The organism is Nocardia sp. 852002-51101_SCH5132738, assembly GCF_001665695.1.
Classification (GTDB): Bacteria; Actinomycetota; Actinomycetes; order Mycobacteriales; family Mycobacteriaceae; genus Nocardia; species Nocardia nova.
Genome location: NZ_LZML01000145.1, coordinates 1 through 115,343, shown reverse-complemented (window position 1 = coordinate 115,343; position 115,343 = coordinate 1). Strand labels below are relative to the sequence as shown.

General features: G+C 69.2%; 46 protein-coding genes (1 of these 46 running past the window's edge). 17 read left to right on the top strand and 29 right to left on the bottom strand.

Annotation, left to right across the window (positions count from 1 at the left end; translation table 11 throughout):
* From A5789_RS20770 to A5789_RS20760, 3 genes are all read left to right on the top strand, one after another.
* Window positions 1-9,735, top strand: the 3' portion of a protein-coding gene (locus tag A5789_RS20770) for a LuxR C-terminal-related transcriptional regulator (protein ID WP_155525859.1). It extends 8,616 nt beyond the left edge of the window; 9,735 of the gene's 18,351 nt are visible here — the last part of the coding sequence; its start codon lies off the left edge, out of view; the stop codon is at window positions 9,733-9,735.
* A gap of 126 nt (window positions 9,736-9,861) precedes the next feature.
* Complete coding sequence (locus A5789_RS20765; RefSeq protein WP_030517178.1) at window positions 9,862-10,107, top strand: DUF2630 family protein; 246 nt, start codon at window positions 9,862-9,864, stop codon at window positions 10,105-10,107.
* Window positions 10,108-10,123: 16 nt separating this feature from the next.
* The gene (locus tag A5789_RS20760) at window positions 10,124-11,629 is read left to right on the top strand and encodes a carboxylesterase/lipase family protein (RefSeq protein ID WP_063014219.1); all 1,506 of its coding nucleotides are present in this window, start codon (window positions 10,124-10,126) and stop codon (window positions 11,627-11,629) included.
* A 1-nt stretch (window position 11,630) separates the two neighbouring features.
* On the opposite strand, the gene A5789_RS20755 is transcribed toward A5789_RS20760, so the two are convergent.
* The 3 genes from A5789_RS20755 to cobF form a co-directional block, all read right to left on the bottom strand.
* Window positions 11,631-12,497, bottom strand: a complete 867-nt coding sequence (locus A5789_RS20755; protein WP_030517176.1) for an Fpg/Nei family DNA glycosylase — start codon at window positions 12,495-12,497, stop codon at window positions 11,631-11,633.
* Window positions 12,498-12,646: 149 nt separating this feature from the next.
* Complete coding sequence (locus A5789_RS20750; protein WP_063014217.1) at window positions 12,647-13,609, bottom strand: DUF456 domain-containing protein; 963 nt, start codon at window positions 13,607-13,609, stop codon at window positions 12,647-12,649.
* Window positions 13,610-13,740: 131 nt separating this feature from the next.
* Window positions 13,741-14,493 (bottom strand): precorrin-6A synthase (deacetylating), encoded by a 753-nt coding sequence (gene cobF, locus A5789_RS20745; protein ID WP_064903715.1) that lies wholly within the window; start codon window positions 14,491-14,493, stop codon window positions 13,741-13,743.
* Between the two features lie 71 nt (window positions 14,494-14,564).
* Between cobF and A5789_RS20740 the strand changes: the two genes are divergently transcribed.
* The 7 genes from A5789_RS20740 (at window position 14,565) to A5789_RS20710 (ending at window position 19,315) form a co-directional block, all read left to right on the top strand.
* Window positions 14,565-15,377 carry a thymidylate synthase gene (locus A5789_RS20740; RefSeq protein WP_063014215.1) on the top strand — a complete coding sequence of 271 codons (813 nt, stop codon included), beginning with the start codon at window positions 14,565-14,567 and terminating at the stop codon, window positions 15,375-15,377.
* Window positions 15,374-15,880, top strand: coding sequence for a dihydrofolate reductase (locus A5789_RS20735; protein ID WP_064903686.1), 507 nt, complete (start codon window positions 15,374-15,376; stop codon window positions 15,878-15,880). Before A5789_RS20740 ends, A5789_RS20735 begins: the two co-directional genes overlap by 4 nt.
* Window positions 15,881-16,013: 133 nt before the next feature.
* Complete coding sequence (locus A5789_RS20730) at window positions 16,014-16,340, top strand: cupin domain-containing protein (protein WP_030517171.1); 327 nt, start codon at window positions 16,014-16,016, stop codon at window positions 16,338-16,340.
* Window positions 16,341-16,404: 64 nt separating this feature from the next.
* Window positions 16,405-17,457: a Dyp-type peroxidase gene (locus tag A5789_RS20725; RefSeq protein WP_064903688.1), complete on the top strand. Its 1,053-nt coding sequence runs from the start codon at window positions 16,405-16,407 to the stop codon at window positions 17,455-17,457.
* Entirely contained in the window at window positions 17,454-18,254 is an 801-nt protein-coding gene (locus A5789_RS20720; RefSeq protein WP_063014212.1) for a family 1 encapsulin nanocompartment shell protein, read from the top strand. The genes A5789_RS20725 and A5789_RS20720 overlap by 4 nt, the downstream gene beginning before the upstream one ends.
* 31 nt (window positions 18,255-18,285) lie before the next feature.
* Window positions 18,286-18,876, top strand: coding sequence for a hypothetical protein (locus tag A5789_RS20715; protein ID WP_155525860.1), 591 nt, complete (start codon window positions 18,286-18,288; stop codon window positions 18,874-18,876).
* Window positions 18,877-18,916: 40 nt separating this feature from the next.
* Window positions 18,917-19,315 carry an NUDIX domain-containing protein gene (locus tag A5789_RS20710; protein WP_064903689.1) on the top strand — a complete coding sequence of 133 codons (399 nt, stop codon included), beginning with the start codon at window positions 18,917-18,919 and terminating at the stop codon, window positions 19,313-19,315.
* 28 nt (window positions 19,316-19,343) lie between these two features.
* On the opposite strand, the gene A5789_RS20705 is transcribed toward A5789_RS20710, so the two are convergent.
* Entirely contained in the window at window positions 19,344-21,107 is a 1,764-nt protein-coding gene (locus tag A5789_RS20705; protein WP_082940849.1) for an MFS transporter, read from the bottom strand.
* A gap of 183 nt (window positions 21,108-21,290) precedes the next feature.
* Window positions 21,291-21,773 (bottom strand): MarR family winged helix-turn-helix transcriptional regulator, encoded by a 483-nt coding sequence (locus tag A5789_RS20700; RefSeq protein ID WP_227463085.1) that lies wholly within the window; start codon window positions 21,771-21,773, stop codon window positions 21,291-21,293.
* A 104-nt stretch (window positions 21,774-21,877) separates the two neighbouring features.
* Between A5789_RS20700 and A5789_RS20695 the strand changes: the two genes are divergently transcribed.
* Entirely contained in the window at window positions 21,878-22,993 is a 1,116-nt protein-coding gene (locus tag A5789_RS20695) for a GDSL-type esterase/lipase family protein (RefSeq protein WP_064903693.1), read from the top strand.
* On the opposite strand, the gene A5789_RS20690 is transcribed toward A5789_RS20695, so the two are convergent.
* The 7 genes from A5789_RS20690 to A5789_RS20660 all read right to left on the bottom strand — a co-directional run bounded on the left by A5789_RS20690 (window position 22,956) and on the right by A5789_RS20660 (window position 73,416).
* Window positions 22,956-23,990, bottom strand: a complete 1,035-nt coding sequence (locus A5789_RS20690; RefSeq protein WP_082940863.1) for a GlxA family transcriptional regulator — start codon at window positions 23,988-23,990, stop codon at window positions 22,956-22,958. The genes A5789_RS20695 and A5789_RS20690 overlap by 38 nt on opposite strands.
* A 101-nt stretch (window positions 23,991-24,091) precedes the next feature.
* Window positions 24,092-24,976: an alpha/beta fold hydrolase gene (locus A5789_RS20685; RefSeq protein ID WP_231956656.1), complete on the bottom strand. Its 885-nt coding sequence runs from the start codon at window positions 24,974-24,976 to the stop codon at window positions 24,092-24,094.
* Window positions 24,977-25,119: 143 nt separating this feature from the next.
* On the bottom strand, window positions 25,120-26,697 hold the full coding sequence (locus tag A5789_RS20680; RefSeq protein WP_064903694.1) for a hypothetical protein: 1,578 nt from the start codon (window positions 26,695-26,697) through the stop codon (window positions 25,120-25,122).
* Window positions 26,682-27,449, bottom strand: coding sequence for an ABC transporter ATP-binding protein (locus A5789_RS20675; RefSeq protein WP_030517160.1), 768 nt, complete (start codon window positions 27,447-27,449; stop codon window positions 26,682-26,684). Before A5789_RS20675 ends, A5789_RS20680 begins: the two co-directional genes overlap by 16 nt.
* A gap of 227 nt (window positions 27,450-27,676) precedes the next feature.
* Window positions 27,677-71,644 (bottom strand): non-ribosomal peptide synthetase, encoded by a 43,968-nt coding sequence (locus tag A5789_RS20670; RefSeq protein WP_064927336.1) that lies wholly within the window; start codon window positions 71,642-71,644, stop codon window positions 27,677-27,679.
* A 392-nt stretch (window positions 71,645-72,036) separates the two neighbouring features.
* Window positions 72,037-72,804 (bottom strand): precorrin-4 C(11)-methyltransferase, encoded by a 768-nt coding sequence (gene cobM, locus A5789_RS20665; protein WP_064903696.1) that lies wholly within the window; start codon window positions 72,802-72,804, stop codon window positions 72,037-72,039.
* 36 nt (window positions 72,805-72,840) lie between these two features.
* Window positions 72,841-73,416 carry a Uma2 family endonuclease gene (locus A5789_RS20660; RefSeq protein WP_064903697.1) on the bottom strand — a complete coding sequence of 192 codons (576 nt, stop codon included), beginning with the start codon at window positions 73,414-73,416 and terminating at the stop codon, window positions 72,841-72,843.
* 322 nt (window positions 73,417-73,738) lie between these two features.
* Between A5789_RS20660 and A5789_RS37965 the strand changes: the two genes are divergently transcribed.
* Window positions 73,739-74,410: a cupin domain-containing protein gene (locus A5789_RS37965; protein WP_227463087.1), complete on the top strand. Its 672-nt coding sequence runs from the start codon at window positions 73,739-73,741 to the stop codon at window positions 74,408-74,410.
* A 20-nt stretch (window positions 74,411-74,430) separates the two neighbouring features.
* Here the strand turns inward: A5789_RS37965 and A5789_RS20650 are convergent, their stop codons facing one another.
* The 3 genes from A5789_RS20650 to A5789_RS20640 form a co-directional block, all read right to left on the bottom strand.
* Window positions 74,431-74,856, bottom strand: a complete 426-nt coding sequence (locus A5789_RS20650) for a PPOX class F420-dependent oxidoreductase (protein ID WP_030517156.1) — start codon at window positions 74,854-74,856, stop codon at window positions 74,431-74,433.
* Window positions 74,857-74,941: 85 nt separating this feature from the next.
* Window positions 74,942-75,559 carry a response regulator transcription factor gene (locus A5789_RS20645; RefSeq protein ID WP_030517155.1) on the bottom strand — a complete coding sequence of 206 codons (618 nt, stop codon included), beginning with the start codon at window positions 75,557-75,559 and terminating at the stop codon, window positions 74,942-74,944.
* Window positions 75,556-76,755, bottom strand: a complete 1,200-nt coding sequence (locus A5789_RS20640; RefSeq protein ID WP_064903699.1) for a sensor histidine kinase — start codon at window positions 76,753-76,755, stop codon at window positions 75,556-75,558. The genes A5789_RS20645 and A5789_RS20640 overlap by 4 nt, the downstream gene beginning before the upstream one ends.
* A 129-nt stretch (window positions 76,756-76,884) precedes the next feature.
* Here A5789_RS20640 and A5789_RS20635 point away from each other — a divergent pair, with 129 nt between their 5' ends.
* Together A5789_RS20635 and A5789_RS20630 are read left to right on the top strand one after the other, a co-directional pair.
* Window positions 76,885-77,934, top strand: a complete 1,050-nt coding sequence (locus tag A5789_RS20635) for an ABC transporter permease (protein WP_064903701.1) — start codon at window positions 76,885-76,887, stop codon at window positions 77,932-77,934.
* A 25-nt stretch (window positions 77,935-77,959) separates the two neighbouring features.
* Window positions 77,960-78,688 carry an ABC transporter ATP-binding protein gene (locus A5789_RS20630; RefSeq protein ID WP_064903703.1) on the top strand — a complete coding sequence of 243 codons (729 nt, stop codon included), beginning with the start codon at window positions 77,960-77,962 and terminating at the stop codon, window positions 78,686-78,688.
* A 78-nt stretch (window positions 78,689-78,766) separates the two neighbouring features.
* On the opposite strand, the gene A5789_RS20625 is transcribed toward A5789_RS20630, so the two are convergent.
* From A5789_RS20625 to A5789_RS20600, 6 genes are read right to left on the bottom strand one after another with little or no spacing between them, the layout of a single operon-like run.
* A complete protein-coding gene (locus tag A5789_RS20625) occupies window positions 78,767-80,713 on the bottom strand; it encodes an acetoacetate--CoA ligase (protein ID WP_064903704.1) in 1,947 nt (648 codons plus the stop codon).
* 13 nt (window positions 80,714-80,726) lie between these two features.
* Window positions 80,727-81,539, bottom strand: a complete 813-nt coding sequence (locus A5789_RS20620; RefSeq protein WP_063015707.1) for a CoA ester lyase — start codon at window positions 81,537-81,539, stop codon at window positions 80,727-80,729.
* Between the two features lie 8 nt (window positions 81,540-81,547).
* The gene (locus A5789_RS20615; protein WP_063031832.1) at window positions 81,548-82,033 is read right to left on the bottom strand and encodes a MaoC family dehydratase; all 486 of its coding nucleotides are present in this window, start codon (window positions 82,031-82,033) and stop codon (window positions 81,548-81,550) included.
* 8 nt (window positions 82,034-82,041) lie between these two features.
* On the bottom strand, window positions 82,042-83,202 hold the full coding sequence (locus A5789_RS20610; protein ID WP_064903706.1) for an acyl-CoA dehydrogenase family protein: 1,161 nt from the start codon (window positions 83,200-83,202) through the stop codon (window positions 82,042-82,044).
* Window positions 83,199-85,256 (bottom strand): acetyl/propionyl/methylcrotonyl-CoA carboxylase subunit alpha, encoded by a 2,058-nt coding sequence (locus A5789_RS20605; RefSeq protein WP_064903725.1) that lies wholly within the window; start codon window positions 85,254-85,256, stop codon window positions 83,199-83,201. Before A5789_RS20605 ends, A5789_RS20610 begins: the two co-directional genes overlap by 4 nt.
* Window positions 85,257-85,261: 5 nt before the next feature.
* Window positions 85,262-86,839 carry a carboxyl transferase domain-containing protein gene (locus A5789_RS20600; RefSeq protein ID WP_064903708.1) on the bottom strand — a complete coding sequence of 526 codons (1,578 nt, stop codon included), beginning with the start codon at window positions 86,837-86,839 and terminating at the stop codon, window positions 85,262-85,264.
* Between the two features lie 127 nt (window positions 86,840-86,966).
* On the opposite strand from A5789_RS20600, the gene A5789_RS20595 reads away from it, so the two are divergent.
* Entirely contained in the window at window positions 86,967-87,560 is a 594-nt protein-coding gene (locus tag A5789_RS20595; protein WP_030517145.1) for a TetR/AcrR family transcriptional regulator, read from the top strand.
* A 25-nt stretch (window positions 87,561-87,585) separates the two neighbouring features.
* Here A5789_RS20595 and A5789_RS20590 read toward each other — a convergent pair whose 3' ends face one another.
* Entirely contained in the window at window positions 87,586-88,029 is a 444-nt protein-coding gene (locus A5789_RS20590) for an SRPBCC family protein (protein WP_063015717.1), read from the bottom strand.
* Window positions 88,030-88,471: 442 nt separating this feature from the next.
* Between A5789_RS20590 and A5789_RS20585 the strand changes: the two genes are divergently transcribed.
* Window positions 88,472-89,725 (top strand): helix-turn-helix domain-containing protein, encoded by a 1,254-nt coding sequence (locus A5789_RS20585; RefSeq protein WP_063015718.1) that lies wholly within the window; start codon window positions 88,472-88,474, stop codon window positions 89,723-89,725.
* A gap of 4 nt (window positions 89,726-89,729) precedes the next feature.
* On the opposite strand, the gene A5789_RS20580 is transcribed toward A5789_RS20585, so the two are convergent.
* The 3 genes from A5789_RS20580 to A5789_RS20570 are packed head-to-tail and all read right to left on the bottom strand — an operon-like array spanning window position 89,730 to window position 91,636.
* Window positions 89,730-90,389, bottom strand: a complete 660-nt coding sequence (locus A5789_RS20580; protein WP_030517142.1) for a hypothetical protein — start codon at window positions 90,387-90,389, stop codon at window positions 89,730-89,732.
* A gap of 47 nt (window positions 90,390-90,436) precedes the next feature.
* On the bottom strand, window positions 90,437-91,147 hold the full coding sequence (locus A5789_RS20575) for an NUDIX domain-containing protein (RefSeq protein ID WP_036505725.1): 711 nt from the start codon (window positions 91,145-91,147) through the stop codon (window positions 90,437-90,439).
* Between the two features lie 51 nt (window positions 91,148-91,198).
* Complete coding sequence (locus A5789_RS20570; RefSeq protein WP_063015709.1) at window positions 91,199-91,636, bottom strand: hypothetical protein; 438 nt, start codon at window positions 91,634-91,636, stop codon at window positions 91,199-91,201.
* A 526-nt stretch (window positions 91,637-92,162) separates the two neighbouring features.
* Here A5789_RS20570 and A5789_RS20565 point away from each other — a divergent pair.
* Window positions 92,163-95,462, top strand: a complete 3,300-nt coding sequence (locus tag A5789_RS20565; RefSeq protein ID WP_064927332.1) for a BTAD domain-containing putative transcriptional regulator — start codon at window positions 92,163-92,165, stop codon at window positions 95,460-95,462.
* A gap of 1 nt (window position 95,463) precedes the next feature.
* Here A5789_RS20565 and A5789_RS20560 read toward each other — a convergent pair whose 3' ends face one another.
* The 4 genes from A5789_RS20560 to A5789_RS20545 form a co-directional block, all read right to left on the bottom strand.
* Window positions 95,464-95,868, bottom strand: a complete 405-nt coding sequence (locus tag A5789_RS20560; RefSeq protein ID WP_064906737.1) for a helix-turn-helix transcriptional regulator — start codon at window positions 95,866-95,868, stop codon at window positions 95,464-95,466.
* A complete protein-coding gene (locus tag A5789_RS20555; protein WP_064923376.1) occupies window positions 95,865-96,524 on the bottom strand; it encodes an SRPBCC family protein in 660 nt (219 codons plus the stop codon). Before A5789_RS20555 ends, A5789_RS20560 begins: the two co-directional genes overlap by 4 nt.
* A 126-nt stretch (window positions 96,525-96,650) precedes the next feature.
* Window positions 96,651-96,869 carry an MbtH family protein gene (locus A5789_RS20550; protein ID WP_030517136.1) on the bottom strand — a complete coding sequence of 73 codons (219 nt, stop codon included), beginning with the start codon at window positions 96,867-96,869 and terminating at the stop codon, window positions 96,651-96,653.
* A gap of 416 nt (window positions 96,870-97,285) precedes the next feature.
* Window positions 97,286-115,343 (bottom strand): non-ribosomal peptide synthase/polyketide synthase (locus A5789_RS20545; RefSeq protein ID WP_156773023.1); only part of this gene is annotated, 18,058 nt, incomplete at its 5' end.

Here is a 115,343-nt window from a genome sequence, read left to right as displayed (position 1 = left end):
CAGGAGGCGCTTCTGACCAGCCGGGCGTTCCCGGACACGCTCGAGGAGCGCATGAAATTCGTCATGCAGACGCTCCACTGGCTCGCCGAGCACGGAGTGGACCTCACCGCGATGAACCTCAGTGGCACATTCCATGGCAGCATCTTCCGCTTACCCGCGCCGATGCATTCGGCCATGGAGCTCATGACCGAGCCCTACGCGCATCCTGAGTCGGTCTTCGCTTGTGCCACAACCCGATTCTGGGTGTACCCCACCGTGGTCGAATCGGCGCCGGCACAGCTGTCGATCGCCTTACCCGTCACTTCGATGAACGGCGGCAGAGTCGAATTCACGATGACTCTCACCCGGCACGGCGACACCATCACCGCCGCCTTCATCGAGCCCACCTCGTCACCCGCTGCCACCGAGGTCGCTGCAGCCTGGGCGCAGCTGCGTTCGGAACTGATCGATCCGTGGCTGGCGGAGTCGCATGTCGTTGTTGCCGAGAATGATTCCGGTTCAGGAGCCACCACGGCGTACTTCGGCCCCGACGCGGACGAACACACCCTGGTGCAAGAGGTCGACACAACCGACGTCGTCGGCGACTCCCGCGTCCACACCGAGCGCGACACCCCGATCGGGCGCCGCCCGGAAGACCGGTCCGAATCTTCGACTCCGGTGCCCGGTGATCCGGGAGGCCCCGCTCGGCGGGCCGCCTACGTGACGGTCGAGATGGAAGACCAGTCCTCCTACCACCCTGAAGAAGGGCGTCGGATCCGCTATCACGATCTGCATTTCGACGCCGAGGGGGTGTTGTGCGACGAGGACGGTAACCCATACAACTCCGGCGGCTGGGAGCAGTTCTTCTTCGTCGGCAATACGATCCGCTCCACTCCGGCCAAGCATTGGCTGTTGTGGAGTTCGTTCCCGGACCCACGACAGGTACCGTTCGCGTTCGGCGCCTGGCAGGTCGTGGACGGCCGCCGGATCGAGGTCGAGCTCGGCAGCGGCCTCATTGCGAACGCCGGGTCCCGATCGGCACTGAGTGCGCGGTTCGCGGCGCAGGCGATGTTCGAACTGTCGCATCGAGTTCCGGCCGAGAATCTGACCGTCAGGAACGGGACAGCGGGCTATCTGTGGATACCCGAGACTCGGGTACCCACTGTCGAGCAGTTGATCGAGCGCCGGGGACTCGGCGTCTTCGACGGCGATCCGGCGGTCGACACTCTGTTCTCCGGCGCCTCGACCGATCACTGGGTCGACATCACCGACTGGCACGCCACCGACACCGGTCTGGTCGTGGAACTGGCGGTCGGTTCGCTGCGCGGGAACGCGACGCCCGGGCAAATATCCCTGCACCTGCTTCATGGGCGCGATGCCACCATCGCCTATTACGTGCGCGAGGACAGTTCCGACAACCAATTCGTGGGCTCGGCGATCGAATCTTTTCACCGTGATCGAATCGCGCCCTGGCTGGCCCGCTCAGGTGTCGATTTCGCAGGGTTCAACCCGCCGGAGAACATCATCGCCGACATCGATGCGGGCGAGGAGGCGCCGCCGCCGAGCCGCGCCGAGTACACCCCGATGTCGCTACCCGGCTACGTCCCCGGGCGCGGTGCCGTCGATCTCGACCTGGTACGACTGCATATCGACCGGCGCGGCCGTCCGGTCCGCGCGGACGGTGCAGCGATCGACACCCTCGGCTCGCAGGGCTTTCTGCTCACCACGTCCGGCGAGTTCATCACCGCTGCAGGCTGGCAGGCAGACGTGCTCGAGGCGTATCTCGCGCAGGGCGGTTCGCTCGGCGACATCGCCGGGATGGGTAACTGGCGCATCCATGGCGCGATCACCGCGATCGACCTCTCGCCGGTCATGTCGCCGAGCCGCGCCCTCGACTACCGCGGACAGGCACAGGTTCTGGACGCACTCCACACTGCGGGGGCCGATCTGTCCCGGTGCGCCCCGGCGGCCGGAAATCGCACGGAATCGCTGTGGAACGACAGCGGCACGCCGCCGGCCGCAGCCGCCGTGCTGCAAGCACTGGGTACGAACTCGGCGCCGCTGCTTTCCGGCTATTTCGTCACTCGTGCGCCCTGGGGCCGCCGACGCTCGGTAGCGGTGCAGGTCACCGGAATCACGCGCTCTGTCGACGGCGTCGCGGTCACCGCTGAACTCCTCGTGCCGCGCTGCGAACCGGCTACCTTCACGGTTGAATTCATCACGGCCGATTCGGGCGTGACCGCGCGCTGGGAATCGGTGCGCCTCGGCAGCGACCGAGTGCGGACCGCCGCGGCACTGGCGGCGGTGCACTCGCGGCTGAGAGCGTGGCTGGCGGAATCCGGTGGCGCTTGGGTCGAGGACGTACCCACCGAGGATCGCCCCGGTGCGCGACCGCCGGCCCCGGAGCCGATAGCGGCAACGCCCGGCAACACAATTGCTCTTCGAACGACCGCTCGCACATCGGAATCGGCGACTGATCTCGCGCAGGCCGGCGAGTGGTTGCTTTCGCAGATCCGCGACTGGCCGCCGGGCGCCGCAACCGTCGCCCGGGACTCGATCCTCTCGGCGCTGCGACTGATGCTGGGCGCACTCGTCGGCCCGGTATCGATGGTGGCCGAGAACACCGCCGACCGGGTGCGCGTCGATGTGGTTGCCGTCGACGACGAGAAGTCCATTACGCCTCCGGAATCCGTTGCGGCACCGGACGGTTCGACGTTCCTCCGGGCCGGTGTGCGCATCCTCGACGAACCGGCCGGGCCGTGGCGCCAGGTCACCTGGTTCGACCTGACCCGCCCCGCGTCCGACTTCGAGGACAACGACGCACACTCGTCGACCCATCACCCGCCGGACTCGCACAACGCGACCGGAGATCTTCCATCTCAAGTCCTCGATTGCGTCCCCTGGATCACGCGCATGCTGCTCATGCTCGGGCTGGACACCGCCGTGGTCGATCCGAACGGCGCGATCAATGCCATGGGCCTGGAACGCGGCATCGCCGCCGGGCTGCTGTGGGCCGACCCCGACAACACACTCGACGACCCGATGCGCTCGGCATACGACGACTTGGTCGCCGACCCTCAGCTCGATACTGTCGTCGTCGTTGTCGGCACGGTAGAGGAGGACGGCAGCCGCAATCGCGCCCACGCCTACCTGCTCAACAAGATCGAGGGCAAGGTCTTCGTCTACGACACCCTCATCGACGGCGGACGCCACCGCATCAGGCCCTACACCGAATGGCGATCCCGCTATCGGAGAGCGGATTTCGCCTACACGGCGAAGTACCGCCGCGTCGGCGGTGTGCTCACGCCGCTCAGCCGGCCCGCCGACAGTGAGGTCGTCATCCGGCACGCCTCCCACGAAATCACCGGATCACCCGACGATTCCGAGAAACCGGCGACTCCTTCGTCCACACCTCCACAAGGCGACGGATTTGCCTCTTGGACTCGGCGATCGCGGCCGGGTCGCGCTCGCACGACGCCCTCCGGTGAATCTTGGATCGGAAAGCTGTCGGGCAACCGCTTCGCTCCCGAAATTGTCACCGCCGTAAACCCGGACGACCCCCACGAACCCAACGCGCGCACAGGCCCCGACCGGAAATCCGACCCACCCGCACCGCCGGAGGCCGACCGGGCCGCGGCGACCACATCGACAGCGAACTCCGTGCGGCGCGATGCCGGAGAAGCGCCCGGCCAGGTGGACGAGGAGGGGAAGCACGTTTCCGAGTCCCGATCCGAAGAACCGAGCAGCCACGTTCCCACACTCCCTCCGCGTGCGCTGGTCGTCGGATCGGCAGCTCGGCTGTACGCGGTTGCGGCCGCTGAACCACCTGAAGACGCTGGATACGGCGCCGTGCTCGACACGACGACCGACTCGTCCTGGATCGAAGCACACGACGGCAGCACCCGAATTTCGCGGGCCACCACGGACTTCCACGATCTTCCGAACGACATGCTGTCCGAATATGTGCGACTGGCGGAGATCGCGGTGCCGATCGTGCTCGCGGCGGTGAACTCCGGGACAGATGTCTCGACCGACGACTTCGTCGACGACCTGAGTAGCCGAATTCACAATGGGCGGCTTCAACGCCATTGGCGCATCGCCACCGCGGAACAGCGACTGCCGTTCGACGATCCCGGCTACCCGGAAAAACTGCGTGAGCAACATCGGCGCTTGGCTCGCGCGGCACGCGATGCGGTGGTCGCGACCGGCGCTATCGATCGGACCGCGGCCGACCCGTTCGAGTCCTGCGCGACCGGCGCCGCAGTCGCCGCCGAGTTGTGGCGCAGACACGCGGTCCGCATGTTCGGATTCGACTTACCCGGGATCACAGTGGAAGTCGCCCGCGAGCTCGCTCGGGCGATAGACCAACTGTTGACGAAATACCCGTACGTCCAACTGCTGCGGATCGGATTCGGCCCCATCCCGGGTACGCGTCCGCTCGCCGTGAGCGACCACGTCGACGGAACCGACACGAGTTACCCGTACACGCGGTCCATCACGGTATCCGAGGCCGTCGCAACCGACCGCGAGCTCTTCGCTTCGGGATGGGCCGCGCTGATCGACAGCGGGCGGGCAGTGGGGGCCGTCGAGGAGCCGGTCCTCGGGCTGGTCCGACGTGAGTTCGGCTACGCACTCAATGTCGCGACTCGGCTGTCCGCACAACGGGAAGCCAAGTTGACGCTTGTCGACCACCATGAGAGCAGTCATCAAGGGCCGACACGGTGGTCTCCGCGTGAGGCATTCGCCTGGTCGAACAGCCAATTCCGCGACTACGGGCCCAACGGGAAAGGCAGATTGGATGCAGCGGCCGCGCTGGCGGGAGCCTTCGCGGCCATGGAGCACGATCCCCGGGACACGTCCGTCGGAGAGCAGGTGCTTCACGACCTGCTGACCGAGGTCGCGCCGCAGCGCCAAGCCCTGAAGGACAGGGACCGAGCGCAACTCACGACCGAGTACCGCCCTGTGACGCCGGCCGAACAACGGGCCAAGTCGGCTATGGCCGCAACGCTACGAGCCGACCACGGCATCGACATCATCGGTCTCGACAACCCCGGCATCACTGCGGCCACCGCCGGTGAGCTCATTGCGGGCATCCGGCACATGATCGCCCGATTCCCGATTCTCGCAGACTTGTCCGAAATCAAGATCATTCCCGAGGATGCCGGTGTATTCGGCCAATTTTCCTTCGACGGCATCGAATTCAACGAATTGTGGATGACGGCACCGGTTCGAATGCATGCCGAGGCGATACGGCAGGTGGCTGCCGGACGGCTGCGAGTCGATCTCGCGCGGGTGTACTTCTGCCTGGCCATCCACGAATTGGCGCATGCACTGCGCCGGCTCCTGCCCGTCGACGCGCCGAGCGCCCACGAGGTGGTCAGTCGGCATTTCGAGGAGAGCTACGGCTCCGACGACGTCCGAGCTTTGCGGGCATGGTGGGCAGAGCAATTCAGTTCGTACGGCATCCGCGAGGAGGACGGCGCTCTCGTGCCGGACGAGGCCGAGGCAGAATCGGTGGTGGCTGCCGAGGTCGACGTCCTGACACCGACCGAGGGCGAAGTGATAGTCCACCGCAACATCAGCGAGCTGGCCGCGGCCGAGGCCGAACGACGCGGCATGACATCGACCGAACCCACCATCGGGGCGCGGCCGTCGTCCGACACAACTGAATCAGCAGGCCGAACTGCGCACACCCCCTGGAACAGCCGATGGTCCGGCACGCCCCGAGCCGAACCTGCTCAGGCAACGGCGGGTCCAGGTTCAGCCGGACCCGTTGATGACGAAGCAATCGCGGCTGCGAGGAAAGGAACCGACGAGGAGCGCGCCGCAGCGAATCCGGCCCGGCCCACCGAGATTTCGGACGAACCGGCGCACTCGGCCGAGAACAGCCGGGTCTACCACCACCTCATGGCCCAACTCGGCGATCCTCGTCTAGCGCGCGACCTCGCCGCCAAAGCTCACGCCCGCGCCGAGCGAGAACAACAACCCACCGACCCCGAAGCCGCCACACAACACCTACTCCGCATCGCCGACACCATCCTCGCCGAACACCGCACCGCCATGGCACAACTCGACGACGCCATGGACAACAAACCCACCCCCAGACGACGACAACGCCTCACCTCACTCCAACACGGCGGCGTCTTCTTCCACAACCGACCGGACATACCCGAGGCCGATGCGCTCGACCGTAGCCGGGCGACAGAAGCTGCCGAGGAAGCTGAACCACAGGTAAACCCGCATGCGCGTACTCCGTGGTCCGAGCCGGTCGCGATCACGGTCGACAAGGATCGAGACGCTCTCGACGCGCCGCATGATCAGCCTCGTAACACCGAGCAATCACCCGACCTCCCGAGCGTCCGATCGCCGGATGAGATCGGATCGCGGCCGACAGATCCCATCGGCAGCAGGCCGACCCTGTATGTACCCGAACCCCACCGGCTCGCAGCGGAACTACTCGGTTTGGACCCGAGCTTCGCCTACATCGATGATCTGATGCGGATCGCGGCAGGCGAACCGCATGGCCCCGCCTGGATCGACAGCCCTGATTACTGGGAATGGCAACTGAATTGGCTGGCCGAGCGCGGGCCCCGGCTCAGTACGCTCGCTGCTTTCTCCGCCGCCGCCCTCGAAGCCGAAACCGTTCTCGGCCTTCCCAATACGAGCGGCAGAGGGTTGCTGCTCGCACAACTGCGGCCCCGGACGCCCGGCGAGATGATGGCGATCTACAAACTCGAAACGATGCGGGCAGACGAGCCGGACCGGCCGAGTGGCCCGGACACCGCGGCACATGCCAGCGCCATCGGCCGCGTCGAGCGCGAGCTGTCGCTGGACGAACTTCCGCAGTACGCATACCTTCCGACTGTGGCGGCGCGGCCGGTCCTCCAGGCCGATCGCGACCTGACCAGGAAGTATCAGTCACCGGCCGAGTTCTGGTATTTCGATCCGATCCCGCGGGACGGGGTATTCGGGGCGAACTACCCGGGCTGCCGCGCCCTGGACCGACAGTCGCCGGCGTACCACCGAGCGCGGCACGCGGGCGACAGCCTGCTTCCGCTGATCGCCTGCCGCCCCGTGTACGACCGCTTCCTGAACCACTGGATCGAGCCGTATCAGTTGCGTCACGCCGAACAGTTGCGCGACGGATTCCAGGGCACGAGATCCTCGCCGGAGAATCGTATTGCCCAGTGGTTCACGTCGGTCGTCGCGGACGTGCTGGCCGCTCCGCCCGATGCCGCTCCTGAGATACTCCACCGTGCCCTGCACTCGCAGCTGCGCCGCCGCACCGGTAGGTCCGTCCCCACGGACGATGCGCATTGGCGGTTCGTATCGGCAGTGCACGAGTTGCTGAGCGGAGACTACGACTTCGGCCACTACCTCCAAAGTCGCGACCATCCGGAAACCGAGGGATATGCCCGGACCGTGCGCGAGACCGTCCTGCGCCGTCATTCGCCGACGGCGGTCGCCCGAGTTTCGTTCATCGCCAACGTCATCGGCGCGTCCCCCGCCGACACGAACCCCAGCCCACCCGCACCGGACAGCCCTCGGGCCGAGCCACTGAAAGTCGGCGAATACGTCAGGGGCGAAACCAAGCTGACCAACGCCACTGACTCACTGGCCGACCCGACGGCAGTGGATGGACCGCGAAATCGCACGCCACTTCTCCACGGCCTACCCGGCGACGAACGACAGCCGAGCATGGACTTCGGTGATCCGCTACTGATGCCCCCGGCGCAACGTCGCGGCCGTGGCGCCAGGCCGCCTTCGCTCGATGGAGTACTCGATGTTCGGAGCGAGATCGAATTCGTCGATCCGGGCGTCGATCGGGGGAACAGACGGGGCCGTCGAGGTGACGTTCCGAGTGTGTGGCACCGCTTCGGCAGTGACGACTCGACTCCGGACCCCACAGAGCTTTCCCCCGCTCTCGGTCGTGCGCTTCGTGCTGCTGAGGCGGACGCCGAGGACGTGGTCACCTATGCGCTGCAACCGGCGCAGGCGCTCGGCCTGGATGAGACGAAGCTGCGGCAGCGCGACCCCGAGGCAATCGCGCGCACGGTCCGAGCGCTGCGGATTCGACAGCGCCGGCGATTCGAATCGGTTCTACGCCGGCTCGTAGCCGACGACGCGTTGACCGAGCTGCTCGACCATCAAGACGCGATTTCCGAACTGGATGAGCGCGTCCGCTCGCTGCCGCGGCATCTCGAAGCCGCGAAAACATACCTGGACGAGGTTCGCACAGCGCTCGCGATCATGGCCGTACCGGAGCTGTTCGCAGCTGCCGGAGTGAGCCCGTTCATCGATGACGACGGGCAGATCGTGGAGGCGATCGGATACACCTCGGACGGCCGAGTGATCGTCGCATCGCCACTGCGCGACCAACATGCGCTGCTGGACCTGCAGGTGCCTGGGTTCCGCCGACAGGCTTCGAAAAACGGCGTGCCGATCGAGTACTGGCACGTTCGTATCGGTGACCAGGGACGCCTCGTCGTGGAAACGATATCCGGAGCACATCCGGACCCGGAGCGCACCGCCTACTACTACCGCGACCGCGACTACGTCTGGTGGCGTAAGGACCTGGCCGACGAAAGGACGTTCGCCGAGAAATGCGCAGAGGCCCTTGCCTCGGGTGAGATCGCTCGCGAGCACCTGAAAGGCGATACCGGAGATACGACGATGTCCGCGGGGGTATGCATTGTTCACTACCGCAACGGATTTCGTCACATCGAGAAGAAGGTACGCGATATCGATCAGCGTGACGCCGAGAAGCTGGCGGCCATCACCCTCGCGGACGCCGGCTCGCGGCCTGCCGAGGTACTGGGCGCGGATGAAATCCTGCCTGACGGCGGCGAACTGGTGTTGCTCATCGAGTATGTGCCCGGATTCGACGCGAGCGACATATTCGGGGATTTCGAAGACGCTTGGCGAGATTTCTTCCACACTCCGACCGGGCAGCGTCTCGGTCGGGGCGATACGCTTGTCCACCCCTGGGACAGACACGAGCGCGGGAGCAAGAACTGGCGACTCCAGCTCGGTTTCATCGTTCGGCCGATCGACAACGGGAACGCGTACCAGGACGCACTACCGCCAGGGGGATTCACCCTTCACTACGCCACAGTCGTGAACGGAAAGATCGAATGGCGGAAGCACTACACTCCGCGTGCGGAGCTCGAGGCGGTCCGGGAACGAACACTCACGTCGAAAACGGCATACGATCGGCGCAACCGAGCCGAGTGGTACCAGGACGTGATCGACAACCTCGCCCGAATCGAAGCGAGCGCCTGGTACAACACATCAGCCGACAATGCCGAGGCGGTGTTGACACTCACCAACCTGCGAGACGTACTGGCCGAAAGACTCAACCTCCCAGGCGGCCGCAACCTTCCGCACCCGTACGACGAATTGACTCCGAGCGACTGGCGTACGGTGATTGCGTCGAAGTATGAGAGCCTTCGCCGATTCCGTGAAATGGGCTTCCCGGCCGACCGGACGGCTCGCGATCTCGACACACTCGACAAGTTGACCAAGTTGCTGTTGCACGCGCAGATGCGGCAGGTCACCCCCGATGCGCTCGACGACAGCTGGGTCATCGACCCGGACAGCGACACCGTCGGGCAAACACTGACCGAGGTCTACCTGGATGGTCTCGCAGTCCGTTTGGCCGACGTGGAGGCCGCCGCGCGATCCGTGAGTCATGACGCCGAGTCCCACATGGCCTGGGTCGAGGAAATCGGCCCGGAATCCGGAAGCCAGGCGTGACCGAATCGAGCAGTACTCTCGGCCCCATCGAGTAGGCACACGTGATCAATGTGGCGCCACCGCAGGGATCCGCAACCGGAGGGCAGGGCCGAACTCCATCCCGCACCCGCGCCGTACCATGGCCTCATGACCGAACAGGACATCCTTGCCCATATCCAGGACCTGGTGAAGCAGGAGCATCAGCTGCGGTCCAAGGCCACCAGCGGGGAGCTCGATCCCGAGACCGAGCGGGCGAAGCTGGCCGATCTCGAGGTGATGCTGGATCAGTGCTGGGATCTGCTGCGGCAGCGGCGGGCCCGCATCGATCAGGGTGGCAACCCGGACGAGGCCCAGGCCAACCCCGTGAAGCAGGTCGAAGGGTACCTGCAGTAACGGTTAGCATCGGGTAATGGTTGACATCACGACCGCCGACGGCGTTGTCCGCGGTCTCAGGCGTCGTCGCATCGTGCAGTGGCGTTCGATTCCCTTCGCCGCGCCGCCGGTCGGCGATCTTCGTTTCCGCGCGCCGCAGCCCGTCGAGAGCTGGTCCGGGGTGCGCTTGGCCACCGAATACGGATTCGCCGCGATGCAGCAGCGGGACGGCGCCCGGATCGGACCACGCGGCCCGCAGCCGACGAGTGAAGACTGCCTGACCCTGAATGTGACCGCGCCCGCGGAACCGGCCGCCACACCCCGGCCGGTCATGGTGTTCATCCACGGTGGCGGTTACGTGCTGGGCACCTCGGCGCTGCGGTTGTACTCCGGCGCCCGGCTGGCGTTGCGCGGCGATGTGATCGTCGTATCGTTCAACTATCGGCTGGGCGCCTTCGGCTACGTCGACTTCGGTGAATTCTCCACGGAGACAAGGCCGTTCGAATCGAATCTGGGTCTGCGCGACCAGGTGGCGGCGCTGCGGTGGGTGCAGCGCAATATCGCGGCCTTCGGCGGCGATCCGAACAATGTCACCATCTTCGGCGAATCGGCCGGCGCGCATGCGGTGGTCAGCCTGCTCGCCACCCCGGCCGCGGCCGGGCTGTTCCACCGCGGCATCGCGCAGAGCGCGCCGGCGGACTGGTCGCTGACGGCCGAGGCGGCGCGGATCTTCGCCCGGCGCTGCGTCGACAACCTCGGCGCCACGCCGGAACAGGCGGCCGAGGCGCTGAGCACCGCCGGCTCGAACGACATCCGCAAGGCCGCCGATCGCGCGATCGGCGATGTGCTGTGGCGGCAGCCGGGCAGTTTCCCCGCCGCCCCGGTCGTCGACGGCGACTTCCTGCCGATGGATCCGATCGACGCCATCGCCGCCGGGCGCGCTCACGCCGTCCCGCTGATCATCGGCACCAACCGCCACGAGGCGACCCTGTTCAAACGCTTCGATCGCTCCCTGCCCACCACCGCCGAACAACTGCACGTGGCGCTGTCGCGATGCGGCGACGCCGACCTCGAAAAGCGGGTCGTGGCAGCCTATCCCGGGTATCCGTCGCGTCGGGCCGCCGTGCGCATGGGCGGCGACTTCGTCTTCTGGCGGCCCACCGTGGAGGTGCTCGAGGGCCACAGCCGCCACGCCCCGACCTACGCCTATCGGCTCGACTACGCGCCGCGCGCGGTCCAGCTGGCCGGTTTCGGCGCCACCCACGCCCTCGATCTGATCCCGGTGTTCGGCGGGGTGGACAGCCCCATCGGGCGCGGGCTCACCGCGGCCGGCGGCTATCGGGACTTCCTCGCGGTGCAGCGCGAATTCCAGGACAACTGGCTCTCGTTCGCCCGCAAGGGCGAGCCGCTGCCGTCCTGGCCGCAGTACACCGAGCAGCGCCGCAGCACCCGCATCATCGACAGCCCGGCTCGGGTGGAGGTCGATCCGGATCGTGCGAAACGCCTTGCCTGGCAAGGAGTCCGGGTTCCCGCGCCGGTCTGACCTACTTCAGCAGCCGGGACATGCGCCGGTCGGCGAGGATCTTGCCGCCGGTCTGACAGGTCGGGCAGTACTGGAACGATTTGTCGGCGTAGGCGACTTCCCGCACGGTGTCACCGCAGACCGGGCACGGCAGTCCGGTCCGCGCGTGCACCTGCATGCCGGAGCGCTTCTCTCCCTTGAGCCGGGCCGCGTCCTGGCCGACGGAGCGGGTGATCGCGTCGGTGAGGATTTCGCGCATGGCCCGGTACAACTCGGCGACCTTGTCCGCGCCGAGCGTGGACGCGGTGGCGAAGGGCGAGAGCCGGGCGGCGTGCAGGATCTCGTCGGAGTAGGCGTTGCCGATGCCGGCCAGCACGGTTTGATCGGCCAGCACGGTCTTCAACCGTTGCGAGGTGCCGGCGAGGAGTTCGGCGAAGCCGTCCTCGGAGATCTCGAGCGCGTCGGGGCCCAGTCGGGCGATGCCCGGCACCGACTGCGGATCCTCGGTGATCCAGACCGCGAGCCGCTTCTTGGTGCCCGCCTCGGTGAGATCGAAGGCGGGTGTCGCGCCCTCGCGGGTGAAGAAGTGGACCCGGAGCGCGAGCGGGCCTTTACCCGGTTTCGGCGGCGCGGCGCCCGGTTCGTCGATCCAGCGCAGCCAGCCGCCGCGGGACAGATGCGTGATCAACCACAGGCCGTCGCAGTCGAGGCCCAGATGTTTACCCCAGTGCCCGGCACCGGTGACGTCGCGTCCCGACAGCGCGGTCACCGGCGGATCGAACGTTTTCAGCACACTCAGCGCCGCGACGTCGACCCGCCCGACAACCGCGCCTACGGCATGCTCGACCAGAAACTGTTCGAGCGCCATGATCTCCGGCAACTCGGGCATTCCCGCAGCCTACCGGCGTCCACCGACAACCGGCCGCTTTCACACGGCGAGCGGAGACCCGGCCGATGCGAACGGCCGCGTTCCCACCGGGAGAACGCGGCCGTCGGCCTCGCGGCACGCGATTCGATCACCGCGGCACGCGACTCGCGTCACATCTGGGCGGGCCCCTGCTGCGGCGTGGCCACACCGGGGGCGACCGCACCCTCGATCGCGCCCACTCCGGCGCCGATCGCGGCACCCGCGGCAGCGGCCGGCGCCGCGATCACCGCGTAACCGATGGCGGCGCCGACGACCGGCATGACGACCAGGCCCGCCGGCAGGAACGGGATCCCGGCGATCAGACCGGCGACCGCGCCGACCATCGCGCTGGTGCTCGCGATGGGGCTGCTGACGATATTGCCCACACTGGACCCGATCACCGCGCCGCCGAGGGTGTCCGCTGCGATGCGATCCGAACGCGACGGCTCGAATCCGGCGGAGTCCATGGTCTGCGCCAGCCCGGCCTCGGCCTGCGCGGCGGAATCGTTGATCTGCCCGGTCAGCTGCGGATCGATGAAGTCGGGCCGCGGCGTCACGACCGAACCGATCCGGATGGTGCCCTCGGGCGCCTTGATCGGCGCCACCGGCGGCGCCGGATGGGCGAGATCGGGCAGATGCAGTGCGCCCGGATTCACCATCGCCGGGGCGGTGAGATCGGGCACCGCCCGAGTGCTGTTCGCGGCGTTACGGTTCGACGAGATGGAGCCGGGGGCGGGTGCGGCGGCCGGCGCGGTGGCGTCGGCGGTGGCGGCATTCGGTTCCGGATCCGCGATCGGCGCGGCGAACGGCGGCACGGCCGGGTCGGTCGCCGCGCTCGGCTGGAACTGCCAGGGGTTGGTCTGCGCGACCGCGCGTGCCACCGCATCCGCCGCGTTCGACACGCCGGCGGCGACGGTTCCGGCGTCCGGCAGCATCCCCGCGGCCGGTGCCACACCCGAATCGGTGGTCGGCGCGGCCGCCCCCGCCACGCCCGTCTGCCACAGTGCCACGGTCAGTGGCAACGCGCCGAGGACGAGTGAGGAACCAACGCGCCGGCACCACTGTCCCGATGCCGCCGAATGCTGCCCTGCCATGAAAACCTCCAGTCGGATTTCGATCGATTGACAGTGATTCGAACCGGCCGGTGGTGTGGATCACATTCGTATCGATTTATTCCACAGCAATTTTGGAGCTATTTCGGACATCTCCGCGGAACGCCGGGCGGCTAACCGATTCTGCGCAAAAGGTATATGTCCATGACCCACCCCTTCGCCTCCCGAAGTTCGTTGCGGCGCCGCACGATTCGATCCTCCACCGCGCGCAGCGGCCCCTCGATCAACGTCTCGTCCGGCATCCCCAGGTAGGCGCCCCACCAGATGTGCAGATCGTCGCCCGGCACCTGCGTGAACGAACACTCGCCGTCGAGCATCACCAGTGTCGGCCCGTCCGCCGCCACGCCCTCGGCGCGCACGCGGCGACCGGTGGTGATGTGCACCGGTTCGCCGATCTCGTGCAGCACGATGCGGTGGGCCGCCGCCAGGGCCTGGGCACTGGTGACGCCCGGGATCACCTCGTACTCGAATCGCGTTCCCGCGTCCAGCACTCGCTGCACCATCCGCAGGGTGCTGTCGTAGAGCGAGGGATCGCCCCAGACCAGAATGCCGCCGACCCCCTCGGTGGCATCGAACGCCTCGGCCAGCAGTTCGGCACGGCGGCGATGCCAGTCCTCGACCACCTCGCGATAGTCGTCGGCGCCGGAGACCGTGCGTTCGCGCGGCGGATCGGCGATGGCCACCACGCGATGTTCCGGAACGGCGTGTGCGGCGAGGATCGCGGCGCGGACCTCGGTCAGTTCCCGCTTGGTCTCCCCCTTGCCGATGACGAAGAACGTGTCGACCTGCCGAATCGCCTCGACCGCCTGCACGGTCACCTGCCGGGGATCCCCGGCGCCGATTCCGATCACATAGAGCATGCGCACGGTGCCCCAGGCTAGCCAGCGGACCGCCACGCGATGAGGGCGGTGGTCGCCCGAAGGCTAGGCTTGCGGATATGGACGGCGCGCCCGGAAACGACACCCAGTACGAGGATCTGCTGCGGCTGGTACTCGAGCGCGGTACGCCGAAATCCGACCGCACCGGGACGGGTACGCGTTCGATTTTCGGACATCAGCTGCGCTACGACCTCTCCGCCGGCTTCCCGCTGATCACCACGAAAAAGGTGCATCTGAAATCGATCGTCTACGAATTGCTGTGGTTCCTGCGCGGCGATTCCAATGTCCGCTGGCTGCACGAGCACGGTGTCACGATCTGGGACGAATGGGCCGACGCGCACGGTGAACTCGGGCCGGTCTACGGGGTTCAGTGGCGCAGCTGGCCCACTCCGGACGGCACCCACATCGACCAGATAGCGCAGGTCCTGCAGACGCTGCGCACCGATCCCGATTCCCGGCGGATCATCGTCTCGGCGTGGAACGTGGCGGATCTGGACAAGATGGCGCTGGCCCCGTGCCACGCGTTCTTCCAATTCCACGTCGCGGACGGAAAACTGTCCTGCCAGCTGTATCAGCGCAGCGCCGACCTTTTTCTCGGGGTGCCGTTCAATATCGCGAGCTACGCGCTGCTGACCCAGATGGTCGCGCAGCAGACCGAATTGGAGCCCGGCGATTTCATCTGGACCGGCGGCGACTGCCACATCTACGACAACCATCTGACGCAGGTTCGCGAACAGCTGAGCCGCGAGCCGTACCCGTTCCCGCGGTTGCATCTGCGGCCCGCGCCGAGCCTGTTCGACTACACCTTCGACGACGTGGAAGTGCTCGACTACCGCCATCATCCGGCGATCAAGGCACCGGTGGCGGTATGAGCCGCATCGGGCTGATCTGGGCGCAGACCCGGGCCGGCGTGATCGGCGCGGACAACGCCATTCCGTGGCGAGTGCCCGAGGATGTGGCGCATTTCAAAATGGTCACCGCCGATCATCCGGTACTGATGGGCCGGCGCACCTGGGATTCGCTGCCCGCGCGTTTCCGGCCGCTGCCCGGACGGCGCAATATCGTGATCACGCGCCAATCGCAGTGGTCGGCAGCGGGCGCCGAACGCGCCGATTCGGTGGCGAGCGCCATCGCACTGGCCGCCGCGGAGACCGTGTGGATCATCGGTGGCGGCGAAATCTACCGGCAGGCAATGGATTACGCGACCGATCTGATGGTCACCGAAATCGACGCCGATATCCCCGGCGACGCCTACGCACCCGCGATCGAGGGCGACTGGCAGGTGGAGGACGCGCCCTGGTCGCAGTCGCGGTCGGGGCTGCGCTACCGGATCCGGCGCTTCGCCCGCGACACCGCCCCCGCCACCGTCGGCTGAATCGCGCCCGGCAGGTATCGAACCCGAATCGCATCGGCGAAACGGCCGACCGCGCGAGGTGGGTCCGGCATACTCAGCCATATCCAGCCTGTGACCACAGCCCCGATCCCGGCTGAACCGCGAGAGGCAGATCATGGACAAGAAATCGCTGACGGCGGCGGCTCGCCAGCAGCTGAAGCTGGCCGCGTCCGCCACGAGTGGACGCAGTTCGCAAACCCTCTACGGCGGCCACACCCACAGCCTGCGCCAGACCCTCATCGCGCTGACCGCCGGCCAGAGCCTGGCCGAGCACGAAACTCACGGCGAAGCCACCCTGCAGGTCCTGACCGGAACCCTGATTCTGATCTGTGGCACCAACGAGTGGAAGGGCTCGCCCGGCGATCTGCTCGTCATTCCCTCGGCTCGGCACAGTGTGAAGGCCATCGACGACGCGGTATTCCTGCTGACCGTCGCGAAGTGAGGCCGGTCTCGCGAGGTCGGGCCGTCCGCACGCGCTGTCGGCCCGGCACCGTACCCTGTTGATCATGGGTGAGCCGCAGCCGATCCTCGATCCGCTTTCGCGCGCCGCGATCTTCCTCGTCGCGACGATCGACGAGGGCGGTGAGCCGGTGGTGCGCGACCTTCTCGCGGATCTGGCGGGACTGCGGCGCTCGATCGGGTTCCGGGTGCCGGAAACGCGGCTATCCTGTGTGACGAGTATCGGTTCCGCCGCCTGGGATCGGCTGTTCGCCGGCCCGAAACCCGCGCAGCTGCACGAATTTCCGGGCTACGCCGGGGAGAAGCATCAGGCCCCGGCCACGCCGGGCGATCTGCTGTTTCACATCAAGGGCGAATTGCCGGACGCCTGTTTCGAATTGGCGATGCTGATCGGTTCCCGGTTGAAGGGTGCGGCCACGATCATCGACGAGACGACCGGGTTTCGCTATTTCGAACAGCGTGATCTGCTCGGCTTCGTCGACGGCACCGAGAATCCCGAGGGTCCTGCCGCCGTCGCCGCGGCACTCATCGGCGACGAGGATCCCGAGTTCGCCGACGGTAGTTATGTCATCGTCCAGAAATATCTGCACGATCTGGAGGCGTGGAGTTCGCTGACGGTCGAGGAGCAGCAACTCGTCATCGGCCGTACCAAACTCGAGGATCTGGAGCTGTCCGACGAGGACAAGCCGGCGGATTCCCATGTCGCGGTGAACACCCTGATCGATCCGGACGGCACCGAGCGCCAGATCCTGCGTGCCAACATGCCCTTCGGCAGTGTCCGCGAGGGCGAATTCGGCACGTACTACATCGCTTACGCCGCTACCCCGGATGTCACCGAACGGATGCTGGTCCGCATGTTCCTCGGCAGCGACGAGGCGCCCTACGACCGCATTCTCGATTTCTCCACCGCGATCACCGGCACCCTGTTCTTCACCCCGGCCAACGATTTCTTCGACGACCTTCCGGACGCCCCCGCACAGGAGGCGGCTTCGGAGCAGGACCTAGAACTCGAGGCAGCCGGAATCGCCGAGCTGCCCGCGGCCGCGTCTTCCGGCGACGGCTCCCTCGGTATCGGCACGTTGAAAAGGATCCCTCAATGAACAATCTGCACCGTGAACTCGCGCCGATCACCTCCGAGGCGTGGTCGGCCATCGAGGAGGAGGCGACGCGCACCTTCCGGCGTCATATCGCCGGTCGCCGGGTGGTGGATCTGTCCGGCCCGCACGGCACCGACTATTCCGCGGTCGGATTGGGACGCACCACCCTCATCGACGCGCCCGATCAGGGCGTCCAGGCTCGCCAGCGCGTGGTGGCGCCGCTGGTCGAGCTGCGCGTGCCGTTCACTCTCTCGCGCGAGGAACTCGACAACGTCGAGCGCGGCGCACAGGACGCGGATCTGGATCCGGTCAAGGATGCCGCCCGCAAGATCGCGTTCGCCGAGGACCGCGCCGTCTTCGAGGGCTACCCCGCCGCCGGTATCACCGGCATCCGCGCGGCCGTGTCGAACACCCCTGTCACCGCGCCGAGCGATCCGCGACTCATCCCGGAGGCCATCGCACAGGCACTGAGCAAGTTGCGCCTCGCCGGTGTCGACGGGCCGTATTCGGTGCTGCTGAGCGCCGATCTGTACACCGCGGTGAGCGAGACCTCCGACCACGGCCATCCGATCCGCACACATATCGAGCGGCTGATCCCCGAGGGCGAGATCATCTGGGCGCCCGCCATCGACGGTGCCTTCGTGCTCACCACCCGCGGCGGCGACTTCGATCTGCAACTGGGTCAGGACCTGTCGATCGGCTACCTGTCCCACGACGCGGAGAGCGTGCAGCTGTACTTCCAGGAAAGCCTGACCTTCCTGGTCTACACCGCCGAGGCCGCCGTCCCGCTGCGCGGCTGAGTCCGACGCGAGCGAACTCCGAGGTGTCACCATGAGCGACGACGTCCCGCCCGTATCCGGACCCGACATCTCCCGGCGGTCCCGCGGACCGGTCCGGGCGGTGCGGGCCGGTGTCGTCACCGGCCGCCGCACCCTCACCTACAGTGCGCTCGCCGTGCTGTCGGTGCTGGTGATCTGCGGTGCCGTGGTGGCCCTGTTCGGAGTGAACCGGATCTTCACGGGACTGCTGGCCGGCGCGGTGGCGGGTATCGCGCTGCTGGTGGCGCTGTTCGGTCGCGATGTCGTCGTTCTCACCGACCGCGCGATCTACCGGCGCACCCCGTGGGCCGAATCGCGGCTGGAGTGGGATCGGGTGGTGGCCGGGCGGTTCGCCCTCGACGAGCGCGCCCGCTGGTCGCTCGCGCTGGATCTGACCGGCGGCGACGAACCGCACGACGAACTGGTACTGCTCAGCATTCCGCCGGTGCGGCATCCGGTCTCCAACGCCTACGAACACCGCAAGCGCGAACAGGTCGCCGAGATTCGCCGGATCCTGCGTGAGCAGCGTATCCCGGTCACCGTGCTGCCCGAGATCGCCGCGGCCCTGCACGAACACTGGAAGCTCGCGCCTGCCACCCGGTGAGCTCCCCGCCCGCACCGACCGTATCGTGAAGGCTCCCTTTATGATTCGCACCGCCGCACTCGCGCACATCCGGAATCGCCGTCTGCTGCAGGCACGTTCGACCGGCAAAGAGGTGTTCTACATGGCGGGCGGGAAGATCGACCCCGGTGAATCACCGGTGCAGGCGTTGTACCGCGAGGTGCGCGAGGAACTCGGTGTCGACGTGGCGGCCCACGACGAACTCGGCGTCTTCGAATGTGAGGCGTACGGGCACACGCCCGGTACCGCGCTGCACATGACCTGCTTCACCGCGGACCTCACCGGCGAACCGACGCCGACCAGCGAGATCGCCGAACTGCGTTATTTCACCGTCGGCGAGTACGCGGTCATGCCGCATGTCGCGCCCGGCTCGATGCTGGTCTTCCGGCGCCTGCACGAACTCGATCTGATCGACTGGTGATCCGGGGGAATGTCGGCCGCCGGGATCGCTACGTCGCTTCGCCGCGTTCGACCGGCGCGGCGCCCTCCTCGTCGGTGATCCGGCGCGCCGCCTCCGGCCGCTCGGTGACCCGGTGGCGGGCCACCGCACCGGGCGGTTCGGCACCAGGCGGTTCGGCATCGATCTGATCGGTGTCGATCTGCTGGGCCTCGGGCGGGATGCGCGTGGCCACCACGAAGGCCAGCAGCAGCACCACCGCGACGCCGAGCAGCGCCACCCGAGTCGCGTCGGCGAAGCCGTTGGCCAGCGCGTCGGTGACCGCGGTCGGCGCGTGCTGGGTACGCAGTCCGACGATCGCGTCGCCCGCCGAATCGCGGGTGGCCGCACCCACGGCGCCGGCGGCCCGCGCGGTCAGGCCGGGGACGTAGCTCAGCCGATCGGGCAGGAAGTGGCCGAGACCGATCGAGAGGATACTGCCGAGGACCGCCACGCCGAGCGCGGCACCGGCGGGCCGGGCGGTGGCCGCGGTGATCGATCCCGGATCCGATGCCACGGTGCCCGCGCCGGTGCGCCGGATATTCGCCGTCAACGGGGCGGAGGCCAGCCCGAGTCCGATTCCGTAGCAGGCGAGTAGCACGGTCGGGGCCCACGCCGGAATAGTCGAGGTCAATGCCAGCGCGGTCACCGCCATCGCAAGCAACGCGATCGCCAGGCCGATCCGGATCAGCCACAGCGGAGGTACCGCCCGCAGCGGCCCGGCGGTCAGGATCGCCGAGATCAGCGCGCAGCCGGTCAGCACCACGAGAATCGAACTCGTTCGCAGCGTGGACAACCCGAGGCAGTTCACCAGGTACAGCGGCAGCACGAAGAGCACTCCGAACTGTGCCGCCGCGATCAGCAGGGCCGCGCCGTCACCCCAGTGCCGGGGATCGCGCAGATGCGAGAAGTCCACCAGCGCGGCATGTTCCACCCTCACCCGGTGTCTTTCCCAGAAGACGAACAGCACCAGCAGCAACACGCCGACAGCGAGCACGAACGGTATGGGCGAACTCGCCGATTGCATCGACCAGGTCACCCCGAACACGGTGAACTCCCGCCGCGGCCGCACCCAGCCGTAACGCTCGCCCTCGATGAGGGCGAAGATCACCAGCGCGAACCCGGCCGTACTGAGCAGCCAGCCGTCCACATCCGGTCCGGTGGCCGAACCGCCGATGCGGGTTTCGGGCACGAGAACGGTCCCGAGCAGCACGACCACCGCGATCGGCACGTTGATCAGGAAGATCCACGGCCAGGTGAAGGAGTCGATGAACCACCCGCCCAGCGCCGCGCCGACGACCGCCGCGGCGGCCGGAGCGACCACCCACGCGGTGAACGCGATGACGCGCGCTCGCCCCTGGAACATCGCCGCAACCGTGCCCAGTGATCCCGCCACGACCGCCGCACCGCCAATCCCCTGCACGATCCGGCCCCAGATGAGCGGACTCGCCGAATCCGCGGAGGCGGACAACAGACTGCCGCCGACGAAGATCAGCACCCCGAGCACGAAGATCACGCGCCGGCCGTACCGGTCACCGATCCGGCCGACGACGATCAGCAGAACCGCGAGCACCACCGAATACACGCAGAAGACCCACTGCGCCTGGGTGAAATCGAGTCCGAGATCACCGATGATCGTCGGCAGCGACACACCGACGACTGTGCCGTCCAGCGTCACCATCGCAAGCCCCAGCGCGAGGACCGCGAGGGCGTACCACCGTCTGGCACCGGTGGGTGGCGAACCGAGTTCAGCGTCTGTTCGAACGTGATCAGCCATGCGCCGCTCCCGTCGTCGACCGGTGTCGCTGGGAAGTAACTCGTATCGGTCGAGTCTACGAGTCGAACCGGGCGAATCTCGGCAATAGGGACCGGGCGATACCGGACCGTGCGGTGAACGCGAGCATTCGGCTATGCGGCTGCGGAACGGTCGGCGACCGGTCGACAGCTTGGGGCCGAGGTGTCACTCGGAGATCCGGCCCGCCTCCGGAAAGGTGGCGTCACGGATGATCCGCAGGCCGCCGATCAGTGCCTCGCACTGCTCCGGGGTGAGCTGACCGTAGAACCAGGTGTCGAGGATCTTCAGATATTCCGGCAGTACCTTCGCCAGCCGGGTCGCGCCGGCGGCGGTGAGGGCGGCGTAGGAGCTGCGGCGATCGTTCGGATCGGGCTGGCGCCGGGCGAATCCGTTGCGCTCGAGCCGGTCCACCAGACGGGTGACGCCGCTGGTCGACAGCTGTGCCTGATCGGCCAGATCGGTCATCCGCAGCCGGCGGCCGGGCGAGCGGCTCAGCCGCATGAGCGCGGCGAAATCCAGCAGCGACAGCCCGTTCGCAGTCCAACTCGGCTCGAGTTTGCGGCGGATCCCGTTGGTCGCTTCGAACAGCATCCCGATATCGGTCAGGCGCGGGTCGTCGAAGACGTCGGCGTCGTGCGTGTGCTCCACGCCGTCAGCCTAACGCACAGTTGCCGTGCGGATAGTTGACATGAGGAATATCTTTCATATTATTGCTGCGAGGATATTCCTCACGTCAACTAAATGGAGATGTCATGACCAGCACCTGGCTCGCCGGATTCCGCTCCGCGATCATCAGCCCCTACGAGCAGTTCCAGTTGACCGAACCCCGGGAGTTCACCGATCAGACCGTGCGCCAGGTGCTGCACATGGCCGGTGGCGGCCGACGGCTTCGGGTGCGATTGAGCAATCGGTACGGACGCGACACACTGGAGATCGGCGCGGCTCGAATCGCCCTGCGCAAGAACGGATTCGCCACGATCGCCGAAACCGATACCGTGTTGCGTTTCGACGGGGTGGACACGGTGCGCATCCCGGCGGGTGGCGAAATGGTCAGCGACACCGTCGATCTCGCGGTGAACGGCGGCGACGATCTGTTGCTGAGCCTGTATCTGCCCGGGGCGACCGGACTCGCCACCTTCTCGCATCAGCCGATGGAGATCGCCGCCGTGGTCGCCGGTGATCACACCGCCGATCCGGACCTCTCCGAGGTGGAGGAGGTCGCCTCGCGCTTCTACGTCACCGGTGTCGACGTGCTCGCCGACGCGGACACCCCCGTCGTGGTGGCTTTCGGTGACTCCTGGTTCGACGGCGCCGGGACCACGCTCGGCGCGAATCGCCGCTCCGTCGACGCGCTGAATTCGATGCTGACCCGCGGCTGGGTGGTCAACCAGGGCATCGGCGGCAACCAGTTGCTCACCGACGAGGTCGGCGAACGCGCCTTGGCTCGGTTCGACCGCGACGTGCTCGACGTACCGGGCGTCACCCATGTGGTGGTCAATCTCGGCATCAACGACATCGGGCTGGGCGAGGTGGCCGCGGCCGATGATCTGATCGCCGGGTACACCGAACTCGCCGCGCGGGCACACGCCGCCGGACTGCCGATCTACGCCAACACGATCGGCCCCTTCGCCGGGGTGATCTATCCGGAGGTCAATGTGGCTCCGGCCCTGCCGGTGCGCGTCGTCGTCAACGAATGGCTGCGGACCACAACGGTTTTCGACGCCGTCTTCGATGTGGCGGCCGCCGTCGCGGATCCGGAGCGGCCCGACTTCATCCACCCGGATCTCGACAGTGGCGACGGCCTGCACCTCAACGACGAGGGCGCCCGCATCATGGCGGAGACGATGCGGATCCCCGGGCTGCGCTGACCACCGGCTCTGCCGCCGGCGTGCCGAGGCCGGCGTCGGCGTACTGCCGGCGGTAGGCCTCGGGCGTGGTGGCGAGGCGGCGGACGAAGGCTCGGTGCAGCGTTTCGCCGTGGCGGTAGCCGACCACGCGGGCGATGGCGGTGACGGTGAGTTCGGTGGACTCCAGCAGGCGCCGGGCCGCTTCCAGGCGCAGTTCGGCGACGAACGCCGCTGGGGTACTACCGGTTTCGGCACGGAACGCGCGGGCGAAATGACGTTCGCTCATGCCCGCGCGCCGAGCCAGCGCGGACACCGCCAGATCGCCGGCGAGGTGATCGGGCAGCCATTGCTGGACGGCGCGAATCGCGGGGGTGCGCGCCGGCTGCATGCGCAACTGGGCGCTGAATTGCGTCTGACCGCCGGAGCGCCGGGTGAAGACGACGAAAGCGCGAGCGACCTGCTGAGCCATCTCCCGGCCGTGGTCGTCCTCCACGAGGGCCAGCGCGAGGTCGATGCCGGCGGAGACACCCGCCGAGGTCCAGCGGTTGCGATCGTGAACATAGATGCGGTCGGGTTCGACGACGACGCGAGGATACGAGCGGGCCAGTAGATCGGCCGCACCCCAGTGGGTCGTGGCTCGGTAGCCGTCGAGCAGGCCGGCCGCCGCGAGCAGCAGCGCGCCGGAACACACCGAGGTGACCCGACGGGATTTCCTTGCGAGGGCGGGTAATTCGCGAACCACCTCCGCCGAAACCGGCCCGGAGATCCGGCCGCCGACGACCACCAGGGTGTCGATCTCGGCGGCGGAGGAGGCGAGGTCGTGCAGCGAATGCCCGACCCCGAGGGTCAGGCCGCCGTCGGCCTCGATCGACCGGCCGTGCGGCGACGCCGTGAGGAGTCGGTAGGCGGTTTCGGCGCTCATCGTGTTGACGGCGCCGAAAACGTCCATCGGCCCGGCCAATTCGACCAACTGCATGCCCTCGTAGACGACGAAGACGATGGTGCGCGGCGCGGGCATTTCGCCATCATCGCAGCCGGGCGGGGCGGCCGCCACGGTCGACGGCCAACCGTGGCGAGACTCCCCCGCGCATCCGGCAGGGACGCACCAGGGCACGCACATCACACGGCGCGCCGGACCTCGGCGCTCTCGTCCCGCGCCGCGCACCGGCCGAGGAACGGAATGATCGCTGCCGCAACATCATCCGCCGATTGCGCATGCGGGTAATGTCCCCCGTTCTCGATCATGACGACGCGACCCACACCGTCCGGCAGCGCGGCGACGATAGCATTCGCCTCGGCCTCGGGATCGGCGAAATCCGGGTCGGCCGAACCCATGATCACCAGGGCGGGACAGCGGACCTCAGCCAATCGGGCATGCGCGTCGGCGGGAGTGGTCTGTCCGGTCTTCATGAATTCCGCAAACCGGCCGGGCCGGCGCAGCATGCTCTCCACGTCGGCGAGGTAGCGGTCGTAGTCGGCGGGCTTGGTCGGATACGCGACGTCGAGGTAGCGCCGCCACCAGGGCATCGACTTCAGTGTCATGGTGAGGGCGAGGCGAACCATGCCGCGGCGGTATCGGCGGCTGCCGAGCAGAGCGCCGACGTGCAGCCGCTGTGTGCGGGTGAAGGGTCCGATCTCGACGATCCCGCTCACCAGCTCCGGAGCCTGTGCCGCGGCGATCGTCGCCGAACCGCCCGACAGCGAGTGCCCGACGATCACCGCCGGGCCGCCGAAGTGCCGGATCACGCCCAGCAGGTCCGCCGCTACATCGGCGCGGCTGATGGCGGCCTTCCCGGTCACCGAGGGCCACTCCGTACCGGACTCGCCGTGCCCGCGCATATCGACGTTGACCACCCGGTACCCCGCCGCGGCCAGCGGCCCGAGCAGCAAGCGGAAGTCCTGGCGCAGGGTGCCCATGCCGTGCGACAGCACCACCAGCGGTCCGTCCCCGACCAGATCGCAGGCGAGCCGTCCGTGTTCGAGCGTCACGTACTCGGTCATCATCGTTCCTTCCAGCGGGAGCATCCGGTCGCACATGCGGCCTGCTGAAATGGAACGCCAGGAATCCGGGCCGGTCGATGGCGACGGCCGGAAGGGTCAGGGGCGCGGCCGAAATCGTCAGATTCCGGCGAATCTCCCGGAGGGGTTCAGCGCGGTTTCACCTCGGCCAGCAGTTCCGGCCCGCGGGCTTCGACGCGGCGGGTGGCCACCTGTGCGCCGAGCAGTGCGGCGCCGGCACCCAGGACGATTCCGACCGGCAGCGCCGACCATTGCACGAGGGCGTTGTGGAGATAGGCGCCCAGCGCGAGCAGGCCGAGCACCGGCAGGTTCACCACGAGCTGACCGAAGCCGACCGCCAACTGGACCAGCGCCCGCGCACATCCCGGATTACCGGAATTGCCGGCAAAGGGGTTACCGCGTTGCTGCGGAAGCGGATACGCGGCGTAGACCGACAGGAACATCGACGCCGCCACGCCGACGCCCACCACCACCGGCAGCGTCGATACCGCCCACGGATACATCTGCGGGCGCCCGGCCGCACCCGGGAGCACGAGTGTGAGCACCACGGCGAGCGGGCCGACCATCAGGAGCCAGGCGATCATGCGGCCGCGGACGTCGGCGCGCACGGCACCCGGAATGACCAGGGTGTGCCAGAGGGCGGTGCCGTCGAAGGCGTACATGTCGGCGCTGGCCATCGCGGCCATCCACACCACGAACACGCCCGCGAAAGGCAGGCTCGCGCCACCGTTCTGCAGTCCGAGGAAGAGCGGCAGGACCACGCCGATGAGCATCAGCGGTAGCAGCGCCGCCCGCCGCCGGCCGTCGCGCGACCAGGTGCGCAATTCCTTGAGTACCACCGCGCCGACCGGTGTCGGGCGGACCAGCCGGTCGAGGCGTCCCGAACCCGCCTGTGCGCGAACGGGTCCGGCGGGCGCGGCCGTGGTGGTGAGGCGCCGGCGCAGCAGTACCGCCCACGCCTGCCACAGCAGCGCCGACAGCGCGGCGAGTCCCGCCAGGGCCCCGACGCCGAACCACCAGTGACCTTCCTCGGCCGCTTGGACCGCGTAGGGCGCCCATCCCGAGGGCAGGATTCGCAGGGTCGCGCCCAGGCCGGGCGATACGTGCTCCAGGCGCGGCCCGAGATAGGACACCAGCAGTTGCAGGGGGTAGTAGGCGAGGCCGGTCAGGCCCGCCAGGACGACACCGAGATCGCGACCGCGGCGCGAACGCATCGCGGCGCCGATCCACGCGAGTACCGCGCGGGAGAGCAGCACCACGAAGATCAGTTGCAGGCACATCCCGGCCACCGCGAACAGGGTCGGTACCACCCCCAATTGTGCTGCGAGCGCGACCAGTCCGGCGAAGGCGATCAGGTTGACCGCACCGGCCGGCCCGGTGAAGGCGACCGCCGCGAGACCGATCGCCAATTGGCGATAGCTCAGCGGCAGCAGCCGGAAGTGTTCGGGCTGCAGTGTTTCGTCGCTGCTGCCGGTGATGATCGGGCCGGCCAGCCAGCCGAGCGTCCACACCGCGTACAGCGTCGCGGCCACATTGATCGCCGCGCGGGTATCCCAGGCGTGGCCGGCCGACGCCATCACCACCGCGGTGGCGACGGCGGCGAGTATCCCGAAGACCAGACCGAGCCAGAAGCCGACCGCAGCCCGTCCGTTGTTCATCGCGCGGACGGTCAGCCGCCAGCGCATGCGGATCAGGACGCCAACCACGACAGGCCCTCGTCTCCCCCGATGCGTCCGCCCACCAGCCGGACGAACGCCTCCTCGAGGCTGCCCTCCCCCCGCACCTCGGCGACCGAACCGGCGGCGACCACCCTCCCCTTGTCGATGACGGCGAGGTGATCGCACAGGTTTTCCACCAACGCCATCACATGACTCGACAGCACCACGGAGCCACCGGCGGTGACGAACCGCCGCAGAATCGTGCGAATAGTGCTGGCGGACACCGGATCCACCGCCTCGAACGGTTCGTCGAGCACCAACAGCTTGGGTCCGTGCAGCAGTGCGGTGGCGAGCCCGATCTTCTTGCGCATACCGGCCGAATAGTCCACGACCAGAGTGTTTTCCGCCTCGATCAGCTCGAGGACCGCGAGCAGTTCCTGCGCCCGCTCGGCCACCGTCGCCGGCGGCAGACCGCGCAGAAGCCCGGTGTAGGTGAGCAATTCACGTCCGGTGAGCCGCTCCGGGAGCGCGAGGCCGTCCGGCAATACGCCGACGATCGTCTTGGCGCGCACCGGATCCGCCCACACGTCGGCGCCGAAGATCCGCGCCTGCCCGGCATCGGGCCGCAACAGTCCGACGGCCATGGACAACGTGGTGGTCTTCCCGGCGCCGTTGGGCCCCACCAGCCCGAAGAACGACCCCGGCGGCACCGCCAGACTCACCCCGTCGACCACCCACGGCCCACCGAACCGCTTGTACAGCCCGCTCAACTCCAGCGCGGGTGCGGTGATTGTTTCCATGTCCCCCTCCTCTGCAGAGCCTCGCCACGGCCCACGCGAGGAGAAGCCGCCCCGCCCGGTCTGTGCTGTGAACTGTCTCGACTCTACGTCGGCGCTCACGGTCCTACCCGTTTCCGGTGGAAAGGCGCAGCGAACGCTTCTTCCGAGCGCTGCCCGAGTTCAGCAGTGGCGGATGGGAAAAGCCGGTGCCGAGATGCGACCGCACCCCGTGCACCGGCCTTTCCGGCTCACTCCGACTCGATCACTCGCACTTCGCCGTCGGCGGCGTCGGTCGCCTCACCCGCCGCGGTGAACCAGTGGCTGACCTCGCCCTCGGCCAGGTCACCGGAGATATCACCGCTGGGCAGGACCGAGAGTGCGCCCGCGGTCGCGGAGGTCAGGAATTCCGCCAGCGCTGCCGGACCCGCCGTCGCCGTGGTGTACGTGGTCGACTCGTAGTCGATCTCGTGGTCGGCGCGCAGGGTGTCGGCGTGGTCGAGGGCCTGCTCCTGGGTCAGCGTGCGCAGGGTGCCGTCGGCCGCCCGCACCACGAAGGCCGGATGCTCGTCCTGCAGGGGCCGGACGCGGTCGGCGTAGGACACCGGATGTGCCTGTGCCGCATCGATTTCCGCGCGCACCTTCGGATCGGTCGGGACCACCCAGCGCACCGACTTGGCCGCCGGCTCCAGGGCGATACCCCAGCCGGCACCCGCGGCGACGATCTCCCCGAAGGACAGGCCGTCGGCGAACAGCGCCGCGGCGCCGGCCTTCTGGATCGCCCACAGCGCCACCACGGCATCCACCGAATGCGGCAGGGCCACCGCGACGATGTCGCCCGGGCCGACGCCGCGTCCGATCAACACCCGGGCCAGCTTCGACGACCGCGAATCCACCTCGTGATAGGCGATTTCGGCGTCGCCGGACAGCAGCGCGGGAGCCTGCGGATCCTCCTCGACCACATCGCCGAGCGCCTTGGCGACCGTCCGGCTGCCGACCCGGCCGGGTTCGGCGACCGGATCGGCGGCCACCGCCGCGCCGGCCAGGATCCGCGCCCGCTCGTCGGCATCGAGGATGTCGATATCGCCGACCGCGGCCGCCGGATCGCCGGTCAGCGCGTCCAGCACCCGGTCCAGCCGCTCGGCCAGGGTGTGCACTTCCTCGGCGGTGAAGCGACTGGTCAGGTACTTCCAGGTCACCTCGATCGTCGATTCGGCGGTCACCAGCAGGGTCAGCGGGTAGTGGGTCGCGTCGTTGGTGCCGACACCGGTCACCGACATGCCGTCGATCGAACTCGCCGCGGCGATCGCATCGGTATCCATCGGATACGACTCGAACACCAGCAGCGTGTCGAATTGTGCTCCGGCGCCGGCGATTCGCTGGATATCGGTGAGGCCCACGTAGTGGTGGTCGAGCAGATCGGCCTGATCGCGCTGCAGGCCCTGCAGCAACTCACCGACCGACGAGCGGTCGTCCACGCCGACGCGCACGGGCAGCGTGTTGATGAACAGGCCGACCATGGATTCGACCCCGGTCAGCTCCGGCGGGCGGCCCGAGACCGTCGCGCCGAACACCACGTCGTCGCGGCCGGTGAGCCGGCCGAGCAGAATGCCCCACGCGGCCTGCACCAGCGTATTCACCGTGACCCCGACCTCGGCGGCGTACTTGGTGATCCGGCGCGTGCGAGCCTCGTCGACCTCGGCGACGAACTTCTCGATCTCGTAGTGCTCGGGTCCCCGCGCCGCGGGTGCGAGCTGGGTCGGCTCGTCCGCACCGGCCAGCGCCCGCGACCAGGTGCGCAGCGATTCCTCGCGGTCGCGCCCGGCCAGCCAGCTCAGGAAGTTCCGGTACGAGGACACCCGCGGCAGTGCGGCGGTATCACCGCGCACCGCGTAGAGCACCAGCAGATCGCGCATGAGCAGCGGCATCGACCAGCCGTCCGCCAGGATGTGGTGGGTCGTGATCGCCAGATGGAAGGCATCAGCGTCGGTCCGGTACAGCGTGAACCGAAGCAGCGGCGCCCGCGACATGTCGAAGTGCGTGGCCCGATCCTCTTCGAGCAGGCGCTTCAACTCCGGAATCCGCTGCTGCTGCGGCAGATCCGTCAGATCGACGGTATGCCACGGCACCTCGACGCGATCCGAGATCAGCTGGACCGCGCGGCCGCCGGCGTCGGTGACGAAGGCGGCACGCAGGTTCGGGTACCGGTCCAGGATGCCCTGACCGGCCGCGCGCAGCCGGTCCTCGTCGACCGCGCCGCCGAGATCCACCACGGCCTGCATGGTGTAGACGTCCACGGTCTGCTGGGTCATCATCGCGTGGAACAGCAGACCCGACTGCAGCGGCGAGAGCGGCCAGACGTCCGAGAGCCCCGGATACTGCCGTTCCCACTGGTCGATCTCGGACTGCGCGACCTCGACCAGTGGCAGATCGGACGGCGTCAGACCGCCCGCCTCCGGCTGCCGGACATGGTCGGCGAGCGCGGTCAGCGCCGCCACCCACAGATCCGCGAACTCCTGCACGCGCTGCTTGCCGAACAGCCCGGTCGGGAACGCGAAGGATGCGGACAGCTGCGCGCCCTCCGGCCCGTCGGTGACGATCGCGTTGATGTCGATCGCGGCGTTGGCGGGCATATCCGGATCCATGTCGGCATCCAGCTGTCCCAGATCCACCACCGGCGCCCAGTCGAATCCGACCGGCTCCGAGCCGCTCTCGGCGGTCTCTGCGGTCTGCGGGCCCGCACCGGTATCCGCGCGTCCCAGATAGTTGAAGCTGATCTGAGGTGCGGTACCGGCCGCCAGCTCCGAACCGGTCTCCGGGTTCAGGTAGCGCAGCAAGCCGTATCCGATGCCCTTGTCCGGCACCGCGAGCAACTGCTCCTTCACCGATTTCACGATGTCGCCCAGGGCTTTTCCACCACGCAGGGCGGCCGCGACGTCGGCGTGGCCCAGATCCAGCCGCACCGGATAGGCATTGGTGAACCAGCCCACCGTCCGCGACAGATCGGCGCCCGGGACCACACTCTCCTCGCGGCCGTGTCCCTCGAGCTTCACCAGCGCGGCGCCGCCCGCGGCGTCACCGCGCCAGGTGCTGACCGCCAGCGCGAGCGCCGACAGCAGGCCGTCGTCGACACCGGCCCGGTACTTGTCCGGCACGCCGGTCAGCACCGCATCGGTCACCTCGGCCGGCAGCAGCACCTCGACCCGATCGACGGTGTCGAAGGTGTCGACCGCCGGGTCGAAGGCCCGCTCGCCCAGCACCGGATCCTCGGACGCCGCGATCTGCTGCCAGAACGGCAGTTCCGTGGCTCGCGCGGCCGCGGCGTCGACCAGGGCGTGCGCCCAGCGGCGCATGGACGTGCCGTTCGCGGGCAGCGCCACGGCCTGATCCGACCTCAGCTGCGACCAGGCCACCGCGAGATCCGGGATGAGGATGCGCCACGACACACCGTCGACCACGAAGTGGTGGGCGACGATCACGAGCACGTCCCGGCGGGATGAGCCGGCACCGGTGAAGGCGAACCACAGGAACTGCGTCATCACCGCATTCGCCGGATCGAGGCGGCCCAGCGCGGCGTCGTATTCGACGCTCGCCCGGCGTGACAGTTCCGCGTCGGAGATGTCACCGGGCAGCTCGATCCGATGCACCAGGGCATCGACGTCGATCGCGCCCTGTTCCAGGGCCTCGAAGGTCCACCCGTCCCGGCTGTCCACGGCGGCGGACTCGTTGCGCCGCAAGCGGGTCCGCAGCACATCGTGGTGATCGACGACCGCGGCGACGGTCGCGACCAGCGTCTCCCGGTCGGTGTCGTCGGGCAGTCGCAGCGCCATGGCCTGCGAGAACCGCTGATACGACGATCCGGTGCCGAGGATCGAGGCCATGATCGGCGTCAGCGGGATCTCGCCGACACCGCCACCGGGCAGTTCGGCGAGCACCTGCTGCTCGGCCTCACCCGCGCGGGTGGCGATCTCCGCCAGCGCGGCCACGCTGCGCCGTTCGAAGACCTGCCGCGGCGTGAAGAGCACACCGCGCGCCTTGGCCCGCGAGACCAGCTGGATCGACAGAATCGAGTCACCGCCGAGCGCGAAGAACGAATCGTCGAGTCCGACCTGTTCGACGCCCAGCACCTCGGCGAACACCTCGGCGATGGTCGCCTCGAGCGCACTGGTCGGCGCCCGGAACTCGCGCGGCGCGAGCTGGGGTTCCGGCAGCGCCTTGCGGTCGAGCTTGCCGACCGGGGTCAGCGGAATCTCGTCCAGGACCACGATCGCCGAGGGCACCATATGCGGCGGCAGCACCGCGGCCACATGGTCGGTCACGGCGGCGGGGTCGACCGCACGTCCCGGAACACCCAGCACGTAGGACACCAGAATCGTTGCACCGGCGGCGGTTTCGCGGCCGATGGTGATCGCGAATTCGACATCCGGGTGCCGGCCGAGGACCGCGTCGATCTCACCGAGTTCGATGCGGAAACCGCGGATCTTCACCTGGAAGTCGGTGCGGCCGACGTAATCCAGCTCCCACGGCACCTCCGGGCGGGCGATATTGCCGGCGCGCACATCCGGTTCGGCGTACCACCGCACCACGTCACCCGTGCGGTACATCCGGGTTCCGGGCGCGCCCCACGGGTTGGCGACGAACCGCTCCGCGGTCAGCCCCGGCCGATGCTGGTAGCCGCGGGCCACCGCACCACCGGAGAGGAACAGCTCACCGGCCACCCCCGGCGGCACCGGGTTCATGCGGGCGTCGAGCACCAGCGCCGACATACCGTGCACCGGGGTGCCGATGGTGATGTGGTTGCCCGGGAACAACCGCGCGTACGAGGAGATGATCGTCGTCTCGGTCGGACCGTAGGCGTTGAAATACTTGCGCCCCGGCTGCCACTTCGCCAGCAGTTCCGGCGTGGTCACATCGCCACCCACCGACGTCACCAGCAACTGCTCCTGGTCGGCCGGATCCATCGTGCCCAGCACCGCGGGCGTGATGATGGTGTGGGTGACCTGCTCGGTGCGCAGCAGTTCCGCCAGCTCCGGGCCACCGATGATCTGTGGCGGCGTGATCACCAGCGTGGCGCCGATGTAGAACGCGCACACCCACTCCAGCACCGACGGGTCGAAGCTGGGCGAGCAGATGTGCAGGAACCGATGCTGCGGCTCCAGGCCGTACAGGCTCGTCGCCACATCCGCCAGGCCGCCGAGACCGGCGTGGGTCACGGTGACACCCTTGGGCTTACCGGTCGAGCCCGAGGTGTAGATGACATAGGCCGGATGCGCCATCTGCAACGGAGTGCGCCGATCGGCGTCGGTCACCGGCGCCGCCGACTGCGCGGCGCACAGCTCGTCGGTCGCGGGATCGTCGAGAACCAGCCATTCCACGTCGCCGGGCAGGTCGCCGACATACGCCGAACCGGTGATGCCCAGCAGCGCACCGGAATCGGTGAGCATATGCCGCACCCGATCCTCGGGATAGTTCGGATCCACCGGCACGTGCGCGCCACCGGCCTTGGTGACGGCCAGGACGGCCAGCACCATCTCGTAGGAACGCGGGAAGGAGACCGCGACCAGTTGCTCGGGTCCGACACCGCGTTCGATCAGCACCCGCGCCAGGCGCGAGGACCGGTCGTCGAGTTCGCCGTAGGTGATCGATTCACCGTTGTAGCGCACCGCGATTCGATCGCGGCCGAGCCGGACGCCGTGGCTCATCAGATCCGGCAGCAGTCCGGTGGCCATCACCTCGTCGCCGTGGACGTGAGTGAGCAGCTCGTACTCCTCGGCGGCCAGCAGCGACAGATCGCCGACCGGGGTCTGCGGCTGTCCGACGATCGCCTCGAGCAGTCGGGTGAACCGCTGCGCGAAGACCTCCACCGTGGCGTCGTCGAAAAGATCACGCGCGTAGGAGAATTCGGCGTACATGCCGTTGCGGTCGTCGTCGGATTCGCGAACCGTCAGCGACAGATCGAATTTCGCGGTGTCGACGTCGAAATCGAGCGCCGAGACGTGCAATCCGGGCAGTTCGAACGTGCTCTCGGGCAGGTTCTCGAACGACAGCGCCACCTGGAACAGCGGATGCCGCGCGGTGGAGCGCTCCGGATTGAGCAGTTCGACCAACCGCTCGAACGGGATGTCCGCGTGCGCGAAGGCCTGCAGGTCCGCGTCCTTGGCGTGGCTCAGCAGCTCACCGAAGGTCAGCTCGCCGCGCACGTGGGTGCGTAGCACCAGCGTGTTGACGAACATGCCGATCAGATCGTCGAGTTCGGCCTCGCCGCGGCCCGCGATCGGGGTGCCGATCGCGATGTCGTCGGTCCCCGACATCCGCGCCAGGAACAGTGCGAGTGCGGTGTGCACGACCATGAACAGCGTCGCGTTCTGCTCGCGCGCGGTGCGCTGCAGTCCCTCGTAGAGCTCGGTGCCGATCGGGAACAGCACCCGCCCGCCCTGGAACGACTGCACGGTCGGCCGCGGCCGGTCCGCGGGCAGGTTCAGCTCGTCCGGAATTCCGGCCAGCGCCTGCCGCCAGTAGTCGGCCTGGGCGCTGAGCAGGCTCTCCGGATCGTCCTCGGAGCCGAGCAGATTGCGCTGCCAGATGCTGAAGTCGGCGTACTGCACCGGCATCGGCGCCCACGCCGGTGCCGCACCCTCGGCACGCGAGGCGTAGGCCACCATCAGATCCCGGGTCAGCGGGCCCATCGACCAGCCGTCGGCCGCGATGTGGTGCGCGACGAAGACCAGCACGAAGTCGGTGTCGGTGACCTGGAACAGACGGATGTGGAACGGAATCTGCGTGGTCACGTCGAAGCCGGTCGTCACCGCGGCGGTGACGGCCTCGACCACGCCGGACTCCTCGATCCGCATCGGCTCGAGATCGATCGCCACCTCGGCCGGCGACAGCACCCGCTGCACCGGACCGGCGGCGGTCTCGGGGTAGACCGTCCGCAGGATCTCGTGGCGTGCGATGAGATCGGCGACCGCCGCGCGCAGCGCGGACACATCCAGCGCGCCGGAGAGCCGGATCGCCACCGGGATGTTGTCCACCGACGAGGTGGTGTCGAACTGGTTGAGGAACCACATGCGGTTCTGCGCCAGTGACAGCGGGATGTGCTCGGGGCGCGGTCCGGCCGTCAGCGGCGGGCGACCGCCGGCACCGGCCTGCTGTTCGACCTTGGCGGCCAGCCCGGCCACCGTCGAGGATTCGAACAGCGCCCGCACCGGCACCCGGGTGTCGAGCAGCGCACCGAGGCGCGCGGCGACCTGAGTGGCCAGCAGCGAGTTACCGCCGAGGGCGAAGAAGTCGTCGTCGGCGCCGACGCGCTCGACCGACAGCACATCGGCGTACACCGAGGCGACCGCCTCTTCGATCGGTGTCGAGGGCGCCCGGAAGGCAGTGGTCTCGAATTCCGGTTCGGGCAGCGCGCGCCGGTCGAGTTTGCCGTTGATGTTCAGCGGCAACGCGTCCAGTTCGACGAAGGCCGAGGGCACCATGTACGACGGCAGCGCCGCGTTCAGTGCCGCCTTCACCGCGTCGATGTCCAGGCTGTCGCCGGCCGGGACCAGATACGCCACCAGTCGGTCGCCGATGCGCGGGTCCGACTTCGCCAGCACCGCGACCTGCGCGACCTCGTCCAGGCCGAGCAGCGCCGACTCGATCTCGCCGAGTTCGATGCGGAAGCCGCGGATCTTGACCTGGAAGTCGGTGCGGCCCTGATATTCCAGTTCGCCCCGGGCATTCCAGCTCACCAGGTCACCGGTGCGGTACATCCGGGCGCCCGGCTGGAAGGGGTTGGCCACGAACCGGTCCGCGGTCAGATCCGGCCGCGCGAAGTAGCCGCGGGCCAGCTGCGCACCGGCCAGATACAGCTCACCGGAGACGCCGTCCGGCACCGGGTGCAGACGTGAATCCAGCACGTAGACCTGGCTGTTCCACTCCGGCGCACCGATCGACACCGACTGCTGTTCGTCCACGGTGACGCGATGGCTCGTGATCGAGACCGCGGCCTCGGTCGGGCCGTACAGGTTGAACAGTTCGGCGGCGTTGTCGCGGCGGAACCGCTGCGCGGTCGCACCCGGCAGCGCCTCACCGATCGCCAGCACGCGACGCAGCGAATTCGTCAGCGTCCCATCGGATTCGGTGAGCAGCGCGTCCAGCATCGAGGGCACCACGTGCAGCGTGGTGACCGCTTCGCGGGCCATCAGCTCGTTGAGGTAGGCCGGGTCGCGGTGGCCGTCCGGCGCCGCGATCACCAGGCGTCCGCCGGAGACGGCCGCGGACCAGAACTCCCAGACCGACAGGTCGAAGGTGGCCGCGGTCTTCAGCAGCACCGAATCCTCGGCGCCCAGGCCGAATTCGGCGATCTTCCACAGCAACTGGTTGACCACCGCGGCGTGCGGAACCGCCACACCCTTCGGCCGCCCGGTGGAACCGGAGGTGAAGATGACGTAGGCGGTGTGCTGCGGCAGCAGCGGCGCGACCCGCTCGTCGTCCTCGATCGGCGAATCGTCACCCGCGGTGTCGATGTCGTCGACCCGGACCACCGGCGCGACATCGGTCTCGAATCCGGCGTCGGCATCGGTGAGGACACACACCACGTCGGCGGTGTCGAGGATGTAGCCGGTGCGTTCGGCCGGCTGATCCGGATCCACCGGCACATAGGCGCCGCCGGCCACCGTGACCGCGTACATCGCGAGCACCAGATCGACCGAGCGGCGCATCGCCAGCGCGACCCGCGACTCCGGTCCCACACCGAGCGAAATCAGGTGCCGTGCCAGCACATTCACCCGCCGGTCGAGTTCGGCGTAGGTCACCCGGGTGCCGTCGGCGCCGACCAGGGCGTCGCGCTCGGAGTAGGTCTCGACCGTCGCGTCCAGCAGCGAGGCAAGCGTCGCCGACCGGTCCACCGGGTGCTCGGTGGCGTTGCGGGCGGAGATCAGCGCACCGCGTTCGGCGGCGTCGAGCAGATCGATATCGCCGACCGCGGTATGCGGTGCGGCCACGAACGCGCCCAGCATCCGCACGAACCGATCCACGAAGCCCGCCACCGTGTCGTGGTCGAACAGGTCGGTCGCGTAGGTGAAGAATCCGGTGATGCCCTCGGGCGCGCCGGTCTCGCTGTAGCGGTCGGTGGCGATCAGGTGCAGGTCGAACTGCGAGAGCTGGGTATCGAAGTCCAGTCCGCTGACCCGCAGGCCCGGCAGCTCCAGCGTGGCCTGCGCGAGGTTCTGGAACGACAGACCCACCTGGAACAGCGGATGCCGCGCGGTGGAGCGTACCGGGTTGAGCACCTCGACCAGCCGCTCGAACGGCACGTCGGCGTTGGCGAAGGCCTGGATGTCGATATCGCGCTGCCGTCCCAGCAGTTCGGTGAAGCCGGCACCGGCGTCGACCTGGGTCCGGAACACCAGGGTGTTGACGAACATGCCGATCAGATCGTCGAGCACGGCCTCGCCACGACCGGCCATCGGGGTGCCGATGGCGATGTCGTCGGAGCCCGACAGCCGCGACAGCAGGACCGCCAGCGCGGTGTGCACGACCATGAACAGCGTCGCGCCCTCGGTGCGGGCCAGGTCGATCAGCGCCCTATGCAGTTCGGCATCGATGCGCACCTCGACCTTGCCGCCGGCGAAGCTCTGTACGGCCGGACGCGGGCGGTCCGACGGCAGATCGAGCTGATCGGGCAACTCGGCCAGCGCCTGCTTCCAGTACGCGACCTGCTTGGAGGCCAGCGAATCCGGATCGTCCTCACTGCCCAGCAGTTCGCGCTGCCAGATGCTGTAGTCGGCGTACTGAACCTCCAGCGGGGCCCAGTTCGGCGCCAGCCCGGCCGCGCGGGCGGCGTAGGCGGTCATCAGATCGCGAGTCAGCGGGCCCACCGACGAACCGTCGCCGGAGATGTGGTGCACGACCATGGCCAGCACGTATTCAGCGGTGCCGCTTGCGGTTTCGGTGTCGGGACGGACCTCGAACAGCGCGACCCGTACCGGCACCTCGGTGGTGACGTCGAAGCTGGTGTTGATCAGCGCGACCACCTCGGACTCGACCGCGGCGGCATCGACCACGCGCAGTTCGAGCTCCGGAATCGCCTGGGTCGCGGGCAGGATCACCTGCACCGGGCCCTGGTCGGTCTGCGGGTACACGGTCCGCAGAATCTCGTGGCGCGCCACCAGATCCGCCATCGCGGCCCGCAGCGCCGAGACGTCCAGCGCACCGCTCAGCCGCACCGCGATCGGCACGTTGTAGGCGGCCGAGGCGGTGTCGAAGCGGTTGAGGAACCACATCCGCTGCTGCGCCAGCGACAGCGGGATCCGCGGCGGTCGCGGCGCGGCGGTCAGCGCGCGGCGGCCGCCGGCGTCGGCGTGGTGCTCCACGCGGGTGGCGAGCGCGGCGACCGTGGAGGCCTCGAACAGCAGGCGCACCGGCACCCGGGTGTTCAGCGCCTCGCCCAGGCGCGCGGCGACCTGCGTGGCGAGCAGCGAGTTGCCGCCCCACGCGAAGAAGTCGTCGTCGCGGCCCATCGTGCCGGATTCCTTGCGCAGCACATCGGCGAAGGTGTTGGCCACGATCTGTTCGATCGGGGTCACCGGCGCGCGGAAGACGGCCTTCTCGAAGACCGGTTCGGGCAGTGCGGCGCGGTCCAGTTTGCCGTTGGCATTCAGCGGCAGCGCGTCCAGCTGCATGAACACCGACGGCACCATGTAGGACGGTAGCTGTTCGGCGAGTGCGGCCTGCAGCGCCTGTTTGTCCAGTTCGGCGGCGCCGACCACGTAGGCGACCAGGCGATCGCCCAGATTCGGATCCGCGTGCGCGACAACGGCGGTCGCGGTCACGACCGGCTGCCGCAGCAGCACCGCCTCGATCTCGCCGAGTTCGATGCGGAAACCGCGGATCTTCACCTGGAAGTCGGTGCGACCCCGGTAGTCCAGTTCACCCCGGTCGGTCCACGCCACCAGGTCACCGGTGCGGTACATCCGCGTGCCCGGCGCCCCGAACGGATCGGCGACGAACCGGTCCGCGGTCAGATCCGCGCGCCCGAAGTAGCCGCGTGCGAGCTGCGCACCGGCCAGGTACAGCTCACCCGGCACACCCACCGGAACGGGCCGCAGCCGCGAATCCAGCACGTACACCCGGCTGTTCCACTCCGGCGCGCCGATCGATACCGACTGGCGGTCGGCGGCGGTAACGCGATGGCTGGTGATCGAGACCGCGGCCTCGGTCGGGCCGTACAGGTTGAACAGCGCGGCCTCGGCGGTCTCCAGGAAGCGCTGCGCGGTCGCGGCCGGCAGCGCCTCACCGATGGCGAGCACCCGCTTCAGCGACGAGCTGAGCATGCCTTCGCTCTCGGTGAGCAGGGCGTCCAACATCGACGGCACCACATGCAGCGTGGTGACGGCGGTGCCGAGTATCAGCTCGTTGAGGTAGGCCGGATCGCGATGCCCCTCGGGCGCGGCCACCACGAGGCGGCCACCGCAGGCGGCGGCGGTCCAGAACTCCCACACCGACAGGTCGAACGTCGCCGCGGTCTTGAGCAGCACCGAATCACCGGTGCCGAGGCCGAATTCGGCGATCTCCCAGCGCAACTGGTTGACGATCGCGCCGTGCGACACCACCACGCCCTTGGGGCGGCCGGTGGAGCCGGAGGTGAAGATCACGTACGCGGCGTGGGCCGCGGTGAGCTCCCGCAACCGCTCCCCCGCGGTGATCGGCGCCGCCGAATAACCGGAGAGCTCGAGTCCGTCGAGTTCGATCACCGGGCGCTGCGGAGTCCAGCGCAGCGCGCTCTCCCCGTCCTCGTCGGCGGTCGCCGCGACGGTGGCCGAGGTGGTCAGCACACAGGCGGGGGCCGCGGTCTCGAGGATGTAGTCGATGCGTTCGGCGGGCTGGCCCGGGTCGATCGGCACGTAGGCCGCACCGGTCTTGGCCACCGCGTACATCGCGACGATCAGCTCCACCGAGCGGCCCAGTGCCAGCGCCACCCGGTCCTCGGTGCCGATCCCGCATTCGACGAGATAGCGCGCCAGGCGATTCACCCGCGCGTCGAGGTCTCCGTAGGTCAGCACCTGCTGCGCCGTTCCGGTGGCCTCGGTGTCGACCACCAGCGCGACCGCGGTCGGGTCGGCGGCGACCGCCGCATCGAGCAGCGACACCAGGGTCGCCTCGGTGTCGATCGGGTGGGCGGTCTCGTTCCACCGCCGCAGGATGCGCTCGTTCTCGGCGGGATCGAGCAGGTCGATATCACCGACCGGGCCGGACACGTCCGCGATCACGGCGTCGAGGACCCGGACGAACCGGTCCGCGAAGCCCTGCACCGTCGACTCGTCGAAAAGGTCGATGGCATAACCGAATTCGGTGATGATCTCGGCCGGCGAACCGTCCTCGGCGTAGCGGTCGTAGAGCGTCACGTGCAGATCGGTCTTGGCCAGCTGGGAATCGAAATTCACCGCGCTCACCGACAGACCGGGCAGCTCCAGCGCGGTCTCGGCCAGGTTCTGGAACGACAGGCCCACCTGGAACAGCGGGTTGCGCGCCGTGGACCGCACCGGGTTGAGCACCTCGACCAGCCGCTCGAACGGCACGTCGGCGTTGGTGAAGGCCTCGAGGTCGCGCTCGCGCACATCGGCGAGCAATTCGGCGAAGCTCGCGTTGCCGTCGATGCGGGTGCGGAACACCAGCGTGTTGACGAACATGCCGATCAGATCGTCGAGTTCGCGCTCGCCACGCCCGGCGATCGGGGTGCCGACGGCGATGTCGTCGGTGCCCGACAGGCGCGAGAGCAGCACGGCCAGCGCCGCGTGCACGACCATGAACAGCGAGGCGTTGTTGGCGCGCGCCAGCTCGTGCAGGCGGGCGTGGCGCTGCGGGTCGATCTCGAAGCGAATCGCCTTGCCCTGGAACGACTGGGCCGGCGGACGCGGGCGGTCGGTCGGCAGTTCCAGCTGATCCGGCAGTCCGCCGAGGGCGGCGGTCCAGTAGGCGACCTGCTGGGCGGCCAGCGATTCCGGATCCTCCTCGGATCCGAGCACCTCGCGCTGCCACAGCGCGTAGTCGGCGTACTGCACCGGCAGCGGCGTCCACTGCGGCGCCTCACCCTGCACGCGTGCGGCGTAGGCCGCCATCAGATCCCGGGCCAGCGGTCCCATCGAGGAGCCGTCGGCGGCGACGTGATGGACGGTGAAGGCGAGGACGTGTTCCTCGGCCGACTGGTCCCCGCCGGTGATCCGGAACAGCGCGACCTTCAGCGGCACCTCGGCGGTGACGTCGAAGGTGGTCATCGCGAATTCGATGATGCGGTCGAGCAATTCGTCCTCGGCCACCGCCACCGGCTCCAACGGGGGCGCGGTCTCGGTCGCGGGCAGGATCACCTGGTGCGGGCCGTCCGCCGAGCGCGGGTAGGTGGTGCGCAGCACCTCGTGCCGGGCCAGGACGTCGCCGAGCGCACGTTCCATGGCCGCGACATCGAGCGCGCCCGACAGCCGCGCCGCGAGCGGAATGTTGTCCACCGCGGAGGTGGTGGTGTCGAACTGGTTGAGGAACCAGTAGCGCTGCTGCGCCGGCGAGAGCGGAATCCGTTGCGGCCGTTGCCCGGCCACCAGCTTCGGCCGCGTCCGGCCGGATCCGGCGCCCTGCTCCAGGCGCGCGGCCAGGGCGGCGACGGTCGACGCCTCGAACAGGTCGCGCACCGCCAGCTGGGTGTCGAGCGCGGCGCCCAGGCGCGCAGTCACCTGGGTGGCGATCAGCGAGTTGCCGCCCAGTTCGAAGAAGTCGTCGTCGAGACCGACCCGGGGCACACCCAGCACATCGCTGAACGTGCCGGCCACGATCTCCTCGATCGGGGTGGCCGGGGCGCGGAACTGCCGGGCCTCGAACACCGGCGCCGGCAGCGCCTTGCGGTCCAGCTTGCCGGAGGCGTTGAGCGGGAAGGCGTCCAGCACCACGAAGGCCGAGGGCACCATGTAGCCGGGCAGCGCCTCGCCGAGTTCGGTGCGCACCGCGTCGGGGTCGACGACGGCGCCGGTCGCGGGCACCACGTAGGCGACCAGCTGATCGCCGAGCCGGTCGTCGGAGCGCACGACCACCACGGCCTGCGCGACGGCGTCGACCGCCACCAGTGCCGATTCGATCTCGCCGAGCTCGATGCGCAGACCGCGCAACTTCACCTGGAAGTCGGTGCGGCCCAGGTACTCCAGTTCGCCGCCGGCACTCCAGCGCACCAGGTCACCGGTGCGGTACATCCGCTCACCGTCGCCGAACGGGTTGGCCACGAACCGATCCGAGGTCAGATCGGCGCGCGCGACATAGCCGCGGGCCAGCTGATCACCGGCCAGGTACAGCTCACCCGCGACGCCGGTCGCGACCGGGTGCAGCCGCGAATCCAGCACGTAGACACGGGTGTTCCAGACCGGACGGCCGATCGGCACCGCGACCGTGTCGGCCTCGGTCACCTCGTGATAGGTGACGTCGACGGCGGCCTCGGTCGGGCCGTAGAGGTTGTGCAGCCGGGAGCCGGTCAGCTCGATCAGGCGCTGGGCGGTGACCGCCGGCAGCGCCTCACCCGAGGCGAAGACCCGGCGCAGCGTGGTGCAGTCGGCGCCGGAGGCGTCCAGCGCGGCGACGAAGACCGACAGCATCGACGGCACGAAGTGCACGGTGGTGATGCGCTCGGCGTCGATCAGTTCCGCCAGATAGGCCGGATCGCGGTGGCCGTCGGGCTTGGCGACGACCAGGCGCGCGCCGACCTGCAGCGGCCAGAAGAACTCCCACACCGACACGTCGAAGGTGGCCGGCGTCTTCTGCAGCACGACATCGTCGAGGTAGAGGTCGTACTCGTCCTGCATCCAGGCCAGGCGGTTCACGATCGCGGCATGGCTGACGGCCACGCCCTTCGGCCGCCCGGTGGAACCGGAGGTGAAGATCACGTAGGCGGTGTGCGCGGGACGCAGCGGGGCAATTCGGTCGGCATCGGCCACCGGATCGTCGGCGTACTCGGTCAACTCCAGGCCGTCGATCGCGACGACCGGTACGTCCGGCCGCGCCGCGAGCGGGCTGTCCGCGGTGGTCAGCACGCAGACCGGGTTCGCGGTCGCCAGCACGTATTCGGTGCGCTCGGCCGGATGGTCGGGGTCCAGCGGCACATAGCCGCCGCCGGCGACCGTCACCGCGTACATGCCGATCACCAGTTCCAGCGAACGCCGCATATGCAGCGCCACCAGCGAATCCGGGCCCACGCCCTGCTCGATCAGGTAGCGGGCGAGCCGGTTCACCCGGGCCGCCAACTCGCCGTAGGACAGAGTTGTCCCCTCGAACGTCAGCGCCGGCTCGTCGGGATCGAGTTCGACCTGCCGATCGAACATCGAGGCCAGCGTCAGCGCGACGGTACCGGCCGCCCGGCCGAGAACGACGCGGTCGACGTCGTAGGCGGTGGCGTTCCAGTTGTCGACGATGGTGCGCCGCTCGACGGTGTCGAGCAGGTCGATATCGCCGAGCGCGGCGGCGGGGTCCGCGGTCACCGCGTCCAGCATCCGGACCAGGCGATCGGCGAAGGCCGCGACCGTCCGGGCATCGAACATGTCGGTGGCGTAGGCCAATTCGGCCGACATGCCTTCGGCGGAACCGTCGGCGGCGAAGCGCTCGGTGAGGTTCAGGTGCAGATCGAATTTCGCGGTCAGCACATCCAGTGGCAGGCCGCTGACCTCCAGATCCGGCAGCGCGAACGAGGCCTCGCCGGTGTTCTGGAACGACAGCATCACCTGGAACAGCGGATGCCTCGCCTGCGAACGCGCCGGATTCAGAATCTCCACCAGCCGCTCGAACGGCAGATCCGCATGTCCGAACGCGGCGAGATCGGATTCCTTGGTGCGCGCGAGCAATTCGGTGAACGACATCGCCGGATCGACACTGCTGCGCAGCACCAGCGTGTTGACGAACATGCCGATGGCATCGTCGAGCGCGGCCTCGCCACGGCCCGCGACCGCGGTGCCGATGGCCAGATCGTCACTGCCGGACAACCGCGCCAGCAGTGCCGCGAAGGCCGCGTGCGTGACCATGAACAGGCTGGCGCCGTGGGTGCGGGCCAGCGCGTTGAGCCGGTGTACCAACTCGGCGTCGAGCGAGAATTCGTGCACGCCACCGCGATACGTGGCGACCGCGGGTCGCGGACGGTCGGCGGGCAGATCCAGCTGGTCTGGCAGACCGGCCAGATGCTGCGACCAGTACGACACCTGCTGGGCGATCAGCGATTCCGGATCGTCCTCGGAACCGAGCGTTTCGCGCTGCCACAGGGCGTAATCGGCGTACTGCACCGGCAGCGGCGCCCAGCCCGGCGCGGCGCCCTGCGAGCGCGCCGCGTAGGCGAGCATCACATCGCGGGCCAGCGGCCGCACCGACCAGCCGTCACCGGAGATGTGGTGGACGACGAAGACCAGCACGTAGTCCGGCGCCGGTTCACCCGCGCCGTTGCCGCTCGCATGTTCGACGCGGAACAGCTTGGCGCGCACCGGAACCGCGGCGGTGACGTCGAAGCCGGTGAGGACCAGTTCGCGCACCCGCTCGGGCAGTTGCGCCTCGGTCACCGGTTCGGCGTCCAGTTCCACCGCGTCGCGGTCGGCGGGCAGGATCACCTGCACGCCCTGGCCCTCGGAGGTTTCCGGGTAGACCGTGCGCAGCACCTCGTGGCGTTCGATCACATCCGCGACGGCCTCGCGCAGGGCGTCGACGTCGAGCGCGCCGGTGAGCCGGACCGCCATCGGGATGTTGTTGACCGCGCTGGCGGTGTCGAAGCGGTTGAGGAACCACATCCGCTGCTGTGCCAGCGAGAGCGGAATCTCCTCCGGTCGCGGTCCCGCGACCAGGGCGCGGCGACCACCGGACCCGGCATGGGTCTCCAGCCGGGCGGCGAGCGCCGCCACGGTCGGCGCCTCGAACAGGGTCCGCACCGGGATGCGGGTGTTCAGCGCCTGGCCCAGGCGGGCCACCACCTGGGTGGCGATCAGCGAGTTGCCGCCCAGTTCGAAGAAGTCGTCGTCGAGACCGACCGGCCGGGCCTCGGTGTCGATACCCAGCACCTCGGCGATGGTGGCGGCCACGATCTCCTCGACCGGTGTGGTCGGGGCGCGGAACTCCCGTGCCTCGAATTCCGGTGCGGGCAGCGCGCGCCGGTCCAGCTTGCCGTTCGCGCTCAGCGGCAGGGCGTCGAGCACGACGATCGCGGCCGGAACCATATAGGAGGGCAGCCGCGCCGCCAGTTGCGCGCGGATCGCGTCGAGATCGAGTTCTCCGGCGCCGGCGGCGGGCACGACATAGCCCACCAGCTGCTCGCCGATCCGCTCGTCGGAGCGCACCACGGCCACCGCCTGCGCGACCGAATCCTGTGCGGTGAGCGCGGATTCGATCTCGCCGAGCTCGATACGCAGACCGCGCAACTTCACCTGGAAGTCGGTGCGGCCCAGATATTCGATGGCCCCGTCGGCGCCGCGGCGCACCAGGTCACCGGTGCGGTACATGCGGGAACCGCTGCCGCCGAACGGATTCGCGACGAAGCGGTCCGCGGTCAGGTCGGTGCGGCCGAAGTAGCCGCGCGCCAGCTGAGCGCCGGCCAGATACAGCTCACCGGCGACGCCGGCCGGAACCGGATGCAGCCGCGCGTCCAGGATGTAGGCCTGCGCGTTCCACACCGGCAGGCCGATCGGCACGGCTCCCGCGATATCCGCGGCGACCGGCATGGCGGTGGCGTGCACGGTGAACTCGGTAGGGCCGTACAGGTTGTGCAGTTCGGCGGTGCCGATGCGGCGGTAGGCCTGCGCGGCGTCGGCGGTGAACGCCTCACCCGCGATGAGCAGGGTGCGCAGCGAGGACACCTCGGCCGCGGTCCCGGCGTGCACGCTGTCGGAGAACACCGACAGCATCGACGGCACGAACGAGGTCATCGTGACCTGCTGGGCCGCGATCACCTCGGCGAGATAGCCGGGATCGCGATGGCCGTCCGGCGCGGCGATCACCAGGCGCGCGCCGGTGGCGGTCGCGCCGAACAGCTCCCACACCGACACGTCGAAGGTCGGCGGCGTCTTGAACAGCACCACCTCACCCGCGCCGATGCCGTATTCGGTGGTGATCCAGCGAATCTGGTTCACCACCGCGGCCTGCGAGACCGCCACACCCTTCGGCCGTCCGGTGGAACCGGAGGTGAAGATCACGTAGGCGAGGTGCTCCGGCCGCAGCGGGGCACGCCGTTCGGTGTCGTCGAGTTCGCCGTCCGCGTAGCCGGACAGATCCAGCTCGTCGATGCGCACGGCGGTTGCCGCACCCTCAAGCGCGCGGTCGATGTCCGCGCCGTCGCGTGCGGTGGTGAGCACGGCGATCGGTGCGGCGGTGTCGACCACGTAGCGAATGCGTTCACCCGGCTGTTCCAGATCCAGCGGCACGTAGGCGCCACCGGCCTCCAACACCGCGTAGGTGGCCACCACCAGGTCGAGCGAACGCCGCATGCCCAGTGCCACCCGGGCATCCGGGCCCACACCGGCCTCGACCAGATATCGGCCGAGTCGCTGGGCCCGCGCCGCGAATTCGGCGTAGGTCAGCGTGATGCCGGCCTCGGGGTCGACGACCGCGACCGCGTCCGGGGTCTGTTCGACCTGGGCGTGGAAATCGGCCAGCAGGGTGGTGGCGCCTTCGCGACGCACCGGCAGATGACGTGCCGTGTTGTTCCAGCCACGCAGTTCGCGCGCCGCCTCGGCGGGAGCGAGCAGATCGATGTCGCCCACCCGGGCCGCCGGTTCGGCGACCACGGCGGTCAGCACCCGCACCAGGCGATCGGCGAAGCCGGCGATCGTCTCGTCGTCGAAAAGATCGGTGGCGTAGACGAATTCGGCGGTGATACCGCCGGCCGCGGTGGTGCCGTCGGCCGTCTCGGCGGTCTCCTCGGTGAGCACCAGCTGCAGATCGAACTTCGCGGTATCGATCGGCAGTTCCACACCGCTGACCGTCAGTCCCGGCAGTTCCAGGGCGTTCTGGCCGGTGTTCTGGAACGACAGCATCACCTGGAACAGCGGATGCCGCGCCTGCGAACGCGCCGGGTTCAGAATCTCCACCAGCCGCTCGAACGGCAGATCCGCATGTCCGAAGGCGGCGATGTCGGTGCTGCGCACCGACTGCAGCAGATCGGTGAAGCTCGCACCGCCGTCGATCTCGGTCCGCAACACCAGGGTGTTGACGAACATGCCGATCAGATCGTCGAGCGCGCGCTCACCGCGGCCGGCCACCGGCGTACCGATGGCGATATCGGCCTCACCGCTCAGCCGCGACAACACCAGTGCCAGCGCGGCGTGGGTGACCATGAACATGGTCGCGCCGCGGGTGCGGGCCAGTTCGGCGAGGCGGGCGTGCACGTCGGCGTCGATGTGGAAGGTGTGCGTCGTGCCGCGGCCGGAGGCGACCGCCGGACGCGGCCGGTCGGCGGGCAGATCGAGCTGTTCGGGCAGTCCGCGCAGCGCGTCGCGCCAGTAGTCGATCTGGTCCGCGATCACCGATTCCGGATCGTCCTCGCGGCCGAGCACCTCGCGCTGCCAGAGCGCGAAGTCGGCGTACTGCACCGGCAGCGGCGCCCAGGCCGGTTCGCCACCCTCGACGCGCGCCCCGTAGGCGGTCATCACGTCGCGGGTCAGCGGGCCCATCGAGAAGCCGTCGGCGGAGATGTGGTGCACCACCAGGGCCAGCACGTGTTCGGTCGGGCTGACCTCGAACAGCCGGGCCCGGAACGGCACCTCGACGGTGACATCGAAACCGGTGCCGACCAGCTCCGAAATCCGTTGCGGCAGCTCGGCTTCGGTGACGTCGATCGGAGTGAGATCGGGAATGACCTTCGAGGTCGGCACGATCTCCTGGTACGCGGTCCCGTCCACCTCGGGGTAGCGGGTGCGCAGCGATTCGTGGCGCGCCAGCACATCGGCGACCGCGATCTGCAGTGCCTGCCGGTCCAGCAGGCCCGACAGCCGCACCGCGGCCGGGATGTTGTCCACCGCGGATTCGGGATCGAAGCGGTTGAGGAACCACATCCGCTGCTGCGCCAGCGACAGCGGCACCAGCTCGGGCCGGTGCTGCGGCACCAGCGCCGCGCGACCACCGGCGCCGGAACGGGTTTCGGCCCGCGCCGCCAGGCCGGCGACGGTGGAGGCCTCGAAGATCTCGCGCACACCCAGCTGGGTGTCCAGGGCCGAGGACAACCGGGCCGCCACCTGGGTGGCGATCAGCGAGTTGCCGCCGAGGGCGAAGAAGTCGTCGTCCAGGCCGACCCGGTCCACGCCGAGCACCTCGGCGAAGGTGCCCGCGACGATCTGCTCCACCGGGGTGACCGGCGCGCGGAACACCGCCGCCTCGAACACCGGGGCGGGCAGCGCCTTGCGGTCCAGCTTGCCGGAGGCGTTGAGCGGGAATTCGTCGAGGACCATCACCAGCGCGGGCACCATGTAGCCCGGCAGCTGCCGGCCCAGTTCCTCGCGCACCGCTTCGGCGTCGACCGGAAGTCCCGGCGTGGCAACGACATACGCCACCAGCTGGTCACCGGTGTGCTGGTCGCCGCGGACCACCACGACGGCCCGGTCGATCTCGTCGAGCCCGGTCAGCGCCGTCTCGATCTCGCCGAGCTCGATGCGCAGGCCGCGCAACTTCACCTGGAAGTCGGTGCGGCCCAGGTAATCCAGTTCACCCTGTTCGTTCCAGGCCACCAGGTCACCGGTGCGGTACATCCGCTCGCCGGCGGTGAAGGGGTTGGCCACGAACCGGTCCGAGCTCAGATCCGGACGCGTCACGTAGCCGTGCGCGAGCTGGGCGCCCGCCAGATACAGCTCACCCGCGACACCCACCGGAACCGGCCGCAGGCGCGAATCCAGCACGTAGACACGGGTATTGAAGACCGGGCGGCCGATCGGCACGGAATCGACATCGGCATCGGTCACCTCGTGATAGGTGACGTCGACCGCGGCCTCGGTGGGGCCGTACAGGTTGTGCAGCGCGGCGCCGGTGAGCTCGCGCAGACGCTGCGCCGACTTGGGCGCCAGCGCCTCGCCGGAGGCGAACACCAGGCGCAGGGTGGTGCATTGCGCGGCCGCCGCCTCGGCGACGAAGACCGCCAGCATCGACGGCACGAAGTGCGTGACGGTGACGCCTTCGCCGACGATCACCTCGGCCAGGTAGGCCGGATCGCGATGGCCGTCGGGCCGGGCCACCACCAGCCGCGCGCCGATCTGCAAGGGCCAGAAGAACTCCCACACCGACACGTCGAAGGTCGCGGGCGTCTTCTGCAGCACCACGTCGGCGGGCGTGAGACCGTATTCGGCCTGCATCCACGCCAGCCGGTTGACGATCGCCGCGTGCGGCACCGCGACGCCCTTGGGGCGGCCGGTGGAACCGGAGGTGAAGATCACGTACGCGATGTTGGCCGGGCGCAGCGGGCCGCGGCGCTCGGCGTCGGCGATCGGGTCGATCGAGTAGCCCGACAGGTCCAGCAGATCGATGCGCACCTGCGCGGTGTCGATCTCGAGGTCGTCGCCGGAGGTCAGCACACAGACCGGATCCGCGGTGGCCAGGATGTATTCGGTGCGCTCGGCCGGATGGTCCGGATCCAGCGGCACATAGGCGCCACCGGCGGCGGTCACGGCGTACATGCCGACCACCAAGTCGAGCGAACGCCGCATACCGAGTGCCACGAAGGTGTCCGGGCCGACGCCGCGCTCGATCAGCCAGCGGGCCAGTGCGTGCACCCGGGCCGCGAAGTCGGCGTAGGACAGACCTGTCCCCTCGAAGCTCACCGCGGTGGCGTCGGGCGTGCGCTCCACCTGGGCCTCGAACAGCGAGACCAGGGTGGCCGAGCCGTCGACCTCGTGGTCGGTCGAATTCCATTGCGACACTACGAGTTCGCGTTCGGCGGGCTCGAGCAGTTCGATATCGCCGGCGCCGATCGCGGGCTCGCCCACGATGGTGGTGAGCACCCGCAGCAGCCGGTCGGCGATGCGGCGCACCGCGTTCTCGTCGAACAGATCGCGCAGGTAACCGGCCCGGATCCGCAGTGTTCGATCGGCGGTCGCCCGGGGCCCTACGTGGTTACGCGAGCTGCCGCCTTCGGGCCCGTCGTCCGACCGCGGTGTGGAACCCAGCGAGGCGATCAGGCTCAGCGGATAGTGGGTGGCGTCGGTGGCCTCGAGTCCGGCCACCGCCATACCGTCGATATCGGCGGCCTGACGCTGAATGCCCTCGGCATCCACCGGATAGGACTCGAACACCACCAGGGTGTCGAACAGTCCGCCGACGCCGATCGCGTCCTGGATATCGGCCAGACCGAGGTAGTGGTGATCGAGCAGATCCGCCTGCTCGCCCTGCACCCGGGTGAGCAGCTGCTCGGCGGATTCGGCGGCATCCAGGCGCACCCGCACCGGCACGGTGTTGATGAACAGGCCGACCATGGATTCGACCCCGGCCAACTCCGGCGGGCGGCCCGAGACGGTGGTGCCGAACACCACGTCGTCGCGGCCGGTCATGCGACCCAGCACGATGCCCCAGGCCGTCTGCAGCACCGTGTTGGCCGTGACGCCGAGGCGCGCGGCGAATTCGGTCAGCCGCGCGGTCTGCGCGGAGTCGAGTTCGAAGACGTACTCGTCCGACAGCGCCGTGATCTCGCGACCGGCGTCGGGGCGCGCCAGCAGGGTCGGTTCGGAGATGCCGTCGAGGGCATCGGTCCATGCCGCCAGCGAGCCCGAATGATCCTGCTGGGCAACCCATTCCAGGAAGTGCCGGTAGGAGCGCACCGCCGGCAGCGCGCCGGAGTCGGCGTGCGTGGCGTAGAGCACCAGCAGATCCCGCATGAGCAGCGGCATCGACCAGCCGTCGAGCAGGATGTGGTGGTTCGAGACGACCAGCGACCAGCGCTGCTCGGCCACCCGGATCAGGGTGAACCGGATCAGCGGCGGCGCGGCCAGGTCGAAGCGGCGGGTCCGGTCGGCCTCGATCAGATCGGCGGCCTCGCCGGTCTCGCGGCGGTCGTGTTCGGCCCAGGTCGCCCGCACGCCGTCCAGCACGACCTGCACCGGATGGCCCTGTGCGTCGGTGACGAAGGCCGTGCGCAGCGTCTCGTACCGATCGATCAGAGCCTGTGCGGCACTGCGCAACCGGGCCGGATCGACGCGGCCGGTGAGGTCGAGGACGGCCTGACCGGTGTAGACGTCGACGGAGGCGGCGGCCAGTTCGGCGTGGAACAGCAGACCGGCCTGCAGCGAGGACAGCGGCCACACCTGCGAGATCTCGCCGAAGCGCCGCTCCCAGCCGTCGATATCGCTCTGGCCGACGCGCACCAGCGAGAAGTCCGACGGGGTGTGCCCACCCGCACCGGCCGATTCCGCGTGCCGCGCAACGGCTTCCAGCGCCCGCGTCCAGAGTTCGCCGAATTCGCGTACGGCGTCGGCGTCGAGCAGCGTGGTCGGATAGCCGATCCGCGCGGTCAGCCGGTCGCCGACCACGATGGCGTTGATGTCCAGCGGCGCCATCGCCGGCATATCGGCGTCGTAGTCGCCGGCCAGTTCGCCGAGTTCCGGGGCGGGAATCCAGCCGAAGCCGCGCAGCGCCTCGGGCACCGCGTTGTCGGAGACCCGGCCCAGATAGTTGAAGCTCACCTGGCCCGGCATCTGCTCGGGCAGCCGGTCGGCGGTGCGCGGGTTCAGGTAGCGCAGCATGCCGTAGCCGAGGCCCTTGTCGGGCACGGCCAGCAGCTGTTCCTTGACCGCCTTCACGACCCTGCCCATCGCCGGGCCACCGGTCAGCGCCGCGTCGATGTCGAGACCCGACAGGTCGAAGCGGACCGGGAAGATCGCGGTGAACCAGCCGACCGTGCGGGACAGATCCGCACCCGGGACGACGTCCTCTTCGCGGCCGTGGCCCTCGAGGCGCACCAGCGCACTGTCGGCCCGCTCGTCCGAACCGGCGTGCGCGGCACGCCATTTCGCGACGGCCAGCACCAGCGCGGCCAGCAGGCCGTCGTTGATTCCACCGTGGTAGAGCGCCGGCACGGCGGTCAGCAGGGCCTTGGTGACCTCGGGCGAGACCTCCACCTCGACCTTGCCCGCGACCCCGGCCACATCGACGGCGGGATCGAACGGCCGCTCGGTGAGCAGCGGATCCGGACCGTCGACGACCGCACGCCACCAGTCGAGTTCGTCGTCGCGCTCGGCGGCCGCCCGCTCGAGCGCGTGCGACCAGGTGCGCATGCTGGTCGGCGGTGCGGCCAGCTCCGGCGTCTGCCCGGCCGAGAGCTGTCCCCAGGCGGTGACGAAGTCGGGCACCAGGATGCGCCAGGACACACCGTCGATGACGAGGTGGTGGGCGACCACGATCAGGCGTCCGGTCCGGTCGGCGGCCGAGGGCTCCAGCCAGGCGAAGCGCACGACCACCCCGGCCTCCGGATCGAGCCTGTCCAGGCTCGCGTCCAGGGCCGCGGTCGCGATCTCGAACAGCTCCGAATCGGTTGCGGCGGGGTCGAACTCGGTGCGATCGAGCAGTGATGCGATATCGACGGTGCCCGGCGCAGCGGTCTCCACGATCCATTCCGCACCCGCGTGCCGGCGCAGCCGCGCCCGCAGCATGTCGTGGCGGTCCACGACGGCGGCGACGGTGGCGAGCAATCCGGCCCGGTCGATGCCGATCGGCAGTTCCAGGGCCAGCGCCTGATGGAACCGGCCGAACGAACCGGACCGCTCCACCATGAACCGGGCCACCGGAGTCAGCGGCATGGTGCCGACACCGCCACCCGGCAGCTCGGCCAGCACGGGCACCGAATCACCCTGTCCGGCAGCGGATTCGGCGACCATCGCCAGTCCGGACACGGTGCGCTGTTCGAACACGTCACGCGGGCTGAACACCACACCGCGCGCCTTGGCCCGCGACACCAGCTGAATGGAGACGATCGAGTCACCACCCAGTGCGAAGAACGAATCGTCGATGCCGACGCGTTCGATGCCCAGCACCTCGGCGAACACCTCGGCGATGGCCTGCTCGACCGGCGTCCGCGGCGCGCGGAAGGCGGTGTCGGTGGCGAACTCCGGCTCCGGCAGCGCCTTGCGATCCAGCTTGCCGGCCGGGGTCAGCGGCACCCGGTCGATGACCATGATCGACGAGGGCACCATGTAGCCGGGCAGCCGCTGTTCCAGATGGGCCGTCACATCGGCGACATCGATCGGCTCACCCGGGACCGCGACGACATACGACACCAGCGAGGTGGCGCCCGCGCCGCGGGTGTGGCCCACGGTCACCGCGAAATCCACGGCGTCGTGGGCGGTGAGCGCCGCGTCGATCTCGCCGAGTTCGATGCGGAAGCCGCGCACCTTGACCTGGAAGTCGGAGCGGCCGACGTATTCGACCTCACCGGTGTGGTTCCACCGCACCACGTCACCGGTGCGGTACATCCGCTGCCCGGGCTCGTAGGGGTTGGCCACGAAGCGCTCGGCGGTCAGGCTCGCCCGCGCGTGATAGCCGCGGGCCAGCTGCACACCGGACAGATACAGCTCACCCGCGACACCCACCGGAACCGGCCGCAACCGGGCGTCGAGGACCAGCGACTGCATACCGCGGATCGGACCGCCGATGGTGACCGGATCGCCCGCGGCCAGCGGATCGCTGATGTTGGTGGCGATGGTCGCCTCGGTCGGACCGTAGGCGTTGTGGAACCGGCGCGGCGACCCGTCGGGGGTCACCGACCACTTGGCGACCTGTTCGGCGGTGACCGCCTCACCACCGGCGATGACGACCCGCATCCCGGCCAGATCGGCGGGATCGAGGGTGGCCAGCACCGACGGGGTGATCAGGGCGTGGGTGACGCCCTCGCGGGCGATCAGCTCGCCGAGTTCGCTGCCGCCGTAGGTACCCGGCGGCACCACGACCAGCGCACCGCCCGCACCGACGGCGAGCAGGAATTCCAGGATCGAGGCGTCGAAGCTGGGTGAGGCGAAATGCAGTGCGCGCGAATCGGAGTCGAGCCGGTAGCGCTCGTTCTGCTCGGCGCGGAAGTTCGCCAGACCGGCATGGGTGACCACCACGCCCTTGGGCACGCCGGTGGAACCGGAGGTGTAGATGACGTAGGCCGGATGGCCGACGCGCAGCGGGCGGACCCGGCCGGCGTCGGTGATCGCGGCGGCGTCGTAGCCGTCGAGTTCGATCTCGTCGAGAACCAGCCAGTCCACCGACTCCGGCAGATCGTCGCGCACCGCGGCCACGGTCAGGCCGACGGGCGAACCCGAATCGGTGACCATGTGATCGATGCGGTCGGCCGGGTACGCGGGGTCGATCGGCACGAACGCCGCACCCGACTTGGTCACCGCCCATTCGGCCAGATAGCTCTCGGCCGAGCGCGGTACGGCCACCGCGACCAGGTCCTCGGTCCCGATCCCGCGCTCGATCAGCAAGCGCGCCAGGCGATTCGACCGCTCGTCGAGTTCGCGGTAGGTGAGGGTACGCCCGTCGGCGATCACCGCGGGAGCCTGCGGGTCGCGGGTCGCGGCCTCGGCCAGCATCTGCGGCAGGGTCGACGCCGCGACCGCCGGACCGCCCGTGCGCGCGAGCAGGTCGGCGCGCTCGGAGGCCTCGAGGATGTCGACCGCGCCGACGGCGATGCGCGGATCGGTGGCGACCGCGCGCAGCACCCGGATCCAGCGATCGGCGATCTCGGAGGCGGTCTGCTCGTCGAACAGATCGGTGGCGTAGACGAGGTTCAACGCCATGCCGTTGGCGGCCGCGCCGTCGGCGTCGCCGACCCGTTCCGACAGCGTGAACTGCAGGTCGAAGCGGGCGATGTTCTCCTCCCGCTCGACCGTGGACACGGTCAGGCCCGGCAGCTCGAGGCTCGCGCGGTCGAGGTTCTGGAAGGCCAGCATCACCTGGAACAGCGGGTTGCGGGCCTGCGAGCGCTCCGGCGCCAGCAGTTCCACCAGCCGCTCGAACGGCACGTCGGCATTGCCGAAGGCCTCGAGGTCGGTGTGGCGGACCCGCTCCAGCAGTCCGGTGAACGACTCGTCGGGGTCGATGCCGGTCCGCAACACCAGGGTGTTGACGAACATGCCGACCAGATCGTCGAGCGCGGCCTCACCGCGGCCGGCGATCGGGGTGCCGACGGCGATGTCGTCGGTGCCCGACAGATGTCCCAGCAGCACCGCCAGGGCCGCGTGCATCACCATGAACAGCGACGAACCCTGTTCGCGCGCAACGCCTTCCAGCGCGCCGATGAGTTCCGGCGTCAAAGTGCGATGCAGTTCGGCGCCGCGCAGCGAGGCGATCGCCGGGCGCGGGCGGTCGGCGGGCAGGGCCAGCTCTTCCGGAATTCCGGACAGCGAGCGCTGCCAGTAGTCGACCTGGCGGGCCAGCAGCGACTGCGGATCGTCCTCCGAGCCCAGCACCTCGCGCTGCCAGATCGCGAAATCGGCGTACTGCACCTCGAGCGGCGCCCAGCCGGGGGCGCTGCCCTGGGTGCGGGCGGTGTAGGCGGTCATCACGTCGCGCGCCAGCGGGGTCATCGAGAACCCGTCCGCGGCGATATGGTGCACGACCACGACCAGCACGTGTTCGTCGCTGTGCACCTGGAACAGCCGGGCGCGCAGCGGAACCTGTTCGGCGACATCGAATCCCGCGGAGGCGAAATCCGTCACCGCGGTGGTCAGATCGGCGTCCGAGACCGGGTAGGCGCGCAGATCCAGCACGATCTGCTCGGCCGGCACCACCAGCTGCATCGGCGTGCCGCCGTGCTCCGGATAGCGGGTGCGCAGCGACTCGTGCCGGCGCACCACGTCGAAGACGGCCAATTCCAGTGCGGCCGTGTCGAGTTCACCGGACAGCCGGACCACCAGCGGCAGGTTGTAGGCCGCCGAGGAGGTGTCGTACTGGTTCAGGAACCACATGCGCTGCTGCGCGAACGACAGCGGTACCGGTTCCGCGGCGGCGCGCGGGCGCGCGATCAGGCGCGGGCGCGCCTCGCCGCCGGTGTGGGTTTCCAGCCGTGCGGCCAGCGACTCCACGGTCGAGGCCTCGAACAGCGCGCGCACACCCACCGTCGTCCCCAGCGCCGCCCCGACGCGGGAGACGACGCGGGTGGCGATGAGCGAGTTGCCGCCGAGCTCGAAGAAGTCGTCGTCGAGCCCGACCCGTTCCACGTCGAGCACCTCGGCGAAGACCGCGGCCACGATCTCCTGCACCGGGGTCTCCGCGGCGCGGAAGGCGCGCGACTGCACCGCGGGGGCGGGCAGGGCGCGGCGGTCCAGTTTGCCGTTGACGGTCAGCGGAATGCGGTCCAGCACCACGAATGCCGAGGGCACCATGTACGCGGGCAGCCGTTCGGCCGCACCGTCGCGCACGACGTCCAGCGCCGGTTCGGTCCGACCGGCCGGGGGCACCACATAGGCGACGATGCGCTGGTCGCCCGGCTGATCCTCGCGCACGACGACGGCGGCCTGCGCGATCCCGGGCTGTGCCAGCACCGCGGCCTCGATCTCGCCGAGTTCGATGCGGAAGCCACGCACCTTGACCTGGTCGTCGGCGCGGCCCAGATATTCCAGTTCCCCGAAGCGGTTCCAGCGCGCCACGTCACCGGAGCGGTACAGCAGCGTGCCGGGCTCACCCAGCGGATCGGCGACGAAGCGGGCGGCGGTCAGATCCGGGCGGCCCAGGTAGCCGCGCGCCAATTGCGGACCGGCGACATACATCTCGCCGGCGACGCCGACCGGAACCGGATGCAGCCGGTCGTCGAGGACGTACACCCGCAGTCCGGCGATGGCCCGGCCGACCACCGAACCCGTTGCCGCGGCGATGGTTTCGGCGTCGAGCACCCGGTGCGAGACATGCACCGTGGTCTCGGTGATGCCGTACATGTTGACCAGGCGCGGCGCGGTGTCGCCGTGGCGGGCCACCCAGTCCGCGAGCCGGCGCAGCTCCAGCGCCTCACCGCCGAAGACCACGTAGCGCAGGGCCAGCGGCTGCCCACCGGCCAGGCGATCGGCCTCGGCCAGCTGATAGAACGCCGACGGGGTCTGGTTGAGCACCGTCACACGTTCGCGGCGCAGCAGTTCCAGGAACTGCTCGGGCGAGCGCGAGGTGTAGTAGTCGACCACGACCAGCGTGCCGCCGAACAGCAGCGGGCCCCAGATCTCCCACACCGAGAAGTCGAAGGCGAAGGAGTGGAACATCGTCCACACGTCCTCGGCGCCGAAGCCGAATTCGCGATCGGTATTGGCGAACAGCCGCACGACGTTGCGGTGCGCGACCGCCACGCCCTTGGGGCGTCCGGTCGAGCCGGAGGTGTAGATGACGTAGGCGATATTGCTCGCCGACATCGGGGCGTTGCGATCGGCATCGGTGATCGGGCCCTCACCCGCGTCCACCAATTCCGGTGTCTCCGCGCCGAATCCGTCCATCAGGACGGTCGGCAGGCCGGCCGGCAGCTCCACCTCGGTGCTGCCGTCCACGATCACCCCGGCCGGACGCGAATCCGCGAGCACGTAGGCGATGCGTTCGGCCGGATAGCTCGGATCGATCGGCACATAACCCGCGCCGGATTTCACGACCGCCAGCAGAGCCACGACCAGATCCAGCGAACGCGGCAGCACCACCGCGACCAATGTCTCGGGGCCGGCGCCGTCGGCGATCAGCCTGCGCGCCAACTGGTTCGCGCGCCGATCCAGCTCCTCGTAGGTGAGCTGATCGGCGCCGAACTTCGCCGCCACCCGGTCGCCGTGCTCGGCGACCGCGGCGTCGAACAGATCCGACAGCGTCACGGCCCGGTCCGCGAACCGTCCGGTGCCGCCGTCCGCACCCGCCGAGACCCAGCGCTGCGAGACGTCCAGCCGTTCGCCCTCGCCGAGTAGATCGATATCGCCCACCACCGTGGCGGCGGCGGTCTCGGTGACACTGTCCGCGGTGGAGCTGCCCTCGGTGACGCTGCGCAGGATCCGCAGCAGGCGGTCGGAGAAAGCGGCGACGGTCTCGGGATCGAACAGATCGGTGGCGTAGTTCCACGACAGCGCCAGCCCGGCGCCGTCGGCGGCGTCGCCGACGGTCAGCTGGATATCGAATTTCGCCATTCCCGGATCGGCGTCGACGACCGCGAGATCCAGGCCGGGCAGGGCGACCGTGGTGGCGTCGCGCTGTCCGGTGGCCTCGAAGGTCAACGCCACCTGGAACAGCGGGTGATGCGCCTGGGAACGCACCGGGCTGAGCACGTCGACCAGCCGCTCGAACGGCACGTCGGCGTTGGCGAAGGCCGCCAGGTCGGTCCGGCGCACCTCGGTGAGCAGTTCGGCGAACGTCGCGTCCGGGCGCACCGGAGTGCGCAGCACCAACGTGTTGACGAACATGCCGATCAGATCGTCGAGCGCGCGTTCACCGCGGCCCGCGATCGGCGTGCCGATGGCGATGTCGGTACTGCCCGACAACCGCGCCGCCCAGGTGGCCAGGGCCGCGTGCATCAGCATGAACAGCGTCACGCCGTGGGCGCGCGCGTAGTCGGTGAGCCGCGCGTGCAGATCGGCGTCGATCGAGAACTCGTGTGTCGCACCGGCATTGGTGGCGATCTCCGGGCGCGGACGATCGGCCGGCAGTTCGATCTGCTCGGGCAGATCGCGCAATTGCTCGGACCAGTAGGCGATCTGGCGGGCGGCGACCGATTCCGGATCGTCCTCGGCGCCGAGCACCTCGCGCTGCCACAGCGCGTAGTCGGCGTACTGCACCGGCAGCGGCGCCCACTGCGGGGCCTCGCCGCGCGAGCGCTCGGAGTAGGCGGCGACCACATCGCGCAGCAGCGGGCGCAGCGAGAAGCCGTCCCCGGCGATGTGGTGCATGACCAGCACGACCACGTGGTCGCGCGGGCCGAGCTCGAGCAGGGTGGCCCGGAACGGGACCTCGGCGGTCACGTCGAAGAAGACGTTGACCAATTCCGCCACGCGCGAGGGCAATTCGCCGGCGTCCACCGATTCGACGGCGAGTTCGACACCGGCGGCGTGCGCGGACAGCACCCGCTGGTAACCGTCACCGGCCACCTCCGGGTACACGGTGCGCAGCGATTCGTGCCGCGCGACCACGTCACGCACGGCCGCGGCGAAGGCCTCGCGGTCCAGCGCGCCGGTCAGCCGGATCGCGACCGGGATGTTGTTCACCGCGGTGCGGTTGTCGAACCGGTTGAGGAACCACATCCGCTGCTGGGCCGGGGAGAGCGGCACCAGCTGCGCGGTCTCACCGTCCGGCAGCGCGACGGGCTCGGGCCGCGGCTGCGCGGTCAGCGCGAGCCGCCCGCCCTGTCCCGCTTGGGTTTCCAGGCGCGCGGCCAGGGCCGCCACCGTGGAGGCCTCGAACAGGGTGCGGACCCCGACCTCGGTGTCGAGCGCCGCGCCCAGCCGGGCCGCGACCTGGGTGGCGAGCAGCGAGTTGCCGCCCAGTTCGAAGAAGTCGTCGTCCAGGCCCACCCGGTCCAGGCCGAGAATCTCGGCGATCACATCGGCGACGGACTGTTCCACCGAGGTGCTGGGCGCGCGGAACACCTTGGCCGCGAACGTCGGCGCCGGCAGCGCCTTGCGATCCAACTTGCCGGAGGCGTTGAGCGGGAAGCTGTCGAGCACCACGAAGGCCGCCGGCACCATGTACGCCGGAAGTTGTTCGGCCAGTGCGGATTTCACGTCGTCCACCGCGATCTCGGCGCCCGGCGCGGCGATCAGGTAGGCGACCAGCTGGTCGCCCGTGCGATCCTCGGAGCGCACCACCACCACGGCCTGACCCACCGATGCGACGGCGGTCAGCGCGGATTCGATCTCACCCAGCTCGATGCGCAGACCGCGCACCTTCACCTGGAAGTCGGTGCGGCCCAGATACTCGAGCTCACCGGCCTCGGTCCAGACCACCAGGTCGCCGGTGCGGTACATGCGCGCACCGCCGCCGAAGGGATTGGCCACGAAGCGGTCCGCGGACAGATCCGGCCGGGCCACATATCCGCGCGCCAGCTGGGCGCCCGCGAGATACAGCTCACCCGCGACACCCACCGGAACCGGCTGCAGCCGCGCGTCCAGCACGTAGACCTGGGTGTTGAACACCGGCGCACCGATCGGCACCGACGCCACGTCCGCGGCGACGACCTCGTGATAGGTGACGTCGACCGCGGCTTCGGTCGGGCCGTAGAGATTGTGCAGGCGAGCGCCGGTCAGGCGGCGCAACTGCTGCGCGGTGGTGCCGGGCAGCGCCTCACCCGAGGCGAAGACGTTGCGCAGACCGGTGCATCCGGCCGCGGCCGGCTCGGCGACGAAGACCGCGAGCATCGACGGCACGAAGTGGGTGACCGTCACGCCCTCGCGCACGATGACCTCGGCGAGATAGGCCGGATCGCGGTGGCCGTCCGGCCGGGCCACCACCAGGCGCGCGCCGACCTGCAAGGGCCAGAAGAACTCCCACACCGACACGTCGAAGGTGGCCGGGGTCTTCTGCAGCACCACATCGTCGGCGGCCAGGCCGTACTGGGCGTGCATCCACACCAGGCGGTTCACGATCGCGGTGTGCGGAACGGCCACGCCCTTCGGGCGGCCGGTGGAACCGGAGGTGAAGATCACGTAGGCGGTATTGCCCGGACGCAGCGGCGCGGTCCGGTCGGCATCGGTGAGCGGCGCGTCCGAATATCCGGACAGCTCGAGCCGGTCGATACGCACCTCGGGCGCGATATCGCTTGCGGTGGAGACGTTTTCGCGCAGACCGGCACCCGAGGTCAAGACGCAGACCGGGCGGGCGGTGTCGAGGATGTAGTCGGTGCGCTCGGCCGGATGATCCGGATCCAGCGGCACGTAGGCGCCACCGGCGGCGGCCACGGCGTACATGCCGACCACCAGATCGATCGATCGTCGCATACCGAGGGCGACCAGCGACTCGGGTCCGACCCCCTGGTCGACGAGCCAGCGGGCGAGCCGGCGCACGCGGGCGGCGAACTCGGCGTAGGACAGACTCGTCCCCTCGAAGATCACCGCGGTCGCGTCCGGGGTGCGCGCGACCTGGGCCTCGAACAGCGAGACCAGCGTCGCGGCGGCATCGTCGGACACCGTCGGCAGGGCGGCGTCGATGGGGAATTCGGTGTCGTTCCAATGCCGCAGCACCAGAGCGTGTTCGGTGGCGTCGAGAATCGGCAGGGCGCCCACGGCGACCGACGGATCGGCGGCCACGGCCTGCAGCACGCGCAGGAAGCGACGGGCGAGCGATTCGGCGAACGCCTCGTCGAACAGATCGGTCGCGAAGACCAGCTCGGCGTCCATCGCGGCGTCCGCACCGGTACCGCCGGCGGCCCCGGCGCCGGCCGGCCCCTCGCTCAACGTCAGCTGCAGGTCGAATTTCGCCGTCTGCGCGTCGATTCCGAGTTCGGCGACCGTCAGCCCGGGCAGTTCCAGGGCGGTGCGGCCGAGGTTCTGGAAGGACAGCATCACCTGGAACAGCGGGTGCCGGGCCTGCGAACGGGCCGGGTTGAGCACCTCGACCAGGCGCTCGAACGGCACGTCGGCGTGGGCGAAGGCCGACAGGTCGCGCTCGCGGACCTGGGCCAGCAGTTCGGTGAACCGCGCGCCCGGGTCGACCTGAGCGCGCAGGACCAGGGTGTTGACGAACATGCCGACCAGGTCGTCGAGGGCTCGCTCACCGCGACCGGCGACCGGAATACCGACAGCGATGTCGTCGGTGCCGCTCAACCGCGCCAGCAACGCGGCGAAGGCGCCGTGCACCACCATGAACAGCGTGCTCTGCTGTCCCTGGGCGACCCGGCTCAGCCCGTCGACGAGCTCACCCGGCACCCGGAAGCGGTAGGTCCCGGCCTCGTAGGTGGCCACGGCCGGCCGCGGGCGGGTCGACAGCCGCAATTCGTCGGGCAGGCCGTTGAGCGCGTTGTGCCAGTAACCGAGTTGTTCGGAGATGACCGACCGCGGATCGTCCTCCGAGCCGAGCGATTCCCGTTGCCACAGCGCGTAATCCGCGTACTGCACGGGCAGCGGCGCCCAGCCGGGCTCCGATCCCGCGGTGCGGGCCAGGTAGGCGGTCATCAGATCGCGCACCAGCGGCGTCATCGAGAAGCCGTCGGTGGCGATGTGGTGGACCACCACGACCAGCACATGATCGGCCTCGCCGAGGCGGTACAGCCGCAACCGGGTCGGCGGCACCGCGGTCACGTCGAAACCGCGGCCGACGAATTCGGTCAGCGCGTCGAGCAGATCCGCCTCGGTCGTATCGACCACGTCGAGGTCGGGCACGGCGCGGGTCGAGGGCAGGATCTGCTGGTAGGCCAGGCCCTCGTGGGAGGGGTAGATCGTGCGCAGCGATTCGTGCCGGGCCACCACGTCCGCGATCGCGGTACGCAGCGCGTCGATATCGAGTTCGCCGGTCAGCCGCACGGCGGCCGGGATGTTGTTGGTCGCCGAATCGGTGTCGAAGCGGTTGAGGAACCACATCCGCTGCTGTGCCAGCGACAGCGGCGGGAATTCCGGGCGCGTGCGAGGCGTCAGCGCCTGGCGCACACCGGATCCCACCTGGGATTCGACGCGCGCGGCCAAGCCGGCCACCGTGGGCGCCTCGAAGACCGTGCGCACACCGACCTCGGCGTTCAGCGCGGCGCTCAGCCGCGCCACCACCTGGGTGGCGATCAGCGAGTTGCCGCCCAGATCGAAGAAGTCGTCGTCCACACCGACCGGACGCTCGCTGGTGTCCAGGCCGAGTACGTCGGCGAAGGTCGCCGCGACGATCTCCTCGACCGGCGTGGACGGCGCCCGGAATTCGCGGGCCGCGAACACCGGCTCCGGCAGCGCGCGCCGGTCCAATTTGCCGTTCGGGTTCAGCGGCATCGCGTCGAGCGTGACGATCGCGGACGGAATCATGTACGACGGCAGCAACTGCGCCAGATGTGCGCGCAGCACCTCGAGGTCCACCACGCCGCCGGCCGGCACCACGTAGGCGACGAGCTGATCGCCCAGGCGCGCGTCCGAACGCACCACCGCGACCGCCTGGGCCACGGATTCGTGTGCGACGAGGGCGGATTCGATCTCCCCGAGCTCGATGCGCAGACCGCGCACCTTCACCTGGAAGTCGGTGCGGCCCAGGTACACGATCGCGCCGTCGGCGCCGCGGCGCACCAGGTCACCGGTGCGGTACATCCGGGAGCCGTAGTCGGCGAACGGATTCGCGACGAAGCGGTCGGCGGTCAGGTCGGCACGGCCGAGATAACCGCGGGCCAGCTGATCGCCGGCCAGATACAGCTCACCCGCGACACCCGGCGGCACCGGATGCAGTCGCGCGTCCAGCACGTAGGCCTGCGCGTTCCACACCGGCAAACCGATCGGCACCGCGCCGCGGACGCCGTCGGCCACCCCGGCGTGGGTGGCGTGCACGGTGAATTCGGTGGGGCCGTACAGGTTGTACAGCTGTGCCGTGCCGACCCGGCGGAACGCCTCGACGGCATCGGAGGTGAAGGCCTCACCGGCGACGAACAACGCCCGCAGCGACGCCAGCGCGGAACTGTCGACCGCACCGGAGAAGACGGTGAGCATCGAGGGCACGAACGAGGTCATGGTGACCTGTTCGGCGGCGATCACATCGGCGAGATAGCGCGGATCGCGATGCCCGTCGGGGGTGGCCACGACCATCCGGCCACCGACCGACAGCGGGGCGAACAACTCCCACACCGAGACGTCGAAGGTGGCGGGCGTCTTGAACAGCACCACATCGTCGGCGCCGATGCCGTATTCGCCGGTGATCCAGCGGATCTGGTTCACCACCGCGGAATGCGGGACGGTCACGCCCTTCGGGCGGCCGGTCGAGCCGGAGGTGAAGATCGTGTACGCCGGATTCGACGGACGCAGCGGGGCGAGACGGTCCGCATCGGTCAGCGGCTCGTCGGAGTAGGCCGCGAGGTCGAGCTCGTCCAGGCACAGGACCGTACGGTCACCGGCCTCGACGTCGGCCGCGTTCGCCGAGGTGGTCAATACGCAGACCGGTTCGGCGGTGTCGAGGACGTAGCCGATGCGGTCGGCGGGCTGATCCAGGTCCAGCGGCACATAGCCGCCACCGGCCTCGAGCACCGCGTACATGGCGACCACCAGGTCCGTCGAACGCCGCAGTCCCAGCGCCACCCGCGCCTCGGGGCCCACGCCCGCCTCGACCAACCGCCGCGCCAACCGGCGCACGCGGGCCCCGAATTCGGCGTAGGTCAGGGTTTCACCGGCCTCGCGGTCCACCACCGCGACCGCCTCCGCGTGGGTGCGGGCGGCCTCGGCGAACAGCTCGGGAAGCAGTGTCGCGGAACCGATCTCGCGCGAGGTGTAGTTCCACTCGCGCAGTTCCCGATCGGCCTCGAGCGCGTCGATCAGCGCGATGTCACCGATGGGGCGGTCCGGATCGGCCACCACCGCGGCCAGCACCCGGTCCAGGCGCTTGGCGAATCCGGCGATCGTCGGCTCGTCGAAAAGGTCGAGCGCATAGGAGAACTCGGCGGACATACCCGCCGCCGCCCCTTCGGCGTCCGGCGCCTCCTGCAGGGTGAGCTGCAGGTCGAATTTCGCCAGCCGGGCGTCGTAGTCGATGCCGTTGACCGACAGGCCGGGCAGCTCCAGGCTGGCGTGGCGGATGTTCTGGAAGGCCAGCATCACCTGGAACAGCGGATGCCGGGCCTGCGAACGGGCCGGGTTGAGCACCTCGACCAGCCGCTCGAACGGCACGTCGGCATGGGCGAAGGCCTGCAGATCGGTATTGCGGGCCTGGGCCAGCAGTTCGGCGAAGGTCATTGCGCCGTCGACGTTCGTGCGCAACACCAGCGTGTTGACGAACATGCCGATCAGATCGTCGAGCGCGGCCTCACCGCGACCGGCGACCGGGGTGCCGATCGCGATATCGGAGGTACCCGACAGCCGCGCCAGCAGGATCGCCAGCGCGCCGTGCACCACCATGAACGGCGAGGCGTTGTACCTGCGGCCGAGGTCGGCCAGTCGCCGCTGGGTTTCCGGCGAGATGACGAACGAATAGGTGCCACCGCGATACGTCGCGACCGCCGGGCGCGGCCGGTCGGCGGGCAGCACCAGTTCGTCGGGCAGATCGGCGAGTTCGCGGGTCCAGTACCGAATCTGGTTGGAGATCAACGAGTTCGGATCGTCCTCGGAACCCAGCACCTCGCGCTGCCACAGCGCGTAGTCGGCGTACTGCACCGGCAGTTCGGTCCAGGCCGGCTGCTCCCAGTTGGTGCGCGCGGCGTAGGCGACCATCACGTCGCGGGCCAGCGGATGCATCGACCAGCCGTCGGCGGAGATGTGGTGCACCACCATGCCGAGCACGTACTCGGTCTCGCTGATCTCGAAGAGCCGGGCGTGCAACGGCACTTCGTTGGTCACGTCGAACGACATGGAGGCCAGTTCGACCAGGTGGTCGATGAGATTGTGCTCGGTCACCGGCACCGGGGTCAGGTCCGGCACGATCTGCGCGGCGTCGAGCACCACCTGCACCGGCGCACTGCCGGTCTCCGGGAACACCGTGCGCAGCGATTCGTGGCGGTCGATCACGTCGATGACCGCGACCTGCAGCGCGGCCACGTCCAGTTCACCCGACAGCCGCATGGCGACCGGGATGTTGTTGACCGCCGAGGAGGTGTCGTAGCGGTTGAGGAACCACAGCCGCTGCTGTGCGAGCGACAACGGCACCTGTTCGGGGCGCTCCCGTGCCACCAGCGACTTGCGCGCACCGTCGCCCGCATGCGATTCCACTCGCGCGGCCAGCGCGGCCACGGTGCTCGCCTCGAACAGCATGCGCAACGGGACGCGGGTGTCGAGCGCGTTGCCCAAGCGCGAGGCCACCTGGGTGGCGATCAGCGAATTGCCGCCGAGGTCGAAGAAGTCGTCGTCCGCGCCCACCCGGGCCACGCCCAGAACCTCGCCGAAGGTCTGGGCGACGATCTCCTCGATCGGCGTTGCCGGAGTGCGGAATTCGCGCACCTCGAAAACCGGCGCGGGCAACGCTTTGCGGTCCAGCTTGCCGGACGGGTTCAGCGGCAGCGCGTCGAGCACCACGATCGCCGAGGGCACCATGTACGCCGGCAGCCGCCGGTGCAGCGACGCCTTGATGTTGTCGATGTCGACCGGCCCGGCCGGGGTGACCGCGTAACCGACGAGCTGATCACCGGCGACGGTGTCCAGAACGAGAACCACGGCCTGGTTGACCGCCGGATGCTCGGTGAGCGCGGCCTCGATCTCCCCGAGTTCGATGCGCTGACCGCGGAACTTCACCTGGAAGTCGGTGCGGCCGATGTATTCCAGCACGCCCGCGCGGCCGACCTCGGGTGCGTCCGGTTCGGTCCAGCGGACCAGGTCACCGGTGCGGTACAGCCGTGATCCGGGCGGGCCGAACGGGTCGGCTACGAATCGATCGGCGGTCAGGTCGGGGCGGCCGTGATAGCCGCGCGCGACCTGCACCCCGCCGAGGTACAGCTCACCGGGCACCCCGACCGGAACGGGAGACAGACCCTGGTCGAGTACGTAGGCGCGCGTGTTCCACACCGGGCGGCCGATGGGCACCGTGGCGGGGGCGACGGTGTCCAGGTGCCATGCGGTCGCGTGCACGGTGAATTCGGTCGGGCCGTACAGGTTGTGCAGCGCGGCGGTGGAGAACTGCCGGAACGCGGTCACCGTCGCCGGCGGCAGCGCCTCTCCGGCGACGAGAACGGCACGCAGCGAGGCACATTCGGCCGGAACCGCGGCACCGACGAAGACCGACAGCATCGACGGCACGAACGACGTCATGGTGACCCGATGACGACCGATGATCTCCGACAGATACACCGGATCGCGATGCCCGTCCGGTGCCGCGATGAGCATCTTCGCACCGACCGCCAGCGTGCCGAACAACTCCCAGACCGACACGTCGAAGGTCACCGGGGTCTTCTGCAGCACCACATCGGCCGGCCCCATGCGGTATTGCGCGGTGATCCAGGCGATCTGGTTCACCACGGCGGCATGTGCGACCGCGACACCCTTCGGACGGCCGGTGGAGCCGGAGGTGTAGAGCACGTATGCGGTATTGCTCGCCCGCAGCGGGGCGAGTCGATCGGCATCGCCGACCGGGGTCGGCGGATAGTCGTCCAGGTCGACGGTGTCGACCGCGATCACCGGGATGTCGCTCGCGGCGACCCCGTCGTCGGTGGTCGTCAGCAGGCAGACCGGGCCCGAGGAGGCCAGCACGTAGTCGGTGCGCTCGGCCGGATGGTCGGGGTCCAGGGGCACATACCCACCACCGGCGGTCATCACCGCGTAGATCGCGACGAGCATATCCACCGAACGCCGGATACCGACGCCGACCAGCGACTCCGGTCCCACGCCGAGGTCGATCAGCTTGCGAGCCAAACGATTGACGCGCGCGTCGAATTCGGCGTAGGTGAGCTCGATCTGCTCCCCGCCGTCCTCCCGCATGCCGCCGTCGAACAGCACGGCGAGCTCGTCGGGCCGCTGCCGAACCTGCTCGGCGAACAGATCCAGCACCGTCGGAGCCGAAACTCCGTGCGCGGTCTCGTTCCAGCCCGAGAGCACCGTGACCCGTTCGGCATCGTCGAGCAGATCGATCTCACGCACCGCCGTATCCGGGTGCGCGGCAACAGATTTCAGGATCCGCAGATAGCGTTCGGTGAATTCGGCGACGGTCGGCGCGTCGAACAGATCGGTGGCGTAGGAGACCTCCGCAACCATCCCGGCGGGCGCACCGGAGCCGGAACGCTCCTCGGTGATGGTCCACTGCAGGTCGAATTTGGCGATGTCGACGTCCAGTTCGTCGGCGGTCACCGACAATCCGGGCAGTTCCAACGTGGCGTGCGACATCTCCTGGAACGACAGCATCACCTGGAACAACGGATGCCGCGCCTGCGAGCGGGTCGGGTTCAGCACCTCGACCAGTCGTTCGAACGGCACGTTGACGTGCGCGAATCCGGCGAGGTCGACTTCCCGGGTCTGCGCCAGGAATTCGCTGAACGCGATGCTGCCCTCGACCTCGGAACGCAGCACCAGCGTGTTGACGAACATGCCGATCAGGTCGTCGAGCGCCTGTTCACCGCGACCGGCGACCGGCGTGCCGACAGCGATATCGCTGGTACCCGACAACCGGGCCAGCAGAACGGCCAACGAGGCGTGCATGACCATGAACAAGCTGACGCCGTGGGCACGCGCCAGTTCGACCAATTGCCCATGCAATTCGGCGTCGATGGCGAAATCGACCCGGCGGCCGCGGAAGCTCTGCACCGGCGGCCGCGGGCGATCGGCGGGCAATTCCAGCTGATCCGGCAGACCGGCCAAAGCTTCTTGCCAATACCCGATTTCGCGGGCGGCGATGGAATCCGGATCGGCCTCCGAACCGAGCAGTTCCCGCTGCCAGAGGCTGTAGTCCTGGTACTGGACCGGAAGCGGTGACCAGGCGGGGGCCGAACCGGCCGCACGCGCCAGATATGCGGCCGCGACGTCGCGAGCCAGGGGACCGAAGGAGAATCCGTCCGCGGCGATGTGGTGAACGACGAAAGCGACCGCGAAGTCCCGCGTTCCGTTGTCGCGGCCGGCGGAGATCTCGAATATCCGCACCCGGATCGGCAGTTCCCGAGACACATCGAATCCGGCGGACGCGAAGGCCGCCAGCGCATCGTGCAGATCCGCCGCGTCGATCGGCTCCACCTCGATACCCAGGTCGACCTGTTCGGCCGGAATAACGAACTGATAGCCGCCGGCGCCGGACTCGGGGAAGATGGTGCGCAGCGATTCCTGCCGCTCCACCACGTCGCGCAGCGCGGTCTGCAGCGCGTCGATGTCGACGGTGCCGCTCAGCCGGACCACGAAGGGCAGGTTGTAGGTGGGTGCGGCGGGGTCGAACTGGTTGATGAACCACATCCGCTGCTGTGCCAGCGACAGCGGAACCCGGTCCGGGCGATGCTGCGCGACCAGCGGCGGACGCGCCGCGAATTCGCCGTCGGCGCCGTGTTCGGCCGCGGCGTCGGCCCGGGCCGCGATACCCGCCACGGTGGGCGTCTCGAACAGCGCGCGCACACCCAGCTGCACGCCGAAGGCGGCGGAGATGCGCGCGACGACCTGGGTCGCCACCAGCGAGTTGCCGCCGAGGTCGAAGAAGTTGTCGTCCACGCCGACCCGGGGCTGGCTCAGTACGTCGGCGAAGACGCCGGCGACGATCTCCTCGGCCTGCGTGCGGGGGGCGCGGTAACCGGTCGCATCGGCGCTGAACACGGGTTCGGGCAGCGCTTTGCGATCCAGCTTGCCGGAGGTGTTGAGCGGGAACGCGTCCAGCACCATGATCGCGGCGGGCACCATGTAGCTGGGCAGCTTCTCGGCCACGAACCGGGTGAGATCCGCCGAATCGATCGAATATCCCGGCGCCGGAACGACATACGCGACCAGCTGCTGACCGGTCGCGGTGTCGACCACCAGGACGACGGCCTGGCTGACCGCCGGATGGGCGAGCAGATCGGTTTCGATCTCGCCGAGCTCGATGCGCTGGCCGCGGAACTTGACCTGGAAGTCGGTACGGCCGATGTACTCCAGCACGCCGGTCCCGTCGGCCTGCCGGCCCCAGCGCACCAGGTCACCGGTGCGGTACATGCGCTCGCCGGTGCTCGAGAAGGGATTGGCGACGAACCGATCCGAGGTCAGATCGGGCCGGCCGCGGTAGCCGCGGGCCAGCTGCCGTCCACCCAGATACAGCTCACCCGGGGCGCCGATCGCGGCCGGACGCAACCGCGAATCCAGCACGTAGACATCGACATTCCATTCCGGGATACCGATCGGGACCGTGGTGGCGTCGGCGGCGGTGGCCTCCCAGTAGGTCACCGAGACCGCAGCCTCGGTGGGGCCGTAGAGGTTGTGCAGGCCGGCGTCCGGGTTGATCGCCCGGAACATCGCGGCGGTCTCCGGCGGCAGCGCCTCACCGATGACGAAAACCGCACGCAGCGAATCACATCGACCCGCGCTGGCGTGCGAGGCGAAGACCGTCAGCATCGACGGCACGAAGTCGGTGACGGTCACCGCGTGCCGCTCGATCATCTGCGCGACGTAGACCGGATCGCGATGCCCGTCCGGATCGGCGACCACCAGTTTCGCGCCGACCATCAGCGGCAGGAAGTAGCCCCACAGCGAGACGTCGAAGGTGGTGGCGGTCTTCTGCAGATAGACGTCGGCCTCGGTCAGGCCGTATTCGTGCAGCATCCACAGCTGCTGATTGACGATGGCGTGGTGGGTGACCGCGACGCCCTTGGGCCGGCCGGTCGAACCGGAGGTGTAGATGACGTAGGCGGTGTTGTCCGCGCGCAGCGGCGCGAGCCGGTCGGCGTCGGTGATCGGCGCATCGGACACACCGGTGGTGTCGAGCGTGTCGATCTGCACCTGCCGCACCGAATCCGGCAGGTCCACCTCGTCGGTGGAACTGGTCAGCACGCACACCGGGCCCGCGCTGTCGAGGATATAGGCGGTGCGCTCGGCCGGATGATCCGGATCGATCGGCACGTACGCGCCACCGGCCTTCAGCACCGCGTGCATGCCGACGACCAGATCCAGCGAACGCCGCATGCCCAGTGCCACCAGCGATTCCGGGCCCACACCGTCGGCGATCAGGGTCCGCGCCAGGCGGTTGACCCGGGCGCCGAATTCGGCGTAGGTCAGCGTCTGCCCCTGGAAGTCGATGGCGGTCCGGTCGGGCGTGCGCGCGATCGCGGCGTCCAGCAGGGCCGGCAGCGTGGTGGTCGGCACCTCGTGGACGGAGCGGTTCCAGCCGGTGACGGTTTCGTCCCGCTCGACGGCCGTGGTGATCGGCAGACCCCACAGCCGCTCCTGCGCATCCGCCTGCAGGAACCGGTCGAAGAATTCGAGGAAGCGCGAATGATGGTGGCGCGCTTCGTCTTCGGTGTAGAGGTTCGGGTTGGTCTCGAAGTCGATCCGGGACCGCGCGCCGCCCTCGGTCTGATAGAAGTTGACGCCGAGATCCTCGATGGAACCGGTGGAGAGCACATGCAAGCGGCCCGGCGTGCTGCCGAGTACCAACTCGTCCTGGAACAACATGATGTTGACCCAGGGCCCGAAGAACTCCTTGGTCACCACTCCGTCGCCGCTGCCCGATTCCCGGCCGGCGGCGGCGCTGTCACGGCGAATGTCCTCGTGCCGGTACCGCTGGTGACGCAGCGCACCCGACACCTCCACCTGCACCGACTTCAGCAGGTCGGTGACGGTGGTGTCGTGGCCGACGCGCAGGCGCAGCGGGACGATGTTCGAGGTGGCACCACCGGAACGCCGCATCACCGCGGTGGTGCGCGCGGTGACCGGAAGGCTCAGAATGACGTCCTCGGCGTCGGTCCACTGCGCCAGATAGGCGGCGAAACCCGCGATCAGCAGGGCGGCCGGCGAGGAGTCGTGGCGACGAACGGCTTCGGCGAGCAGGTCGTTGCGATCGTCGGACAGAGCGGCGCCGACCACGTCGTTCAGCGGGGCCGGGGCGGCATTGCGGCCGGTGAGGCTGGTGCCCTCCTCCAGACCGGCCACCCGCTCGGCCCAGTACTGCTTGTCGCTCTCGAAGCGGGTGCTGTCGCGGTAGGCGAATTCGGATTCGACCAGGTCGCGCAGGTCGGAGGCCTTCAACGCGGCGGGCTCGACGCCGTTGCGATAGGCGGTGTAGCGCTCGGCGATCCGGTTGACCTGGTTCACCGCGCCGAAGCCGTCGAGCACGATGTGATGGGCACGCGAGTACCAGAACCAGCGGTCGTCGCTGAGCTGCAGCGCGGCCGAGCGGACCAGGCGGTCGGTGATGATGTTCAGCGGGCGGCCGTAGTCGGCGCGCATCCACTCGTGCGCGGCCGCTTCCGGATCGGCGGCATCGCGCAGATCGATGTGCTCGACGCCGTCGGTGTCGCCGAGGGTGTGGTCGACGTACTGCAGCGGCTCGCCGTCGCGTTCGACGATGCGCACGAAACCGGAGCCCAGCTCGTGGGACGCATCCAGGCTGGCGCGCGAGAGCACCTCGACGTCGACGTCACCGTCCAGGTCGACGTACTGGGCGATCGTGATCGGCACCTGGGGGTCCAGGTGCTGGGCATACCAGATTCCGAGCTGCGCCGGCGACAGCGGGAACAGTTGATCCCCGGATACTGCCGCGGGCGTTACCTCGCCGCCAGCTTCGCCGTTTCCGCCGAAATCCAGCCGGTCCAACCCGTAACCTCGCTTCCGGAACGCCACGCAGCGCTCCCCGATGGCACACCGATGCCGACGCTCACCTCATCCGAGCGTGGCGTCCGGCATTCGGGGCTCACTTCGATTGCAATCAGACAAAAATGTTCATAGGACCTATCCGTCCGTCGGGCCGATCTTGTTACATGGGCCCGACCACACCCACCGGCCACGGATCGGCCTCGTTTCGAGATTCGCTGATGAACACCGAACCAATCTACCGCCAGGTACCGACAATCAGCCAAGAAGGGCGATAGCGCTCCGACATCACCACTGCACTCCGTTGTCCCCGCCACCTCGACGTTCGATCCGCTGCTGGGAACCTACCGGGAATCGCCCGTCCCGAGTGACCGAAATCGCGGTGCGCGAGGGGGTCACGCGCCGGGTCCGGATACCGGGTGCCGCTCCCGTCCGGGGTCGTACAGATGGGACTGCGCACAGTCGAGCGCCGGAGTCAGGGCGCGCCCAACCAGGACCACCGCGGCCTGCCGCAGTCCGGCCGCCTCGACCTGGCCGGCGATATCGGCGAGCGTCCCCCGCAGAATCCGCTGCTGCGGCTGACTGGCCCGGTAGACCACCACGGCCGGGCAATCGGCGCCGTACTCCTGCGCCAGCTCAGCGGCCAGCTCGCGAATCCGCGTGATCGCCAGATGCAGCACCAGACTGGCCCGGGTCCGCGCGAAATTCGCCAGCGCCTCGGACTCGGGCATCGCGGTCGAGCGCGCCCGGGTCCGCGTCAGCACCACCGACTGCACTACTTCCGGCACCGTCAGCTCGCTGCCCAGGACCGCGGCCGCCGCCGCATACGCCGGCACCCCGGGCGTCACATCCCAGGCGATGCCCAGCCCGTCGAGCCGCCGCGCCTGCTCGGTCAGCGCCGAATAGATCGACGGATCCCCCGAACACAGCCGGGCCACATCCTTACCCTCGGCGTCGGCCCGCACACAGTGCGCGACGATCTCGTCCAGATCCAGCCCCTGGGTATCGATCAACTCCGCCTCCGGCGCGCAATGCGCCAGCACCTCGGGATCCAGATACGTCCCGGCATACAGGCACACCGGAGATTCCCGCAGCAGCGCCACCGCCCGCAGCGTGAGTAGATCGGCCGCCCCGGGACCCGCTCCGATGAAATGCACGGTCATGCCCGGAGTCTAGGTGCCCGCCCGATCCCGCAACCCTCAGCCCAGCCGCCCGAGCTCGATGGTGAGCGGGCAGGGCGACGTGGTCCGGAACGTTCCGGTCGCTTCGCCTTCGTCCAGATATCCGAGTTCTTCGGTGAGCCGGAATACCAACAGGCTCAGCGGCTCGTTGAGGTCGATGATCCAGTAGTGCGCGATGCCGGCTTCGGCGTATTCGCTGCGCTTGGTCACCGTATCGGTGCGACGCGAGCCCGGGGAAACGATTTCGACGACGAGCACCGCTTCCGACGTGCGAAGAATGCCGCCGGAGGTACGGACTCGTTCCAGTTCGGCACGCGTCACGACGATCAGATCCGGTCGCCTGACGGTGGCGGGTTCGTCCGGCGGGACCAACCCCAGATCGACGTCGACGTCCGGCACGGCCACCAGATCGTCCGGCAGCTGCGCGAACAACTGCATATACAGTTGCGCGCCGGCGATATTGTGCGCCGGTGTCGGTGACGGCGACACGACGAGTACCCCCTCCTGCAACTCCCAGCGATGCCGGTCGTCTTCGGGGAGCGCCACGAAGTCGGAGAGCGTCAGCAGCCGTTGCGGATACGAAAAGGCTGTCACCTCAGCTCCTCACCTCGTCTTCATGGTCGCCCCATTGTCCCACGGGGTGCATTCGAAACGGTGGAACTAAGGATGGGTGGTCCTCGCGGCACACACCCACAGTGGAGGTGCGGAGCGAGCAGCTGCGCCGCATGTCGAAATTGTTGCAGTGCAAGCTTTTTCAACGATGCAGCCATCCTGCACGACGGCGGTGTGCAGTAGCCCACAGGCGGTCTCGTGCCGTTCGCGGGGACAGCTCCCGCGCTCGATTCGCCGGCTCGCCCGGTGCCGCGCGGCGTAAGATCATGCCCGGGGTCATCCACAACTCCCGAAGGTGAGCACGATGACGAAATTCGTTCAGACCATCGAGTTCAAGACCTCGCAGCTCGACGAGTTCAATCGCACGCTGGATCTGTGGCTGACGGCTACCGAGGGCACGCGCTCGGCGACGCACAGTATGGAAACCCGGGACCGCGACCATCCGGACACCTACCTGCAGATCGTGGAATTCCCCTCCTACGAGCAGGCCATGGCGAATTCCGCGCTGCCCGAGACGACCGGCTTCGCCGAAACCCTCGCCGCACTGTGCGACGAGCCGGCGGTCTTCCGCAATCTGGATCTGGTGCGTGAGGACGATATGGGGACGCCGGATGCGTCCCTGCTGGTGAAGAACTTCGACTCGGCCGACGAGACGCGGGAATTCGAATCCGGCAGCGGGCGCCTCGAGGTCGTGCAGGCACCCTCCGGCGCAGTCGGCCGGGCCGTCTTCGAGCTGGGCTGGCGCTGGTCCACGCACGTCAAGCCGATCGCCGGAACCGACAGCTGCCAGGTCTCCCACATCGGCTACTGCATCTCGGGGCGGATGCACATCCGGATGGACGACGGCACCGAGTGCGAGGTCGGCCCGGGAGATTTCATGCAGTGCCCGCCCGGCCACGACGCCTGGACCGTGGGCGAGGAAGCCTGCGTACTGGTCGACTGGGCCGCGGCCGCCGAATACGCTCGGCGTCGCTGAATTCTTTCCGCCCCGGCCGGCTATCCGGTCATGTTCAGCCCACCGAGGATCTTGTCCGGGCGTACCCGCACGACCAGCTCACCGGGGACGGCGTTGCGGGTGCCGAATTCCTCGGCGCGGTCCGGGCCCATGTACCGCGCGGCGATGGCGGTCGCGGTGCGCAGGAGTTCGGCAGGGTCCTCGGAGAGGGTGGCGACGCCCTGCACCTGGAAATAGGCGTACGGCGGTTCGTCCAGGTCCACGCAGAGGGCGACGCGGGGGTCGCGAGCCAGCGCCTTGCCCTTGGCGGTGGTTTTACCGGTGTTGAAGACCAGGTCGTCGCCGTCGAGGATGAACCACACCGGATTGACGATCGGGCGGCCGTCGGAGGCGACCAGAGCCAGTTTGCCGGTACGGGTTCCGGCGGCGAGGAACTCCCGCACTTCGGGATCGGTAATGGAAGGCATGAGCTCACCCTAGGAAGCGGCGGCGTGTGCGCGGGCCCCGACACGCACCGACCGACACGGCCGCGATCAGCGAGCCCCGCACGGTTCAGATGGCCCCGCGCTCGCGCGCTCGCGCCACCGCCGACGTCCGCGATTTCACGCCCAGCTTCGAATAGATGTGCACCAGATGGGATTTCACCGTCGTCTCGCTGAGGAACAGGTGTTTGCCGATATCGCGGTTGGAATGACCGTCGGCGACCAGGCGCAGCACCTCGATCTCGCGGGCGCTCAGGGTGGTGTCCGGTTTGCGGACGCGGGTCATCAGTTTGGAAGCGACCGAGGGCGAGAGCACGCTCTCCCCCGCCGCCGCGGCGCGCACGGCGGCGAGGAGTTCGGGCGGCGGGGTGTCCTTGAGGATGTAACCGCAGGCACCCGCCTCGATGGCGCCGAGGATATCGGCGTCGGTGTCGTAGTTGGTCACGACCAGGACGTTCGGCGGATCGGGCAGGGCGCGTAGGGCCAGGGTCGCGTCCACCCCGGATTTGCCGGGACCGAAGCGCAGATCCATCAGCACCAGATCGACGTGCGTGGTGGCGCAGAAGGCCACGGCCTCCTCGGCGGTGGCGGCCTCCCCGACCACCGTGATGTCCTCGCCGGAATCCAGCAGGGCCCGCAATCCGGCGCGGACGATGGCGTGGTCGTCGGCCAGCAGGAGACGGATCACGGCAGCTCCTCCCGCGAGATGAGCTCGGCCGCAGCGGTTTCCGAGTCGTGCAGCGGAAACGACACGGTGACGGCGGTATGCCCCGGCTCGGATTCGACGTCCATGACACCACCCTGCTGTTCGACGCGGCTGCGCATGGCGTTGAGGCCGAAGGTGCCGCCGCCGAAGACCGCCGGATCGATACCGACGCCGTCGTCGACCACATCGAGATGGACGGCGTCGTCACCGTAGGTGAGCGTGATCCGCATCCGGTCGGCGTGCGCGTGCCGGACCACATTCGACACCGCGCCCTGCGCCACCCGCACCAGCGCGGCCTCGACGGGCATCGGCAGCCGCATCGGCGTCCCCTCGACCACCGTGCGGGCGCTGAGCCCGGGGCCCTCGGCGCGCCGGGCGATCCGCTCGAGCGCATCACTCAGCGATTGCCCCTCGAGCACCGCCGGGGTGAGGTCGCCGATCAACTGCCGGGTCTCGACCAGATTGTCCGCGGCGGTCTCGCGGGCGAGCCGGATCTGTTGCAGCGCGGGATGATCCGGTGCGTCGCGTTCGGCGGCATGCAGCAGCATCTGGATGCTGGACAACCCCTGGGCGACGGTGTCGTGGATCTCCTGCGCGAGCCGTTCACGTTCGGCGAGTTTGCCGGCGGTGCGTTCGCGTTCGGCGAGAGTGGCACGGGTGGAGAGCAATTCGTCGATCAACTGCTGGCGATCGGCCGCCTCGCGGAACAGCGCCCGATAGCCCAGGCCGATCGCGATCGCCACGATCGCGCCCAGGACCGGCCCGGCGATTCCGGGCACCGTCCACCCCTCGTGCAACCCCCAGCCGACCACCGAGACGATCGTGGCGGCGACGACCGCGGCCAGTCCCCACAGTCGCGGCAGCAGATGCAGATACAGGAAGAACAGTCCGAACACCAGGTAGACGGCCTCCGGAACCAGCACGATCAACGCCAGCCACAGCGCCGTGAGCCCGCCCAGCCATACCCGCGCCGCGACCGGACGCCCGCGCAGCAGCCCACCCGCGAAATAGACGAGCAGGAACAGCGCCGCGAGCACGATCACCGCGACGGTGGGCCGGGGGCCGTCGTCACCGGGCACGGCCGCGCGCACGATCACCACGACCACCAGCGCCGTCATCAACACATGCAGTCCGACCTGCAGTGCGGCGAAGACGGGGGTGAGGGGAGAGCGGTGCACGCTGCCAGCTTATGCGCGGTTACCGGGGCGGCATCCATCGAAAGGTGGATTCGGCACCCCATCGTCGGGCGGTCGCGAAGTGTCCGCGCAGGCGATGTCCACCGGCGGATTCATCGCGAAGGTGGAGATATGTTCGTCGCACTGAGAGATCTGCGGGCCGCCCGCGGCCGATTCCTGCTCATCACCCTGGTCGTCACCATGGTGGCCCTGCTGGTGAGCTTTCTGAGCGGACTCACGGCCGGCCTGGCACATCAGAATATTTCCGCACTCGAGCGGCTGGCCGGCGGCAGCGTGGTATTCGCCGATACCGGCGCCGATCCGTCCTTCGATTCCTCGGCGCTGACCAGCGAACAGGTCGAGCGCTGGCAGCGAGCCGGAGGAAGCGTCGATCCGGTCGGCATCAGCCGTAGCCAAGCCGTCCGGGAGGGATCCGCACCGGCCCAGGTGGCGATATTCGGCGTCGACGGCAAGGCGTTCGGCAACGAGGTGGCTACCGGCCCCGGCACCGTCGTGCTGAGTCAGGCCGCCGCCGAAGACCTCTCGGCCGGCGCTGGTGATCGCGTGTCGATCGGCGGCGGTACCTTCACGGTCGCGGCAGTCGGCGACGACGACTGGTACGCGCACACCCCGGTGGTCTGGACGACGCTGTCCGACTGGCAGCAACTCGATCCGCGCGGCGGGGCCGCCACGATTCTGGTCGCCTCCGGGGTGCCCGATACCGGTGCGGTGAACAGCGCCGCGCACACCCGCACGACGAGTGTCGACGGCGCATTGCAGGCGATCGGGTCGTATCGGGCCGAGAACGGTTCGCTCACGCTGATGACCGTGATGCTGTTCGTGATCTCCGCCCTGGTGATCGGTGCCTTCTTCACCGTCTGGACCATCCAGCGCACCGCGGATATCGCGACGCTGAAAGCGCTGGGCGCCACCACGACCGCACTGGTTCGCGACGCCCTGGGCCAGGCGCTGATCGTGCTGCTCCTCGGCGTCGGCGTCGGTGTCGGGGTGACCGCACTGGCCGGGGCCTTCATCGGCGGGGCGGTGCCGTTCGTGCTCAGCGCGGCCACGACCGTGGTGCCCGCACTCGCCCTGATCGGGCTCGGGCTGCTCGGCGCCGTGTTCGCCCTGCGCTTCCTGGCCACCACCGACCCGCTCACCGCGCTCAACCAATCTCGCTGATTCGATTACCGCACAGGAGCTTTCGATGACCACCACCCTGACCGTCTCCGATCTCACCCTCACCTTCCCCGACGGCGCCGGCCGCATCACCGCCCTCGACAAGGTGTCATTGACCGTGCGCGGCGGCGAGATCGCGGCCATCACCGGTCCGTCGGGATCGGGCAAATCGAGTCTGCTGGCCACGGTGTCGACATTGGTCCGCCCGGATTCGGGCCGGATCCTGCTCGAAACCGACGACGGCAGCGTCGACCTCGCCCGAGCGTCCCGGCGCGAGGCCACCACCCTGCGCCGCGAACGCATCGGGATCGTCTTCCAGCAGCCCAACCTCATCCCCGCCCTCACCGCGGTCGAACAACTCGAGGTGATGCAGCACCTGGGTGGCCACACCGTCGTCTCACCGCGCCTGCGACGCCGAACCAGGGACAAGGCGATGGATCTGCTCGCCGCGGTGGGGCTGCGCGGCCACGAGAAGAAGCGCCCGGCTCAGCTGTCCGGCGGTCAACGGCAACGCGTCGACATCGCCCGCGCGCTCATGCACGACCCCGCCCTGCTGGTCGTCGACGAGCCCACCAGCGCCCTCGACCAGGAACGCGGGGCCGCCGTCATCGACCTGATTCTCGGGGTCGTCCACACCCACGCCGCCGCCACCCTGCTGGTGACCCACGACCGCACCCACCTGCACCGCATGAACGCGGTCTACCGCATGGTCGACGGCCGGTTGTCGATGGAGGAGGCCGGAGAGCTCGCCGCCTGATCACCCGCGGCCCGGATGCGGTGTGCCGCGCGTACTCGGCGGCCACCGAGCGGCAGCGCACCGCTTCCGCGGCTCGGCCTACGTCGCCCGTTTCCGGGCCGGCACCTCGGCGTACCAGGTGAGCAGATCCGCATTGTCGACCGCGCTGCGTTCGACCACCCGATCCGGGTCCGCACCCTGGAACAGTTTCTTGATCGGCACCTCGAGCTTCTTGCCGGTGCGGGTGTGCGGAATGCCCGGGGCGGCGATGATTTCGTCGGGGACGTGGCGCGGCGAGACCTCGGCACGGATCGTCGCGTTGATGCGCTGTTTCAGCTCGTCGGTCAGTTCGGCGCCCGGGGCGAGGGTGACGAACAGCGGCATCCAGTAACCGCCGTCGGGCTGTTCGGCGCCGATCACCAGGGCCTCGGCGATCTCCGGAAGTTGTTCCACCGCTTGGTAGATATCGGCCGAGCCCATCCGGATGCCGTGCCGGTTCAACGTCGAATCGGAGCGGCCGTGCACGACGATGCTGCCGTGATCGGTGACGGTGATCCAGTCGCCGTGCCGCCAGACGCCGGGGAACATCTCGAAATACGCTGCGCGATAGCGTGTTCCGTCGGGGTCGTGCCAGAACGACACCGGCATGGAGGGCATCGGGGCGGTGATCACCAACTCCCCGACCTCGCCGCGTACCGGCCGGCCCGATTCGTCCCAGGCATCCACCGCGGCGCCGAGGAACGGCACCGACAGCTCGCCCGGCCACACCGGCACCGTGCGCACGCCGCCGATGAACGCGGACACCACATCGGTGCCGCCGCTGATCGAGTTCACCTGCACACGCTCACCGACGTTGTCGCGCAACCACAGTGCCGACGACGGCGGCAGGGACGACCCGGTGATGCCGATCGTGCGCAGCGCCGAGAGATCGTGCTCGCGTCGCGGCACCACACCGGCCTTGATGCAGGCGAGCACGTAGCCGGGGCTGGTGCCGAGCACGGTGGTGCCCGTGCGCGCGGCCAGGTCGAACAGCGAATCGGCGTGCGGATAGGTCGGACTGCCGTCGTAACAGACGATCGTCGCACCCACCAGCAGGCCGGCGACCTGGAAGTTCCACATCATCCAGCTGGGGCTGGTGTACCAGAAGAAGACGTCGCCGCGGCCGATATCCGATTGCAGCGCAGCGGCTTTCAGATGTTCGAGCAGGACGCCGCCGTGCCCGTGCACGATCCCCTTCGGCAGCCCCGTGGTGCCGGAGGAGAACAGGATCCACAGTGGATGAGCGAAACCGACGGGCTCCGTGGACAATTCGGTGCCCTCCGGCGGGGCGGCCGCATTCCAGTCCAGGGCGTCGGGCACCGCACCGCCGAGGCGCGGCACCACGACGGTGGCGCGAACGGTCGGCAGCCCGGCCCGCAGGGCGGCGATATCGTCGCGTTTGTCGTGCGTTTTCCCGCCGAAGTGGTAACCGTCGGCGGTGACCAGCACGGCCGGCTCCAACTGCCCCAGCCGATCGAGCGCCGCCTTGGCCGAATAGTCCTGCCCGCAGGCACTCCACACCGCGCCGATACTGGCCGCGCCGAGGAAGGCGATCACGGCCTCGGGGATGTTGGGCAGATAGCCGACGACTCGATCGCCGAGTCCCACCCCGAGTTCGCGGAGCGTCGCCGCGAAGGAGGCGGTGCGGCCCAGCAGTTCCGCCCAGGAGATCTCGGTCAGGCCGCCCTGTTCGCCGGCGTAGACGATGGCGGGCCGGTCGGTGCGGGCGTGGCGGGCGATCTGATCGACGTAGTTCAGCAGCTGCCCCGGAAACCATTGCGCGCCGGGCATTTCGGTACTCGCCAGCACGGTGGCCGGCGCGCCGCCGAGTTCGAAGTACTCCCACAGCGCGCCCCAGAACCCGGCCAGATCGGTGATCGACCATTCCCACAGCGAGTGATAGTCGTCGAATTCTCGTCCGGTCCGGGCCCCGACGAATCGGGCGAAATCGGCGACCCGCGCCGTTTCCAGGTCCCTGGCGTCGGGCTCCCACTGCGGTTGCGTCATGACTCTCCTAGGTCTACCGGGCCCCGGCACGCTGCAGAATGCGCTCGGCGTGCCGGATCACCGGGCCGTCCACCATGCGTCCCTCGAAACTGAACACACCGCGATTGTTGGGCACCTCCGCGAGCACCCGGCGGGCCCAGTCCACTTCCTCGTCCGCCGGCGCGTAGGCGGCCCGGATCACCGCGAGCTGCTTGGGATGGATGGCGACCTTGACGTCGTAGCCGACCGCCACCGCCTCGTCGGATTCCGCGCGCAACCCGTCGAGGTCGGCGATATCGAGGTACACCGAGTCCAGCGCGAACTTGCCGTACGCCTTCGCCGCCAGCAACGCGGTCGAGCGCAGCTGCCGTGCCACATCGCGATAACCGCCGTCGGCGCGGCGGCTGGAATTGCCGCCGAGTCCGGCGACCAGATCCTCCGCCCCGGCCATCGAGGCGATCGCATTCGGCGCGGCCATGACCTCTTCGGTGCGCAGCGCGCCCAGCGGCGATTCGAACAGCGCGAGCACCTCGTAGTCCGACAGCAGTGAAAGTTGTTGTGCCGATTCGCATTTCGGCAACATGATGCGACGGTAGGAGGTCGAGGCCAGCGCGGTCAGGTCCGCGTCGAAGTCGTGCGTACCGGCCGCGTTGACCCGGACCACCGTCCGCTCCGGATCGAGCGGCGTGGCCATCAGCACTTCGCGCGCGGCCTCCTTGTCCCCGGCCGCGACGCCGTCCTCCAGATCGATGATCACGACGTCGGCCGCGGCGGCGGCCTTCTCGTAGCGTTCGCCCCGGTCGGCGGGGCAGAACAGCCAGGCCGGGCCCGGGATTTCCCAGTTCATCCGCTCTCCTACTCGCCGTCCGGGCGCATCCGCATCAGGGTTTTGCGGACCGCGGTGGCCACCACGTCGCCGTGCTGGTTGCGCCCGGTGTGCGCGAAGGTCGCGATCCCTTCGCCCGGACGGCTTTTCGACTCGCGCTTGGCGGTCACCAGGGTTTCGGCGTACAGGGTGTCGCCGTGGAACATCGGCTTCGGGAAGGCGACCTCCGAGAAGCCCAGATTGCCCACGATGGTGCCCTGCGTCAGCTGCGCCACCGACAGGCCGACCAGCGTCGACAGCGTGAGCATCGAATTGACGAGTCGCTGATTGAACGGGGGCAGACCGTCGGCGAAGGCCGCGTCCAGATGCAGCGCCTGGGTATTCATCGTCTGCGTGGTGAACGCGACGTTGTCCGCCTCGGTGATGGTGCGCCCGGGCCGATGTTCGTACAGCACACCGATTTCCAGCTCCTCGAACCACAGCCCGCGCTGCACCACCCGGCGCACCGGCTCCATCGGCTCGCTCACAGTCCCAGCTCCCGTCCGATCAGCATCAACTGCACCTCGGTCGTGCCCTCGCCGATTTCCAGAATCTTGGAATCGCGATAGTGCCGGGCCACAGCATATTCGTTCATGAAGCCGTAGCCGCCGAAAATCTGGGTGGCATCGCGGGCGTTGTCCATCGCGGCCTCGCTGGCGACCAGCTTCGCGATCGCGGCCTGCTTCTTGAACGGCTTGCCCGCCAGCATCAAGGCCGCCGCGTCGTAGTAGGCGGTGCGCGCGGCGTGCGCCCGCGCCTCCATCCGGGCGATCTTGAACGCCACCGCCTGGTTGCGGCCGATGGTGCGGCCGAACGCCTCCCGCTCACCGGCGTAGCGCACGCTCTCGTCGACACAGCCCTGTGCCGCGCCGACCGACAGCGCCGCGATCGCGATCCGGCCCTCGTCCAGGATCCGCAGGAAGTTGGCGTAGCCGCGGCCGAGTTCACCGAGCAGATTCGACTGCGGCACCCGGACGTCGGTGAAGCTCAGCGGATGGGTGTCCGAGGCGTGCCAGCCGACCTTGTTGTAGGCCGGTTCGGCGACGAATCCGGGGGTGTCGGTCGGCACCAGGATGGTGGAGATCTCCTTCTTGCCCTCCGACTCACCGGTCACCGCGGTCACGGTCACCAGCCGGGTGATATCGGTGCCCGAATTGGTGATGAACTGCTTGCTGCCGTTGATGATCCAGTCGTCGCCGTCGCGGACGGCGATGGTCCGGGTGCCGCCGGCATCGCTGCCCGCACCGGGTTCGGTGAGTCCGAAACCCGCGAGGGCGCGCCCGGAGGTCAACTGCGGCAACCACTGCTGCTTCTGCGCCTCGTTGCCGAACCGGTAGATCGGCATGGCGCCCAGCGACACCCCGGCCTCGAGCGTGATCGCCACGCTCTGGTCGATCTTGCCGAGTTCCTCGAGCGCCAGGCACAGCGCGAAGTAGTCGCCGCCCATACCGCCGTACTCCTCCGGGAACGGCAGGCCGAACAGACCCATATCCGCCATGCCGGAGACGACCTCGTACGGGAAGGTATGGGCCGCATCGTGTTTCGCCGCCACCGGCGCGACGACCTGATTCGCGAAATCGCGAACGGTCAGCGCCAGATCTCGGTACTCCTCCGGCAGCGTGCCGGTGGACAAGAAATCGCTCATGCCTGTGCCTCTTTCTGCTCGGTGTCCGCCTGCTCGGTGTCCGATTCCTCGGTGTCCACGACGGGCTCGGCGGCGATCCGCGCCAGGACCTGTTCGACCTGCACCTGGTCGCCCGCCGCGACCAGCAGCTCCACCTGTCCGGCGACCGGCGCGGTCAGGGTGTGTTCCATCTTCATCGCCTCGACCACCACCACCGGGGTGCCGGCGGCGACCTCGGCGCCCGGGGCCACGTGCACCGCGATCACCGAACCCGGCATGGGGCTGAGTATTTCGGCGTCGGTGAGCTGTTCGTCGCCACCGCGCAGACTCGGTTCGGCCACCTCGCGCACCGCCGCGACGCCGTCGGCGCCGGCCACCCAGATCGGGCCGCCGTGTTCGGCGACCCGGTAGCGCAGCCGGATCCCGTCGAGGTCGATCGTCAGCACCGCGTCGTCGCGCGCGGCGGTCAGCGAGCGCGGCTCCCCGGCGTCGACCGCCACCCACGCGTCGGCGGGGGTGCCCGTGATCGCCACGTGCACGACGCGGTCGCCGCCCTCGAGCCGCAACACCGTGGGCGCGGCGGTGCCGATGCGCCAGCCGTTCGGGATGTCCCACGGGCCGCGCGGCGCATTCGGCCACGCCCGCAGCCAGCGCGCCGCCGCCGCCGCGACGAACTGGTCGTCCGTGGCCGGTGCGGGGCGGAAGTCCCCGGCGCGCCGGTCCAGCAGTCCGGTGTCGAGATCACCGCGCAGCACATCGGGATCGGCCAGCAGGAAGCGCAGGAAGTCGGTGTTGGTCCGCACGCCGAGCACCTGGGTGTCGGCCAGTGCCTGATCGAGCCGGGCGATCGCGGTCGCGCGATCGGGGCCGTGCGCGATCACCTTCGACAGCATCGGGTCGTAGTCGCTGCCGATCACACTGCCGGTGCGCAGCCCGGAATCCACCCGCACGCCCGGCCCCTGCGGCTCGGCCAGCGCCAGCACGGTTCCGCCGGTGGGCAGGAAGTCGCGGCCGGGATCCTCGGCGTAGACGCGAGCCTCGACGGCGTGACCGGTGAGCTGGATATCGTCCTGTTCGGCGACGATCTTCTGCCCGGCCGCCACGCGGACCTGGCATTCCACCAGATCGACCCCGGTCACCAGTTCGGTCACCGGATGTTCGACCTGCAGCCGGGTATTCATCTCCATGAAGAAGAACTCGTCCGGCCGGTCGGCGGAGACGATGAATTCGACGGTGCCCGCGCCCACGTAGTCGACGCTGCGCGCGGTGTTGCAGGCGGCGGCGCCGATCCGGGCCCGCGTCTGCGGGTCCAGCAACGGCGAGGGCGCCTCCTCGATGACCTTCTGATGCCGGCGCTGCAGGCTGCATTCCCGCTCGCCCAGATGCAGCACGTTGCCGAATTGGTCGGCGAGGATCTGCACCTCGATATGCCGCGGTGTGGCGACGAACCGCTCCAGGAACAACGTGTCGTCACCGAACGCCGCGGCGGCCTCCCGGCGCGCGCTCACCAGCGCCGCGGGCAGATCGGCGGGAACGTCGACCCGGCGCATCCCCTTGCCACCACCGCCCGCCGACGGCTTGACCAGCACCGGATAGCCGATTTCGGTTGCGGCCGAGATCAATTCGTCGTCGGTGAGGCCGGGCCGGGCGATACCGGGCACGACCGGCACCCCGAAGTCGGCGACCGCGGTCTTGGCCGCGATCTTGTCACCCATGATCTCGATCGCCCGCACGGGCGGACCGAGGAAGACGATGCCGGCCTTCTCCAGTGCGGCGGCGAACGCCGAATTCTCCGACAGGAAGCCGTAACCCGGATGGACGGCCTGCGCACCGGAGCGCACAGCCGCGTCGACCACCCGATCGATATCGAGATAGCTCTGCCGCGCCGGGGCCGGACCCAGCCGCACCGCGACATCGGCCTCGGCCACGTGCCGGGCGGCGACATCGGCGTCGCTGTAGACCGCCACCGAGCGAATACCCATGGCGCGCAACGTGCGGATCACGCGCACGGCGATCTCGCCGCGGTTGGCGACCAGCACGGTGTCGAAGGGCACCGGGTGAGATTTGTTCAGCATGGTGATCACATCCGGAATACGCCGTAGGAGACAGGTTCGAGAGGCGCCTGCGCACAGACCGACAGCGCCAGGCCGAGCACGGTTCTGGTATCGGCGGGATCGATGACCCCGTCGTCCCACAGCCGGGCAGTGGAGTAGTACGGATTGCCCTGGTGCTCGTACTGTTCCCGGATCGGCGCCTTGAACTGCTCCTCCTGTTCGGCGCTCCAGGAATCACCGAGCTGATCGCCGCGAACGGTGGCCAGCACCGAGGCGGCCTGCTCACCGCCCATCACCGAGATGCGGGCGTTCGGCCACATCCACAGGAAGCGCGGCGAATACGCCCGCCCGCACATCGAATAGTTGCCGGCGCCGTACGAACCGCCGATCACGACCGTCAGCTTCGGCACTCGCGCGCACGCGACCGCGGTCACCATCTTCGCGCCGTGCTTGGCGATACCGCTCGCCTCGTAGTCGCGCCCGACCATGAAACCGGTGATGTTCTGCAGGAACACCAGCGGAATGACCCGCTTGTCGCACAATTCGATGAAATGCGCGCCCTTCTGGGCGGATTCACCGAACAGCACACCGTTGTTGGCGACGATGCCGACCGGATGGCCGTGGATGCGCGCGAAGCCCGTGACCAGGGTGCGGCCGTACTCGGCCTTGAATTCCTGGAATTCACCGCCGTCGACGATCCGCTCGATCACCTCGTGCACGTCGTAGGGCGTGCGCAGGTCCACCGGAACCACGTCGTAGAGCTCCGACTGCGGGGCGATCGCGCCGACCGGCGCGGTGATCTCCCACGGACTCGGCGACTTCGGCGCGAAGGTGCCGACGATGCGGCGCACGATGCGCAGCGCGTCCTCGTCGCTGTCGGCCAGATGGTCGGTGACACCCGAGGTGCGCGAATGCAATTCGCCGCCGCCGAGTTCCTCCGCGGTGACCACCTCGCCGGTGGCCGCCTTCACCAGCGGCGGCCCACCGAGGAAGATCGTGCCCTGATTGCGCACGATCACCGCCTCGTCGCTCATCGCGGGGACATAGGCGCCGCCCGCGGTGCAGGACCCGAGGACCGCGGCGATCTGCGGGATTCCCTTGGCGCTCATGGTCGCCTGGTTGTAGAAGATCCGGCCGAAATGTTCGCGGTCGGGGAAGACCTCGTCCTGATGCGGCAGATGCGCGCCGCCGGAGTCCACGAGGTAGATGCACGGCAGATGGTTCTGCAGCGCCACCTCCTGGGCACGCAGATGTTTCTTGACCGTCATCGGGTAATAGGTGCCGCCCTTGACCGTCGCGTCGTTGGCGACGATCACGCATTCCCGGCCGGACACTCGTCCGATACCGCCGATCACCCCCGCGCCCGGGCAGTCGTCGCCGTACATGCCGTCGGCCGCCAGCGGCGACAGTTCCAGGAACGGACTGCCGGGATCCAGCAGCCGGTCCACCCGCTGGCGCGGCAGCAGTTTGCCGCGCGCCAGATGCCGCTCGCGGGCCCGCTCGGGTCCGCCGAGCGCACTCGCCGCCAGCTTCGCGCGCAGCTCGTCGAGCAGCGCCAGATGTGCGGCACGATTGCCGGCCTGCACGTCCTGCGTCAGGGTCATCACGCCATCCTGCCCATTCGGTTAGTGGCCAATAACTGGAAACTAAGATAATCTTCGTTAACTGAAATGTCCAGGCGTGCCGGAAACCGGACCCGCCGAACGCCGCCGACCTGCGGAGAGGAGCCCGATGAGCAGCAGTGAGGCCATCGCTCCCACGCGCCGGGAGCAGCTCAAGGCGCAGCGGCGGCAACAATTACTGGAGGCCGGGGCGCGGCTCATCGCCGACCGCGGCTTCCCCGGGGTGCGGCTCGACGACCTCGGCGCGGCGGCCGGTATCAGCGGGCCGGCGGTCTACCGGCACTTCCCCAACAAGGAAGCCGTCCTGGTCGAATTGCTGGTCGGAATCAGCACCCGGCTGTTCGAGGGCGGCAAGGCCGTCGCCGAACAGGCCGAATCCCCGCGCACGGCACTGGCCGGATTGATCGAGTTCCATCTCGACTTCGCCCTCGGCGAGCCCGAACTCATCCGTATTCAGGATCGGGACCTGGAAAGCCTGCCCGAATCCGCGCGGCGGCAGGTGCGCCGCCTGCAGCGGCAGTACGTGGAGATCTGGGTCGGGGTGCTACGCGGCCTGCACCCGGAACTGGACGAGACCGCCGCGCGGGTCAAGGCGCACGCCACCTTCGGCCTGATCAACTCCACACCGCACAGCGCCTCCCCCACGCTGGCCGGACGGGCCCGGCCCATTCTGCGCGAGATGGCCTGGGCCGCGCTGAGCTGAGAGCCGAGGCCCGAGCCGGCGCGGCCTACTCGCGACGGAGTTCGGCCTCGGCGGTCGAGAGGACCGCGCTGACGCCCAGATAGACGGCGGGGATCAGCGCGAGGGTCCAGGCGGCGGCGAAAAGTGGTGTGGCGACCTCGAATTGGGAGTGCCAGCGCACCCGGGTGCCCGACGGATGGTCGTCGAAGGTCACGGTTCCGTCCTGACGTCGCAGCGGCGGAAGCGATTTCAATATGCGATAACGAAACAGTCGCGGCGGGTCGTAGTCGACGACCTCTTCCGTCAAGCGCAGCAGCGGCGTCACCAGCAGCCGCACCGCCCCCACCCCGTGTTCGGAGACATTGCCCGGACGGACCGGAGTGACCCGCCGGATCGCCGGAACGCGCTGGTAGTTGGTGGCGTCGGTGATCCAGTCGAAGACGTCGGCGCGGGGTGCCCGGATGATCCGTTCCAGGTCCAGCGTGCGCATCGAGAGTCCCTTCGCTACCGCGGTGTCGTATGAATTCCCGACCGGCGGGGATGCCGGATCGGTGCCGAGTGCCAGCGCAGCGTACGGCGGGGCGGGCACCCGCTGCCAGTGACGAGAGTCGAAACGATGCTATTTCGATACGAGCAAGCGATCTGGTCATTCGCCCAAGCTGAGTGGTATCCGAGAAAAGATGAATCCGGTCGGTATTTGCTTGCGACAGAATGCCTTTCATTCGCGCCGGGACACCCCGGTGGCCCGGGCGCCGGCGGCGATAGGACACAATTGTCGAGACCCGGTCCGAGCTCGGCCTTCGCCACTGCGGCGATCCCCCGCAGGTCTCCCGGAACCGGCGGTAACACCGGACAGCCGGAAATCGTCCGGTGACTACCATGGCATTCATGAGTGCCGAGGAGTGCCGCCGCACCACAGACAGGCCGGAACCGTGAGCGTAGAGCGCGGCACCGCGAGCCCCGCAGAACAGCCGGCAACAAAGCCACAGGAGCGGGTGATTCGCCGTCGCCCGAAGAATCGGCGTGCCCAGATCGCCGCGACCTCGGCGGCGGCGTTCGGCTCACTGGGCTATCACGGGGTCAGCATGGAGGACATCGCCTCCCGCCTCGGCATTTCCTCGGCGGCCCTGTACCGGCACTATCCGAGCAAGTACGCCCTGTTCCGGGAGGAACTGCTGCGTCTCGGCGCGCTGACGGTGGAATCGACCACGGTGGATCCGGAGGCCGCGGACCTTCCGGTGCGGCAGCGGCTGGCCGGCGTGCTCGACGCCATGATCGCCGCGACCATCGCCAACCGCCCGACCGTGACGTTGGCGCGGTGGGAGGGCCGCTATCTCGACGACACCGATCGCGCGACGCTGGACGAGCAGTTCACCACCTCGATCCGCGCCCTCGCCGACCTGCTCGGTGAATTGCGCCCGGAACTGCCCCGGCGCGACCGGCTGGTGCGCGCGGTGGCGCTGCTCAGCATCGTCAGCAGCATCGGCGACCACCACGCCACGCTTCCGGTGAAATCGCTTACCGCGGTGCTCAATTCGGCCGCATGGGCGATCATCGGCGCCGAACTACCGGACGCCGCGCCGGCGGTGGCCACATCGCGGTCGGTGGAGATACCGCAGTCGTTCAAACACGAACTGCTGCTGAAGAAATCGGTGGAGCTGTTCCACCAGCGCGGCTATCCCAATGTGAGCGTGGAGGACATCGCGACGGCCGCGGATCTGTCCGCGGCCTCGGCCGTCTACCGGTATTACCGCAGCAAGAGCGATCTGCTCGCGGCCGCGTTCCGGCGGGCGGCGGATCGGGTGTCGGGCGCGATCGGCCCGGCCACCGCCTCGTCGAAATCTCCCGCCGAGGCCCTGTCGAAGCTGATCGACCTGTATGTCACCGGGTCGTTCGAAGAACGCGAATTGACCTTCGTCTATTACGCCGAGTTCAGCCACGTTCCGCCCGAGGAACGCACGGTGCTGCGCAATATTCAGCGGTTGATCGTGGCCGAATGGGTGAAACTGCTGGTCGCGGTGCGGCCGGAGCTGTCCGAGGCGCAGGCGCGCATTCTGGTGCAGGCCGGATTCGGGCTCGTGGTGGATCTGGGCCGGGTCTTCGGCGACGACGAGAACCTCTGCCCGCCCGAGCGCGTCATGGCCCTGATGGAGGTCGTGCTGTTCGGGTCGCCGCGCCGGGAGTGACCCGTCAGCCGGTCACGCGCGGCCACGGGTAGAGCGCGAGGTGGATGAGCAGGATCGCCAGCAGTCCGAGCAGCAGCGCGGCGACGAACCCCGCGCGATGCTCGAGGTAGCCGATCGTGCGAAACAGGGTGGGAAACGGCACTTCCCGCGCGAAGAACATCGACAGCACGCTCGGCAGGATCACCCACATCACCGCGATGGTTCCGTAGAGCACATAGGCGCCGGTGAAGGTCCCCGGATCGACCGCGCGGGCTCCCCCGGCGAAGGCGACCGCGGCGGCCAGCGCCGCGCAGGCCAGCACCAGATAGCCACCCATCCCCTCGGTGCGCACGGCATCGGGGTCGGGCGTGAGCCGGCCGTTGGCCGTGGTCTGCCGGCCCGCGACCGTGGCCGGTTGCTGGGGCGGCATCGCCAGCTGCGGTAGCGAGTAGTAGGCCAGCACCACGATCACGAAGACGACCACGAGCCGCACCCACGAATGCCCGTCCTCGAGGTGGCCGATCGTCGCCGAAATCGTCGGCCAGTCGGCCAGATCGAAAACCGCGGCCAACTCCGGGACCGCGATGACGATGCCCGCGAGCCCCCACATCAAATATCCCCAGAACTCCGCCGAGCGCCCGGCGACCGTCGGCGCGCTCGGGGTTGCGGTAGTGACCTCCGTCATACTCCTGGTGTACCACCGCGCGGGCACGCGGGGGCAACGACGGGGAATCAGCTGGGCCGCAACATCGGCGGGTGCAGAACCTGCGCGGGCCCGGCGCGATAGAGCTTGGCCGGACGACCGCCGTCGCGGGTGGTGGTGGCGCCGGTAGCCAGGACGAAACCCGGTGTGGTGGTGACCTTGCGGTGGAAATTGCGCGGATCGATATCGGTGCCCCACATCACCTCGTAGACCCGGCGCAGTTCGGCCACCGTGAATTCGCGGGCGCAGAAGGCGGTGGCCAGCGGTGTGTATTCCAGTTTGGCGCGGGCCCGCTCGACACCGTCGGTGAGAATGCGGCGATGGTCGAAGGCGATGCGGCCGCGCTCGGCGAGCAGTTGCTCCACCGACCAGATGCCGGCCGCCGTGGCCTGCGAACCCGCTTGCGGCGCGGGCAGATTCGGCGCCAGCGCCAGATACGCGGTACTGATGACCCGGCCGCGCGGATCACGGCCGGGTTCACCGTAGGTCGCCAGCTGCTCCAGATGCATGCGGTCGCCGCGAATTCCGGTCTCCTCGCGTAGCTCCCGTACCGCGGCCGCGGAGAGGCTTTCCTCGGGACGGACGAACCCTCCCGGCAGCGCCCATCTTCCGCGATAGGGTGCGTAGAGGCGCTGGACCAGCAGCGCGCACAGCGTGTCGTTGGCAGTGTGGCGGGCGCCCAGGGTCAGAACCACCAAATCGACCGCGACCGCTGCATTGAGGCGAAAACCACTGCCCATGACGGGCATTGTAATCGTCAGTCTGACGATAAAAACGCGGCGGTGAATTCCTCAGCTCGCGGCGACGAAAGTGAACGGGCCGAATTCCCCGACATGTCCGAGGATCCAGTCCCAATGTGAAACCGGGTCGACGACCACGCCGGCCTGCAGCAGTAACCGCCAGCCGAGCTCGTCGTGCTCCCAGACGTCACCGTCGGCGTCGACATAGAGCCCACGGGTGACCGGCTCCGGTTCCGTGACGGAATTCTCGCCCGTGTGCGCGAAGGCGCCCAGCGTCCCCTCGTCCGGGCGGTCCGCATGAATTCCGCCGCCGACCAGGGCGTGATCGGCCAGTTGCGCGACGGCGCGGGCCATGGCCACGAATTGGCCCGCCGGCACCGCGATCACCTCGTCGGTCCGCATGAACAGTTCTCCCGCCTGATCGTCGTCGTGAAAGAGGGCCACGATGTCCGGCACGGTGGGCCGGGGACGGATCCTGTTCTGACTCATGATTTCTCCTGCCCTGCGCCACCGAATTCCGTTACCGCGTTCTGTGACGTTCGAACCATTCGAAACCTCCCCATCCATCAGGTTTGTGAGCGTCAGCCTCGTCCATCCCACTTCTGGTTCACTTCCGGTCGAATCGGGCGGCAAGCAATTGACCGATATCGAGAGCAATTCCGAAGTTGCGATGAAATATACGAGCCGAGGATGGTCATCCGACCGCGAAACAGCGGTTCGCCCGACAAAGTCACAATTGCATTACAAGCCGCTCACCTCGCCACTCAGTATCGAACCACGTGTGGCACAACCTGGAACAGCCGGAACGTGATGCACAACACACGGACGCCGGAAGTACCACCCGGAATGGATATAACGATTTGGCAACCATGAAGCTAACGACAGACAGCGCCGAAAATTTAGAGTAGAGATTCTGATTTAAATCAGATGCCCAGCGTAATGGCCGTCCGTCGGCTGCTGAACGGGACGGGCCATGGGGAAGGTGTCCGGATGTCACGGTTGCAGGGGGCATGGCATGGCTGATCGGCGCATCCATGTCCTCGGGCCGATGCACATCGCACTCGACGGAACACCCATCCGCCTCGCGGGCCGGCTCACCCGAGCCCTCCTGGCGCGCTTGGTGATCGCGCAGGGCCGCGCCGTGTCGTCCGATCGGCTGGTCGACGAGTTGTGGGACGGGGAACCCCCACCCAAGGCGACGTCGGTGCTGCAGGTGCACATCCACAACCTGCGGCGGGTGTTCGAACCCGAACGTCCCGCCCGGGCGCCGGCGACGGTGGTGGTGTCGGAGGGACTCGGCTACGCGCTGCGGTTGCGCGACACCGAAGTCGACGCCTGGCAGTTCGAATCGCTCCTGCACGAATATCTGCAGGTGAGCAGCGGCGCCCATGCCCCCGAGGCGGCCACCCGCACCCGCATGCTGGATATCGCGCTGGCCTGCTGGAACGGACGCGCGCTGGAGAGTTTCGCCGATTGCGGCTGGGCGGCGGCCGAGGCGGCGCGGCTGACCGATCTGTATCTGACCGCCGGTGAATTGCGCGCACAGGCCGCGCTGGAACTCGGCCGCACCACCGAGGTGATCAGCGGCCTGCGGCGCACCGTCGAGGACCGGCCCGACCGCGAGGAGAGCGTGCGGCTGCTCGCCCTCGCGCAATATCGGCTGGGACAGCAGACCGAAGCGCTGGCGACGCTGCGGCGCACGGCGGAATTCCTCACCCGGGAAATGGGACTGGATCCGGGGCGTCGCATCCAGGAATTGGAGACCGCGATCCTCAACCAGGCGGTTCCGGTGCTCGAGTCCACCCTGCCGACCGCGCCCATCGCGGTGCGCGCCGACCTCGTGCGCGACATCGAGCGATCGCCCGAGCCGAATGAGCGGGCCGACAGCGCGACCGCACTCGGATACCCGGTGCAGCGCAAGGTCGTTCTGGAGGCGGCGTGCGAGGCGATCGAACACGGCGCCCGGGTGGTGTGGATCTGCGGCGGCGCGGGATTCGGCAAATCGGCGCTGGCCGAGGCGGTCGCCACCGAACTGCGCCGCCGCGACTGGGTGGTCGCGCCCGGACGCTGCCCGGAAGTGGACGGGGCGCCGCAAGCGTGGGTCTGGGCCGAGGTCGCCGCGAGGTTCGGCGCCGATCTGACCTCGCGGCCGGTTCTCGGTGGGGCGTTCGAGATCTCCCGGGTGATCGCCGACCGCTGCCGCAAGGCCGTCGCCGACGGCCCGGTCGCCCTGGTGCTCGAGGATCTGCACCGCGCCGACGAGGCCACCCTGCAGATCCTGCGCCAGGCCGTGGCCTGGCTGCACGACCAGCCGCTGCTGATCATCGCCACACTGCGCGAGGTGGAGGCGCCGGCGGCGGTGCGGGCCGCCGTGGCCGCTCTCGCCGATCCGACCGCCGCGCATATCGAGCTCACCGGTGTCGATCTGGACGGGACGTGTGCCATCGCACGGGCCGCCGGACTCTCCGGTCTGGATACCGATCTGCTCGCGCTGTTGCACGAACGCACCGGCGGTAACCCGCTGTTCCTGCGTGAGCTCACCGCCGCGATGGCCGTCGGTGGCGATGTCCACGATCTGCCGCCGAGTGTGCGAGGGGTGATCGAACTGCAACTGGCGCGGATGCCGGATGCGGTCCGCGAGGTGCTCGAGTACGCCGCCGTCTGCGGGGAGCGGGTGGAACCGGCGACGCTGGTGGCGCTGACCGAACGGACCGAGGACGAGATCATCGGACTCGTCGGCACCGCCGAACTGGCGCGGCTGGTGATCATCGATCCCGCGGGGCGAATCATGTTCGCGCACGCGCTGATCCGCGACACGGTCTACGCCGGGATTCCGCAGCTGCGACGGACGCGGATGCATCAGGGGGTGCTCACCCTGCTGGGCGGCTGCCGGCCCGACGACGTCCGTGCGGTCGAGGTGCTGGCCCATCACGCGGTGCGGGCGGCCACCGCGAGTACCGCCGATTCCGCAGTCGACTACATCACGACGGCGGCACGACACTGTGTCGAGCGCGGTATGCGCGCGGACGCGGCGCCGCTGTGGCGCACGGTGATCGAATTGCGGCGGCTGGCCGGGCACGAGGATCCCGACGCCTCGCCTGCGGATCGGGTCGCCTGCGTGGACGCCTACTGCGAACTGGTCACCGCCTCCGCGTACGCGGGGCGCATCGCCGCGGCCCGCGACGCCCGGGAGCAGGCGCTGCGGCTGGCCACCGAATTGGGCGACGGGGAGTTGGTGGTGCGCGCGCTGACCAGTTGGCGCGCCCCGGTGGTGTGGGCGATGCGGGACTGGAGATGGTCGAATCCGCGGCTACGGCGGGCACTCGCCGTCGCCTCCGCCCGCGACCAGCCGGTGGCCACCCAGGTTCGTCTGCTCACCACCGCCGTCTTCGAATCGAGCCCGGCCGCGCACCGGCTCGCCCACACCCGTGCCCACGCGGCACTCAAACTGGCCCGCAGTACCGGCGACGCCGAATTGCAGTGCCTGGCACTGAACGCGCTGACTCATCTGGTGCTCGACGGCCATTCGGGCGACGACCTGGGACACCGGGCCGCCGAGCTGGAGCGTCTCGCCACGTCGGCCGATCTGCCCCAATACCGCGCTCTCGCACACTATCTGCGCTTCCGCACCGCCTGCCAGAACGTCGACCTGGCCGAGGCGGGACGCCAAGCGGCCCTCGCCCTGGACTTCGCGGGCACGGCACAGGTGCGGCCGTTGGCGACCATCCTCGGATACTTCCGCGCGGCCACCGAGATCCTGCGCGGCGATATCGGCCGGGCGGCGCACTATTTCGACGAATGCAGCTCGGCGGGAAAGGATTCCGGATTTCCCGAGGGCGACGAGGCGGCCCTGATCGCGCTGCTGCCCCTCGGCTGGGCGCGCCGCGATCTGTCGCCCGCCGTGGACTGCCTCGCCGAAATCGAGGCCGCCCTCCCCGGCATGCTCACCCAGATCTACATCGTCGCGCTCCTCGACGCCGGCGAGCGTGCCGAAGCCGCCGCGCTCTTCCACCACGGCCCCGAGGTCGACGAGCACTTCTATCCGGTCATGATGCGGGCCCACCGCGCCCGCGCGGCGATCGCCCTCGGTTCCACCGCCGACTGCGCCGAACTCTATCGCCGGCTCCTGCCCGCCGCCGGGACCGTCGCCGGCCTCGAAACCGGTTTCACCCCATTGGATCCGGTGGACGAGATCCTCGCCGAACTGGCGACCGCGTGCGGCGACGGGGTCACCGCGGCCAAGCACCGGGCCGCCGCCACGCGGCTGCGCGAACGGATCCGCAGGCAGCTCGCCAAGAACAGCGGTCTGTTGTGAATCACCCTGCGGCGTAACCGCTTTCGTGCGCGTCCGGCGGGGCGACGGCGTCTCCCGCGCGCCGCTCCCGTTTTCCGCGGGCGATCTCGGTGGCGAGGGCGTCGAGGGGATTCGCCAGCCGATGCAGCGGGTCGAGCAAGGTGGTCAGCCAGGTTCTGGCGATCTCCACGCCGTCCGCGTCGAGGCGGTAGTACCGCCGGGTGCCCTCGGCGCGGACGGTGACCAATCCGGTGTCGCGCAATATCTTCAGGTGCTGCGACACCGCGGGCTGGGAGATCGTCGTGGTGGCGCGGACCGCCTCGACCAGCGCGCCGGCGGAGTGCTCGCCGGCGGCCAGCAGTTCGAGAATGTGACGGCGCACAGGGTCGCCCAGCGCATCGAAGATGCGGGCGGGTGGGACGGTCATCGAGCTTCCGGGGTGTCCTCTGGTTCGGTGGTGTAGAAGGCGAAGGTCTGTTCGGCGGCGGTCCGGGCCGCGGCAGGGTCGTCGCCGTCGGCGATCGCGGCCTCACCCCACGCAGTGGCGGCGGTGCGGATGAATGTACGGCCTTCCGCGGTGGTGTGCAGCGTGAGCGCCACGGTCCGATCCACCGGCTCACCGCTGTCCACATGCATCCCCAGGCCCAGCAGGGCGAGGTCCCAGCCCACCCCGACCGCACCGGGCCCGAACTGCGTCCACATGGCCGGATCGATCGGCGCCTCGTGCTCGAGCTTCAGTTCGGTACCGTCGTCGGCGGGGCCGAGGGTGACCTCCAGCCAGGAGATCTGCGGGCCCATCTCCCAGGTGACGGCGAAATGCTTCGGCGCGTCACAGCGTTCGACCACGCCGTTGGCGTTGCCCTCGAGCTGATAGCGGCCGCCGACCTCCAGCGAGCCGCTGATCGGCAGGAACCAGCGCGGAATGCGTTCGGCGTTGGTCAGCGCGTCCCACAGATCGGCCTGATCGGTGGGATAGCTGCGGCGGGCGACCGCGATCCTGGTGGTGGCGCCGTCGCGAGAGCCGGTGCGGACCTCGCGCGTGACCAGACCCGCGAGGGCGGCGGGATCGGAGAGCAAGGGCATGACATACCTCCTTCTATAAGTTGCAACTTATATTAGCAGGCGGGCCGCGCCGATGCGAGGAGAACGTGAACGCCGCGACGTGCCGGTGCAGGGGAGGTTCGGATGGCACGCCGCGGCGCGACGCATTCAGTTGGCTTGTAGGCGCATGGCCTCGATCAGCGACTTCGGGCGCATATCGGTCCAATGCGATTCGACATAGTCGAGGCAGAGCTGACGCAGACAAGGGCCGTGAGCGATCGTCCATCCGCTCGGCACGGCCGCGAACACCGGCCACAACGAGTGCTCGCCTTCATCGTTGGTCAGGACGTAGAACTCGGCGTCGTCATCGTCGAATGGGTTGCTCATTCGATTACCTTTCGTGCGGAACTGTGTCCGGCGCGGTGACTCCACCACCGCACCGGGTGATGGTGCGGGCCCGCGATGTCCGGGCCCGCACCGCGATCAAGCGCCCGGTGTCACCGACACCGCCGATCCGGTGGAGAGCAGGTTCGCGAGGGCGGTGAAGATGCTGCCGAGGCCGGAGCTTCCGGTATCCATCAGTCGATAATCCTTTCCGGGGCGATTTACTTCGGGGTGTAGGCGAGGCTGGAACCGGAGCTGAGGAAGCTCAGGATCTGGGTGAGGATCGCGGTGTAGTCGGTGCCTGTCATACTTTCTTCCTTCTTCCTTTCACGGTCGCGAACCGCGAACGCCGGACCGGCGCCCGAGGGCCGCACGGAACTTGATCGGTTCCGGGCTGATGAGGCGAAAAGCGATGCGGATCAGTCTGTTTCGCCGTTGTTCAGGTGTTCGCTCAGCACCGCGCCGATGCGTCGCAACGGTTCCGCGGACGTCATGCGCCAGTGGGTGGTGGGCAGGCGGTGGCGCCGCACCGCGCCGCTGACCGCCGATATCCACCCGTCGGCGCCCGGCTCGCTCGAGGCGTCGCGGGCGGCGACGAAGTACGTCAGATCGCCTCGATAGATCCGAGGCCGATAGGCGGCGGCCAGATCGACCGATTCCAGCGCCGCCTCGAGGACGGCGGTGATCCGATCCCGGCCCAGCGACGCGAACGGTTCGGGCAGCATGTCGAGGAGCGCGCCTCGATCCTCCGGCAGGGCGTCGCCGAAGTCCTCGATCCGCTCGCCCAGCAACCCGCCCAGCAGTTCCGGCAGCGCCACCGGCTCGAACTCGTCGGCATCGGGCTCGCCGAGCCGGCTGTCCATCACGGCCAGCAGTTCGACCCGCTCACCCTCGTCCTGCAACTGCACCGCGACGGCATGGGCGAGCACGCCGCCGAGCGACCAGCCCAGCAGGTGATACGGACCGTCCGGCTGCACCGAGCGGATCGCCTCGACATAGCGCCGCGCCCACTGCTCGACGGTGCCGGGCAGGTCCTCCCCGCTCAGCGCCGGCGATTGCAGACCGTAGAGCGGCCGCTCCACCGAGGCGGCCAAGCCGGCGAACGACCAGGCGACACCACCGACGGGATGCACACAGAACAGCGGCTCGCCGATACCGCTGCGCCGCAACGGAAGCAGCACGTCGAAGGCGGCAGCGGGATCGATATCGCCTGCGGCCCGGTCCAGTTCGGCCAGCACGGCGGCAGGCGTCGGCGCGGTGAACAGCGTCAGCACCGGAACCTGTTGCCCGAGTGCGGCAGTCAACCGCGCCGCGAGTGTGGTCGCCGAGAGCGACGTGCCGCCGAGTTCGAAGAAGTTGTCCTCCAGGCCGAATCGCTGCACACCCAGCACCTGCGCGAAGGTCTCACAGACCAGCGTCTCGGCCGCGGTCCGCGGAGCGCGGAATTCGCGCACCGCGCGCGGCGGCGCCGGGAGGGCACGGCGTTCGAGTTTGCCGGACGCGCTCACCGGAAGTTCGTCGAGCACGACCACGACCGCCGGAACCATGTACGCGGGCAGATGCCGCGCGAGTCCGGCACGCAACCGATCGGTGTCGACGGTGTGCCCGGCCTCGGCGACCACATAGGCCACCAACTGCTGGTCCATGCCGTCGTCGCCGCGGACCAGTGCGACGGCCTGGGCGACCTCGGGCTGTGCGACCAGCGCCGCCTCGATCTCCCCGGGCTCGATCCGCAGCCCGCGCAACTTCACCTGGAAGTCCGAGCGGCCGCGGTACTCCAACTCGCCGTCGGCATTCCACACCACCAGATCGCCCGTGCGGTACATGCGTTGCCCGCCCGCTGCGCCCATGCCCCCTGACCCGCCCAGGAAGGGGTCGGCCACGAACCGGTCCGCGGTCAGATCGGGGCGTGCGAGATATCCGCGCGCCAGCTGGATCCCGGCCAGGTACAGCTCGCCGGTGACCCCCGCCGGCACCGGGCGCAATCGTGAATCCAGCACGTAGACACGGGTATTGAAGACCGGGCGGCCGATCGGCACCGTGGCGGTATCGGCATCGGTGACCTCGTGGTAGGTCACGTCCACCGCGGCCTCGGTGGGCCCGTAGAGGTTGTGCAACCGGGCGCCGGTCAGGGTCCGCAACCGCTGCGCGACCGCCGGCGGCAGCGCCTCGCCGGAGGCGAAGACCCGCCGCAGCGAGGTACCCGCACCGGCCCCCGATCCCGCGACGAACGCCGCGAGCATCGACGGCACGAAGTGTGCCGTGGTGACCGATTCGGCCGCCACCAGGCGGGCCAGATATTCCGGATCGCGATGCCCCTGGGGTGCGGCCAGCACCAGCCGGGCACCGATCTGCAACGGCCAGAACAACTCCCACACCGACACGTCGAAGGTGACGGGCGTCTTCTGCAGCACCACGTCGTCGGTCTGGAGCCGGTATTCCGACTGCATCCACACCAACCGGTTCACGATCGCCCGGTGGCTGACCGCCACGCCCTTCGGGCGCCCGGTCGACCCGGAGGTGAAGATCACGTAGGCGATGCCGTCCGGCCGCAACGGACACACCCGGTCCGCATCGGTCACCGCGGCGTCATTGTAGTCCGCGAGGTTCAGCCTATCCAGCGCGATCGCGCCGTCGATCGTCGAATTATGCAGTCCCAGCACGCATTCCGGCGCCGCGGTGTCGAGGATGTGACGAATCCGCTCGTCCGGCTGATCCGGGTCGATCGGCACATAGGCGGCGCCGGCCTTGATCACCGCGTAGACGGCGACCAGCAGTTCGACCGAGCGCGGCAGTGCCACCGCCACCCGCTGCTCCGGGCCGATCCCCCGGCCGATCAGATACCGGGCCAGCCGGTTGCTCCGCGCATCGAATTCCGCATAGGTCAGAACCCGTTGTGCAACACCGGTTCCCGCGCGATCCTCGGCGAGCGCCACCGCCTCGGGATGCACAGCCACCGCGGCCGCGAACCGGGCGGTCAGCGTGTGCGGATGGTCGCTGCCGAAGACCGGCGGTAGATCCCGGGAAGTGTCGTTGTAGTCGACCAGCATGCGGGTGCGTTCGGCGTCGTCCAGCAGGTCGATATCGCCGATCGCCACCTCGGCGTCGGCGGCGACCCGGTCGATCACCCGCAGGAACCGCTGCACGAACCGCTGCACCGTGGCCGCGTCGAACAGGTCGGTGGCGTAGGTGACGGCGGCCGAGATGCCCGCGGGGGCGCCCTGCTCGTCGTAGGTGTCCGTCAGATACCAGTGCAGATCGAATTGCGATGTGCGCGTGTCGACATCGAGTTCGCTCACCGTCACGCCGGGCAACCGCACCTCGGCCCGTTTCAGGTTCTGGAACGACAGGCCCACCTGGAACAGCGGATGCCGCGCCGTCGACCGGACCGGATCGAGCAGTTCCACCAGCCGTTCGAACGGCACATCACTGTTGGCGAAGGCCGCCAGATCCGTCTCGCGAACCTGGTCGAGCAGCTCGGCGAACGACGCCTGCGGCGCGACCCGGGCGCGCAGCACCAGCGTGTTGACGAACATGCCGACCAGGTCGTCGAGTTCCGCCTCACCCCGGCCCGCGATCGGCGCGCCGACCGCGACGTCGTCGGTGGCGGCGAGCCGGGCCAGCAGGACCGACAGCGCGGCGCGGACCACCATGAACAGCGAGGCGTGGCGGGTGCGGGCCAGCCGGTGCAGGGCCGCATGCCGCTCGGCGCCGATCTCGAACGTCAGCGCCCGGCCGCGCAGCGACTGCACCTTCGGGCGCGGTCGATCCGCCGGCAGCGCCAGCTGTTCGGGCAGGTCCGCGAGGGCGGTCCGCCAATGCGCGAGCTGACCCGCGACCAGGGATCGCGGATCGTCCTCCGCGCCGAGCAGCTCCCGCTGCCACACTGCGTAGTCGGCGTACTGCACCGGTAGCGGGGACCACTGCGGCGCCGCACCGGCCGTGCGCGCGGTATAGGCGGTCAGCAGATCCCGGACCAGCGGCGCGGCCGAGGCGCCGTCGGCGCAGATGTGGTGCATCGACAGCACGACGATGTGCTCGGACGTATCCGTCACCCGCAGCAGCGCGGCTCGCACCGGAATGTCGGAGGTGACATCGAACGGGCGCGAAAGCATCTGCGCGACTTCGGCTTCCACCTCGGCGGCGATCACCGAACCGACCGTGAACTCGGCGTCGGCGCCGGCCAGGATCTGCTGGAACGGTCCGTCGTCACCCTGCGGATAGACGGTCCGCAACACCTCGTGCCGTTCGACCACATCGGCGAAGGCGAGCTCCAGTGCGGCGGCGTCCACCGCACCGGTCAGGCGCACCGCGAACGGCACGTTGTAGGCCGCGGAGGTCGGGTCCATGCGATTGAGCAACCACATCCGCTGTTGTGCCGGTGACAACGGGATCCGTTGCGGCCGTGGCCGTGCGGCGAGCTCGACCCTCGTCGTCCCGGCATGGGCGGCCAGCCGTTCGGCCAGGGCACGCACCGTCGGCGCCTCGAACACCGTGCGCACGGGGATCCGGGTCGCGGTCCGGGCGCCCAGGCGCGCGACCACCTGGGTGGCGATGAGCGAGTTGCCGCCGAGTTCGAAGAAGTCGTCGTCGGCGCCGACCCGTGGCACCCCGAGCGCCTCGGCCAGGACCGCGGCGACCAGTCGCTGTTGCGGTGTGGCCGGTTCGCGGTAGGGCCGCACCCGGAACTGTGGTTCCGGCAACGCCTTCCGATCCAATTTGCCCACCGGGGTGAGCGGCACGCGGTCGAGGACGACGATCGCGGCCGGCACCATATGCGACGGCAGACTGCGCGCGGCATAGGCGGTCAGCTGCTGCGGATCGACCGAACATCCCTGCACCGCAAGCACGTACGACACCAGCGCGGTGGCGCCGGCCGGAGTCTCGCGACCCAGGGTGACCGCGAAATCGATATCGTCGTGGCCGGTGAGGACCGCGTCGATCTCGCCGAGTTCGATGCGGAAGCCGCGCACCTTGACCTGGAAATCGGTGCGGCCCAGATATTCCAGCTCCCACTCGCCCTCGCCGCCGACGATCCAGCGGACCAGGTCGCCGGTGCGATACATCCGGGTTCCCGGCGTGCCCCACGGGCAGGCGACGAAACGTTCGGCGCTCAGCCCCGCCCGGGCGTAGTACCCGCGGGCCAGGGCGTCGCCCACCACGTACAGCTCACCCGCGACGCCGGGCGGCACCGGCTGCATCCGCGCGTCGAGTACCAGCGTCGTCGTGCCCGGCACCGGGGTTCCGATGGTGATCGGCACGCCCGCGACCAGGACCGCGTAGGCCGAGGAGATGGTGGCCTCGGTCGGCCCGTAGCTGTTGACGAAGCGGCGGCCGGGCTGCCATTTGGCCAGCAGTTCCGGCGTGGTCGCGTCGCCGCCGGCGACGACGACCTCGAGGTCCGGCAGTCCGGACGGATCGACGGTGGCCAGCATGGCCGGGGTGATCATGGTGTGGGTGACCCGCTCGGCGCGCAGCAGTTCGGCGAGTTCCTGTCCGCCCAGCACCGACGGCGGCGCGATGACCAGGGTGGCTCCGCTGCCGAAGGTCAGCAGCCACTCCTCCAGCGACTGATCGAAACTCGGCGAGCAGACGTGCAGGAAACGGTGCCGCGGCTCCACCCGGCACAGGCGGGTGGCATGGGCGGCGAGATTGGCGACCCGTCGGTGCGTGACCGTGACGCCCTTGGGCAGGCCGGTCGAACCCGAGGTGTAGATGGTGTAGGCGGCGTTGTCCGGGCGCAGCGGACGGATGCGATCGGCATCGGTGATCGGATCGTGGGAACGGGCCGCGCAGGCCGCGGCGGTGGTCTCGTCGTCCAGCGCCAGCCAGGTGGTGGCCGCGGGCAGGTCGGCAGCGAATTCCCGTGTGGTGATGCCGATTACGGCAGCCGAGTCGACCACCATATGCCGGACTCGATCCGGCGGGTAGCTCGGATCGACCGGCACGTACGCGCCGCCCGCCTTCGCGACCGCCCAGACCGCGGCGATCATCTCGTAGGAGCGCGGCAGCGCGATCGCGACCGCGCGCTCCGGCCCGACGCCCGCGTCGATCAGCATCCGGGCCAGCTGCGAGGACTGCCGATCCAGCTCCCCGTAGGTCACCGATCGACCGTCGATGCGCACCGCGATCCGGTCGGCGCCGTGCCGCAAGCCGCGAGTGAAGATCTCCGGCAGCAGGCCGTCCGCGAGCACCGGGCCGCCGTCCATCCGGGTGAACTGCTCGTATTCGGGCGCCGACAGCAGCGGCAGGCTGCCGACGGCCCGCTCCGGGGTGGCGGCCACGGCCGTGAGCAGTCCGGTGAAGCGCCGGGCGAACGATTCGACCGTGGTGTGGTCGAACAGATCACGCGCGTACGACAGGTCGGCGAGCAGTCCCTCTCCGGTCTCCTGCACGGTCAGCGACAGATCGAATTGTTCGGCGTCGAAATCGAAGTCGACGGCCTCGACCCGCAGGCCGGGCAGTTCGAAATCGCGCTGCGGCAGGTTCTGGAAGGTCAGCATCACCTGGAACAGTGGATGGCGGGCCGTGGAGCGCTCCGGATTCACCAGCTCGACCAGTCGCTCGAAGGGCAGATCGGCGTGTCCGAACGCCTGCACATCGGTATCGCGTGCGCTGCGGAGCAATTCGGTGAAGGTCGCCTCGCCCGGAACCCGGGTGCGCAGCACGAGGGTGTTGACGAACATGCCGACCACATCGTCGAGTTCGGCCTCGCCGCGGCCCGCGATCGGGGTGCCGACCGCGACGTCGTCGGTGCCGGCCATGCGTGCCACGAACAGCGCCCACGCGGCATGGACCACCATGAACAACGTCGCATTGTGGGCGCGCCCCAACTCGGCCAGATCCGCGCGCAGCTGCTCCGAGATGGGGAACACCACCCGTCCGCCGCGTGCGGACTGCACCGCCGGACGCGGGCGATCGGCGGGCAGATTCACCTCGTCCGGCAGACCGGCCAGGGCCTCGCGCCAGTAGCGCGCCTGCGTCGAGATCAGGCTCCGCGCATCGTCTTCCGAGCCCAGCACCTGCCGCTGCCACAGCGCGTAATCCGCGTACTGCACCGGTAGCGGCGTCCAGTGCGGAGCCTGGCCGGCGCTGCGCGCGGCGTAGGCGAGCATGACATCGCGGGTCAGTGGCCGCATGGACCAGCCGTCGGCGGCGATGTGATGCACCACGAACACCAGCACGTGTTCGTCTGCCGAAAGGCGCAGCAGCGCAATGCGAATCGGTACCTCGGTGCTCACGTCGAAGCCGGCCGAGGCCAGTTCGGCGATGCACGCCGCGACCTCGTCGGCGCCGACCGGCCGCGGGGTGAGGTCCGCGCCCGCCTGCGCGGCGGGCAGGATGTGCTGCACGACACCGTGGGCCGTCTGCGGATACACGGTGCGCAACACCTCGTGCCGGGACAGGACGTCGAGCACCGCCTGCTGCAACGCGTCGACCCGCAGCTCACCGCGCAGCCGCACGGCGGCGGGCACGTTGTAGGCCGCGGATTCGGGTTCGAACTGGTTGAGGAACCACATCCGCTGCTGTGCCAGCGACAGCGGCAGCGCCTCGGGCCGCGGTCCGGCGGTCAGCGCCGTGCGACCACCGGAGCCGATGTGGCCGTCCACGCGCACCGCGAGCGCGGCCACCGTCGAGGCCTCGAACAGCAGCCGCACCGGAATCCGGGCGTCCAGGGCCGCGCCGAGGCGGGCGGATACCTGGGTGGCCAGCAGCGAGTTGCCGCCGAGGGCGAAGAAGTCGTCGTCGGCGCCGACCCGGGGCGCCCCCAGCACGTCGGCGTAGATATCGGCGATCGTCTGTTCCACCGGGCCGGCGGGAGCGCGGTAGGCGGTCGCCTCGAAGACGGGGCGGGGCAGCGCGGCCCGGTCCAGTTTGCCGTTCACCGTCAGCGGCAGCGCCTCGAGGACGACGAACGCCTCGGGCACCATGTAGGACGGAAGTGTCCGGGCCAGAGCCGCTTTCACCTCGGCGATATCGACATCACCGGCGGACGGGACGAGATACGCGACCAGTCGATCGGCGGTGCGCGGATCCGATACGGCCAGCACGGCGGCCTGCGCGAGCGCCGGCAGCGCGAGCAGCGCTGCCTCGATTTCCCCGAGTTCGATGCGGAAGCCTCGCACCTTCACCTGGAAATCGGTGCGGCCCCGATATTCGAGTTCGCCGGCCGCGTTCCAGGCCACCACGTCGCCGGTGCGATACATGCGGGCTCCGGATTCGAACGGGTCGGCCACGAACCGTTCCGCGGTCAGATCGGCGCGTCCGTCGTAGCCGCGCGCCAGCTGCGCACCGGCCAGATACAGCTCACCGGGCACGCCCACCGGCACCGGCAGCAGCCGCGAATCCAGCACGTACACCCTGCTGTTGGCCTCCGGACGACCGATCGGAACGGTCACCGTGTCGGTGTCGTCGACCGCGTGGGCGGTGATCGAGACCGCGGCCTCGGTCGGGCCGTAGAGGTTGTACAGGCGGGCGGAACCGGCGCGGCGCACGCGCTGAGCGGTAGTCGCGGGCAGGGCCTCGCCGATGGCGAGGATGCGGCGCAGCGAGGCCGGCAGGCGTCCGCCGGAGGCGGTGAGCAGCGCGTCGAGCATCGACGGGACGACATGCAGCGTGGTCACCCGCTCACGCCGCATCAGCTCGTCGAGGTAGGCGGGATCGCGATGGCCGTCCGGGGCGGCGACCACGAGCCGGCCACCACAGACGGCGGCGGACCAGAACTCCCACACCGACAGGTCGAAGGTGGCGGCGGTCTTCAACAACACCGCGTCGTCGGCACCCAATTCGAATGCCGCCGTCTTCCAGCGCAATTGGTTGACGATCGCCTCGTGCGCGACGGTGACGCCCTTGGGCCGGCCCGTCGATCCGGAGGTGAAGATGACATAGGCCGGATGCTGCGGCAGCAGCGGGGCACGGCGGTCCCGATCGGTCACCGGGGCGGCGGACAGCTCCGGCACCTCGTCGATGTCCACCACGCGGAACTGCCCGTCCGGCAGCGTCGGTGCGATATCCGAGGTGGTCAGCACACACAGCGGAGCCGCGGTCGAGAGGATGTAGTCGACGCGTTCGGCCGGCTGGTCCGGATCGACCGGCACGTACGCGCCACCGGCGACGCCGACCGCGTACATGGCGACGATCAGTTCCCGGGAACGGCGCACGGCCAGCGCCACGCGGGTCTCCGAGCCGACGCCCAGTGCGATGAGATGCCGGGCGAGACGGTTGACCTGCGCCGACAATTCGGCATAGCTCACCGGTTCACCGGCGCCGTCGCGATCGACGATCAGCGCGGGTGCGGAACCGGCGGCTTCCACCGTCGCGTTCCACAGCGCGGGAAGCGTTGTCGCGCAATATGTTTCGGCGGTATCGTTCCAGGTCTGCAGAATCCGCGCTCGCTCCTGCGACGCGAGCAGATCCACCGAGCCGAGCGCCCGAGCCGGATCGGCACACACCGCTTCCAGCAGCCGCAGCAGCCGCTCGCCGAAGCCGGCCACGGTGGGGGCATCGAAGAGAGCGGTGGCGTAGGTGAGGGAGGCGGCCATGCCGAGCGGCGCACCGGATGCGTCGTAGCGGTCGGTGATCACCAGATGCAGGTCGAACTGCGAGACCGCGGTATCGAAATCCGCCGCGCTCACCGTCAGGCCGTCCAGCGCGAATTCGGCGGCGGCCTGGTTGTGGAAGGAGAATCCGACCTGGAACAGCGGATGCCGGGCGGTCGACCGGACCGGGTTCAGCACCTCCACCAGCCGCTCGAAAGGAATGTCGGCGTGGGAGAAGGCGGCCAGGTCGCCGTCGCGCACGCCCGTGAGCAGTTCGGCGAAGCCGGCGCCCGGATCGACCTCGGTGCGCAGCACCAGGGTGTTGACGAACATGCCGACCAGTTCGTCGAGGGCCCTGTCACCGCGGCCGGCGATGGGAGTACCGATCGCGATATCCGTCGAGGCCGACAGCCGCGACAGCAGGGTCGCGAAGGCGGCGTGCATCACCATGAACAGCGTCGCGCCGTGGGTGCGCCCGATCTCGGCCAGCCGGGAGTAGGTCGAGGCGTCCACGGTGAAATCGACGGTGCCGCCGGCGGTGGAGACCGTCGCCGGACGCGGCCGGTCAGTGGGCAGCGCCAGCTGGTCCGGCAGCCCCGCCAGCGTGCGGGTCCAGTACCCGATCTGCCGGGCGGCCGGCGATTCCGGATCCTCCTCGGAGCCGAGCACCTCGCGCTGCCAGAGCGCGAAGTCGGCGTACTGGACCGGCAGCGGCGTCCAGTCCGGCGCTGTCCCGCCGCGGCGGGCGGCGTAGGCGGTCATCACGTCCCGGGCCAGCGGTACCAGCGAGGACCCGTCGGCGGCGATGTGATGCATGGCCACGACCAGGACGTACTCGCTGCCGGGTGCGTCGGTGACGACGAACAGCCGGGCCCGCAGCGGCACCGCGGCCGTCACATCGAACGGCTCGGTGACGAAGTGCGATACGGCATCGAGCATGTCGGCGCCGCGCAGCGGCACGGGCGCCAAATGCGGTGCCGGGGCGTCGGCGACCGGGAGGATCACCTGCACCGGTCCCGCGTCGGTCTGCGGATACACCGTGCGCAGCACCTCGTGCCGGGCCACCACATCGGCGAACGCGGCATTCAGCGCGGGCACGTCGAGTGCACCGCTCAACCGCATCGCGAGCGGGATCGTGTAGGCGGCGGAGTGCTCGTCCATCCGGTTGAGCAGCCACATGCGCTGCTGCGCGAGCGACAGCGGCACCGGCCCGTCGACGGCGCGCGGGGTGAGCGCCACCCGGGCCGGCGCGCCCTCCGGCGCCGCGGCGACGGCCGCCAGGGCGGCCACGGTGGGATGTTCGAAGACGGCGCGCACCGGCACCGTCGTGTCGAATGCCGATCCGAGCCGCGCGGCCAACCGGGTTGCGGTGAGCGAGTTGCCACCGAGTGCGAAGAAGTCGTCGTCGAGGCCGATGCGGCGGGCTTCGCCGAGGCCGAGCACCCCGGCCACGATGTCGGCGACCGTGGATTCGGCGGCCGTGCGCGGGGCGCGGAATTCGGCTACCCGGAAAACCGGCTCCGGCAACGCCTTCCGATCCAGTTTTCCGGTCGGCGTCAGCGGAATCTCGTCGATGACCATGATCGCGGCCGGGACCATGTACGCGGTGAGGCTGCGGGAGGCGTGGGCCACCAGTTCGTCCACGTCGACCACGTGCCCGGCTGCGGCGACCACATAGGCGACCAGCGAGGTCTCCCCCGCCGCATCGAGATGGCCGAGGGTGGCGGCGAATCCGACCGACTCGTGCGCCGCGAGCACCGCGTCGATCTCGCCGAGTTCGATGCGCAGGCCGCGCACCTTCACCTGATGGTCGGAGCGGCCCACGTATTCGACGACGTAGTCCTCGCCGCGCGCCACCCAGCGCACCAGATCGCCGGTGCGGTAGAGCCGCTCGCCCGGCGCACCGTACGGATCGGCGACGAAGCGCTCGGCCGTCAGCGCCGCCCGCGCGTGATAACCGCGCGCGAGCCCGGGGCCGCGCAGATACAACTCACCGGTGACGCCGAGTGGCACCGGGCGCAGCCGCCCGTCGAGTACCACCGCCGACATTCCGGCGATCGGGGCGCCCATGTCCAGCGGGTCGCCCGGACGCTTCACCGCGCTCACGGTGGCGAACACGGTCGTCTCGGTCGGGCCGTAGGTGTTGTGGAATTCGCGGCCCGCGGCCCAGTGAGCCATCAGGTCCGGACCGTAGGCCTCACCACCGACCGTCAGCCGTCGCAGCCGGGGCAGCGCGGCGGGGTCGAGGGTCCGCAGCACGGCGGGTGTGATGAAGGCGTGCGAAACACGCTGCGCTGCCAGCAGTTCCGTCAGCTCGTCGCCGCCGTACACGCCGACCGGTGCGATGACGGCGGTCGCCGAGCCCGCGAAGGCCATCAGCAGTTCCAGCATCGACGCGTCGAAGCTCGGGGAGGAGGCGTGCAGCACCCGCGCGCCCGAATCGACCCGATAGTGCCGGCGATGCGCGGCCACGATGGCCCCGATACCGCCGTGGGTCACCACGACGCCCTTCGGCTTACCGGTCGTGCCGGAGGTGTAGATCATCCATGCCGGATTCTGCAACCGGACCGGGCGCAGCAGTTCGTGCGCCTCGATCGGCTCGGGAGAAGTATTCCGCAGGCGCGCAGCGAATTCCGGCGCGTCGACGGTGAGCGCGCGCAGCGTCGCCGGGAGCGCGACGGCGTCCGCGACGGTGGTGATACCCACGGCCGCACCGGAATCGGCGAGCATATGGGCGATCCGCTCCGCCGGATAGTCCGGATCGACGGGCAGGAAGGCGGCACCCGCCTTCGCCACCGCCCACCAGGCCACCACCCACCGCACCGAGCGGGTGATCGCGATCGCGACGAAATCCTCCGCGCCGACGCCGGATTCGATCAGGACCCGCGCCAATCGGCTCGATTCGGCATCCAGTTCCGCGTAGGTCACATCCCGGCCGTCGCCACACAGCGCGATACCGGTGGGATTGCGGCGCGCCGCCTCCGCCAGGAAATCCGCGAGTGTGCGGGCGGCGACGAACGGCGTGGGCCGAGCGTCGAGCAGGGCCGCGTGTTCGGCCGGGGACAGCAGGTCGATATCGCCGACGGCGCGCCGCGGCTCGGCGACGGCGGCACCGATCACCCGGCCCAGCCGCCGCAACAGTCCCGCCGCGGTGGCCGGGTCGTACAGGTCGGTGGCATAGGTGAGTTCGAGCGGCAAGTGCCCCTCGGCGTCCAGTTCGTCCGACACGGTGAACTGCAGGTCGAATTTGGCCACGGGATTGTCGAATTCGACCGGTTCGAGGATCAGCCCCGGCACGGCGTGGGTGTGCGAGCCGAGGTTGAGATAGCTCAGCGACACCGTGAACAGTGGGTTGCGATCCGCGGTGCGTGCTACGCCCAGGGCGTCGACCACGCGATCGAAAGGCAGTGCCGCATGAGCGAATGCGGCCAGGTCGACGGCGCGGGTGTGCGCGAGCACCGCATCGAAACTGTCGCCGATCCGAGGTCTCGTCCGCAGCGTCAGGGTGTTGACGAACATGCCGATCAGCTCGTCGAGTGCACTGGCGCCGCGTCCGGCGACGGGGGTACCGATCGCGATGTCGTCACCGCCGGACAGCCGGCCCAGCAGCACGGTCAGGGCGGCGTGCCAGACCATGAACGGGGTCGCGCCGTGCGCCTTGGCGAGGCGGTGGACCGCACCGGCGACGGCGCCGTCGATACGACCGCGCACGACCGCACCCCGGCGCGAGGCCACGGCGGGGCGCGGCCGGTCGGCGGGCAGGGCGAGTTCGCCGGGCAGATCCGCCAGCGTCCGGGTCCAGAAGTCCAGATGTTCGGCCTCGGCGGCAGCCAGCGACTGTCGTTGCCACAGTGCGTAATCCGCATACTGCACGGGCAGCGCGGGCCAGTTCGGCGCGGTCCGCGTCCGACGGGCCAGATAGGCGGCGATCAGATCCCGCAGCAGCGGATTCAGCGAATAGCCGTCCGCGGCGATGTGGTGGACGACCACGACGAAGACGTGGCTGGTGTCGGATTCGCGGATGAGCAGGGCCCGTACCGGCGGTGCGGCGGTGACGTCGAAACCGCGTCCGGCGAAGTCGGCGATCGGCTGCGCCGCGGCGCCCGTTCGGCTCTCGAACTCGATATGCGCCTGTTCCGGAGGCAGCACTGCCTGGCAGCCCTCGCCCTCGGCATCGAGCGGATAGTAGGTGCGCAGCGCCTCGTGGCGGGCGACCACATCGGTGAAGGCGCCGTACATGGTCGCCTCGTCCAGATCGCCGAGGATGCGCACCGCGACCGCGATATTGTCGGCCGCCGAATCCGGAGCCAGGCGGTTGAGGAACCACATGCCCTGCTGCACCGGCGCCAGCGGAACGACCTCGGGCCGTTCGGCGGCGACGGGCCCGGGCAGATCCGTTGCACTGCCGTCGATGTCGCTCATGGCGGCGGCCAGACCGGCGACGGTCGGGTGTTCGAACAGCAGGCGCACCGGAACGCGACGGCCGTGGCGCTCGCCGAGCCGGGCCAGTACCCGCGTGGCGACCAGCGAATTACCGCCGAGGGCGAAGAAGTCGTCGTCGGCGCCGACCCGTTCGATGCCGAGTACCTGTGCGAAGGTTTCGGCGACCAGTCGTTGAGCCGGTGTGCTCGGCTCCCGGTACTCGCCACCGCCGAAGACCGCCGCGACCCGCGGATCACCGGCATCGGGCAGCGCAGTGCGATCGAGCTTGCCGGAAGCATTGAGCGGGAACGCGTCCAGGACGACCACGGCCGACGGGACCATGTACCCGGGCAGTTGCGCGACGGCGGCGTCGCGCGCCCGCTCGCCGAGGCCGGGTGCGACAGAGCCGTCGCCGGCCGGGGTGACGAAACCGATGAGGTGATCGCCACCCGGAGCCGTCACGGTTCGCACGGCCGCCGCGGCGACACCGGGCACCGCCGCGAGCACCGCCTCGATCTCGCCGAGTTCGATGCGCTGACCGCGGAACTTCACCTGGAAGTCGGTGCGGCCGAGGTAGATCAGTTCCGGTGCGCCGCCGCCGACGTCCCAGCGCACCAGATCACCGGTGCGATACATCCGGGAGCCGGGTTCGCCGGCGCCGTTCGACACCGCGAACGGATCGGCGACGAACCGGTCGGCGGTGAGGTCGGCGCGGCCGTAGTAACCGCGCGCCAGTTGGGCGCCGGCCAGATACAACTCCCCCGCGACACCCGGCGGGGTCGGCCGCAGCCGCGAATCCAGCACGTAGACGCGGCTGTTCCATTCGGGCCGGCCGATCGGCAGGGCCGGGCGGTCGGTCACCCCGGTGACATCCCGGTAGGTGATCGAGACTGCCGCCTCGGTGGGCCCGTACAGGTTGTGCAGCCGCGCCGAGCTGATCGCGCCGAACGCCCGCACCGTCTCGGCGGGCAGCGCCTCACCGATCACGAACACCTGTCGCAGCGACCGCACCTGCGCCGAGCCGACCTGCGCGGCGAAGACACTGAGCATCGAGGGCACGAAATCGGTGACGGTGACGCCGTATTCGGCGATGGTCTCGGCGAGGTAGCCCGGATCGCGGTGGCCGTCCGGAGCTGCCAGCACCAGGGTGGCGCCGATCCGCAACGGCAGGAAGTAGCCCCACAGCGAGACGTCGAAGGTGGTCGCGGTCTTCTGCAGGTACACATCGGCGGCGGTGAGCCGGTATTCGGCCTGCATCCACGTCATCTGATTGACGATCGCCGCGTGAGTGACGGTGACGCCCTTGGGCTTTCCGGTCGAACCGGAGGTGAAGATCACGTAGGCCGGATGGTTCGCGTACATCGGGCTGTGACGTTCGTTCACCGCGATCGGGTCGTCGCGGTAGGCGTCGAGGGCGACGGAGTCGACCGCGACGGTCGGGCCGTCGAAGTCCACCTCGGCACCGGCGGTGGTGAGCAGGACCGCGGGCCGGGCCGTCTCCAGGATGTGGGCGATGCGCTGGGCCGGATGGTCGGGATCGATGGGAACGTAGGCCCCGCCGGCCTTGAGCACGGCGTACATCGCCACCACCAACGCCGGCGAACGCCGAATCGACAGGGCGACCAGCGATTCCGGGCCCGCCCCGGCGGCGATGAGGTGGCGGGCGAGCCGGTTGCTGCGGCTGTCCAGCTCGCCGTAGGTGAGGACGGTCGGCGCCGACCCGTCGTCCGGGATGTAGCGCACCGCGGGCAGTTGCGGCGCGGTCGCGGCCTGGGCTTCGAATTCGTCGAGCAGCAGTTCCGCGCCGAAACCGATATGCGCCGAATCGTTCCACTCGGTGAGGACGCGCTCGCGCTCACCGGCGGCGAACAGGTCGATATCGCCGACGACGCGCTGCGGCTCGTCGATGACCGACTCGAGCACCCGCAGGAACCGCGCGGCCAGCCCCTCGACCGTCGCCGCGTCGAAAAGTGCTGTCGCATAGGTGAACCCGATCTCGCGATCGGTGACGGTGACCTGCAGGTCGAACGGATTCACCGCGGTGTCGAGGCGCACCTCGCCGACGGTCAGCTCACCCAGTTCGACCGTCACCGGATTCAGGTTCTGGAAGAACAAGGCCACCTGGAACAGCGGGTGGTGGGCTTGCGATCGAGGCGGGTCGAGCACCTCCACCAGCCGCTCGAAGGGGATGTCGGCGTGGGCGAAGGCGGCGAGATCACTCTCGCGCACCTGCCGCAGCACGGCCGAGAACGGCTGCGCCGCCTGAATATCGGAGCGCAGCACGAGGGTGTTGACGAACATGCCGACCAGATCGTCGAGCACCGCCGCACCACGTCCGGCGACCGGTGCGCCGATGGCGATGTCGGCCGTACCCGACATCCGGGCGAGCAGTACCGCGAGCGCGGCGTGCACCACCATGAAGGGCGTGCTCTCGTAGCGTCCGGCCAGGTCGTCCAGGCCGGCGCGCAGCCGCGCGTCGAAGTCGACGGTGATCGTGGCCGCCGCGTGATCGGCCACCGCCGGGCGTGGCCGGTCGGTGGGCAGGTCCAGCCGGGCCGGAAGTCCGCGCAACCGGTCGCGCCAGAACTCCAGTTGGCGCGCGGCCGAGGACTCGGGATCGGATTCCGCGCCGAGTACGTCGCGCTGCCACAGCGCGTAGTCGGCGTACTGGATCGCCAGCTCGTGCCACTGCGGCGCGGTCCCGGCACTGCGGGCCGCGTAGGCCGTGGCGATATCGCGCGCGAGCGGTCCCATCGAGAAGCCGTCCGCGGCGATGTGGTGAACGACGAGAACCAGAATATGTTCGGGCGCAGCGCTTTCCGATCGCACCGGCAACAGGGCCACGCGCAGCGGAACCTCGGTGGTCACATCGAAGGGTTCGGCGACGAATGCGCCGATGACCGCGGCGATGTCGTCGTCGTGCAGCCGCGACAACACCGGTACGTGGTCGGCGGGCCGAATCTGCTGGTAGCCGATGCCGCCGATATCCGGGTACACCGTGCGCAGCGTCTCGTGGCGCGCGACGATATCGGCGAGTGCGGATTCCAGCGCCGCCGTATCCAGCGCACCGGTGAGGCGCAGCGCGACGGGGATGTTGTGCACGCTCTGCCCGGGGTCGAACCGGTTGAGGAACCACATCCGCTGCTGCGCCGGCGAGAGCGGCACCAGGTCCGGGCGCGGGCGCGCGATCAGCGGCACGGCGGCGCCGCGGCCCGCGAATTCCGCGGCGCGGGCGGCCAAGGCGCCGACGGCCGGCGCATCGAAGATCAGGCGTATCGGTAGTTCGGCGTCGAGTTCAGCGCCCAGCCGGGCGGCCACACGGGTGGCGGTCAGCGAATTGCCGCCGAGGGCGAAGAAGTCGTCGTCCAGTCCGACCCGGTCCAGACCCAGCAGCTCCGCGTAGACGGCGGCGACGGCGAGTTCGGCCCGCGTGCCGGGAGCGCGGTAGGCGCGCGCCCGGAAAGCCGGCTCCGGCAGGGCTTTCCGGTCCAGTTTGCCCGACGCGTTGAGGGGCAGGGCGTCCATGGTCATGAGCACCGCGGGGACCATGTATTCGGGCAGCCGCCGGGCACAGTCGGCGCGCACCCGCTCGGCATCCAGGTCACGGCCGGACGCGGCGACCACGTAGGCGACGATCCGATCGCCGGTGTCGCGGTCGTCGCGCACCACGGCCACGGCCTGGGCGACGCCCTCGGATTCGCGCAGGGCGGCCTCGATCTCACCGAGTTCGATGCGCAGGCCGCGCACCTTCACCTGGAAATCGGCGCGGCCCATGTATTCCAGTTCGCCCGTGGCCTGCCAGCGTGCGATATCGCCGGTGCGATACATGCGTTCACCGGCGCGGAACGGATCGGCCACGAAGCGGTCCGCGGTCAGGTCGGGCCGGGCGACATATCCCTCGGCCAATTGTGCTCCGGCAAGGTACAGCTCGCCGGTGACACCGGCAGGGACGGGACGCAGAGCCGAATCCAGCACGTAGACACGGGTATTGGCGACAGGACGGCCGATCGGCACGGTCACGGTGTCGGCATCGGTCACCTCGTGGAAGGTGACGTCGACCGCGGCCTCGGTCGGACCGTACAAATTGTGCAGCGGCGCACCACCGAGCTCACGCCAGCGCGCGGCCGTATCCGCGGGCAACGCCTCACCCGAGGTGAACACGCGACGCAGGCGCGCGGGAACCATCGCGGCGGCATCGGCCGCCGCGTCGACGAAGACCGACAGCATCGAGGGCACGAAGTGCGCGGTCGTGATCGCCTCGTCGTCCATAACGCGCGCGAGGTAGACCGGGTCGCGGTGGCCGTCCGGACGCGCCACCACCAGCCGCGCACCCACCTGCAACGGCCAGAAGAACTCCCATACCGACACATCGAAGGTCGCCGGAGTCTTCTGCAACACCGCATCATCCGCACCGAGGCGATACTCCGACTGCATCCACACCAGACGATTCACGATCGCCCCGTGACTCACCGCCACACCCTTGGGACGACCCGTCGACCCCGACGTGAAAATCACA

Excerpts from the sequence above, each read along its gene's own strand:
- A5789_RS20765 (WP_030517178.1), top strand. The coding sequence starts at position 9,862 with ATGACCGAACAGGACATCCTTGCCCATATCCAGGACCTGGTGAAGCAG.
- A5789_RS20760 (WP_063014219.1), top strand. The coding sequence starts at position 10,124 with ATGGTTGACATCACGACCGCCGACGGCGTTGTCCGCGGTCTCAGGCGT.
- A5789_RS20755 (WP_030517176.1), bottom strand. The coding sequence starts at position 12,497 with ATGCCCGAGTTGCCGGAGATCATGGCGCTCGAACAGTTTCTGGTCGAG.
- A5789_RS20750 (WP_063014217.1), bottom strand. The coding sequence starts at position 13,609 with ATGGCAGGGCAGCATTCGGCGGCATCGGGACAGTGGTGCCGGCGCGTT.
- A5789_RS20740 (WP_063014215.1), top strand. The coding sequence starts at position 14,565 with ATGGACGGCGCGCCCGGAAACGACACCCAGTACGAGGATCTGCTGCGG.
- A5789_RS20735 (WP_064903686.1), top strand. The coding sequence starts at position 15,374 with ATGAGCCGCATCGGGCTGATCTGGGCGCAGACCCGGGCCGGCGTGATC.
- A5789_RS20730 (WP_030517171.1), top strand. The coding sequence starts at position 16,014 with ATGGACAAGAAATCGCTGACGGCGGCGGCTCGCCAGCAGCTGAAGCTG.
- A5789_RS20725 (WP_064903688.1), top strand. The coding sequence starts at position 16,405 with ATGGGTGAGCCGCAGCCGATCCTCGATCCGCTTTCGCGCGCCGCGATC.
- A5789_RS20720 (WP_063014212.1), top strand. The coding sequence starts at position 17,454 with ATGAACAATCTGCACCGTGAACTCGCGCCGATCACCTCCGAGGCGTGG.
- A5789_RS20715 (WP_155525860.1), top strand. The coding sequence starts at position 18,286 with ATGAGCGACGACGTCCCGCCCGTATCCGGACCCGACATCTCCCGGCGG.
- A5789_RS20710 (WP_064903689.1), top strand. The coding sequence starts at position 18,917 with ATGATTCGCACCGCCGCACTCGCGCACATCCGGAATCGCCGTCTGCTG.
- A5789_RS20705 (WP_082940849.1), bottom strand. The coding sequence starts at position 21,107 with ATGGCTGATCACGTTCGAACAGACGCTGAACTCGGTTCGCCACCCACC.
- A5789_RS20695 (WP_064903693.1), top strand. The coding sequence starts at position 21,878 with ATGACCAGCACCTGGCTCGCCGGATTCCGCTCCGCGATCATCAGCCCC.
- A5789_RS20690 (WP_082940863.1), bottom strand. The coding sequence starts at position 23,990 with ATGCCCGCGCCGCGCACCATCGTCTTCGTCGTCTACGAGGGCATGCAG.
- A5789_RS20685 (WP_231956656.1), bottom strand. The coding sequence starts at position 24,976 with ATGATGACCGAGTACGTGACGCTCGAACACGGACGGCTCGCCTGCGAT.
- A5789_RS20675 (WP_030517160.1), bottom strand. The coding sequence starts at position 27,449 with ATGGAAACAATCACCGCACCCGCGCTGGAGTTGAGCGGGCTGTACAAG.
- cobM (WP_064903696.1), bottom strand. The coding sequence starts at position 72,804 with ATGACCGTGCATTTCATCGGAGCGGGTCCCGGGGCGGCCGATCTACTC.
- A5789_RS37965 (WP_227463087.1), top strand. The coding sequence starts at position 73,739 with ATGACGAAATTCGTTCAGACCATCGAGTTCAAGACCTCGCAGCTCGAC.
- A5789_RS20650 (WP_030517156.1), bottom strand. The coding sequence starts at position 74,856 with ATGCCTTCCATTACCGATCCCGAAGTGCGGGAGTTCCTCGCCGCCGGA.
- A5789_RS20635 (WP_064903701.1), top strand. The coding sequence starts at position 76,885 with ATGTTCGTCGCACTGAGAGATCTGCGGGCCGCCCGCGGCCGATTCCTG.
- A5789_RS20630 (WP_064903703.1), top strand. The coding sequence starts at position 77,960 with ATGACCACCACCCTGACCGTCTCCGATCTCACCCTCACCTTCCCCGAC.
- A5789_RS20625 (WP_064903704.1), bottom strand. The coding sequence starts at position 80,713 with ATGACGCAACCGCAGTGGGAGCCCGACGCCAGGGACCTGGAAACGGCG.
- A5789_RS20620 (WP_063015707.1), bottom strand. The coding sequence starts at position 81,539 with ATGAACTGGGAAATCCCGGGCCCGGCCTGGCTGTTCTGCCCCGCCGAC.
- A5789_RS20615 (WP_063031832.1), bottom strand. The coding sequence starts at position 82,033 with ATGGAGCCGGTGCGCCGGGTGGTGCAGCGCGGGCTGTGGTTCGAGGAG.
- A5789_RS20610 (WP_064903706.1), bottom strand. The coding sequence starts at position 83,202 with ATGAGCGATTTCTTGTCCACCGGCACGCTGCCGGAGGAGTACCGAGAT.
- A5789_RS20605 (WP_064903725.1), bottom strand. The coding sequence starts at position 85,256 with ATGCTGAACAAATCTCACCCGGTGCCCTTCGACACCGTGCTGGTCGCC.
- A5789_RS20600 (WP_064903708.1), bottom strand. The coding sequence starts at position 86,839 with ATGACCCTGACGCAGGACGTGCAGGCCGGCAATCGTGCCGCACATCTG.
- A5789_RS20595 (WP_030517145.1), top strand. The coding sequence starts at position 86,967 with ATGAGCAGCAGTGAGGCCATCGCTCCCACGCGCCGGGAGCAGCTCAAG.
- A5789_RS20590 (WP_063015717.1), bottom strand. The coding sequence starts at position 88,029 with ATGCGCACGCTGGACCTGGAACGGATCATCCGGGCACCCCGCGCCGAC.
- A5789_RS20580 (WP_030517142.1), bottom strand. The coding sequence starts at position 90,389 with ATGACGGAGGTCACTACCGCAACCCCGAGCGCGCCGACGGTCGCCGGG.
- A5789_RS20575 (WP_036505725.1), bottom strand. The coding sequence starts at position 91,147 with ATGGGCAGTGGTTTTCGCCTCAATGCAGCGGTCGCGGTCGATTTGGTG.
- A5789_RS20570 (WP_063015709.1), bottom strand. The coding sequence starts at position 91,636 with ATGAGTCAGAACAGGATCCGTCCCCGGCCCACCGTGCCGGACATCGTG.
- A5789_RS20565 (WP_064927332.1), top strand. The coding sequence starts at position 92,163 with ATGGCTGATCGGCGCATCCATGTCCTCGGGCCGATGCACATCGCACTC.
- A5789_RS20560 (WP_064906737.1), bottom strand. The coding sequence starts at position 95,868 with ATGACCGTCCCACCCGCCCGCATCTTCGATGCGCTGGGCGACCCTGTG.
- A5789_RS20555 (WP_064923376.1), bottom strand. The coding sequence starts at position 96,524 with ATGCCCTTGCTCTCCGATCCCGCCGCCCTCGCGGGTCTGGTCACGCGC.
- A5789_RS20550 (WP_030517136.1), bottom strand. The coding sequence starts at position 96,869 with ATGAGCAACCCATTCGACGATGACGACGCCGAGTTCTACGTCCTGACC.